The sequence below is a fragment of the Pseudomonas sp. NFACC10-1 genome (assembly GCF_900119195.1).
In the GTDB taxonomy this organism is placed as follows: Bacteria; Pseudomonadota; Gammaproteobacteria; order Pseudomonadales; family Pseudomonadaceae; genus Aquipseudomonas; species Aquipseudomonas cerasi.
The window spans coordinates 627,827-743,169 of record NZ_FPJB01000002.1; the positions used below are offsets into that span (position 1 = coordinate 627,827).

Annotated in this window: 102 protein-coding genes, 1 tRNA gene and 3 pseudogenes (2 of these 106 running past the window's edge); 68 read left to right on the forward strand and 38 right to left on the reverse strand. The window is 59.6% G+C overall.

Annotated features, from left to right (window positions below; genetic code table 11):
* The 3 genes from BT119_RS27450 to BT119_RS07540 all read right to left on the reverse strand — a co-directional run.
* Positions 1-117: the start of a hypothetical protein gene (locus tag BT119_RS27450; RefSeq protein ID WP_230082025.1), read on the reverse strand. It extends 678 nt beyond the left edge of the window; only the first 117 of its 795 coding nucleotides appear in the window; it begins with the start codon at positions 115-117; its stop codon lies beyond the left edge, outside the window.
* 536 nt (positions 118-653) lie between these two features.
* A complete protein-coding gene (locus BT119_RS07535; RefSeq protein WP_054082320.1) occupies positions 654-1,976 on the reverse strand; it encodes a DUF6602 domain-containing protein in 1,323 nt (440 codons plus the stop codon).
* 195 nt (positions 1,977-2,171) lie between these two features.
* A complete protein-coding gene (locus BT119_RS07540) occupies positions 2,172-3,098 on the reverse strand; it encodes a hypothetical protein (RefSeq protein WP_054082319.1) in 927 nt (308 codons plus the stop codon).
* Positions 3,099-3,544: 446 nt separating this feature from the next.
* Between BT119_RS07540 and BT119_RS07545 the strand changes: the two genes are divergently transcribed.
* Positions 3,545-4,396 (forward strand): hypothetical protein, encoded by an 852-nt coding sequence (locus BT119_RS07545; protein WP_054082318.1) that lies wholly within the window; start codon positions 3,545-3,547, stop codon positions 4,394-4,396.
* Between the two features lie 208 nt (positions 4,397-4,604).
* On the opposite strand, the gene BT119_RS07550 is transcribed toward BT119_RS07545, so the two are convergent.
* A tRNA-Arg gene (locus BT119_RS07550) sits at positions 4,605-4,681 on the reverse strand.
* 156 nt (positions 4,682-4,837) lie between these two features.
* Between BT119_RS07550 and BT119_RS07555 the strand changes: the two genes are divergently transcribed.
* The 6 genes and pseudogenes from BT119_RS07555 to BT119_RS27455 form a co-directional block, all read left to right on the forward strand.
* Positions 4,838-6,106: an FAD-dependent monooxygenase gene (locus BT119_RS07555; RefSeq protein ID WP_175550561.1), complete on the forward strand. Its 1,269-nt coding sequence runs from the start codon at positions 4,838-4,840 to the stop codon at positions 6,104-6,106.
* 45 nt (positions 6,107-6,151) lie between these two features.
* A pseudogene (locus BT119_RS26665) lies at positions 6,152-6,232 on the forward strand (LysE family translocator); the annotation flags it as partial.
* A gap of 328 nt (positions 6,233-6,560) precedes the next feature.
* Positions 6,561-8,003, forward strand: coding sequence for an NADP-dependent succinate-semialdehyde dehydrogenase (gabD, locus tag BT119_RS07560; RefSeq protein WP_072365252.1), 1,443 nt, complete (start codon positions 6,561-6,563; stop codon positions 8,001-8,003).
* Positions 8,004-8,182: 179 nt separating this feature from the next.
* Positions 8,183-9,463 (forward strand): 4-aminobutyrate--2-oxoglutarate transaminase, encoded by a 1,281-nt coding sequence (gabT, locus tag BT119_RS07565; protein ID WP_054082315.1) that lies wholly within the window; start codon positions 8,183-8,185, stop codon positions 9,461-9,463.
* Between the two features lie 156 nt (positions 9,464-9,619).
* Positions 9,620-11,002 carry an HDOD domain-containing protein gene (locus BT119_RS07570; protein ID WP_072365254.1) on the forward strand — a complete coding sequence of 461 codons (1,383 nt, stop codon included), beginning with the start codon at positions 9,620-9,622 and terminating at the stop codon, positions 11,000-11,002.
* A 94-nt stretch (positions 11,003-11,096) separates the two neighbouring features.
* Positions 11,097-11,580: pseudogene (locus BT119_RS27455) on the forward strand (urea ABC transporter substrate-binding protein); the annotation flags it as partial.
* A gap of 204 nt (positions 11,581-11,784) precedes the next feature.
* On the opposite strand, the gene BT119_RS07585 reads toward BT119_RS27455, so the two are convergent.
* Entirely contained in the window at positions 11,785-12,783 is a 999-nt protein-coding gene (locus BT119_RS07585) for a GGDEF domain-containing protein (RefSeq protein ID WP_032609721.1), read from the reverse strand.
* A gap of 129 nt (positions 12,784-12,912) precedes the next feature.
* The gene (gene desA / locus BT119_RS07590; RefSeq protein ID WP_003367671.1) at positions 12,913-14,097 is read right to left on the reverse strand and encodes a delta-9 fatty acid desaturase DesA; all 1,185 of its coding nucleotides are present in this window, start codon (positions 14,095-14,097) and stop codon (positions 12,913-12,915) included.
* Between the two features lie 153 nt (positions 14,098-14,250).
* Here desA and dibA point away from each other — a divergent pair, with 153 nt between their 5' ends.
* The 6 genes from dibA (at position 14,251) to BT119_RS07620 (ending at position 20,497) form a co-directional block, all read left to right on the forward strand.
* The gene (gene dibA, locus BT119_RS07595) at positions 14,251-16,170 is read left to right on the forward strand and encodes a phosphodiesterase DibA (protein WP_003435135.1); all 1,920 of its coding nucleotides are present in this window, start codon (positions 14,251-14,253) and stop codon (positions 16,168-16,170) included.
* A 201-nt stretch (positions 16,171-16,371) separates the two neighbouring features.
* Complete coding sequence (oscA, locus tag BT119_RS07600; protein ID WP_003367675.1) at positions 16,372-16,551, forward strand: sulfur starvation response protein OscA; 180 nt, start codon at positions 16,372-16,374, stop codon at positions 16,549-16,551.
* 149 nt (positions 16,552-16,700) lie between these two features.
* A complete protein-coding gene (locus BT119_RS07605) occupies positions 16,701-17,711 on the forward strand; it encodes a sulfate ABC transporter substrate-binding protein (RefSeq protein WP_003435137.1) in 1,011 nt (336 codons plus the stop codon).
* 95 nt (positions 17,712-17,806) lie between these two features.
* On the forward strand, positions 17,807-18,628 hold the full coding sequence (gene cysT, locus BT119_RS07610; RefSeq protein WP_003367677.1) for a sulfate ABC transporter permease subunit CysT: 822 nt from the start codon (positions 17,807-17,809) through the stop codon (positions 18,626-18,628).
* Positions 18,629-18,641: 13 nt separating this feature from the next.
* Positions 18,642-19,514: a sulfate ABC transporter permease subunit CysW gene (cysW, locus tag BT119_RS07615; RefSeq protein ID WP_046718752.1), complete on the forward strand. Its 873-nt coding sequence runs from the start codon at positions 18,642-18,644 to the stop codon at positions 19,512-19,514.
* 2 nt (positions 19,515-19,516) lie between these two features.
* Complete coding sequence (locus BT119_RS07620; RefSeq protein WP_002551393.1) at positions 19,517-20,497, forward strand: sulfate/molybdate ABC transporter ATP-binding protein; 981 nt, start codon at positions 19,517-19,519, stop codon at positions 20,495-20,497.
* A 267-nt stretch (positions 20,498-20,764) separates the two neighbouring features.
* Here BT119_RS07620 and BT119_RS07625 read toward each other — a convergent pair whose 3' ends face one another.
* Genes BT119_RS07625 through BT119_RS07635 form a run of 3 tightly spaced genes read right to left on the reverse strand, consistent with a single transcriptional unit; the run spans position 20,765 to position 23,735 of the window.
* Entirely contained in the window at positions 20,765-21,577 is an 813-nt protein-coding gene (locus tag BT119_RS07625) for a sulfite exporter TauE/SafE family protein (protein ID WP_072365260.1), read from the reverse strand.
* On the reverse strand, positions 21,570-22,823 hold the full coding sequence (locus BT119_RS07630; RefSeq protein WP_072365262.1) for an NAD(P)/FAD-dependent oxidoreductase: 1,254 nt from the start codon (positions 22,821-22,823) through the stop codon (positions 21,570-21,572). The genes BT119_RS07625 and BT119_RS07630 overlap by 8 nt, the downstream gene beginning before the upstream one ends.
* Before the next feature lie 27 nt (positions 22,824-22,850).
* Positions 22,851-23,735, reverse strand: coding sequence for an MBL fold metallo-hydrolase (locus BT119_RS07635; protein WP_072365264.1), 885 nt, complete (start codon positions 23,733-23,735; stop codon positions 22,851-22,853).
* Positions 23,736-23,999: 264 nt separating this feature from the next.
* Here BT119_RS07635 and BT119_RS07640 point away from each other — a divergent pair, with 264 nt between their 5' ends.
* Positions 24,000-25,319, forward strand: coding sequence for a sigma-54 interaction domain-containing protein (locus tag BT119_RS07640; protein ID WP_003435145.1), 1,320 nt, complete (start codon positions 24,000-24,002; stop codon positions 25,317-25,319).
* Between the two features lie 426 nt (positions 25,320-25,745).
* On the opposite strand, the gene BT119_RS07650 is transcribed toward BT119_RS07640, so the two are convergent.
* Entirely contained in the window at positions 25,746-26,315 is a 570-nt protein-coding gene (locus tag BT119_RS07650; RefSeq protein WP_044309668.1) for a xanthine phosphoribosyltransferase, read from the reverse strand.
* Positions 26,316-26,366: 51 nt separating this feature from the next.
* A complete protein-coding gene (gene rep / locus BT119_RS07655) occupies positions 26,367-28,376 on the reverse strand; it encodes a DNA helicase Rep (RefSeq protein WP_003401585.1) in 2,010 nt (669 codons plus the stop codon).
* A 204-nt stretch (positions 28,377-28,580) separates the two neighbouring features.
* Between rep and BT119_RS07660 the strand changes: the two genes are divergently transcribed.
* The gene (locus BT119_RS07660) at positions 28,581-30,245 is read left to right on the forward strand and encodes a putative bifunctional diguanylate cyclase/phosphodiesterase (RefSeq protein ID WP_054082312.1); all 1,665 of its coding nucleotides are present in this window, start codon (positions 28,581-28,583) and stop codon (positions 30,243-30,245) included.
* A gap of 12 nt (positions 30,246-30,257) precedes the next feature.
* Here the strand turns inward: BT119_RS07660 and BT119_RS07665 are convergent, their stop codons facing one another.
* Positions 30,258-31,640: a NorM family multidrug efflux MATE transporter gene (locus BT119_RS07665; protein WP_003367688.1), complete on the reverse strand. Its 1,383-nt coding sequence runs from the start codon at positions 31,638-31,640 to the stop codon at positions 30,258-30,260.
* 166 nt (positions 31,641-31,806) lie between these two features.
* On the opposite strand from BT119_RS07665, the gene BT119_RS07670 reads away from it, so the two are divergent.
* The 7 genes and pseudogenes from BT119_RS07670 (at position 31,807) to BT119_RS07695 (ending at position 40,503) form a co-directional block, all read left to right on the forward strand.
* Complete coding sequence (locus BT119_RS07670; protein ID WP_003367689.1) at positions 31,807-32,727, forward strand: LysR substrate-binding domain-containing protein; 921 nt, start codon at positions 31,807-31,809, stop codon at positions 32,725-32,727.
* Positions 32,728-32,912: 185 nt separating this feature from the next.
* Positions 32,913-34,034 (forward strand): annotated as a pseudogene (locus BT119_RS27735) (Cache 3/Cache 2 fusion domain-containing protein); the annotation flags it as partial.
* 132 nt (positions 34,035-34,166) lie between these two features.
* Entirely contained in the window at positions 34,167-34,889 is a 723-nt protein-coding gene (locus BT119_RS27740) for a methyl-accepting chemotaxis protein (protein WP_371676484.1), read from the forward strand.
* A 253-nt stretch (positions 34,890-35,142) separates the two neighbouring features.
* Positions 35,143-35,862 (forward strand): class I SAM-dependent methyltransferase, encoded by a 720-nt coding sequence (locus BT119_RS07680; protein WP_003367692.1) that lies wholly within the window; start codon positions 35,143-35,145, stop codon positions 35,860-35,862.
* Positions 35,863-36,127: 265 nt separating this feature from the next.
* Positions 36,128-37,780, forward strand: a complete 1,653-nt coding sequence (locus tag BT119_RS07685; RefSeq protein WP_003367694.1) for a Na/Pi cotransporter family protein — start codon at positions 36,128-36,130, stop codon at positions 37,778-37,780.
* Positions 37,781-37,837: 57 nt separating this feature from the next.
* On the forward strand, positions 37,838-39,214 hold the full coding sequence (locus tag BT119_RS07690; RefSeq protein ID WP_046718748.1) for a M16 family metallopeptidase: 1,377 nt from the start codon (positions 37,838-37,840) through the stop codon (positions 39,212-39,214).
* A 95-nt stretch (positions 39,215-39,309) separates the two neighbouring features.
* Positions 39,310-40,503: a DUF5924 family protein gene (locus tag BT119_RS07695; protein WP_003367700.1), complete on the forward strand. Its 1,194-nt coding sequence runs from the start codon at positions 39,310-39,312 to the stop codon at positions 40,501-40,503.
* A 4-nt stretch (positions 40,504-40,507) separates the two neighbouring features.
* Here BT119_RS07695 and BT119_RS07700 read toward each other — a convergent pair whose 3' ends face one another.
* Positions 40,508-41,749 carry a nucleoside recognition domain-containing protein gene (locus BT119_RS07700; RefSeq protein ID WP_003367703.1) on the reverse strand — a complete coding sequence of 414 codons (1,242 nt, stop codon included), beginning with the start codon at positions 41,747-41,749 and terminating at the stop codon, positions 40,508-40,510.
* 399 nt (positions 41,750-42,148) lie between these two features.
* Positions 42,149-43,543: an argininosuccinate lyase gene (gene argH, locus BT119_RS07710; RefSeq protein WP_024641407.1), complete on the reverse strand. Its 1,395-nt coding sequence runs from the start codon at positions 43,541-43,543 to the stop codon at positions 42,149-42,151.
* Between the two features lie 133 nt (positions 43,544-43,676).
* Here argH and BT119_RS07715 point away from each other — a divergent pair, with 133 nt between their 5' ends.
* The 8 genes from BT119_RS07715 to BT119_RS07755 all read left to right on the forward strand — a co-directional run bounded on the left by BT119_RS07715 (position 43,677) and on the right by BT119_RS07755 (position 51,254).
* Positions 43,677-44,759, forward strand: coding sequence for a sensor histidine kinase (locus BT119_RS07715; protein ID WP_003318424.1), 1,083 nt, complete (start codon positions 43,677-43,679; stop codon positions 44,757-44,759).
* A complete protein-coding gene (locus BT119_RS07720; RefSeq protein ID WP_003367710.1) occupies positions 44,756-45,502 on the forward strand; it encodes a LytR/AlgR family response regulator transcription factor in 747 nt (248 codons plus the stop codon). Before BT119_RS07715 ends, BT119_RS07720 begins: the two co-directional genes overlap by 4 nt.
* A gap of 232 nt (positions 45,503-45,734) precedes the next feature.
* Positions 45,735-46,676: a hydroxymethylbilane synthase gene (gene hemC, locus BT119_RS07725; RefSeq protein ID WP_003318426.1), complete on the forward strand. Its 942-nt coding sequence runs from the start codon at positions 45,735-45,737 to the stop codon at positions 46,674-46,676.
* Positions 46,673-47,446: a uroporphyrinogen-III synthase gene (locus BT119_RS07730; RefSeq protein WP_072365267.1), complete on the forward strand. Its 774-nt coding sequence runs from the start codon at positions 46,673-46,675 to the stop codon at positions 47,444-47,446. Before hemC ends, BT119_RS07730 begins: the two co-directional genes overlap by 4 nt.
* Positions 47,447-47,499: 53 nt before the next feature.
* On the forward strand, positions 47,500-48,621 hold the full coding sequence (locus BT119_RS07735; RefSeq protein WP_003432677.1) for a uroporphyrinogen-III C-methyltransferase: 1,122 nt from the start codon (positions 47,500-47,502) through the stop codon (positions 48,619-48,621).
* Positions 48,618-49,862: a heme biosynthesis protein HemY gene (locus tag BT119_RS07740; RefSeq protein ID WP_003367721.1), complete on the forward strand. Its 1,245-nt coding sequence runs from the start codon at positions 48,618-48,620 to the stop codon at positions 49,860-49,862. The genes BT119_RS07735 and BT119_RS07740 overlap by 4 nt, the downstream gene beginning before the upstream one ends.
* 216 nt (positions 49,863-50,078) lie before the next feature.
* On the forward strand, positions 50,079-50,606 hold the full coding sequence (locus BT119_RS07745) for a disulfide bond formation protein B (protein ID WP_054082309.1): 528 nt from the start codon (positions 50,079-50,081) through the stop codon (positions 50,604-50,606).
* 174 nt (positions 50,607-50,780) lie between these two features.
* Positions 50,781-51,254, forward strand: coding sequence for an Rsd/AlgQ family anti-sigma factor (locus BT119_RS07755; protein WP_003432684.1), 474 nt, complete (start codon positions 50,781-50,783; stop codon positions 51,252-51,254).
* Positions 51,255-51,332: 78 nt separating this feature from the next.
* On the opposite strand, the gene BT119_RS07760 is transcribed toward BT119_RS07755, so the two are convergent.
* Entirely contained in the window at positions 51,333-52,010 is a 678-nt protein-coding gene (locus BT119_RS07760) for an FKBP-type peptidyl-prolyl cis-trans isomerase (protein WP_072365271.1), read from the reverse strand.
* A gap of 216 nt (positions 52,011-52,226) precedes the next feature.
* On the opposite strand from BT119_RS07760, the gene BT119_RS07765 reads away from it, so the two are divergent.
* Positions 52,227-53,252: an AlgP family protein gene (locus BT119_RS07765; protein ID WP_072365273.1), complete on the forward strand. Its 1,026-nt coding sequence runs from the start codon at positions 52,227-52,229 to the stop codon at positions 53,250-53,252.
* Here the strand turns inward: BT119_RS07765 and BT119_RS07770 are convergent.
* Positions 53,249-53,725, reverse strand: coding sequence for a TIGR02444 family protein (locus tag BT119_RS07770; RefSeq protein ID WP_072365275.1), 477 nt, complete (start codon positions 53,723-53,725; stop codon positions 53,249-53,251). The two genes, BT119_RS07765 and BT119_RS07770, sit on opposite strands and share 4 nt — an antisense overlap.
* Positions 53,726-53,771: 46 nt before the next feature.
* Here BT119_RS07770 and BT119_RS07775 point away from each other — a divergent pair, with 46 nt between their 5' ends.
* The 5 genes from BT119_RS07775 to BT119_RS07795 all read left to right on the forward strand — a co-directional run bounded on the left by BT119_RS07775 (position 53,772) and on the right by BT119_RS07795 (position 59,485).
* Positions 53,772-55,682 (forward strand): ATP-binding cassette domain-containing protein, encoded by a 1,911-nt coding sequence (locus BT119_RS07775; protein WP_072365367.1) that lies wholly within the window; start codon positions 53,772-53,774, stop codon positions 55,680-55,682.
* Positions 55,683-55,698: 16 nt separating this feature from the next.
* Positions 55,699-56,292, forward strand: a complete 594-nt coding sequence (locus BT119_RS07780) for a mechanosensitive ion channel family protein (RefSeq protein ID WP_002551363.1) — start codon at positions 55,699-55,701, stop codon at positions 56,290-56,292.
* A gap of 67 nt (positions 56,293-56,359) precedes the next feature.
* A complete protein-coding gene (locus BT119_RS07785; RefSeq protein ID WP_011266152.1) occupies positions 56,360-56,992 on the forward strand; it encodes a LysE family transporter in 633 nt (210 codons plus the stop codon).
* A 157-nt stretch (positions 56,993-57,149) separates the two neighbouring features.
* Complete coding sequence (locus tag BT119_RS07790; RefSeq protein WP_060708468.1) at positions 57,150-59,048, forward strand: cytochrome c/FTR1 family iron permease; 1,899 nt, start codon at positions 57,150-57,152, stop codon at positions 59,046-59,048.
* A gap of 209 nt (positions 59,049-59,257) precedes the next feature.
* Complete coding sequence (locus BT119_RS07795) at positions 59,258-59,485, forward strand: hypothetical protein (RefSeq protein ID WP_003367743.1); 228 nt, start codon at positions 59,258-59,260, stop codon at positions 59,483-59,485.
* A gap of 89 nt (positions 59,486-59,574) precedes the next feature.
* Here BT119_RS07795 and BT119_RS07800 read toward each other — a convergent pair whose 3' ends face one another.
* Both BT119_RS07800 and prlC read right to left on the reverse strand, forming a co-directional pair.
* Positions 59,575-59,862 (reverse strand): YheV family putative zinc ribbon protein, encoded by a 288-nt coding sequence (locus tag BT119_RS07800; protein WP_003367746.1) that lies wholly within the window; start codon positions 59,860-59,862, stop codon positions 59,575-59,577.
* The gene (prlC, locus tag BT119_RS07805; RefSeq protein ID WP_072365277.1) at positions 59,859-61,910 is read right to left on the reverse strand and encodes an oligopeptidase A; all 2,052 of its coding nucleotides are present in this window, start codon (positions 61,908-61,910) and stop codon (positions 59,859-59,861) included. Before prlC ends, BT119_RS07800 begins: the two co-directional genes overlap by 4 nt.
* Before the next feature lie 112 nt (positions 61,911-62,022).
* On the opposite strand from prlC, the gene BT119_RS07810 reads away from it, so the two are divergent.
* A complete protein-coding gene (locus tag BT119_RS07810; RefSeq protein ID WP_072365279.1) occupies positions 62,023-62,568 on the forward strand; it encodes a gamma carbonic anhydrase family protein in 546 nt (181 codons plus the stop codon).
* 155 nt (positions 62,569-62,723) lie between these two features.
* On the opposite strand, the gene BT119_RS07820 is transcribed toward BT119_RS07810, so the two are convergent.
* Positions 62,724-63,779 carry an aminopeptidase gene (locus BT119_RS07820; protein WP_003367755.1) on the reverse strand — a complete coding sequence of 352 codons (1,056 nt, stop codon included), beginning with the start codon at positions 63,777-63,779 and terminating at the stop codon, positions 62,724-62,726.
* A 287-nt stretch (positions 63,780-64,066) separates the two neighbouring features.
* Here BT119_RS07820 and BT119_RS07825 point away from each other — a divergent pair, with 287 nt between their 5' ends.
* Entirely contained in the window at positions 64,067-64,735 is a 669-nt protein-coding gene (locus BT119_RS07825) for a hypothetical protein (protein ID WP_003432705.1), read from the forward strand.
* Between the two features lie 85 nt (positions 64,736-64,820).
* Positions 64,821-65,186 (forward strand): PA0061/PA0062 family lipoprotein, encoded by a 366-nt coding sequence (locus BT119_RS07830; protein ID WP_161429428.1) that lies wholly within the window; start codon positions 64,821-64,823, stop codon positions 65,184-65,186.
* Here the strand turns inward: BT119_RS07830 and BT119_RS07835 are convergent, their stop codons facing one another.
* Both BT119_RS07835 and BT119_RS07840 read right to left on the reverse strand, forming a co-directional pair.
* Positions 65,187-65,420: a DUF1161 domain-containing protein gene (locus tag BT119_RS07835; RefSeq protein WP_003367761.1), complete on the reverse strand. Its 234-nt coding sequence runs from the start codon at positions 65,418-65,420 to the stop codon at positions 65,187-65,189.
* Between the two features lie 118 nt (positions 65,421-65,538).
* On the reverse strand, positions 65,539-65,970 hold the full coding sequence (locus BT119_RS07840) for an OsmC family protein (protein ID WP_003367763.1): 432 nt from the start codon (positions 65,968-65,970) through the stop codon (positions 65,539-65,541).
* A 211-nt stretch (positions 65,971-66,181) separates the two neighbouring features.
* Between BT119_RS07840 and BT119_RS07845 the strand changes: the two genes are divergently transcribed.
* Positions 66,182-67,183: an LLM class flavin-dependent oxidoreductase gene (locus BT119_RS07845; RefSeq protein ID WP_003432707.1), complete on the forward strand. Its 1,002-nt coding sequence runs from the start codon at positions 66,182-66,184 to the stop codon at positions 67,181-67,183.
* 137 nt (positions 67,184-67,320) lie between these two features.
* On the opposite strand, the gene BT119_RS07850 is transcribed toward BT119_RS07845, so the two are convergent.
* Together BT119_RS07850 and BT119_RS07855 are read right to left on the reverse strand one after the other, a co-directional pair.
* Complete coding sequence (locus BT119_RS07850; RefSeq protein ID WP_003318454.1) at positions 67,321-67,545, reverse strand: DUF1161 domain-containing protein; 225 nt, start codon at positions 67,543-67,545, stop codon at positions 67,321-67,323.
* 146 nt (positions 67,546-67,691) lie between these two features.
* The gene (locus BT119_RS07855; protein ID WP_003318455.1) at positions 67,692-67,907 is read right to left on the reverse strand and encodes a dodecin; all 216 of its coding nucleotides are present in this window, start codon (positions 67,905-67,907) and stop codon (positions 67,692-67,694) included.
* 165 nt (positions 67,908-68,072) lie between these two features.
* Between BT119_RS07855 and BT119_RS07860 the strand changes: the two genes are divergently transcribed.
* On the forward strand, positions 68,073-68,399 hold the full coding sequence (locus BT119_RS07860) for an ElaB/YgaM/YqjD family protein (RefSeq protein WP_003318456.1): 327 nt from the start codon (positions 68,073-68,075) through the stop codon (positions 68,397-68,399).
* Here BT119_RS07860 and BT119_RS07865 read toward each other — a convergent pair whose 3' ends face one another.
* Positions 68,400-69,356, reverse strand: a complete 957-nt coding sequence (locus tag BT119_RS07865) for a LysR family transcriptional regulator (RefSeq protein WP_054082301.1) — start codon at positions 69,354-69,356, stop codon at positions 68,400-68,402.
* Positions 69,357-69,435: 79 nt separating this feature from the next.
* Here BT119_RS07865 and trpB point away from each other — a divergent pair, with 79 nt between their 5' ends.
* The 3 genes from trpB to BT119_RS07880 all read left to right on the forward strand — a co-directional run bounded on the left by trpB (position 69,436) and on the right by BT119_RS07880 (position 72,127).
* A complete protein-coding gene (gene trpB / locus BT119_RS07870; protein ID WP_003367769.1) occupies positions 69,436-70,665 on the forward strand; it encodes a tryptophan synthase subunit beta in 1,230 nt (409 codons plus the stop codon).
* The gene (gene trpA, locus BT119_RS07875; RefSeq protein WP_003432715.1) at positions 70,662-71,471 is read left to right on the forward strand and encodes a tryptophan synthase subunit alpha; all 810 of its coding nucleotides are present in this window, start codon (positions 70,662-70,664) and stop codon (positions 71,469-71,471) included. Before trpB ends, trpA begins: the two co-directional genes overlap by 4 nt.
* A 125-nt stretch (positions 71,472-71,596) precedes the next feature.
* Positions 71,597-72,127 (forward strand): anti-virulence regulator CigR family protein, encoded by a 531-nt coding sequence (locus tag BT119_RS07880; protein WP_003432716.1) that lies wholly within the window; start codon positions 71,597-71,599, stop codon positions 72,125-72,127.
* Positions 72,128-72,281: 154 nt separating this feature from the next.
* On the opposite strand, the gene BT119_RS07885 is transcribed toward BT119_RS07880, so the two are convergent.
* Positions 72,282-73,106, reverse strand: coding sequence for an alpha/beta fold hydrolase (locus BT119_RS07885; RefSeq protein ID WP_003432717.1), 825 nt, complete (start codon positions 73,104-73,106; stop codon positions 72,282-72,284).
* 145 nt (positions 73,107-73,251) lie between these two features.
* The gene (locus BT119_RS07890) at positions 73,252-74,202 is read right to left on the reverse strand and encodes a choline sulfate utilization transcriptional regulator (protein WP_072365285.1); all 951 of its coding nucleotides are present in this window, start codon (positions 74,200-74,202) and stop codon (positions 73,252-73,254) included.
* A gap of 114 nt (positions 74,203-74,316) precedes the next feature.
* Between BT119_RS07890 and betC the strand changes: the two genes are divergently transcribed.
* From betC to BT119_RS07905, 3 genes are all read left to right on the forward strand, one after another.
* Positions 74,317-75,822: a choline-sulfatase gene (gene betC / locus BT119_RS07895; protein WP_044309649.1), complete on the forward strand. Its 1,506-nt coding sequence runs from the start codon at positions 74,317-74,319 to the stop codon at positions 75,820-75,822.
* Positions 75,823-75,858: 36 nt separating this feature from the next.
* The gene (locus tag BT119_RS07900; protein ID WP_072365287.1) at positions 75,859-76,785 is read left to right on the forward strand and encodes a choline ABC transporter substrate-binding protein; all 927 of its coding nucleotides are present in this window, start codon (positions 75,859-75,861) and stop codon (positions 76,783-76,785) included.
* A 170-nt stretch (positions 76,786-76,955) separates the two neighbouring features.
* Positions 76,956-78,524: a SulP family inorganic anion transporter gene (locus BT119_RS07905; RefSeq protein WP_072365289.1), complete on the forward strand. Its 1,569-nt coding sequence runs from the start codon at positions 76,956-76,958 to the stop codon at positions 78,522-78,524.
* 242 nt (positions 78,525-78,766) lie between these two features.
* Here the strand turns inward: BT119_RS07905 and aroE are convergent, their stop codons facing one another.
* Both aroE and hemF read right to left on the reverse strand, forming a co-directional pair.
* Positions 78,767-79,591 (reverse strand): shikimate dehydrogenase, encoded by an 825-nt coding sequence (gene aroE, locus BT119_RS07910; RefSeq protein WP_072365291.1) that lies wholly within the window; start codon positions 79,589-79,591, stop codon positions 78,767-78,769.
* A gap of 51 nt (positions 79,592-79,642) precedes the next feature.
* Positions 79,643-80,557 carry an oxygen-dependent coproporphyrinogen oxidase gene (gene hemF, locus BT119_RS07915; protein WP_072365293.1) on the reverse strand — a complete coding sequence of 305 codons (915 nt, stop codon included), beginning with the start codon at positions 80,555-80,557 and terminating at the stop codon, positions 79,643-79,645.
* A gap of 170 nt (positions 80,558-80,727) precedes the next feature.
* Between hemF and BT119_RS07920 the strand changes: the two genes are divergently transcribed.
* Complete coding sequence (locus tag BT119_RS07920) at positions 80,728-81,705, forward strand: NADPH:quinone reductase (RefSeq protein ID WP_058398194.1); 978 nt, start codon at positions 80,728-80,730, stop codon at positions 81,703-81,705.
* A 34-nt stretch (positions 81,706-81,739) separates the two neighbouring features.
* Here the strand turns inward: BT119_RS07920 and BT119_RS07925 are convergent, their stop codons facing one another.
* The 3 genes from BT119_RS07925 to BT119_RS07935 form a co-directional block, all read right to left on the reverse strand.
* Positions 81,740-82,297, reverse strand: a complete 558-nt coding sequence (locus tag BT119_RS07925; protein ID WP_003340101.1) for an L-threonylcarbamoyladenylate synthase type 1 TsaC — start codon at positions 82,295-82,297, stop codon at positions 81,740-81,742.
* A 38-nt stretch (positions 82,298-82,335) separates the two neighbouring features.
* A complete protein-coding gene (gene dprA, locus BT119_RS07930) occupies positions 82,336-83,454 on the reverse strand; it encodes a DNA-processing protein DprA (RefSeq protein WP_058416777.1) in 1,119 nt (372 codons plus the stop codon).
* A gap of 123 nt (positions 83,455-83,577) precedes the next feature.
* Entirely contained in the window at positions 83,578-84,603 is a 1,026-nt protein-coding gene (locus BT119_RS07935) for a LysM peptidoglycan-binding domain-containing protein (protein WP_003367793.1), read from the reverse strand.
* 125 nt (positions 84,604-84,728) lie between these two features.
* Between BT119_RS07935 and def the strand changes: the two genes are divergently transcribed.
* From def to BT119_RS07960, 5 genes are all read left to right on the forward strand, one after another.
* Entirely contained in the window at positions 84,729-85,235 is a 507-nt protein-coding gene (gene def / locus BT119_RS07940; protein ID WP_002551333.1) for a peptide deformylase, read from the forward strand.
* A 53-nt stretch (positions 85,236-85,288) separates the two neighbouring features.
* Positions 85,289-86,233: a methionyl-tRNA formyltransferase gene (fmt, locus tag BT119_RS07945; protein WP_044309644.1), complete on the forward strand. Its 945-nt coding sequence runs from the start codon at positions 85,289-85,291 to the stop codon at positions 86,231-86,233.
* A complete protein-coding gene (gene rsmB / locus BT119_RS07950) occupies positions 86,230-87,555 on the forward strand; it encodes a 16S rRNA (cytosine(967)-C(5))-methyltransferase RsmB (protein WP_003432726.1) in 1,326 nt (441 codons plus the stop codon). Before fmt ends, rsmB begins: the two co-directional genes overlap by 4 nt.
* Before the next feature lie 4 nt (positions 87,556-87,559).
* Complete coding sequence (trkA, locus tag BT119_RS07955) at positions 87,560-88,933, forward strand: Trk system potassium transporter TrkA (protein WP_003367803.1); 1,374 nt, start codon at positions 87,560-87,562, stop codon at positions 88,931-88,933.
* Positions 88,934-89,087: 154 nt separating this feature from the next.
* Entirely contained in the window at positions 89,088-91,451 is a 2,364-nt protein-coding gene (locus tag BT119_RS07960) for an FdhF/YdeP family oxidoreductase (protein WP_054082291.1), read from the forward strand.
* 182 nt (positions 91,452-91,633) lie between these two features.
* On the opposite strand, the gene BT119_RS07970 is transcribed toward BT119_RS07960, so the two are convergent.
* On the reverse strand, positions 91,634-92,521 hold the full coding sequence (locus BT119_RS07970; RefSeq protein ID WP_003367808.1) for a lysophospholipid acyltransferase: 888 nt from the start codon (positions 92,519-92,521) through the stop codon (positions 91,634-91,636).
* A gap of 38 nt (positions 92,522-92,559) precedes the next feature.
* Complete coding sequence (locus BT119_RS07975) at positions 92,560-93,111, reverse strand: DNA-3-methyladenine glycosylase I (RefSeq protein ID WP_003432729.1); 552 nt, start codon at positions 93,109-93,111, stop codon at positions 92,560-92,562.
* An 80-nt stretch (positions 93,112-93,191) separates the two neighbouring features.
* Between BT119_RS07975 and glyQ the strand changes: the two genes are divergently transcribed.
* The 4 genes from glyQ to BT119_RS07995 all read left to right on the forward strand — a co-directional run bounded on the left by glyQ (position 93,192) and on the right by BT119_RS07995 (position 97,581).
* Positions 93,192-94,139, forward strand: coding sequence for a glycine--tRNA ligase subunit alpha (gene glyQ, locus BT119_RS07980; RefSeq protein WP_002551326.1), 948 nt, complete (start codon positions 93,192-93,194; stop codon positions 94,137-94,139).
* Positions 94,136-96,190 (forward strand): glycine--tRNA ligase subunit beta, encoded by a 2,055-nt coding sequence (gene glyS, locus BT119_RS07985; RefSeq protein WP_003367812.1) that lies wholly within the window; start codon positions 94,136-94,138, stop codon positions 96,188-96,190. Before glyQ ends, glyS begins: the two co-directional genes overlap by 4 nt.
* 12 nt (positions 96,191-96,202) lie before the next feature.
* Positions 96,203-96,745, forward strand: coding sequence for a D-glycero-beta-D-manno-heptose 1,7-bisphosphate 7-phosphatase (gene gmhB / locus BT119_RS07990; RefSeq protein WP_072365295.1), 543 nt, complete (start codon positions 96,203-96,205; stop codon positions 96,743-96,745).
* Between the two features lie 65 nt (positions 96,746-96,810).
* Positions 96,811-97,581, forward strand: coding sequence for a lysophospholipid acyltransferase family protein (locus BT119_RS07995; protein WP_044309641.1), 771 nt, complete (start codon positions 96,811-96,813; stop codon positions 97,579-97,581).
* A gap of 157 nt (positions 97,582-97,738) precedes the next feature.
* Here the strand turns inward: BT119_RS07995 and BT119_RS08000 are convergent, their stop codons facing one another.
* The gene (locus BT119_RS08000; RefSeq protein WP_003367817.1) at positions 97,739-98,698 is read right to left on the reverse strand and encodes an AraC-like ligand-binding domain-containing protein; all 960 of its coding nucleotides are present in this window, start codon (positions 98,696-98,698) and stop codon (positions 97,739-97,741) included.
* A gap of 167 nt (positions 98,699-98,865) precedes the next feature.
* Here BT119_RS08000 and BT119_RS08005 point away from each other — a divergent pair, with 167 nt between their 5' ends.
* From BT119_RS08005 to BT119_RS27460, 3 genes are read left to right on the forward strand one after another with little or no spacing between them, the layout of a single operon-like run.
* Positions 98,866-99,876, forward strand: a complete 1,011-nt coding sequence (locus tag BT119_RS08005) for a nitrilase (RefSeq protein WP_042930491.1) — start codon at positions 98,866-98,868, stop codon at positions 99,874-99,876.
* 1 nt (position 99,877) lies between these two features.
* On the forward strand, positions 99,878-100,912 hold the full coding sequence (locus BT119_RS08010) for a phenylacetaldoxime dehydratase family protein (protein ID WP_072365297.1): 1,035 nt from the start codon (positions 99,878-99,880) through the stop codon (positions 100,910-100,912).
* A gap of 27 nt (positions 100,913-100,939) precedes the next feature.
* Positions 100,940-101,095 carry a hypothetical protein gene (locus tag BT119_RS27460; RefSeq protein WP_223272502.1) on the forward strand — a complete coding sequence of 52 codons (156 nt, stop codon included), beginning with the start codon at positions 100,940-100,942 and terminating at the stop codon, positions 101,093-101,095.
* Positions 101,096-101,149: 54 nt separating this feature from the next.
* On the opposite strand, the gene gyrB is transcribed toward BT119_RS27460, so the two are convergent.
* The 4 genes from gyrB to dnaA are packed head-to-tail and all read right to left on the reverse strand — an operon-like array spanning position 101,150 to position 107,375.
* Positions 101,150-103,567: a DNA topoisomerase (ATP-hydrolyzing) subunit B gene (gene gyrB / locus BT119_RS08015; RefSeq protein WP_003432737.1), complete on the reverse strand. Its 2,418-nt coding sequence runs from the start codon at positions 103,565-103,567 to the stop codon at positions 101,150-101,152.
* 4 nt (positions 103,568-103,571) lie between these two features.
* A complete protein-coding gene (gene recF / locus BT119_RS08020; protein ID WP_072365299.1) occupies positions 103,572-104,675 on the reverse strand; it encodes a DNA replication/repair protein RecF in 1,104 nt (367 codons plus the stop codon).
* Between the two features lie 22 nt (positions 104,676-104,697).
* On the reverse strand, positions 104,698-105,801 hold the full coding sequence (dnaN, locus tag BT119_RS08025; RefSeq protein ID WP_003367826.1) for a DNA polymerase III subunit beta: 1,104 nt from the start codon (positions 105,799-105,801) through the stop codon (positions 104,698-104,700).
* Positions 105,802-105,839: 38 nt separating this feature from the next.
* The gene (gene dnaA / locus BT119_RS08030) at positions 105,840-107,375 is read right to left on the reverse strand and encodes a chromosomal replication initiator protein DnaA (protein WP_054082286.1); all 1,536 of its coding nucleotides are present in this window, start codon (positions 107,373-107,375) and stop codon (positions 105,840-105,842) included.
* Positions 107,376-107,959: 584 nt separating this feature from the next.
* On the opposite strand from dnaA, the gene rpmH reads away from it, so the two are divergent.
* The 8 genes from rpmH to BT119_RS08070 form a co-directional block, all read left to right on the forward strand.
* A complete protein-coding gene (gene rpmH, locus BT119_RS08035) occupies positions 107,960-108,094 on the forward strand; it encodes a 50S ribosomal protein L34 (protein WP_002551315.1) in 135 nt (44 codons plus the stop codon).
* Between the two features lie 16 nt (positions 108,095-108,110).
* The gene (gene rnpA / locus BT119_RS08040; protein WP_002551314.1) at positions 108,111-108,512 is read left to right on the forward strand and encodes a ribonuclease P protein component; all 402 of its coding nucleotides are present in this window, start codon (positions 108,111-108,113) and stop codon (positions 108,510-108,512) included.
* Positions 108,505-108,750 carry a membrane protein insertion efficiency factor YidD gene (gene yidD / locus BT119_RS08045; protein WP_003367836.1) on the forward strand — a complete coding sequence of 82 codons (246 nt, stop codon included), beginning with the start codon at positions 108,505-108,507 and terminating at the stop codon, positions 108,748-108,750. The genes rnpA and yidD overlap by 8 nt, the downstream gene beginning before the upstream one ends.
* Before the next feature lie 2 nt (positions 108,751-108,752).
* The gene (yidC, locus tag BT119_RS08050) at positions 108,753-110,444 is read left to right on the forward strand and encodes a membrane protein insertase YidC (protein ID WP_003367838.1); all 1,692 of its coding nucleotides are present in this window, start codon (positions 108,753-108,755) and stop codon (positions 110,442-110,444) included.
* A gap of 78 nt (positions 110,445-110,522) precedes the next feature.
* On the forward strand, positions 110,523-111,893 hold the full coding sequence (gene mnmE, locus BT119_RS08055) for a tRNA uridine-5-carboxymethylaminomethyl(34) synthesis GTPase MnmE (RefSeq protein ID WP_003367840.1): 1,371 nt from the start codon (positions 110,523-110,525) through the stop codon (positions 111,891-111,893).
* Positions 111,894-112,474: 581 nt separating this feature from the next.
* Positions 112,475-114,367, forward strand: coding sequence for a tRNA uridine-5-carboxymethylaminomethyl(34) synthesis enzyme MnmG (gene mnmG / locus BT119_RS08060; RefSeq protein WP_003367842.1), 1,893 nt, complete (start codon positions 112,475-112,477; stop codon positions 114,365-114,367).
* Entirely contained in the window at positions 114,364-115,008 is a 645-nt protein-coding gene (gene rsmG / locus BT119_RS08065; RefSeq protein WP_003367844.1) for a 16S rRNA (guanine(527)-N(7))-methyltransferase RsmG, read from the forward strand. The genes mnmG and rsmG overlap by 4 nt, the downstream gene beginning before the upstream one ends.
* Positions 115,009-115,026: 18 nt before the next feature.
* Positions 115,027-115,343 carry the 5' end (the start) of a ParA family protein gene (locus BT119_RS08070; RefSeq protein ID WP_002555991.1) on the forward strand. 475 nt of this gene lie beyond the right edge of the window, so 317 of the gene's 792 nt are visible here — the first part of the coding sequence; its start codon is at positions 115,027-115,029; its stop codon lies beyond the right edge, outside the window.

The following is a 115,343-nucleotide window of genomic DNA, read 5'->3' on the forward strand; positions in this document are numbered from 1 at the left end:
CGCCTGCCCAGCAGTGGTGTCACGTTGGTCAGGCTTCGGCGTGATCGGCGGCGAGTGTGAGATGCTAATCGGCGTAGTGATCTCAACTTGAACAGCTCTGTTTCGTCTGCAAAACATGTGTCATCCTTGATGGGCAAATAGCCTGCGACGATAGCGGAGATAGGGAGGCTAGGCTATCCCTGGTGTTGGGTTACAGTACGGGGAAACACCTCCGGGATTTGGTAGCCGCTGATCGATTGACAGTTGGCAGCACCATATCAGTCGCTGAAGGAATGAATATTTTTGTTCACCACCCGTTTGGGTGAGTTCACCGAGTTCACCAGTTCACTAAGCTGTGAAAACGTCGGCTACTCGAGATGCGCGGGTTCCCTGCCCCGTATGATGTAAAAGACCTCAGGGACCCCGCCCCTGAGACGATGCTCTCGCTGGTGGATCCACCTTAGGGGGGACGGGGGCGATAGCTGTCAAATGCCGTGTAACTAGTGTTGCACATGTAACAAATCTTAGTAACTCATTGAGTTTCAAGTATAAATATATCGTAACACCGACCTGAAAGCTTCCGAGTTAGGGATGTAACAACGAGCAAATGTGTAACGTCGCCTTCGTCTATGCTGGCTGCTCTTGACCGCCGTGGGCCCAAGGAAGCCGTTCGCCTAGTCGTTCATCAAATAAATTGACATATAGCTGGGCTCGACTTCATTTTCTGCGCACCACAAATCAAAACGTTCAATCTCAGATGCAACGAACCCGGTCTCATCTTTGTTAGTGATCACATACGTTTGTGGATGTATAGGCCTGATGTATCCACCATCACGCATAAACTCTCGAGTTGAAATCAATGCATCGGCGACTTGCTCGATAGTCACACCGTGATTCCGAATTAAATACTCCCTCATATCATTATCTAGGAGTAAATATCCACCTTGCACTGCCATTATATTTATTGAGGCTATTTCAGCTTTGCCTATCCTCGAGGGCGACCACAAATTGTCATCGTCTCGCACCATGTGTTTCTCCTTAAACTCTTGTGTTCTATAAGCCCAACCCGCGCCGCCTTCGATCTCTTTGGCTTCCGCAATCAACAGTGGCTGAACACTATCCATATGCAGCCCATCACCCCAAGGCATTTTGACGTTGAAATACTCGCCAATTTTTGACCAAATCAACTCTAAAATTAGCTTTGCTGAGTTGTGCCTCGTAGAAAATACGGAAATCCACTCATTTTTATTCTGTACAAGTAAAAATGGAATACCGCTACCTTTGACCAAACAAAAGTTATTAGACGTAACAAGAGTTGGAATGCTTGGTACTCCCCAGCCATGTCCGCTTTTCCAAGCCTCTTCAAGAATATCTGAAAATGCAGTCCTAAGACCATTCTCAGTCTTATATCCTTCGTAGCCATGAATTATTGTTATTGGCGACAATGACTCTTGCACAAGAGTGTAAAATAGTATGCCATCAGATTTAGATAAGTTATGTATATCAAGGTATTCCTCAGGCGCCACTTTACCAGTCAACTGAGAGAAACGTCGGCGCGCATTAGAAATATCTGGTCTGTACCCTTCGTTGATCAATCTCTCCTCAAAATTGTCAGCAAATTTTCTTCTGATTTTTGCTAAATGATGCATAGCATCAGCGTATTCGACCTTTCTTAGATTTTTCTTAACTTCAAATATACAAAGTATACTATTGATATCATACTTGTACTGCTGCGTAAGCCCATATCTCTCTCCATCGCCATGCACCAACATACAATCTATTTGCTCATCCAGCATTTCGCCTCCGACAGAGATGAAACCCGAAACGACTCGTAGATCTAAGTGTTTAGGAATGGCGAAATCTTGGTATATACCTTGCTTTGTAATCTCCTCATAGGCACTTCCAAGGGTCGGCATATGAGACATATTAAATCCATCGAGCTTTCTTTTTTCGGCTTCGATAAATTCTCCAAGAAGCTCCGATGCCTTGCGAATCATATAACCTCCATTGGCAATTCTTGATTAATACACACTGAAGCAGTTTATCATCTAAGTGCATATAACGGCGATAAGAAACCTCAATTTTAAGGCTATTCGAGTACTAATACCCACTGTTTTCGGATCGTAAATTAAAAATAACTGTGGGGCCAAGTATGACTAAATCGGATCGAAAAATTATTCTATGGGAGGGACTCATACGACTGGGAAGGCTTTAAGAAGTTCGGCATCTAGAGTATCTGCAAAGCTCTTTACCAAATCAGCAACCCGCTTCACGTCGGACGATGAAACATTGACAGGATAACCCTCTTTATTACGCCCACCTCGGTGTACTATATCATGACGAATTACTATTTCAGGCATGAAAGGAGCAATGTCAGGAAACTTTATCCCTAGGGTTTTCTCCAGTAGTGGCTTAGTTTTATCTAAGCGATGCCAAATGAATGTTTGTAAATACTCAATAACTTTTTTCTCTAACCCTTCCATTGCGGTGAAGATATCCGAAAGCTTCAGCTTCTCCCCTGCAAAGTCTTCATTACCCTTAACAAAAGAGCGCAATACTTCATCATTCTGAGTGACCCAGAAGGCTGTTGTGTCCCATAGATAAGCCTCTAAGGCCGTGATTGTCGCGCTATGCAATAGCTGTATTACAAAATCTTGAGCAGTCGCAGGCCCTGTCAGCGTCTCTTCAATTTTATTCAAGCGCTCAATTAGCATTTTCAGTGGGTCAGTGCGATTGTCAGGAAGCAACGAATAAATGTCATCGTACCCCCAATCTCCGTGATTGACTCCTGCCCATTCATCTCCACACTCCTGAACTAGCTCATTGATCAACTCTTCCATCACCTCGTATGTTACGACGTCTGAAAAACGCTCTTGGATCTCATCGCTTGGATCATAGGGGCCACCGCAAATAAAATGATAACCTCCCTGCCGACCATCGTAAGGTGTTGAATTTGCGGGATTTTCAAACCGTTCATAAAACCAATGCCGCATTGCTTCAATCTGGAGGGCTTTAGGGGCTTTTTGAAGCCACTGATCATCAGGGTCGAATTCTCGAGCATCCTGGTTACCTGCTTCGGGTGGTAGCTCTGGACGATCATCGAAGTCCCATTGGTCCATAACGTAATCTCCGTGTTAGCTCGTATAAACTGGGCGAATCGTGATGAAGGCCCTAAAAGCAATCTAGCGGATGTTTAGCTCAATTGCCTCCCCGACCTTTGTAAATCCGTCAAAATACGCGTACCTAGCCGACGCCGCTCGCCATGAAAAATCTAAATGGGTAGTTAGCGCTCACTTGCGAGATCGCATCCGATCTTTACGTTGCTGCACGCGGACAAAAAGCAAGAGCCAATGCGACCCCACCTCCAGCCCTCCGAAGCTAACTCGTGATTCTCTATCAGCTTTAACGAACGCAAAAGGTTAGCCGCCACGGTAGGTTTCCCGTAGTTTTTACGCATGTATGCACTAGGATCTGGCTTCGCACAAAAAAGCTTTTGACCAATGGCTCTCTTACTCCCCAACGACTACGCTGGAACTGTGCCCACAGCAAGTCCAGGATAGCTTCTATGAGAGATCTTCGATTCAGTCGTACCTTTACTCTGCTGCAGCAAGAGGGACACCTAGCTAGAACATCGTTACTCGCCGGGATTGATCTGCTCTTGAGGGCAAATCTCGATGATAGAAAAATAGGTAATTTCTATTCCGCATTCTTTCAGCTCACAATTGGGATAGAAAGGATCCTAAAACTTGTAGTTATTACTCACCACATGCTCGAAAACGACTATAAGCCTCCGACGGACGAGGAGCTACGAAAGAAGTATGGGCATAACATTAAAGCAACTTATTTGCATGCACTGTCCATACATAATAAATGGGGGGATGAAAAGGTAGCTGCGCCAATCTCTGGCAGTGCTGAAGATGAAATTCTTGATTTTCTAGAGAAATTTGCCAATAAGGCTCGTTACTACAATCTGCGTGAACTTAATAACAACACATCAGATCGTGGGCCGCTCGGAGACTGGTACGCTATCTGCGAGAAGGTTGCAGGCACTGACATAGGGTATGTGAAACTCAACAAAGACGCAGAGCGAGTCATGTATCAGCTGGATCAAGTAGGGTTGGTTGGTTACTCTACTAGATTTGCTTTCGACGGCCATCCCATGACGCTGTTCGACGATTATTGGAGCATGCATGTCATCCAGAAGACCGCTCCACATTTGGTATGGAAGATCCTCCAGTTTATCAAGCCACTGTATAATACCCTCAACTATATCGCTCACGAGGCGGCAGATTTTGAGAGTACAAAAAATTTCAAATTACCCGTTATTCCGCACCTATACGAATTCTTCGTCTTTGCGCTTGCAACGAAGGCTGACGCAATGCGTAGAAAATCATGGGCTCGAATTTTCCTTTATTAGCTTGGCTGATCTGAGAGCACACGAATGATGCGCGGATCGCACATGCTGATCTCACCAACCATTAGGGGGCTGTCGGAATGCTCACGGATGGTGGATGCCGACATATCTTGAGAATTGCTAAACCCAAAAACAAAAAAGCCCGCACAAGGCGGGCTTCGGGCATTTCATAGACTGTCCAAAACTCAAGACACATCCAGACTGCAAAATATGGCGCACCAGGCGGGATTCGAACCCACGACCCCTGCCTTCGGAGGGCAGTACTCTATCCAGCTGAGCTACTGGTGCGACGCGGGCGCCATGATACTCACATGGGTACGGGGCGTCCAGTTGCGGGCGGTGTGCGACACAAATCACCCAGCGCGCCCCGCGACAGCCTTTCATCAGCCCACACCCATTACCGCCCGCAAAGGATCAGACCTGCGCTTTCGGCACGGCTGCGTGGTGGTGCATGATGCTCCCCATACCACTCCGTCAGTTCGTTCTCACCGAGGGCCTCTTATCAATCAGTTCAAAAGCATCGAGCGCAGCCCGTGCCGCGTTCTTATTACCGGGGCCAGTATCGCGGGGTGTGCCGCGGCCTGGTGGCTGACGCAGCGCGATTGCGATGTCACGGTTGTCGAGCAGGCGCCTGCCTTTCGTGATGGCGGGCAGAATGTGGATGTGCGGGGCGCGGCTCGGGAGGTCTTGCGCCTGATGGGGCTTGAGCAGGCGGTGAAGGGTCTCAACACCGGCGAGACAGGGCTTGCGTGGGTCGATGAGGACAACCGCACGGCGGCGCGCATCGATCTGGCCGGTCTGGAGGGCGATGGTCCGACGGCTGAGCTTGAGGTGTTGCGCGGTGACCTTTCGCGTCTGCTGTATGAGGCGTCGTCTGCTGATGCGTTCTATCGCTTTGGTGACCGCATCGTCTCGGTCGAGCACGATGCGGAGGGCGTGTTGGTCGCGTTCGAGGGCGGTGGCGAGGAGCGTTTTGATCTGTTGATCATTGCTGAAGGTGTCGGCTCGCGCACGCGGGAGCTGGTGTTCCCCGGCGAGAACCAGCCGCGCCGGATGGACTTGGCCAGCGCGTTCTTTACCGTGCCTCGGGCACCGACCGATAGCCAGACCGCGCGCTGGTATAACGCGGTGGGCGGTCGCAGTGCGGGTGTTCGTCCGGACAATCGCGGTACGACGCGTGCGTTCTTTAATGTGCAGGGCCGAAGCCACCTGACGGTCGGTAACAGTGTTGCCGAGCAGAAGGCGTTTCTTCGCGCGTCGTTTGCAGGCGCGGGCTGGGAGGTGCCTCGTCTGCTGGAGGGGATGGAGGCTGCGGAGGATTTCTGGTTCGATGACTTGCGTCAGGTGAAGATCGATCGCTGGTCGAATGGCCCGGTGGTACTGCTGGGCGATGCGGCGTGGTGTGTCACGCCACTGGGTGGGGTCGGTGCTTCGCTGGCGCTGATTGGCGCGTATGTGCTGGCGGGCGAACTCACCAGAACCGACACCATTGCAGGGGCCCTTGCTGCGTACGAATATGTCCTGCGGCCTGTGGTGAAAAAGTCACAGAATGTGCCGAAGCTTGTGCCGCGTCTGGTTCATCCTCGCAGTCGCACGGGGGTGAAGGTCCTTCGCGCCGTGCAGCGTTTGGTCGCAACACCCTTCATCAGCAAGCGTGCTGCCAAGGCGCTGACCCCGGCGATTCAGTCCTTCACGCTTCCGGATTATCGATAGCGCTACAGGCGTGCTTTAAAAGCTGCGCCGGGCCCTGCGGTGGTCATGGCGCTGTCGAACTCGATCAGCCACGGGCCGGCCAGGACGATGATCGGGTCGTTCGGCAATGCCTTGAGGTTGATCGTGACCTTCGCCGGTTGCTCAGTAGTCGCTCACGGCTTTTATGCGCTGCCTGATCACACTGCGGCTGCCTTGCGTTCAGGTTCGGCGCTGATCAGAAAACTACACACCTCCGTACTCCCGTTCTTTTTTTCGAACGGGCTATTGTCCTTTCCCCCCGCAATGCCTAGGATTCGTTTGAGATTTCAAACGCTCTTGTTCGGTCTTCCTGCCTTCATGCGTTGCGCAGCGCTGGAACCCGATGGAATGTTTTCCTGACGATGGCTTCCAAATGGGGTGCATCGATATCAATTGTTCGCGTCGCCTCTCGGGCGATGCTGTTTAGGAGGCCGACATGCAGCTCAAAGATTCCACACTGTTCCGCCAGCAAGCCTACATCAATGGCCAGTGGCTGGACGCGGACGGTGGTCAGTCGATCAAGGTCAACAACCCTGCCAACAACGAGATCCTCGGCACTGTGCCCAAAATGGGCGCAGCCGAGACGCGTCGGGCGATTGAGGCGGCTGACAAGGCGCTGCCGGCCTGGCGTGCGCTGACTGCCAAGGAGCGTGGCAGCAAGCTGCGCCGCTGGTTCGAGCTGATGATCGAGAACCAGGACGATCTGGGTCTGCTGATGACTCTGGAGCAGGGCAAGCCACTGGCTGAAGCCAAGGGCGAGATCACCTACGCCGCGTCGTTCATCGAGTGGTTCGCCGAAGAAGCCAAGCGCGTCTATGGCGATGTGATCCCCGGTCACCAGCCGGACAAGCGTCTGATCGTGCTCAAGCAGCCGATTGGCGTGACGGCGGCGATCACCCCGTGGAACTTCCCGGCAGCGATGATCACCCGTAAGGCCGGTCCGGCACTGGCGGCGGGCTGCACCATGGTGCTCAAGCCTGCGTCGCAAACGCCGTTCTCGGCACTGGCCCTGGCTGAACTGGCCGAGCGTGCGGGTATCCCGTCGGGCGTATTCAGCGTGGTGACCGGCAGCGCAGGCGATATCGGTGCCGAGCTGACCGGCAACCCGATCGTGCGCAAATTGTCCTTCACCGGCTCGACCGACATTGGTCGCCAGCTGATGGCCGAGTGCGCCAAGGACATCAAGAAGGTTTCCCTGGAACTGGGCGGTAACGCGCCTTTCATCGTGTTCGACGATGCCGACCTCGATAAGGCGGTCGAAGGCGCGATGATCTCCAAGTACCGCAACAACGGCCAGACCTGCGTGTGCGCCAACCGCATCTACGTGCAGGACGCGGTGTATGACGCATTCGCCGAGAAGCTCAAGGCGGCGGTCGGCAAGCTGAAGATCGGTAACGGCCTGGAAGAAGGCGTCACCACCGGCCCGTTGATCGACGACAAGGCGGTGGCCAAGGTCAAGGAACATATCGCCGACGCCGTCAGCAAGGGCGCAACCGTGCTGACCGGTGGCAACAGCCTGGAAGGCTCGTTCTTCGAACCGACCATTCTGGTCAACGTGTCGAAAGATGCCGCCGTGGCCCGGGAAGAAACCTTTGGTCCGCTGGCCCCGCTGTTCCGCTTCAAGGACGAGGCTGAAGTGATCGCGATGGCCAACGACACCGAGTTCGGTCTGGCGTCGTACTTCTACGCGCAGAACATGAGCCGCGTGTTCCGTGTTGCCGAGGCGCTGGAATATGGCATGGTGGGTATCAATACCGGCCTGATCTCCAACGAATTGGCGCCGTTCGGCGGTATCAAGTCGTCCGGCCTGGGCCGTGAAGGCTCCAAGTACGGCATCGAAGATTATCTGGAGATCAAATACCTCTGCCTGTCGGTCTGACCGACGCTCGGGTATTGCAGCCGATGGCGCGCGAGAGCGACGTGTCATCGGCTTTTGTTGCACCGCAGTTTCCTGGTGGCCTGAAGGCTGCAGCAGTCGATCATCGTATGCTGCCGCAGTTGATCCGGTCCGCTTGATCCTTGACCCACGCCGACCGATGAGCGGCGAATGAGGAATACATGAGCAAGACTAACGAATCCCTGATGCAACGCCGCCATGCAGCCGTCCCGCGTGGCGTTGGTCAGATCCACCCGATCTTCGCTGCTTCGGCGAAGAACGCGACCGTTACCGACGTGGAAGGTCGTGAGTTCATCGACTTCGCGGGCGGTATTGCTGTTCTGAATACCGGCCACCTGCACCCGAAGATCATCGCCGCCGTGCAAGAGCAGCTGACCAAGCTGAGCCATACCTGCTTCCAGGTGCTGGCCTACGAGCCTTACGTCGAGCTGTGCGAGAAGATCAACGCCAAAGTGCCGGGTGATTTCGACAAGAAAACCCTGCTGGTGACCACCGGTTCCGAAGCGGTGGAAAACGCCGTGAAGATCGCCCGTGCTGCGACCGGGCGTGCGGGCGTTATCGCCTTCACCGGCGCTTACCACGGCCGCACCATGATGACCCTGGGTCTGACCGGCAAAGTCGTGCCTTACTCGGCCGGCATGGGCCTGATGCCGGGCGGTATCTTCCGCGCGCTGTACCCTTGCGAGCTGCATGGTGTGAGCGTTGACGATTCCATCGCCAGTATCGAGCGCATCTTCAAGAACGACGCCGAGCCCAAGGACATCGCTGCAATCATCATTGAGCCGGTTCAGGGCGAAGGTGGTTTCTACGTGGCGCCGAAGGCCTTCATGCTGCGTCTGCGCGAGCTGTGCGACAAGCACGGCATTCTGCTGATCGCTGACGAAGTGCAGACCGGCGCGGGTCGTACCGGCACGTTCTTCGCGATGGAGCAGATGGGCGTTGCGGCTGACCTGACTACTTTCGCCAAGTCCATCGCAGGCGGCTTCCCGCTGGCGGGCGTGTGCGGCAAGGCTGAGTACATGGACGCCATCGCACCCGGCGGTCTGGGCGGCACCTATGCCGGTAGCCCGGTGGCCTGTGCCGCGGCGCTGGCGGTGCTGGACATCTTCGAAGAAGAGCACCTGCTGGAGCGCTGCAAGGCGGTTGGCGAGCAGTTGGTGACCTCGCTCAAGGCGATGCAGGCCAAGTACCCGGTTATCGGTGAAGTGCGTGCGCTGGGTGCGATGATCGCTGTCGAGCTGTTCGAAGACGGCGATTCGCACAAGCCTAACGCCGCTGCCGTGGCTCAGGTGGTTGCCAAGGCGCGTGACAAGGGTCTGATTCTGCTGTCCTGCGGTACTTACGGCAACGTGTTGCGCGTGCTGGTGCCGTTGACCGCCGAAGACGAATTGCTGAACCGCGGCCTGGCCATTCTCGACGAATGCTTTGCTGAAATCGCGTAAAAAGTGTGAAGTCATGAATTGATTAATTTATGACCAAACAGACAAAAAAAACCCGTTTCGACGGGTTTTTTTTGCGTTTGAGCAGGGTATTTCGCTGTTTTGGGTATATCCGGACGTTTGCATTGGCTAAGGTGATCGCATTGACATCGGAGAGTCATGATGACCGCTGTAGTTTTGCCCGCCGTTCCTCGCGTACTGATAGCCGAGTCTGATCCATGGGTTCGCGAGACGCTTAGCGACCTGGTGTTGGACGTGCGTGCGGATATCGAGCTGGAGATGTGCACCGATGGCAAACAGGCCGTCGAGTGGATGAAAAAACACCTGCCGGACCTGATCATCGCCGCCCGCGAGCTGCCCGGGATCGATGGCCTGAGCCTGCTGCGGGGCGTGCGCAATCTGCGTCGTCAGCCCGCCATCCCGTTCATTCTGATCAGCAATCGCAATGACAGCGCCAGCGTGCGTGAGGTCGTGCCGCTGGCGCCGACTGCCTACCTGACCAAACCACTGAACACCGAAGGGCTGCGCCAGCGTCTTGAAGGCCTGTTGCTGGAACGCAGCGCCCCGGCTGCGGGTGCGGTGCCCGCGCTGACGCCGGGCCTGACCCTGACCAAGTTTCTCGACAAACGCCGTGATATAGCCGATGGCGCGCCGCTGTTCGTCGATGTCGCCACGGCGGTGACGCTCAGCCAGACCGCCAGCGGCATCGACGCCGCCTTGCTGGAGCAGGAGCTGCGCAACGATCCGCACATCACGGCAGTACTGATCGCAGCGGCCAATACGGCGGCGCAGCATCTGGGCAAGCCGATCCAGACCATGGGCGGGGCGCTGGCCATTCTCGGGCCGGTGCAGGGTGCCAATATCGCGTCAGGCCTGGCCAAAAAGCGTATGGCGGTGCTGACCAATGATGCGTTGCTGGCCAAGGCCCATGAGCTTTGGACCCTGTCGCAGCGCACGGCAGATTACGCACGCATTCTGGGCGGCATGCTGGAGCTGGATGCGGAGCGCTGCTTCAGCGCCGGGCTGTTGCAGTCGCTGGGTGACCTGGCGGTATTGGGTTGTCTGCAGGAGTGGCTGCTGGCTGGCGGCCAACTGGATGAGCAGGTGATCGGGCAGTCTCTGGAGCAGTATTCCGCGGCCTTCGGCTCTGCTCTGCGCACGCGCTGGCGTTTGCCGCTGGAACTGCGTGAGCTGATCGCTGCGGTGTATCAGTACAACACCGGCATCTACACACGCGAAGTGCTGGCAATGAACCTGGCGGGGCAGATGGCGCGCCTGGGCGAGGAAGAAAGTGTCACCACGCTGATCAAGACCAAGTCGGCCAAACTGTTGAAGCTCAGCGTCGGTGACTTGCAGCGCCTGCGCAAGAAGCTGACGGGGGTGACGGATCCGAGTTTGCTGAGGCCGCTGACGACCGAAACTGAGGTGGCTGCCGAGGCGGTCGAAGATGGGTTGCTCGACGTGGCACCTGAGGCACCTGCTGAAGAGCCTGCTGCAATCGAGGATCCGGCAGCCGCTGTTCAGGGTTCGCCCGAGAAGTAAAACCCGACCGACGCCTTCGCGAGCAAGGCGAATCGCCGCCCAGCCGCTCCCACAGGGCGTCATGCCGTGCGCGCTCCCACAAGATACCGCGTACTCCCGTAGGAGCGAACTTGTTCGCGAAGGCGGTATTCCTGACGCAGAAAATCCATCGACTGCACCGGACTCTTCGCGAGCAAGCTCGCTCCCACAAGGTACCGCGTACTCCTGTAGGAGCGAACTTGTTCGCGAAGGCTATATTCCAAACGCAGCCAACGCAGTGAATGTACCGCCCTCTTCGCGGACAAGTCCGCTCCTACAGGGCACCGCAGACTCCCACAGGGCTTGATGCTGTGCGCGCTCCCGTGGGAGCGAGCTTGCTCGCGAAAGCTATATTCCAAACGCAGCCAAATGCATTGAATGTACCGCCCTCTTCGCGGACAAGTCCGCTCCTACAGGGCACCGCAGACTCCCACAGGGCTTGATGCTGTGTGCGCTCCCGTGGGAGCGAGCTTGCTCGCGAAGGCTATATTCCAAACGCAGCCAATGCATTGAATGTACCGCCCTCTTCGCGGACAAGTCCGCTCCTACAGGGCACCGCAGACTCCCACAGGGCTTGATGCTGTGTGCGCGCTTGCTCGCGAAGGGGCCGGTACAACCGCTGAAGATTTGCTGATCAGGCAGACCGTCTTCGCGAGCAAGCTCGCTCCCACAAGATACCTCGTGCTCCCGCGGGGGCGACCGGGGCCGCGATCCGCCTTGCTCGCGAAGGGGCCAGTCGTGCTTTCTACATTCGAGAAGGCATTTCAGACCAGTACGATCTGGTTCTTGCCCTGGCGCTTGGCCTGATACATCGCGGCGTCGGCGCGGCCGTAGAGGGTTTCGAGGCTTGGGTCGTCCGCGCCCAGGTTGGTCAGGCCCTGGCTGGCGGTGATGCTGAAGGTGGTGCCGCCGGACTGGAAATTCTGACGCTGGATCTCGCGTTGCAGGCGCTCGGCGATCTGCATGGCCATGTCCGGCGCGCAACCGGGGAATACTGCGGCGAACTCTTCACCGCCGATACGCCCGAACAGGTCACCACGCCTCAATGCCGAACGACCGCTTTCGGCGATGCGTTGCAGTACGGTATCGCCTTCCTGATGGCCGTAGGTGTCGTTCACCAGCTTGAAGTCATCGATGTCCAGCAGCAAAAACGCCAGCGGCGTACCGTTGAGGCGAGCCAGTTCGAACTCGCGCTGGGCGCATTCGAAAAAGTGCCGGCGGTTGCTGCTCTGGGTCAGCACATCGGTGGTCGCCAGGCGTTGCAGCTCATCCTCGAGGTGCTTCTTCTCGGTGATGTCTTCGGCGATACCCACCACGATCAGACGCTGGCTGGCGTCGGCGCGATGACTGACGAAGCATTTATCGCTGAGCCAGCGTACTTCGCCATCCGCACGAATGATCCGGTACTCGCGGTCCTCGATCGAGCCTTTCTCGATGACCTCGTTCAGGCTGCGCTCGGCGTAGTTCAGGTCATCGGGGTAGATGCTGTCGCGCCACTCACTGTAGTCAGCCAGCAGCAGGCCCGCCGAACGACCGAAGATGCGCTCGTAGGCCGGGCTGACATAGATCATGTGCTGGGTTTCCCAGTCGAACGCCCACAAGACAGCGTTCACGCTCACCAGCAACGAGCTGAACAATTGTTCGCGCTCGCTCAGACGTGCGACTTCTGCCTGAGCGTGCATCAGGGCTAACAGGGTTTCTGCGGCTGCGGGCATATCAGTGATCGGTGAGCCGGGTAGGGAAGTGAAAGGCTGCTTTTCCATAAGAACCATCTCAAACGTTTACGGCCAGTAAGGCGCCCTATCCCGATTGGCGGGAAAGTTGATGAGATAGACGGGGAGGGGATAAGTTCCGGGACCGGCGCGCCAGGGGATGGCGCGCCGATCAACGGTTCAGGCGTGTGCGGGGCGTAGCGAGTAGGTTTTCAGCTGGTCGGCGAACTCGCGCAGGGACTGAATACCGCTGGCTTCGGCCTCGTGAATCCACTCTTTCATGGCCGACAGCATGTCGTGACCGTTGCTGCTGGTCTTGACCCAGATCTGTTGCAACGCGAGGCGTTTTTCGTAGATCACTTTCAGCGCATGGCTGTGTTCCAGCATGGTCTGGATGCGCAGGTGATGCCTGTCATCGAGCAGGCTGGTCTCACGCGACAGCAGGCGCTTGGCACGACGGAACTGATGACGCACCGACTCGTCGGCCTTGCCGAGTTCCTGAGTAACCAGCGGCGCGATGACCAGCTTGCGGTACTGCGCCATGATCTGGAAACGGTTGTTGAGGATCGCCATCGCGGTGTCCATGTCCATATGGCCCTTGCCTTCGACCCGATGAGCGATAGGCGCGACTCGCTGAACCTTGGCCAGACCCAGGAAGCTGAACACTTTGATCCACGCCCAGCCCATGTCGAACTCCCAGGGCTTGACCGACAGCTTGGCCGAGTTGGGGTAGGTGTGGTGATTGTTGTGCAGTTCTTCGCCGCCGATCACGATGCCCCACGGCACCAGATTGGTGGCTGCATCGCGGCACTCGAAGTTGCGATAGCCGACCGCATGACCCAGCCCGTTGACCACACCGGCAGCCCAGAAGGGAATCCACATCATCTGCACGGCCCAGACCGTGATACCGAGCGCGCCGAACAGCGCCACGTCGATGACCGCCATCAAAGCGATGCCCAGCAGCTTGTAGCGCGAGTACAGATTGCGCTCGATCCAGTCTTCCGGGCAGTTCTTGCCGTAGATCCGCAGGGTGTCCTGGTTCTGCGCTTCCTCGCGGTACAGCTCGGCGCCCTTGCGCAGTACCGTAGACAGCCCCTTGACGACCGGGCTGTGCGGATCGTCGACGGTTTCGCATTTTGCGTGGTGTTTGCGGTGGATGGCTGTCCACTCGCGGGTGTTCTGGGCAGTGGTCAGCCACAGCCAGAAGCGGAAGAAGTGTTTCAGACCCGCATTGAGCTCCAGGGAGCGGTGGGCTGAATAGCGGTGCAGATAGACCGTAACGCCAATGATCGTTATATGGGTCATGACCAGCGTGACCGCTATTAACTGCCAGACGGAAAGGTCGAGCAAACCGTTGTACCACATAGGCTGTTTGGCCCTCGTAGAAATACCTGTGAAGAAAAAAGTCGCAACGGCATTATCACTGACATGGCTCAGAAAACCAGTCACCCTTGCAGATAAGCGTCGCAGGATGTTTCTTGCTTTATAATCCAGACCTTTCGTAAGGCTCGGTTTTTTATGTCCGATTATTCCCGTAACGCGCTGCGAACCGCCGTTCTGTATGGGCTGCTGTCGATTCTGTGGTTCGCGACAGGCAGCGCCCTGCTGTCTTTTTTCGTCAAGGATCCGGCTCGACTGTCCGTCGGACAACAGATGATCGGTTACGGCTGGGCGTTGCTCAGCACCGTCATGATCTTCATTGCACGTGACAAATTGAAGGCCATCGTCGGCGGCGAAGCGCTGTTCGAGCGCCAACAACAGGACTATGACCGGCTGCTGCTGGCGGCGGTGGTGTTCGACAGTACGCGTGAGGGCGTGCTGGTCAGTGATGCCGAAGGGCGTATTGTCCATGTAAATCGTGCGTTTGTGGACATCACTGGCTATCAGGCCGACGAGGTGCTGGGTTTCAACCCCAGCAAGTTCAAGTCCGGTCGTCATGGCCCCGAGTTTTATCGGCAGATGTATCACTCACTGCAGAGTGCCGGGCAGTGGAGCGGAGAGATCTGGAACCGGCGCAAAAGCGGCGAGATCTATCCGCAATGGCAAACCATCCGCTGCATCAAGGGTGAAGACGGGCAGGCCAGGCATTTTGTGGCGGTGTTTTCCGACATCACGGCCATCAAGCGCTCCGAGCAGGAGCTGGCGCAACTGGCCCATTACGATGCGCTGACCGAGTTGCCCAATCGTCTGCTGCTGACCGACCGTATCAGCCAGGCGCTGACCTCGGCGCGCTCCAGCAAGCGCGGCTGTGCGCTGCTGGTGGTCGACCTGGACAACTTCAGAAACATCAACGACAGCCTTGGCCATAACATCGGCGACGAAGTGCTCAAGGCGGCAGCCGAACGTCTCAATGCGCTGGCCGATAGCGGTATGACGGTCTCGCGGCTGGGCGGTGACGAATTCGCGCTGCTGGTCAAAAACTGTACGCACATGGTGCATGCCGCAGCGCTCGCGCAGCAGGTGATCAATGCCTTCAAAGCGCCGTACCCGATTGGCGGGCATCAGTTGTTCGTCACTGCCAGTATCGGTATCAGCCTGTTTCCCGGTGACGCGCTGACGGCCGAGCAATTGTTGCGCAATGCCGACTCGGCGCTGTTCAAGGCCAAAACCGATGGCCGCGAAGGGTTTGCGCTGTACACCGAAGAGCTGACCGCCCACGCCCAGCAGCGGGTGCAACTGGCCAGCGAGCTGCGCCAGGCCATCGAGCAGGACCAATTGCGGGTGTTCTACCAACCGGTTTACGACCTGGTAACCGGACGTATTTGCGCGGTCGAAGCGCTGGTGCGCTGGCAGCACCCGACTCGTGGCATGGTTTCGCCCGGCGATTTCATCCCTATCGCCGAGCAGAACGGGCTCATCGCCGATATCGATGCCTGGGTATTGAATACTGCCTGTCGACAAATGCAGGCATGGCTGGCAGAAGGCGTCTCGATTGCGTCCGTCGCGGTCAACGTGTCCAGCCGCCTGTTCAGTCGTGGTGATGTCGATCGGCGAGTGGCTGAGGTCTTGAACGAGACCGGCCTCGATCCGGCATTTCTTGAGCTGGAAGTCACTGAAAGTGCCGTCATGGAGGACCCTGAACAGGCCATCAAGCAATTGCATCGCCTGCGTGAACTGGGCCTGAGTCTGGCCATCGATGACTTCGGCACAGGCTACTCATCGCTGCTGCGGCTCAAGAGCATGCCGGTGCAGAAGCTCAAGATCGACCAGGGTTTCGTGGCCGGGCTGCCGGGCGACGTGGATGACATCGCGATTGTACGGACGGTCATCGCGCTGGCTTCGAGCCTGGGCATGCGTGTACTGGCGGAGGGGATCGAACACGCCAGTCAGGCTTCATTCCTGTTAAGCAACGGTTGCGAGTTGGGCCAGGGCTACTGGTTTGCCCGGCCCATGGCGGCACAGTCGATTGACTGGACGCACGCGCCCGCGTTCAACTAGTTCAGGCCCTCACTGATAACGCGGGTCAGGGTGTGCAATGCACCCTGAGTGGCTCCCACCCTTATAAAGTCTTTTTGGTTATATCTGCATTCTTAAATAGTCTTTTTAAGAATATCCGCACCTCACTATTATTGCCTCACCGCCATACGCCATCGCCCCCAGTCGCGACGGCAGGCCCCTCACTTCTCAAGGATTAAGACAATGAGCGCATCTCTACGTAGTGTTGACGGTCAGGACGAAGCAGCCATTCTGCGTGAAATTCAGAGTGCGTTGCGTGACCTGCGTTTTGGTGCCGTCGAAATCACCGTGCACAACGCACAGGTGGTGCAGATCGAGCGCAAGGAAAAGTTTCGTTTGCAGAACCCTGCCAAGCAGAACTGAAGCGGCAATCACCCGACTGGTCAACCGGAGGGTTTCATCCTGACTCCTGATACCCCCCTGAAAAACAGCAACGCGCCCGTGCGAATGCCGTTCTGACGCGCCAAGAAATCAAAAAAGCCAACACACAGCATTTCCAGGAGCTTCAATCTATGTCCATTCGCCGTTTTGCGCTGGCGGCTCTCGCCAGTGCTGTTTTCGCAGGCTCGGCTGTCGCCAAGGATTACGAACTGCTCAACGTGTCCTACGATCCGACCCGCGAGCTGTACCAGGATTACAACGCAGAATTCGTTAATTTCTGGAAAAAATCCCATCCGGACGACAAGGTCGAGATCAAGCAATCCCACGGCGGCTCGGGCAAGCAGGCGCGTGGCGTGATTGATGGCCTGCGCGCTGACGTAGTGACCCTGGCACTGGCCGGTGATATCGACGAAATCGCCAGGCTCGGCAAGACGCTGCCCGAAAACTGGCAGACCCGTCTGCCGGACGCGAGCACGCCGTACACCTCGACCATCGTGTTTCTGGTGCGCAAGGGCAACCCGAAAGGCATCAAGGACTGGGGCGATCTGACCAAGGAAGGCGTCTCGGTGATCACACCGAACCCGAAAACCTCCGGCGGTGCGCGCTGGAACTTCCTGGCCGCCTGGGCCTACGGCCTGAAGGCGGGCGGCGGTGACGAAGCCAAGGCCAAGGAATACGTGCAGACACTGTTCAAGCACGTGCCAATCCTGGATACCGGCGCACGCGGTTCGACCATCACCTTCGTCAACAACGGTCAGGGTGACGTGCTGCTGGCGTGGGAAAACGAAGCGTTCCTGGCGTTGAAAGAAGACGGCGGCAAGGACAAGTTCGACATCGTCGTACCTTCGCTGTCGATCCTTGCCGAACCTCCTGTCGCCGTGGTCGACAAGAACGCCGAGAAGAAGGGCAACACCGAAATCGCGACTGAATACCTCAAGCACCTGTACAGCAAGGAAGGTCAGGAAATTGCTGCGAAAAACTTCTATCGTCCACGTGATGCCGAAGTGGCCGCCAGGTACGAGAAGCAATTCCCGAAACTCGATCTGGTGACTATCGACAAAGACTTTGGTGGCTGGAAAACTGCGCAGCCGAAGTTTTTCAATGACGGCGGCGTTTTCGACCAGATTTATCAGGCGCAATAAGCCGAAATTAGGATGCCGCCCGAGCGGCATCGCAGGCTTGGCCAAACAGCCCGGATTAACCTCCGGGCTTCGTGCAAGTGAAACCAGGGACTTTTATGTCGCGTCGTATCTCCCCCGTCATACCCGGCTTCGGGCTGACGCTGGGCTACACCTTGGTGTACCTCAGTCTGATTGTGCTAATACCGCTCGCCGCCATGTTCGTACATGCCGCGCAGCTCACCTGGGATCAGTTCTGGACCATCATCACGGCACCACGCGTGATTGCGGCACTCAAGCTGAGCTTCGGCACCGCCTTTTACGCAGCCCTCATCAACGGTGTGATCGGCACACTGCTGGCCTGGGTGCTGGTGCGCTACACCTTCCCCGGGCGCAAGGTCATCGATGCGATGATCGATCTGCCATTCGCCCTGCCCACCGCAGTGGCCGGTATCGCCCTGACAGCGCTGTACGCGCCCAACGGCTGGGTCGGCCAGTTCGCGGCTGATCTGGGTTTCAAGATCGCCTACACCCCGCTGGGTATCACCCTGGCGCTGACCTTCGTCACCCTGCCGTTCGTGGTGCGCACCGTGCAGCCTGTGCTGGCCGATATTCCCAAGGAAGTCGAAGAGGCCGCTGCCTGCTTGGGCGCGCGTCCGTTACAGGTGTTTCGCCACATCCTCGTGCCGGCGTTGCTGCCTGCCTGGCTGACCGGCTTCGCCCTGGCGTTTGCCCGTGGCGTGGGCGAGTACGGTTCGGTGATTTTCATCGCCGGCAACATGCCGATGAAAACCGAGATCCTGCCGCTGCTGATCATGGTCAAGCTCGACCAGTACGACTACACCGGCGCAACCGCTATCGGCGTGATGATGCTGGTGGTGTCCTTCATTCTGCTGCTGCTGATCAACCTGCTGCAGCGGCGCATTGAAACCCCATCCTGAGGAGGCGCAGAACATGTCTTATCCATCTGTTTCAGCCGCCGCCTCTGCCAACGCCGCCCGTCGTGGCAGCGCGGTGTCGCGACGCATTCTGATCGGCCTGTGCTGGCTGGTGTTCGTCCTGTTTCTGGGGCTGCCACTGTTCATCGTGGTGTCCCAGGGCCTGAAAAACGGTCTGGGCGCGTTCTTTACCGCGATCCTCGAGCCGGACGCGCTGTCGGCGTTGAAGCTGACGGTTATTGCGGTACTGATCTCGGTGCCGCTCAATCTGGTGTTCGGCGTCAGCGCCGCATGGTGCGTGAGCAAATACTCGTTCCGTGGCAAGAGCATTCTGGTCACGCTGATCGACCTGCCGTTCTCGGTGTCGCCGGTCATCGCCGGTCTGGTTTACGTGCTGATGTTCGGTGCGCAGGGGCTGTTCGGGCCGTGGTTGCAGGATCACGACATCCAGATCGTCTTCGCCCTGCCGGGCATCGTGCTGGCGACCATCTTTGTCACCGTGCCGTTCGTTGCGCGTGAGCTGATCCCGCTGATGCAGGAGCAGGGCACTCAGGAAGAAGAGGCCGCACGGCTGCTGGGCGCCAATGGCTGGCAGATGTTCTGGCACGTCACGGTGCCGAACATCAAATGGGGCCTGATCTACGGCGTGGTGCTGTGTACGGCACGGGCGATGGGTGAGTTTGGCGCGGTGTCGGTGGTTTCCGGGCACATTCGCGGCGTCACCAACACCCTGCCGCTGCACGTCGAAATCCTCTACAACGAGTACAACCACGTTGCCGCCTTTGCCGTGGCGAGCCTGTTGCTGATCCTGGCGCTGTTCATCCTGCTGCTCAAGCAGTGGAGCGAATCCCGCATTAACCGTCTGCGCCATAACGCGGCGGAGGAATAATCATGTCGATCGAAGTCCGTAACGTCAGCAAGAACTTCAACGCCTTCAAGGCCCTGAACAACATCAGTCTGGACATCCAGAGTGGCGAGCTGGTGGCGTTGCTCGGCCCGTCAGGCTGCGGCAAGACCACCCTGCTGCGCATCATTGCCGGTCTGGAAACCCCGGATGACGGCAGCATCGTGTTCCATGGCGAGGATGTGTCCGGTCACGACGTGCGTGATCGCAACGTCGGGTTCGTGTTCCAGCATTACGCGCTGTTCCGCCACATGACGGTGTTCGATAACGTCGCGTTCGGCCTGCGCATGAAGCCCAAACGCGAGCGCCCGAACGAGACACGGATCGCCGAGAAGGTCCATGAGCTGCTGAACATGGTGCAGCTGGACTGGCTGGCCGACCGTTATCCGGAGCAACTGTCGGGTGGACAGCGCCAGCGCATCGCCCTGGCCCGCGCCCTGGCGGTCGAGCCAAAAGTGCTGCTGCTGGACGAGCCGTTCGGGGCGCTGGACGCCAAGGTCCGCAAGGAGCTGCGTCGCTGGCTGGCGCGCCTGCACGAGGACATCAACCTGACCTCGGTGTTCGTGACTCACGATCAGGAAGAGGCCATGGAAGTGGCCGATCGCATCGTGGTGATGAACAAGGGCGTGATCGAGCAGATCGGCTCGCCGGGCGAGGTCTACGAGAACCCGTCCAACGACTTCGTCTACCACTTCCTCGGCGACTCCAATCGCCTGAGCCTGGGCGAGGAGGGTCACCTGCTGTTCCGTCCGCATGAGGTGTCGCTGTCCCGCCAGGAAATCGAAGACCACCACGCCGCCGAAGTCCGCGACATCCGCCCACTGGGCGCGACGACGCGGGTCACCCTGAAAGTGGAAGGGCAGAGCGAACTGATCGAGGCCGAAGTGGTGAAAGACCACGACAGCCTGGTGGGCCTGGCCAAGGGCGAGACGCTGTTCTTCAAACCGAAGGTCTGGCAGAAGCTTTAAGCCCGCCCTCCAGCTATCGTTCCCATGCTCCGCGTGGGAATGCCCTTCTGGACGCTCTGCGTCCGATCTTGAGTGCGCGGTGTCAGCACGGGCATGTGACGCAGAGCGTCACGAACTGCATGCCAACGCGGAGCATTGGCACGATAGTCACCTCACGACTTCCATCATTCCCGCGCTCCGCGTTGGCACGATAGTCGCTTCACGATTTTTATCGTTCCCATGCTCCGCGTGGGAATGCCCTTCTGGACGCTCTGCGTCCTCGGGCTGTTATCGCACGGACAACGCCAGCATGAACGCCGCGACGATGCCGCATACGGCGAACAGTTGTTGCAGGCGTGGGCCGGCGAGGTAGCGGGCGACTTGTCTGCCGATGACCAGGCCGATGACTGCACCCAGCGCGAACGGCGCACCGACCGCCCAGTGCATCACCCCGCTCAGTGACGCGGTAATGACGCTGCCCATCGAAACCAGGGCGATCACGGCCAGTGACGTCGCCACGACACTCTTCATGTCCAGGTCGCTGTAGCGGGTCAACGCCGGAATGATCACGAACCCGCCGCCCACCCCCAACAAACCAGACAGCAACCCGGAGCCCACGCCGGTCAGCGTCAGTGCGCGCAGGCAGGGCATGGTCCAGCGCAGGCGGCCCTGCAACGGGTTGAGCACGCAGGGCAGGATCTCTGCGCGCGGCGCCGGCTTTCCGTGGCGCAATTCGCGGCTGGCCCTGATGAACATGCGTCCACAGGCGTACAGCAGCACAACCGAAAAGACCAAGGCCAGCGGCGTATTGGGCAGTCGATGAGCGAGCCACAGGCCCAGAGGCGCCATCAGTACACCAATGGACGCGATGTACCCGGCCGCGCGATAGCGCACGATGCCCTGGCGCAGCCCCAACACCGCACCGATCCCCGCCGCCAGCCCTACGGCCAGCAGACCGACAGGTGCTGCTTCGACAATCGACAGACCGAGACCGAAGACCAGCAGCGGCACGGCGAGAATGCCGCCCCCCGCTCCGGTCAGCGCCAGTACCATGCCGATGATGGTTCCCAGACCAACGCCCAGTAACTGATGCTCATCCATGCCGGGTGTCAGCCTTTTTCGGTTTGGCCAGCCATTCACGGCCCTTGAGCATGCCATGCCAGTACAGCGCGGGCAGCACTCGCGCTTTCAACCACCAGGCCAGTCGGGTCGGCTGGCGACCCTCCAGCAGCCAGCGCGGAAAGCTCGGCGCGACCTTGCCGCCATAGGTGAATTCGGCCAGCACAATGCGGCCTTTCTCGACCGTCAACGGGCACGAGCCATAACCGTCATACACAGCGGATTCACCCCGACGACCCAGCGCGACCAGCACGTTGTTGGCCACCACCGGCGCCTGCTTGCGTGCCGCTGCGGCGGTCTTGGCGTTGCTGGTATTGGTGACGTCGCCCAGGCCATACACATTGGCGAACTGCCGGTGCTTCAGCGTAGCAGGGTCCACGTCCACCCAGCCTGCGGCATCGGCCAGCGGGCTGCTGCGGATGAAGTCGGGGGCAATCTGCGGCGGCACTACGTGCAACATTTCGAAGCTTTGCTCGACGGTCTCGCTGCTGCCATCGGCCTGTGTGCGAATAAACGTAGCACGCTTGCCAGGTCCGTCGACGGCGACCAGCCGATGGCTGAACCTGAGGTCGATGGCGTAGCGCTCGACGTACTTCATCAGCGCTGGCACATAGTCGGCGACACCGAACAGCACGCCACCGGCGTTGTAGAACTGCGTATCGATCTGCGCGAGACGGCCGCTTTTCAACCAGTGATCGCAGGACAGGTACATCGCCTTCTGTGGCGCACCGGCGCACTTGATCGGCATGGGCGGCTGAGTGAACAGCGCGCGGCCCTGTTTCAGGTTCTGCACCAGCTTCCAGGTGTAGGGCGCCAGGTCATAGCGATAGTTGGAGGTCACGCCATTGGCCCCGAGCGTTTCCACCAGCCCGTCGATGGCCGACCAGTCCAGCTTCAGGCCGGGGCAGACCACCAGTTGCTGATAACCGAGCACGCGGCCGTCGCCCAGCGTCAGCGCATTGTGCTGCGGCTCGAAGGTCGCTACTGCAGCCTTGATCCACTGCACGCCTTTTGGAATCAGCGAAGCCATGCTGCGCGCCGTCGACTGCGGGGTGAAGATCCCCGCACCGACCATGGTCCAGCCGGGCTGGTAATAATGGGTATCGGCGGGGTCGACCAAAGTGATTTGCAGGGTAGCGTCGCGGGCGAGCAGGCTTGCGGCAGTGGCGATACCGGCAGCACCGCCACCGACGATCAGGATCTGACAGGTTGTTGTCGAAGCATTCATCACAGGGTTTCCCAAGGCAGGCAGCGGTCAAAGGGCATTGAGCGGGATCTTCAGGTAGACGACGCCGTTGTCTTCCGGCTCGGGAAAGTGTCCGCAGCGCATGTTGACCTGCACCGCAGGCAGCATCAGCACCGGCATGGCCAGCGTCGCGTCGCGGGCTTCGCGCATGCCGACGAACGCGTCTTCATCCACACCGTCGTGCACATGGATATTGCTGGCGCGCTGTTCGGCAACCGTGGTCATGTATTTCAGCTCACGGCCATTGGGCAGGTAGTCGTGGCACATGAACAGCAGGGTCTCCAGCGGCAGCGCCAGCAGTTTCTTGATCGAGCGATACAGCGTGCGCGCATCGGCACCCGGGAAGTCACACCGGGCGGTGCCGTAATCAGGCATGAACAGCGTATCGCCGACAAACGCGACCGTGGCGTCACCGACTTGCACCAGGTAACTCATGCACGCCGGCGTGTGCCCGGGCGTGTGCATGGCCTTGACCTCAAGCGTGCCGAGGGCGAACGACGCGTTGTCTTCCAGCAGCACATCGAACTGGCTGCCATTGCGCGCAAAGTCAGGCGGCGCGTTGAACAGCGTGCCGAAGGTTTCCTGCACGGCGGTGATGTGGCTGCCAATGACAATTTGCCCACCCAGCCTCTGTTTCAGATACGGCGCTGCCGAGAGGTGATCAGCGTGCACGTGGGTTTCGAAAATCCACTGCACCGAGGCGCCCAGCGCCTGCGCCCGTTCGATCATCCGGTCGGCAGACTCGGTCCTGGTGCGGCCGGACTTGGGGTCGTAATCGAGCACGCTGTCGATCAGCGCACATTGCTTGCTGTGCAGGTCCATCACCAGATAGCTGATGGTCCAGGTATGCGTGTCGAAGAGCGCTTCGACATGGAGTTTTTCACCGATGATCATGTGCAATTCCCATGGCTGTAAATCGCCTCAAGGCCCGTTTGGCCAGGCCGGACGGTTGGCAGTCGTTGCCATAATGTCTCAATAACCATGCCAATCACTGCAAAGCCTGTTCAGCCCAGTAAATAAAGGCATTAGGAATTCTTTAAGAGCACCTGGATCAACTGACAAACCTGCGGACTGCCACATTCTGGCAGTCATTTGGCAGTCCATGGCACACGCTGGCAGACGGATGGGTTAAGCTGCGCCCAGCCCACAGGAGCCCCCATGAACCTCATCGCCACCGATTTTCCCGGCAGTCGCATGCAGTCGCTGGTGTCATACCTCGAACATGATCTGCGACCGACCATCGTGCTCGACACCGACTACAACATCATTGCCGCCAACACCGCCTACCAGCGCCAGTTCGGCGTCGAAGGCACGCCGCATGTGGGCGAGAAGTGTTATCGGGTGTCGCATCAGTTTGCGGTGCCATGCGATCAGGCCGGCGAGCATTGCCCGATGCGCAAGGCCCATGAAACACGGCTTCCGGAGCGTCTGCTGCACATTCATCACACACCGCGCGGCCCGGAGCATGTGGATGTCGAGCTGCGGCCGATTCTCGATGATCAGGGTGAGGTGATCGCTTATGTCGAGCGACTGAGCTCGGTGGCGGTGGCATCCGTCCAGCCGCAGCAACACGGGCTGGTGGGGCGCTCGGCGGCGTTCAAGGAGGTGCTGAGCGCTCTGCAACGTGCGGCGCCCGCGCAGATTCCGGTGTTACTGCAGGGCGAGTCGGGCACCGGCAAGGAATTGTTCGCGCGCGCACTGCACGCCAGCAGCGCCAGGTCCGCCGGGCCGCTGGTGGTGGTCGACTGCACGGGGCTTACCGAAACCCTGCTGGAGAGCGAGCTGTTCGGCTATGAGAAGGGCGCATTCACGGGCGCATTGCAGCGCAAGACCGGTCTGGCTGAAGCCGCTCATGGCGGGACGCTGTTTCTTGATGAGATTGGTGAGGTGCCGCTGGCCATGCAGGTCAAGCTGTTGAGGCTGATCGAATCGGGCAGTTTTCGTCCGGTGGGCAGCCTGCGCACGGTGCACTCGGATTTTCGGCTGGTGGTGGCCACGCACAAACCGCTCCGGGAGATGGTCGCCGACGGCAGCTTTCGTCAGGATTTGTTTTACCGCATCAGCGCCTTTCCGATTCGCCTGCCGGCCCTGCGTGAACGCAGTGATGACCTGCCGCTGCTGATCGACAGCCTGCTGCAACGCATCGCGCCCGGCGCTGCTCCGCGTGTCGACGCCGAGGCCATGAAGCTGCTGAGTTTGTACAGTTACCCCGGCAACATTCGCGAGCTGCGCAACATACTCGAACGCGCCCGTTTATTTACCGACGACGGCATCATTCGCGCGCAGGACCTGCCCGTCGAGGTGCGCGGCCAGGGCGAAGCGGGTGGTGTGAAGTACCGCCAGCAGGACGACGGCCTGGAGAAACTCGCCCATGCACTGCGAGTGTTCAATGGCTCGCGCAGTGAGCTCGCCAGAGAGCTGGGACTGAGCGAACGCACCCTGTACCGACGTTTGCGTGCCCTAGGGATTCCGCGCTGAAGCGTGAGGAACGATCATCACAACTATCGTGCGGCGCTCCGCGTCGCATGCCGTTCCGGACGCTCCGCGTCCTCTTGACGACGCAGAGCGTCGAGACCTGCATTCCTACGCTGGAGCGTGAGAACGATCATCGCAACTATCGTGCGGCGCTCCGCGTCGCATGCCGTTCCGGACGCTCTGCGTCCTCTTGGCGACGCAGAGCGTCGAGACCTGCATTCCCACGCTGAAGCGTGAGGAACGATCACCTCGACTATCGTGCGATGCTCCGCGTCACATGCCGTTCCGGACGCTCCGCGTCCTCTTGGCGACGCAGAGCGTCGAAAACTGCATTCCCACGCTGGAGCGTGCGGAACGATCATCACAACTATCGTGCGGCGCTCCGCGTCGCATGCCTTTCCGGACGCTCTGCGTCCGCCCTCGAGGGGCTTACTTGAAGGTTACAACCCCGCCGGCCAGGGATTCGACCCGCGCCAGGGATTCAACGCGATAGCCCTGGGCGTCCAGCTCGGCGCGGCCGCCCTGGAAGGACTTCTCGATCACGATACCCAACCCAGCTACCGTGGCGCCGGCCTGTTTGATGATCGAGATCAGCGCCTGCGAGGCTTTGCCGTTGGCCAGGAAGTCATCGATGATCAGGACCTTGTCGTCGCTGCTCAGATGGCGCGGCGAGATGGCCACGGTGCTTTCCACCTGCTTGGTGAACGAGTACACGGTCGCCGACAGCAGGTTTTCGGTCAGGGTCAGAGACTGATGCTTGCGGGCGAAGATCACCGGCACGCCCATTTTCAAGCCTGCCATGACTGCCGGCGCGATACCGGAAGCTTCGATGGTCACGATCTTGGTCACGCCAGCGTCGGCGAACAGTCGGGCGAATTCGTCGCCGATTTCCTTCATCAGGGCCGGGTCGATCTGATGGTTGAGAAACGCATCGACCTTCAGCACCTGATCGGACAATACGATGCCTTCTTCGCGAATTTTCTTGTGCAGTGCTTCCACTTCAATTCCTTGGCTGCGCCATTGCGCAATAAATGATCAATATTGTGTCGGCTAGCGTTTCAGCATGGCGCGAATGTCGGCAAGCGCAGTGTTGCCGCGAACCGCTTTGACTTCCGTCGGTGTGTCGTCATTGCCTTCCCAGGCCAGGTCGTCCGGGGGCAGCTCATCCAGAAAGCGGCTCGGCGCGCAGTCGATGATTTCACCATACTGCTTGCGCTTGGCGGCGAAGGTGAAGGCCAGGGTCTGCCGTGCGCGGGTGATGCCCACGTAGGCCAGGCGGCGCTCTTCTTCGATGGTGTCGGCCTCGATGCTGGAGCGGTGCGGCAGGATTTCTTCTTCCATGCCCATGATGAACACGTAAGGGAATTCCAGCCCCTTGGAGGCGTGCAAGGTCATCATCTGCACACCTTCGGCACCGTCCTCCTCTTCCTGCTGACGTTCGAGCATGTCGCGCAGGACCAGCTTGCCGATGGCTTCCTCGATGGTCATGCCACCTTCTTCGTCCTTTTCCAGCGTGTTTTTCAACGCCTCGATCAGGAACCAGACGTTACTCATCCGGTAATCGGCAGCCTTTTCGCTGGAGCTGTTCTGCCGCAGCCAGTTCTCGTAGTCGATGTCCATGACCATGCTGCGCAGCGCGGCGATGGGATCGTTCTGCGCGCACTGCTGGCGCACCCCGTCCATCCAGCGCTTGAAGCGCTGTAAACGGTCGGTGAATCGGCTGTCCAGATGCTCGCCCAGGCCGATCTCGTCGGTGGCGGCGTACATCGACACTTTGCGCTCGGTGGCGTAGTTACCGAGCTTTTCCAGCGTGGTCGAGCCGATCTCACGACGCGGAACGTTGATCACCCGCAGGAAGGCGTTATCGTCGTCCGGGTTCACCAGCAGCCGGAAATAGGCCATCAGGTCCTTCACTTCCTGGCGGCCGAAGAAACTGTTGCCGCCCGACAGTCGATACGGCACCTGGTGGTGCTGCAATTTCAGCTCGATCAGCTTGGCCTGGTAGTTGCCGCGATAGAGGATGGCGAAATCGCTGTACGGGCGGTCGGTGCGCAGGTGCAGGGTGAGGATTTCCATGGCCACCCGCTCGGCCTCGGCGTCTTCGTTACGGCAGCGGATCACGCGGATCTCGTCGCCGTGGCCCATCTCGGACCACAGTTGTTTTTCGAAGGCGTGCGGGTTGTTGGAGATCAGCACGTTGGCGCAACGCAGAATACGGCTGGTGGAACGGTAGTTCTGCTCCAGCATGACCACTTTCAACGACGGGTAGTCGTCCTTGAGCAGCATGAGGTTTTCCGGCCGCGCACCACGCCAGGCGTAGATCGACTGGTCGTCGTCGCCTACTACGGTGAACTGATGGCGCGTGCCGATCAGCAGCTTCACCAGCAGGTACTGGCTGGCGTTGGTGTCCTGATATTCGTCCACCAGCAGGTAACGCACCTTGTTCTGCCACTTTTCCAGGATGTCAGCGTGTTCCTGGAACAGCTTGACCGGCAACAGAATCAGATCGTCGAAGTCCACCGCGTTGTACGCCTTGAGCGTGCGCTGATAGTGGGTGTAGACGATGGCGGCAGTCTGTTCCTTGGGGTTGCGGGCGTTTTCCAGCGCCTCGGCGGGCAGGATCAGGTCGTTTTTCCATGAGCCGATCATGTTCTTGATTTCGTCGACGCCGTCGTCGCCGGAATACTCTTTCTGCATGATGTCGGTCATCAGCGCCTTGACGTCGGTCTCGTCAAAGATCGAGAAGCCCGGTTTGTAGCCCAGCCGCGTGTGCTCCTTGCGGATGATGTTCAGACCCAGGTTGTGGAAGGTCGAAACCGTCAGGCCACGTCCTTCGCCGCCTCTGAGCAGCGTGCCGACCCGCTCTTTCATCTCGCGCGCGGCCTTGTTGGTGAAGGTCATGGCGACAATGTACTGGGCACGAATACCGCAGTTCTGGATCAGATGAGCGATCTTGCGGGTGATCACGCTGGTCTTGCCGGAACCGGCACCGGCGAGCACCAAAAGAGGGCCGCCGACGTAGTTCACGGCTTCCTGCTGCCGGGGATTGAGTCGGGACATGGCGATATGAAGAGTCGTCTGCAAAAAAGGTCGGGCATTTTAACAGGCCCACGGCTTTGTGCAGTGCTCATCGTCGTCGGACAGTGACAGCTATCTAATTCTTCTGTTTTTGTTACATTTGCGCCGCGACGCGCGATACGTGTATTTGTCGCGCTCCTGCGAGAGTGCGGCCACCGGTTTTTCCTTTGCACTTAGGAAGTTAGATTGCCTACACCTGTCGAACCCTTGCGATTGCTGTTATTGGCGCACGAGCCCTTCTGGCAGGCGCTGCTTAGCGGCTGCCTCACTGCGCCGGGAAGCAACGTGATACTTCTGCATGGCGCGAACTGGGACGTTTTCAGCGCCCGATACGCTAACGAGCGCAATACCGTGCTGCTGACCACCCCTGATCTGCAGCCCAGGACCGGGGCCTGCCTGTTGCCTACCGTGGTGCTGCTCGAGACCGAACCATTGGTCGGACCGACCGGCGTCAGTGACTGGCTGGTGCGCGATGCCTTGACCGGTGACACGCTTCGGCGCTGCCTGCGCTATGTCCACGAGCGCAGTCGCCTGGAAGACAGCCTGCGACGCCTGGTCGGCCAGGACCCGTTGACCGGCATCGCCAACCGCCAGGGATTTCAGGCGCTGCTCTCGGCGCGCTTGAGCGAAGGCGGCAGTGTGGCGCTGGGGCATCTGGACCTGGACAATTTTCGCCGCGCCAACGATGCACTGGGGCATCAGGCCGGGGACCGGCTGATCCTGCAAGTCGTGGCGCGCTTGAAAAACCAGCTCGATGCCGGTGATCAGATCGCCCGCCTGGGGGGCGACGAATTCGCCCTGTTGATTGACACCCGAGCAACCCCCGAACGTGCCCTGCAAATGGCCGAACGTATCACTGACGTGCTGGCCGAACCCTATTGGGTCGATGGCGAAAGCCTGCTGCTGGGTTGCAGCCTGGGCATTGCGCATTCGCAAGCCCAGCCCGAAGCCGACCCGCTGATGTGGCATGCGCATATCGCCATGCGTCAGGCCAAGAGCATGCAGGGCTGTACCTATCACCTGTTCGACGAGCGCATCAACCGCAACGCCCGCAGCCTCGCCGATCTGGAAGGTGAACTGCGACGCGCCTTGCGCCGCGATGAGCTGGAACTTCATTACCAGCCGCGCCTGTGCCTGGACAGCGGGCGTATTGTCGGCCTGGAAGCGCTGGTGCGCTGGCGCCATCAGGAACGCGGGCTGCTGCCGCCCAGCGAATTCGTGCCACTGGCCGAGCAAAGCGGCCTGATCGTGCCGCTCGGCTACTGGGTCATCTTCCGCGCACTGCGTGACATGCAGGCCCTGCGCGAACAAGGCTTTGCCCCACTGCACATGGCGATCAATCTGTCGTTCCGGCAGTTTCAGGACAGCCAGCTGCTGCCGACCTTGAATCGCCTCATCGCGGAACACGATGTCGACGCGCGCTGGCTGGAATTCGAACTGACCGAAACCGCCGTCATGCGGCGCAGCGACCAGGTCCGGCAGACCATGGACGCATTGCGGCAACTGGGCGTGCGCTTTTCGCTGGATGATTTCGGCACCGGCTATTCGTCGTTCATGCACCTCAACAGCCTGCCCATCGCGCTGCTCAAGATCGACATGGGCTTTGTCGCGCAGATGGAGTTACGCGAAGAGAACCGCAAGCTGGTCAACGCCATGATCAATCTGGCGCACAACCTGAACCTGGAAGTAGTCGCCGAAGGTGTGGAAACCGCCGGGCAACTGGAGTTGCTGCGCAGTTTCGGCTGCAATCAGGTGCAAGGCTATCTGATCAGCAGGCCGCTGCCGGTGGAAGAACTGGTGACCTATCTGCGCTCGCAAGCCGTGCACGCAGATACATCCAGATCCGGGTGACGGTGCGCCGGATCAGCCCGGCACCGCCACCCCGGCCGCGTCCCGACGCAACAGCCGAGCCGTCTTCCATTCGAACGCGTAGGTCAGCGCCACGGCCGAGCAGAACAGGCCCAGCGCCAGCCCCCACCACACGCCCGAAGCGCCGGCATCGGTAGAGAAACCGAGCAACCACGCGGCAGGCGCGGCGATCAGCCAGTAGCAACCCAGGCCGATCAGGAAGGTGGTGCGTGCATCCTTGAGCCCACGAATGGCGCCCATGGCAATGGTCTGGGTGCCGTCGAAGAACTCGAACAGGGCGGCAATGGCCAGCAGTTTTGCCGCTAGTACGACGATCTCGGCAAACGCCGGGTCGTTGATATCCAGAAACAGACCGATGACCAGATGCGGTGCCAGCCAGAACAGCAGCCCGAACATCAGCATCACACAGCCGCCAAAACCGATGCCCAGACGACCGGCCATGCGCACCATCACCAGGTTGCCCGCGCCATAATGCTGGCCGATACGCATGGTGACCGCATAGGACATCCCCACCGGAACCATGAACGCCATGGACACGGTCTGCAGGGCGATCTGGTGCGCCGCCATCTGCGTGCTGCCCATCGCGCCCATGCAGAACGCGGCAAAGGTGAACAGGCCGACTTCCACTGCATAGGTGCCGCCAATCGGCAGACCGAGCCGCCACAGCTCGCCCAGGTGACTGCGTGAAAGCTTCGAAAGCCCCTTTCTGATCGGGTACGCCGCGTAAGCCGGATGCCACCTGATATGCAGCGCCAGGGCCAGGGCCATGCAGTTGGTGACGATCGCGGTGACCAGCCCGATCCCCATCAGCCCGAGGTTGGGCAGCCCCAGCCATTGATGGATCAATGCGTAATTGAGCACGAAGTTCGCTGCCGCACCGGCCAGGCTGATGGTCATCACCGGCCCCGCGCGACCCAGTGCGCTGGTGAAGCCGCGCAATGCCATGAAGCTGAGCAGGCCGGGCAGGGCGAAGGGCAGGGTGATCAGAAATTGAGCCGCCATATGCACGTTGGCTTCGGCCTGACCGAACTGCAACAGGATGGGTTCGAGGTTCCACAGCAACAGCGCGGCAACCAGCGCCATGCCCCAGGCCAGCCACAGACCGGCCTGGGTCAGACGGGTCGCGCCTTCAGCGTCACCAGCACCGTGACGGATCGAGACCAGCGTACCGACCGCGGCCATCACGCCGACGCAAAAGAACGACACAAAGCTGTACGTGGCAGCGCCCAGACCACCTCCCGCCAAAGCCTCCGGTCCGATCTTGCCCATCATCACGGTGTCGGTGAAGACCATCAGCATGTGCGCCATCTGTGACGCAATCAGCGGCCCCGCCAGGCGCAGGATGATCCAGAGTTCTTTGAGGGCGGACGGCTGCATGGTGACGGTGCTCTACGGCAAAGGGACGATTGAGCGACGTATTCTGGGCAGTTGCTCGACTAAACACAAAACGATAAATCCGATGCTCAGCATGACTAAAACTCATCTGAAGCAATTTTCAGCATTTGCAGTAAAGTAGCCGTTCATCGTCCGCAGGAAGCGCCCCATGCCTCGCAGTCTCCCCCCTCTTTATGCACTAAGGGCTTTTGAAGCGGCTGCGCGGCATACCTCGTTTACCCGCGCAGCCGAGGAACTTTCGATCACCCAAAGTGCGGTAAGCCGTCATATTCGTACGCTGGAAGAGCACTTTGCCTGCCGCTTGTTTCAGCGTAATGGGCGTAACTTGCAGCTCACCGAATCGGCACGCGCGCTGTTGCCCGGTGTGCGCGATGGGTTCCTGGCACTGGAACGCGCCTGCAGCACCCTGCAGACCGAGGAGGGCATTCTGCGCATGAAAGCCCCGTCGACCCTGACCATGCGCTGGCTGCTCGCGCGGCTCAGCCGTTTCCGTCACCTTCAGGTGGGCAACGAAGTGCAACTGACCAGCGCGTGGATGGAAATCGATGCGGTGGACTTTACCCAGGAGCCTTTTGACTGCGCGATTCTGCTCAGCCAAGGTCATTTCCCGTCGGACTGGGACGCCACATTATTGTTTCCCGAGTTGCTGATTCCGGTCGGCGCCCCCACGTTGTTGCAGGACCCGCCATGGGACGTGGAGCGGCTGGCAAAGGCTGAGTTGCTGCACCCCACTCCTGACCGTCGTGACTGGCGCACCTGGTTGAACCGCATGGGTCTGGCCGATCAGGTGTCGCTCAAAGGCGGGCAAGTATTCGACACCCTCGAGCTGGGAATGATTGCCGCCGCACGCGGCTACGGTGTGTCGATGGGTGATCTGCTGATGGTCGCCGAGGACGTGGCGCAGGCCCGTCTGAGTCTGCCGTGGCGCACGGCGGTGTTCAGTGGCGAAAACTATTATCTGGTCTGGCCGCGTACAAGGCCCGGCGCAGAGCGGTTGCGCCGCCTCAGCGATTTTCTCAAGGCGGAGGTGGGCGCCATGAAGTTGCCGTTAGTTGAAGTACTCTATTAAAATTTAGTTTAGTATTGAACTGCCATCATTTGTTAATGTCTCGCTCCGCTCTCAAGTAACGACCTTGATGGCCGAAGCATTGCTTAACGATTGCTCGTTCAAACGGCGTAAAACACCAACTAAATCTATCAGCTGAATGATAAGCCACGGACCCGGCAACTCCAATCATTCGGCACGGAGTCTCTATGTCCAAGCCTCGTACCCGAATTGCTTCGCAACTTGGTATTGCTCTGGCCGTGATCCTGGCGGTGGTTATCAGTGGTAGTACCCTGTTCGCGTTGAGGTCTCTGGACGCGTCCAACCTGGTCATTCGTGAAGAGCACATGTCGAGTGAAGCCAGGCTCCTCGCTGACCAGCTCAACACCTTCCACAGCACGCTGCGCGACAGCACTCAGCGCCTGAGTGGACTGTTCGAAAAACGCTTCGCCGATGGCCTGAGCCTGCAACCCGACAAGCCGGTCACGGTGGCGGGCACGTCCACGCCAGGCCTGTTCCTGCGTGATGCCGTGCTGAACAACGACTTTACCGAAGTCGACGAATTCCGCTCGATGACCGCAGGTGTGGCAACCATTTTCGTGCGCAGCGGCGACGACTTCATCCGTATCAGCACCTCCCTGAGCAAGCAGGATGGCACGCGCGCCATCGGCACGGTACTGGATCGCAAGGGCGCAGCCTACGAGCGTCTGATGGCCGGGCAGAGCTATGTCGGCAAGGCGGTGTTGTTCGATCGCTACTACATGACCCAGTACAGCCCGGTTCGCGACAGCAGCGGCAAGATCATTGCGGCGCTGTTTGTAGGGTTCGATTACACCGATGCACAGAAGACCCAGTTCGATAACCTCAAGAGCTTCCGTATCGGCTCTACCGGCTCGCTGGCGCTGCTCGACGACAAGGGCACCTGGCTGGTGCCACCGGCAGGCGTCAAATCCCTCGACGGTGCCGCGAAGTCAGTGGCCGACCTTGCCAGCAAGCCGGGCAAGGCGCAGTTCTGGGATGACGGTGATGACAACTATTACAGCGTCGGCCAGCCGTTCGCTGGCGGCCCTTGGACCGTCATCGCCAGCATGCCGCGCAAGGAAATCAGTGAAGTGACCTGGCACGTCGGCACGCAACTGGCGATCGGCAGTCTGCTGGCCATGCTGATCGCGGTGATCAGTGCCATCTGGCTGTTGCGCAGCAAGCTGCGTCCACTGTCCGAACTGGTACGCCAGGCCGACGCACTGGGTGCAGGCGACCTCAGCGTACGCCTGAATGTGACCAGCAATGACGAGATCGGGCAGTTGTCGGGCAGCTTCAACAAGATGAGCGAAGCGTTGTCATCGATGGTCGCGCATATCCGTACTGCGGCGCAGGAAGTCAGCACCCGCGCCAACGCATTGTCCGGCCTGTCGGGCGGTGCGTTCGAGGGCATGGAGCAGCAATCCGGCGAGATCACCAGCATGGCCGGTGCGGTCGAAGAGTTCAGCGCCACGTCGATGAACATCGCCGACAACATGGGCAATACCGAACGACTGGCACAGGAAAATGCCCAGCAGACACGCATTGGTCGTACTTCGATGGAAGAGGCTTCGTCGTCGCTGCAACAGATCGCCACTTCGCTGAGCAGCACCGCGAAAGTCATCGACACGCTGGGTCAGCGCTCGCAGGAAATCGGCAGCATCGTCGGGGTGATTACCTCGATTGCCGACCAGACCAACCTGCTCGCGCTCAACGCTGCCATCGAGGCCGCACGCGCCGGTGAGCAGGGTCGCGGCTTTGCCGTGGTGGCTGACGAAGTCCGCAGCCTGGCCTCGCGCACCCGTGAAGCCACCGATGAGATTTCCGGCATGATCGCCAGCATCCAGCAAGAAACCGGCAACGCCATCAGCACCATGCAGCAGGGCAACACACTGATGCAGGAAGGCCTGTCGCTCAACGCCAAAGTGGCCTCCGCACTGGCCCAGATCGACGAGCAAAGCCGCTCGGCCGGTCACCAGTTCGCCGCCATCACCACCGCCACCCAGGAACAAAGCAGCACCGCGACCATGCTCAGCAGCAACCTGCAAAGCATCGCCATGGCCAACAGCGAACAGCGCCAGGTCATGTCCAACCTCGCCATCACTGCTCAGGAGCTGAATGGCCTGGCTACAGAACTGCGTCACGAGGTTGACCGGTTCCGATAAGACTGACCGAACAGTGTGCCAATGCTCGGCGTTGGCACGCTGTACCAGACGCTTGCGTCAGGTTCTGAATATCCGCCAAAGCCTGCTATGCCGCTACAGGCGCCACTCGTGTCACCAAGCGTTTCTGGTCAGTTTGCAGGATTAAAGGCCAGGCACTCGACCCCCCCTATACTCCTCCTACACCCCAATGCGGATGCTTCAACAGGATCTACGGTAAACCCCGCCTCCCTAACCATCGTCAAGGATCCAGACAATGAAGCAATATGTTGAAAACTATCAGCCTACAGAAGGCTTCGCGCCTGCAACCGGCCATGTGGAAGGCGACTCGGTCTCTCCCAAGGCGATGATTTTCCATATCCTGAAAGACCTCAGCAGCGATGTTGAAGTGCTGGATATCGGGTTCGGCTCTGGAACACTGGGCGCGTTGATCAAGGCAAACCCGGACACGGCGCACTGGTCGGTGGACGGCATCGATGGCTGGGAAGCCAACTGCCAGAATTCGCAGCTGCATGAGAACGCTACCTACCGCAACATCTGGCACGGCCTTGCTCAAGAGCTGTCATCCGAGCGGCTGGCCCAGTACCGGATAATCTGTCTGCTGGATGTCGTCGAGCATCTGACAGCCGATACGGCGAGATGGCTGGTGCGCACATTGCTTTCCAGCCTGGGGCCGGATGCCTATCTGTTCATCAGCACGCCACTGTGGTTTTACCCGCAAGAAACTCAACAGACCGGCGATCTTGAGGAACACCTGATCGGCGTGCCTGCTTCGTCGATGATGGCGCTGTGTCCGCATCTGTATGCAGTCAATCAGCCGCTCATCGGCGGGTTCGTGTTCAGTCGCCGCAGCCTGGATTTCGTGGAGTTCTTCCAGCCCACAGCAGATAAATCGTTTTCGTATGAAAAAGGCATGCACGTCGCAAAGGCCGTCGGTATGAAACTCGACCCTAACGTTGCGTACACTATGGATTGACCCTGTAACGTTTCCGCCGCCTGCGGGCGGCAGGGCGGGTGAACAGCCATGAGGCACATGCGACGGGTTCATGGCGAATGCCCGAGCAATATCAAAATACTGATTTATGACACTTTTATTTCAATGAAATCCGCGCTGTGCGATGCTGGCGCCAAGGCCCATGGCCGACTAAAAGCTTAGTAGAGCGTTTCATCCATCCCCGCTCGCTACACGCTGCATCTTTCAATTCATCGCCTGTATAGGCAAACCTCAGGGGGCTTTTCGCATGCTGACCCTGCTCGATTTGCTATCCGCCGTCGCCCTGCTGATCTGGGGCACGCATATCGTGCGCACTGGCATCCTTCGTGTTTACGGTACACAACTTCGTCGTGTCCTCAGCCAGAACATGTCCAAACGACCGCTCGCGTTCATAGCCGGCATTCTGGTGACGGCACTGGTGCAGAGCAGCAACGCCACCGCCATGCTGGTGACGTCGTTTGTCGGCCAGGGGCTGATGACGTTGACGCCTGCCCTGGTGATCATGCTTGGCGCCGATGTCGGCACCGCCTTGATGTCTCGCGTGCTGACCTTCGATCTGTCATGGCTGTCGCCGCTGCTGATCTTCCTTGGCGTAGTGTTTTTCCTGTCGCGCAAGCAGACCCGTGCCGGTCAACTGGGACGGGTCGGTATCGGCTTGGGCCTGATCGTGCTGGCCTTGCAGCTGATCGTCGCGGCTGCCGCACCGATCACCCAGGCGGCGGGGGTCAAGGTGCTGTTCGCCTCGCTGACCGGCGACCTGTTGCTGGATGCGCTGGTGGGCGCCATGTTCGCGCTGATCTCCTATTCCAGCCTGGCGGCAGTGCTGCTGACGGCCACATTGGCAGGCACCGAAGTCATTGGCTTGCCGGTGGCGATCGGCCTGGTGATCGGGGCCAACATCGGCAGCGGCCTGCTGGCCTTTCTCAGTACCAGCATGCAGAACGTTGCCGGCCGGCAGGTGGCGCTGGGCAGTCTGCTGTACAAACTGTTCGGCCTGCTGCTGATCTTTCCGGTGCTCGATCCGCTGGTTGCCTGGATCGACACGCTGGGCTTTAGTCCGCAGGAACTGGTGATCGGCTTTCACCTGCTTTACAACACGGTGCGCTGCCTGATCATGCTGCCAACCGTGGCCCCGATGGCGCGGTTGTGCTCGTATCTGCTGCCCCAGCAGAACGAAGTCGGCGGCCTGGCCAAACCGCGTCATCTGGACCTGACCGCGCTGTCGACGCCCAGCCTTGCGCTGGCCAACGCGGTGCGCGAAACCCTGCGTATGGGCGACCTGATCGAAAGCATGCTCGCCTCGATGCTGGCGGTACTGCGCGGCACGCAAACGGCGGTGACCCAGGAAGTGCGCCGCCTCAACGATGACGTCGAAGCGCTGTACAGCGCGATCAAGCTGTACCTGGCGCAGATGCCGCGTGAAGACCTCGGCGAGCACGACAACCGGCGCTGGGCCGAGATCATCGAACTGACCATCAACCTGGAGCTGGCCAGCGGCCTGATCGAACGCATGTTGCGCAAGATCCAGCAGCAGAAGACGGCACATCGCCGGTCGTTCTCTGAAGTCGGTCTTGAAGAGCTTGCGGATCTGCAGATTCAATTACAGTCGAACCTGCGCCTGGGCCTTTCGGTGTTCCTCAGCGGCGATCACGAAAGCGCGCGTCAGTTGTTGCGCGAGAAGCGCCAGTTCAGGGCCGAGGAGCGACGCCTGGCGCACGCCCACGTCAGCCGGCTGCGCAACAAGGTGGTCCAGAGTATCGAAACCAGTTCGCTGCACCTGGAACTGATTGCCGACATGAAGCGTCTGAACTCGCTGTTTTGCAGCAGCGCCTACGTGGTGCTGGAAACCGCTGACACAGGAGCCTTGTCGAGCGAGGTCGAGGCCGACAGATCGCTATGAACGTAAGGGCCGAGGTGAAGTCTGTTAAACATACCGGCCCGCCAGGAAAGCTGTTTTATGCGTTGCCTGCTGTTCGCTTGTCTGCTCCTCGGTTCACTCCCCTCATTCGCCCTTGACCGTCTCCAGGTCGAGGGCTACCTGCTGCCCAATGGTTTGCAAGTCATTCTCAAACCCGGTTACGACAAGGGTCACGTCGCCATCCGCCTGGTGGTAGGTATCGGCTTCGATGACTTCCCGTGCCAGGACAAGGAACTGCCGCATCTGCTGGAACACCTGCTGTTCAGCGGCGTGGATGACAGCGGCGAAGGCGGGCTGGAGGAGCGTATGCAGGCACTGGGCGGCGAGTGGAACGCCTTCACCAGCAACGCCGACACCACCTTCGTGATCGAAGCGCCTGCGCGCAACCAGCGCAAGGTGCTCGACCTGCTGCTGGAGATCATGACCAAAACCGAGCTGAGCCAGGCGCGGCTGGACGGCGTCAAACGCGTGGTCGAACGCGAAGATGGCGGGCATTTTTCGCACTTGCAGCGCCTGCTTGACCGGCGTGATTCCGGGCGCAGCGCCAGCAGCCAGCTGGCCGTGGAGCTGGGCCTCAAATGCGCTGAACGTCCCGAGGTGGACGGCATCCAGCTGGAGCATATCGAAGACATCTTCGCCAACTGGTACGCCCCCAACAACATGACGCTGATTGTGGTGGGTGATCTGGACAAGCTGCTGCCAGCCTATCTGGAGCGCACCTACGGCAAGCTCGCCCCCACCGATCCGATCGACCACCCGCCACTGGCGCAGGGCAGCGGCTCGGCCGAACCGCGCCGCGAGCTTGAGCGCGGCGGGCTGGGCGAGAGCGCCAAGCTGCACCTGATCTACCCAGAGCCGCAGCTCGACGACCAGCACGACGAAACCTGGGAACTGGTCAAAGCCTATCTGGACTGGACGCTCTACACTGAGCTGCGCCTGAAACACAGTTTGTCCTACGGCCCCTCGGCAGAGCGCGAAGTGTTCGGCGATGTCGGGTTTTTGAGCCTGAACGCCGATGTCGAACGTGACGATGCCGATGAAGCCGAGCGCGACATTCGCGGTCTGGTCGAGCGCCTGCAAAAAGACGGCATGCAGCCCGCTACGTTTGCGCGGCTGCAACAGCTCGCCATTGACCGGCAGTCATGGGCCACACAAGGCAATAGCGCGCTGGCCGACTACTATTGGAGCGCGCTCAACGATTATGAAAACGGGCGCTTCGAGGATCCGGCCAAACGGATCAAGGCGGTGAAGCTGGAAACGGCCAATCAGGCGATGCGCCAATTGCTTGCCCAGCCGGGTTACATGCGCATTGAAAAGCCATTGTTCAGTTATGACGGTCTGTATTGGCTGATTGGCGGAGTACTGGGTTTCATAGCACTGCTGGCCCTGTGGCGCTGGCGTGTACGCAGCAAATAGAATCCTGACACCAAACTGCACCCCGGGTGCAGGCTCCGCGCTGCGTTTGTTACACAGCGCGTTTTTTGTATGAACAGAACCGAGTGACCCCTCCGATGCTTGACGTGAATCGCTATGTGACACCCGTGCTCAACTTGATGCAGCGCTACCCGGGGCTCATTGCAGCGTTTGGTTTCGTTTCCGGTATCGCCAGTTTCATTCTGGTCGATCGCCAGGCAGGGCTGGCCACCTGGATTGCCGTGGTGATGCTGATCAGCTGGCTGTGGCTGATGGTCGAAAACACTATGGTCGGGTTGCTCAACAAGGCGCTGGGCCGCGAGATTCCGCAGGGCTTGCTGCGCTACGGCACGCAGATGATCCATCAGGAAAGCCTGTTCTTCGTGCTGCCGTTCTTTTTCATCACCACCACCTGGAACAGTGGTCAGGCGGTATTCACTGCGGTGCTCGGCGCCGCCGGGCTGATCTCAATCATCGACCCCCTCTACTACAAGTGGCTGGCGCCCAGACGCTGGCTGTTCATGACGTTGCACACTCTGACGCTGTTCGCGGCACTGCTGACCGCGCTGCCGATCATCCTGCACCTGACCACCGCCGAGAGTTACAAACTGGCGCTGGGCGTGGCGATGCTGCTGTCGGCGCCCAGCCTGATGTCCAACTTCCCGCTCAACACCTGGCGCAGCGCACTGGCCGTGATCAGCATCATCCTGGCCATCGGCGCGGCGGGCTGGTTGCTACGCTCCTGGGTGCCGCCTGCGACGCTGTGGTTGACTGAAGTGGCGGTGAGCCCGGACTTCGATAACAAGAACCGTACGCCGGGCGACAGTATTTCGCTGATCAGCGCCAAGCAACTGCGCAACGGCGGCCTGTATGCGTACACCGCCATCAATGCGCCGCGCGGGCTGGACGAGCGTATCTACCATGTGTGGTGGCATGAAGGCGAAGAGATGGACCGCATCGCGCTGGATATCCACGGCGGCCGTAAGGAAGGCTATCGCGCCTGGACGCGCAAGCAAAACTTCCCGGAGGACGTGACAGGACGCTGGCAGGTGAGGGTGCTGACCGAGGACGGCCAGATGATCGGCGTGCTGCGTTTTGTCGTCACTGACAATGACCAGCCAGCAGTCAAGCGACCTACCGGGCGGATAATCAAGCTCAAGCCGGGCGGCGACTCGGCCGAAGAGACTACGCCTGAGTCCGCACCGGCTGATGAGCCGAAGCAGGAGAAGCAGGAGGCTGCGCCTGCCGAAGCAGCCCCCGCGGAGTCTGCGCCTCAGGCTCCGGCGCAGTAATGTTTCAGGTCGCGGTCGCGCCGAAGAACCAGTAGCAGACGAAGATCGCGGCCACGACACCGGAAAACTCGGCCAGCAGCGCGCAGCCCACCGCATGGCGAGCGCGCTGAATGCCCACGGCGCCGAAGTACACGGCAAGGACGTAGAACGTGGTCTCGGTGCTGCCCTGAATCGTGGCAGCGGCCAATGCAGCGAAGCTGTCCACGCCCTGGGTCTGCATGGTTTCGATCAACAGGGCACGGGCGGCGCTGCCCGAGAAGGGTTTGACCATCGCGGTCGGCAACGCATCGACGAAGCGCGTGTCCAGCCCCAGCCACTGCACCAGATGCCGAATGCCTTCCAGGCCGAAGTCCAGCGCGCCGGATGCGCGCAGCACGCCCACCGCACAGAGCATGGCGACCAGATAAGGCAGCAGGCTCTTGGCGACGTCGAAACCTTCCTTCGCACCTTCGACGAAGGCCTCGTAGACCAGCACCTTGCGTAGCGTGCCGATGATCAGAAACATCATGATCAGGCCGAACAGCGTGAGGTTGCCCAGAATCGACGACAGACCCGCCAGCGCAGCCGCCGACAGCGTGCCGAGAAAAGCCATGAAGGTGCCCAGCAACAGGGCGCCGGGGATGAGGTAGGCGAGCACCACCGGGTCCCACAAGCGCAGACGCTGCATGAACGCGACCGACAGCAGGCCGACGATGGTCGAGACACTGGTGGCCAGCAGGATCGGCAGGAATACCAGGGTCGGGTCAGGCGCACCTTGCTGGGCGCGGTACATGAAGATCGTCACCGGCAGCAGGGTCAGGGATGAGGCGTTGAGCACCAGAAACAGGATCTGCGCGTTACTGGCGGCGGTCTTGCTCGGGTTGAGTTCCTGTAGCGAGCGCATGGCCTTCAGGCCAATCGGCGTGGCGGCGTTGTCGAGACCCAGCGCGTTGGCGGCGAAGTTGAGGGTGATCAGCCCCAGCGCAGGGTGGCCGGGCGGCACCTCCGGCATCAGGCGCAGAAACAGCGGCCCGAGGACCTTGGCCAGCCAGTCGACGATGCCGGCCTTCTCGGCGATGCGCAAAAAGCCCAACCACAGGGTCAGTGTGCCGAACAGCAGCACCATGACCTCGACCGACAGCTTGGCCATGGCAAAGATACTTTCGACCATCGCCGCAAAAATGCCGGCGTTGCCGCCCACCAGCCACTGCACCAGCGCGGAAATCGTCGCCACGACAAAAAAACCAAGCCACAGGCCATTGAGCATCGGATAAGTCCCCCACAAGAAGCGGGGATGATAGCGGCGGGGTGCGCCGGAGGGAAATCGGCAGCTGCTGAAAGAGTCGTAGGAGCGATAGGTGCACGAGAACACGGTCGTTTTGTGACGCTCTGCGGCGCACATTCAGGATAGGACGCAGAGCGTCCAGAACAGCATTCCCACGCGGAGCATGGGAACGATGAAGCCTTGAGATCACTATCGTGCCAATGCTCTGCGTTGGCATGCAGGTCGTGACGCTCTGCGTCACATATCCGTTGCGCTACGCACGCTCAGGATAGGACGCGGAGCGTCCAGAACGGCATTCCCACGCGGAGCATGGGAACGATGAAAGCCTTGAGATTTCTATCGTGCCAATGCTCCGCGTCATCAGGGCTATGCGGGGTATCTTCAGCGCCCGGCCAGCAGCTCCTGGCCGCGAACGACGGCAGCGCGGACCTGTTCGGGGGCGGTGCCGCCAATGTGATTACGGGCATTCACCGAACCTTCCAGGGTCAGCACGGCGAAGACGTCCTGTTCGATCTGGTTGCTGAACTGACGCAGCTCTTCCAGGCTCATCTCTGCCAGGTCCTTGCCGGTTTCCACACCGTATTTCACCGCGTGACCGACGATCTCATGGCAGTCACGGAACGGCAGACCACGGCGGACCAGATAGTCGGCCAGATCGGTGGCGGTCGAGAAGCCGCGCAGCGCTGCTTCACGCATCATCGCGTGCTTGGGCTTGATCGCAGGGATCATGTCGGCGAATGCACGCAACGAATCACGCAGCGTATCGGCGGCGTCGAACAGGGGTTCCTTGTCTTCCTGGTTGTCCTTGTTGTAAGCCAGGGGCTGGCCTTTCATCAGGGTCAGCAGGCCCATCAGGGCACCGAACACGCGGCCGCTCTTGCCGCGAACCAGCTCAGGAACATCGGGGTTCTTCTTTTGCGGCATGATCGAGCTGCCGGTGCAGAAGCGGTCCGGCAGGTCGATGAACTGGAACTGCGCACTGGTCCAGAGCACCAGCTCTTCCGAAAAGCGCGACAGGTGCATCATTGCGATGGATGCAGCCGAGCAGAATTCGATGGCGAAGTCGCGATCCGATACGCCGTCCAGCGAGTTGCCGCCCACCACCTCGAAGCCCAGCAGTGTGCAGGTCAGCTCGCGGTCGATCGGGTAGGTCGTGCCCGCCAGCGCCGCGCTGCCCAGCGGCATGCGGTTGAGACGCTTGCGGCAATCCACCAGACGCTCGTAGTCGCGGCTGAGCATTTCGAACCAGGCCAGCATATGGTGACCGAATGTTACCGGCTGGGCCGTTTGCAAGTGGGTGAAACCGGGCATGATGGTTTCAGCTTCACGCTCGGCCTGGCCCAGCAGACCTTGCTGCAGACGTGTGATTTCGCTGAGGATAAGGTCGATTTCGTCGCGCAGCCACAGACGGATATCGGTGGCGACCTGATCGTTGCGGCTGCGACCAGTGTGCAGCTTCTTGCCGGTAATACCGATGCGGTCGGTCAGGCGTGCTTCAATGTTCATGTGCACGTCTTCCAGATCGACGCGCCAGTCGAACTGGCCAGCCTCGATCTCGGCCTGGATGGTGTTCAGGCCGTCAACGATGGTATCGCGCTCGGCGTCGGTCAGTACGCCCACCTTGGCCAGCATCGTAGCGTGGGCGATGGAGCCCATGATGTCGTGGCGATACAGGCGTTGATCGAAGGTGACGGAGGCAGTGAAACGCGCGACGAACGCGTCGACGGGTTCACTGAAGCGGCCGCCCCAGGACTGGTTGGTCTTGTCGGTGCTCATGGATTCGCTCGTTGCTGACTGAAAGTGACGTGCCCGATACCTGGCACAAGAACGAACGCGATGATAACAGGGTTGATGCATTTTTATCCCCGGACAGCTTGCCGCTGACGAGGCCAGGGCAGAGACTGGAGCCATGCGAATCGAACCTGTGAAACATGATGCCCGGCCCGCGCCCGGCAAAGACTTTTTCCTCCCTGAACTGTGCCTGCCGCAGGCATTGCTGGTGCTCGTCGTGCTGGCCGAGCTGCTGGTGCTGGTTCTGGTGCTGGTGGAACCGATGCGCAGCGGCTTCGACTGGGTACGCCTGGCGTTGATGTCGCTGTTCGTGCAATGGATCGTGCTGCTGTCGGCAGCGCTGCTGTGCGGGTTGCGCCCTTGGCTGGCGCGATTGACGCCGGGGCTGGCGGGCATGCTCAGTTGCCTGCTGGTGGTCGGTCTGACGCTGCTGTGCACAGCCGTCACCGACGTCTGTCAGCTTACCGGGCGAATTTCGGTCAGCGGCATGGTCGAGCGTTATCTGCGCTACTCGACGATTGCCCTGATCATGTCCGCCCTGATGCTGCGTTACTTCTATCTGCAGAGTCAGTGGCGCAAGCAGCAACAGGGCGAGCTGCGCGCCAGGATCGAATCGCTGCAGGCGCGCATCCGCCCGCACTTCCTCTTCAATACACTCAACAGTATCGCCAGTCTGGTGGCCAGCAACCCGGTCAAGGCCGAGCAGGCGGTGCTCGATCTTTCGGACCTTTTTCGTGCCAGTCTGGCCAAGCCGGGCAGCCTCGTGACATGGGGTGAGGAGCTGGCATTGGCAAAACGATATTTATCGATTGAGCAATATCGTCTTGGCGAGCGTCTACAGTTGGACTGGAGGGTGAGTGCAATTCCCGATGACTTGCCAATCCCCCAGCTAACCTTGCAGCCATTACTTGAAAACGCTTTGATTTATGGCATTGCTCCGCGGGTCGAAGGGGGCGTTGTAACGGTCGAAGCGAACTATGAAGGGGGAGAGTTCATATTGAGCGTCAGCAATCCCTATGAAGAAGTTGCCAATCGGCAGACTTCCAACGGTACTCAGCAGGCTCTGACGAATATAGGCGCACGAATTGCGGCACTTTTTGGCCCGCATGCCAGTCTGAGCGTGGAGCGCCGTGACGGTCGTCACTACACCTGTCTACGCTATCCTTGTGCGAGACTCACGCAGGAAGCCAGAGCTATATGAATGTCCTGATCGTTGATGACGAACCCCTGGCCCGCGAGCGATTGAGCCGCATGGTCAATGAAATCGAGGGTTATCGAGTACTGGAACCCAGCGCGTCCAATGGCGAAGAAGCCTTGGCGCTGATCGAAACCCACAAACCGGACGTAGTGCTGCTCGATATCCGCATGCCGGGTCTCGATGGCCTCCAGGTCGCAGCCCGACTGTGCGAGCGGGAAGCACCGCCTGCCGTTGTGTTTTGCACCGCCCACGATGAGTTCGCCCTGGAAGCTTTTCAGGTCAGTGCGGTGGGCTATCTGGTCAAGCCTGTGCGTCCCGAGCACCTTGTCGAAGCGTTGCGAAAAGCCGAGCGGCCGAACCGCGTGCAACTGGCGGCGTTGACCCGCCCGGCAGCCGAAAGCGGATCAGGGCCACGCAGCCACATCAGCGCGCGTACCCGCAAAGGCATCGAGCTGATTCCCCTGGATCAGGTGATCTACTTTATCGCCGATCACAAATACGTGACCTTGCGTCACGAGGGCGGCGAAGTGCTGCTGGACGAACCGCTCAAGGCACTGGAAGACGAATTCGGTGACCGTTTCGTGCGCATCCATCGCAATGCGCTGGTGGCCCGCGAGCGCATAGAACGGTTGCAGCGCACCCCGCTGGGGCATTTCCAGCTGTTCCTCAGAGGGCTCAATGGCGATGCGTTGATCGTCAGCCGCCGCCACGTAGCCGGTGTCCGCAAAATGATGCAGCAGCTCTAGCGCCTCGCCGCTCTGGAGCCTCTGCGCCCAGACCGAGTCATGGAACGGAAGAGAATTCCGGCTCCATGTGCTTTTCGGCTGGCCTACGCGCAGCCTTTCCCATGCGCCCCTCAGGCACTGCCGATTGATTGATCGGCTCAGTGTCTGACGCAAGTTGCAATCAGCGCCGAAGCCGCCCTGACCGGGATTGAGCTGTTATTATCCGTCGCATTTACTCAGTACGGATTGTTCAATGTCCTCTCGCGAAATCCGCATCGCCACTCGCAAAAGCGCGCTGGCACTCTGGCAGGCAGAATACGTCAAGGCCCGCCTGGAACAGGCCCACCCCGGCCTGCTCGTGACGCTGGTACCCATGGTCAGCCGTGGCGACAAATTGCTCGACTCCCCGCTGTCGAAAATCGGTGGCAAAGGCCTGTTCGTCAAGGAGCTGGAAACCGCGCTCCTGGAAAACAACGCCGACATCGCCGTGCACTCGATGAAAGACGTGCCAATGGACTTCCCACAAGGCCTGGGCCTGTTCTGCATCTGCGAGCGCGAAGACCCGCGCGATGCATTCGTTTCCAACACCTTTGCCAGCCTGGACCAGTTGCCGGCCGGCAGCATTGTCGGCACCTCCAGCCTGCGCCGTCAGGCCCAATTGCTGGCGCGTCGACCCGATCTGCAGATCCGCTTCCTGCGCGGCAACGTCAATACCCGTCTGGCCAAGCTGGATGCCGGTGAATACGACGCCATCATCCTCGCCGCCGCTGGCCTGATCCGCCTGGGTTTCGAAGACCGCATCACTTCCGCAATCAGTGTCGACGACAGCCTGCCAGCCGGTGGCCAGGGCGCGGTGGGTATCGAATGCCGCAGCGTCGACGCCGAAATTCATGCACTGCTTGCCCCTTTGCATCATGAAGACACTGCTGTGCGCGTGATTGCCGAGCGTTCGCTGAACAAGCACCTCAACGGTGGCTGTCAGGTGCCGATCGCCTGCTACGCCGTGCTGGAAGGCGATGACGTTTGGTTGCGCGGCCTGGTGGGCGATCCGTCCGGCAGCGTGTTGCTGCACGCGGATGCCCGGGCACCTCAGACATCTGCTCAGGCACTGGGTGTGCAGGTGGCCGAAGCGCTGCTGGAGCAGGGCGCCGCCGACATCCTGAAAGCGGTCTACGGCGAGGCCAATAACGAATGAGTGGCTGGCGTCTGCTGCTGACCCGCCCGGCCGAAGAGTCGGCAGCGCTGGCCAGGGTGCTGGCCGAGGACGGTATCTTCAGCAGCAGTCTGCCCCTGCTTGAAACCGAGCCTTTGCCCTTGACGCCTGCACAGCGTTCGATCATTTTCGAGCTGCTCAATTATTGTGCAGTGATCGTGGTCAGCAAACCTGCCGCGCGACTGGCCATCGAGCTGATCGATGAAGTATGGCCGCAACCGCCCCTGCAACCCTGGTTCAGTGTGGGTTCAGCAACCGGGCAGATACTGCTCGACTACGGGCTGGATGCGAGCTGGCCGGAGCAGGGCGACGACAGCGAAGCCTTGCTTGAACTGCCGCGCCTCAAACAGGCAATTGCCGTACCGGGAAGCTGTGTGTTGATCATGCGCGGTGACGAGGGACGCGAACTGTTGGCCGAGCAACTGCGAGGGCTGGGGGTGGGGGTTGATTACCTGCCGCTGTATCGTCGCTACCTGCCGCAACATGCGCCCGGCGCCCTGGCGCAACGCGTCGCTGTGGAACGCTTGAACGGGCTGGTGGTCAGCAGTGGGCAGGGTTTTGAACATTTGCTTCAGTTGGCGGGGGATTCATGGCCGGTCCTGGCCGATCTGCCGCTGTTTGTACCGAGCCCCAGGGTTGCCAGCATCGCGCGGGCAGCCGGAGCAAGGACCGTTATTGATTGTCGTGGCGCCAGCGCCGCGGCATTGCTGGCAGCGTTGCGGGAACAACCTCAGCCTGCCGTCAAGGCGTAATGATCGACACCTGTCGTTTACGCTATTACGCCAAAATGCAAAGGATGGGATACGTGAGCGAAACAGCCTTGCCTAAAGACGAAGAATCGGTGTTGAAAACGCCTGCATCCAAGCCTGAGCCAGTCCGCACCGAGCGCACCGGCAGCCGCAACAGTGGCCTGGTGTTTCTGGCCTTGCTGCTGGCAATTGCCGGTATCGCCGTCGCCGGCTGGGGAGTCTGGCAACTGCGCATGTTGCAGGCCGGGCACCAGCAGCAGCGCGGACAGGTCGAGGATATCGCCGAACAGACCCTGGTACTGGCGCAGAATGACCAGCAGCTGAGCGCACGCATCGCGCAATTCCCGCCAGCCAATCAGCTGGAAGACAGTCGACGTCTGGTCGCGCAACTGCAAGGCGATCAGCAGCGCCTCAGCCAGAGACTCGAAACCGTACTGGGGGCGAGCCGCAAGGACTGGCGTCTGGCCGAGGCCGAGCATCTGCTGCGTCTGGCCAGCCTGCGTCTTTCAGCGCTGCAGGACATCAACAGTGCACAGGCGCTGGTTCAGGGTGCCGACGAAATTCTGCGTGAGCAGGACGATCCGGGCTCCTTCGCTGCCCGCGAGCAATTGGCCAAGAGCCTTGCCGCCCTGCGCAGCATCGAGCAGCCGGACCGCACCGGGCTGTTTCTGCAACTCGCAGCTCTGCGTGAGCAAGCTGTACAGCTCAACAAGCTGGCCCCCGAATACGAAGACAAGGGCGAGTCACTGTTGGGCCTGACCGCCGACAAGACCGAATCCAGCCGGTGGACGCAGTGGTGGGACGAGATCTCCCATTACTTCCGCATCGATTTCAACGCCGACAAGGACATCCGCCCGGTACTCGCCGGCCAAAGCCTTTCGCAGGTGCGTCTGGCGCTGAGCCTGGCGCTGGAGCAGGCGCAGTGGGCAGCGCTTAACGGCGAGCCCGAGGTTTATTCCAAGGCCATCACTGAAGCGCAAAACGTTCTGAAAGCCAACTTCGATCAGGACGATCCACAGGGTAAAGCGCTCGGCCAGGGGCTTGATGCTGTCGCCAGCCAGCCGGTATCGGTGAAGACACCGGATCTGGCACCGACCCTGAGCGCCGTGCAGGCCTACCTTGAACGCCGTCATGCCGCCGGCCAGCCAGCCGAGGCGCAACAGGGGACCAGCCGATGAAGCGCTTCTATGTGCTGTTATTCATCGCGATCGCCGCTGCGGCGTTGATCGGTGTCGCCATCGCCGAGCACTCCGGTTACGTCCTGATCGCCTATCAGAACTTCCGCTACGAATCGAGCCTGTGGGCGACCCTGGCGCTGCTGGTCGCCGCGTTGCTGGTGATCGCACTGCTGAGACTGTTGATCAGCCTGCTGACGACTTCGGGCCGCGTGGTTAACCCATGGTCGCGCCGCAACCGCCGTCGTCGCGTGCAAATGGCTATCGAGCAAGGCCAGATGGACCTTGCCGAGGGCCGCTGGTCCAGCGCTCAGCGTCATCTGCAACGCGCGGCCGAAGCCGATACTCACCCGCTGCTCTACTACATCGGCGCTGCACGCGCGGCCAACGAGCAGGGTCGTTACGAAGACTGCGATGCCTTGCTGGAACGTGCGCTCGAGCGTCAGCCACAAGCCGAGCTGGCAATTGCCCTGAATCACGCCCAGCTGCAGCAGGATCGCGGCGACACCGAAGGTGCGCTGACCACGCTGCTGGCCATGAAAGAGCGTCATCCGCACAACCCTCAGGTGCTTCGTCAGTTGCAACGCCTGTATCAGCAGCGTGGTGACTGGTCCGACGTGGTCCGCCTGATGCCGGAACTGCGCAAGGACAAGGTTCTGCCAGCCAAGGAGCTGGCCGAGCTGGAACGCCGCGCCTGGGGCGAGAACCTGAGCCTGGCGGCGTACCGCGAGGGCATCGAAGGCGCACCGACCGGTCTGCCTTCTCTGGAGAGCGCCTGGCAGGGGCTGGCCTCTGCGCAACGCCAGGAGCCGCAACTGGTGCTGGCGTACGCCGATCAATTGCGCCGTCTGGGTGCCGAAGCTCAGGCTGAAGAGGTGCTTCGTAGCGCCCTCAAGCGCGAGTACAACAGCCATCTAGCGCGTCTGTACGGGCTGGTTCGCGGCAGTGACCCGCTCAAGCAGCTGCAAACGGCGGAAGGCTGGCTCAAGCACCATCCGGCTGATCCAAGCCTGTTGCTGAGCCTGGGACGTATCTGTCTGCAAGGCCGACTGTGGGGCAAGGCGCGGGATTATCTGGAGAGCAGTCTGCGCCTGGAACGCAATCCCGAAACCTGCGCCGAGTTGGCTCGTCTGCTGGGCCAACTGGGTGAGACGGATCGCAGCAATCAGCTGTTTCAGGAAGGCCTGGGCCTGCTGGACGAGCGCCTTCTGTCGCGGCCCCTGCCGGTACTGACCAAGGCTTGAAACCACCGGAGAGTCCTAGGTCAGGGCTCTCCGTGCTGCCTCACCAGCCCGTCAAGATCAATGCGTAAGAATCGTCCTACATACATGGGTAAAAGAACCACGCAGCGGTGTGTTCTTTTTCCTCGGTAAACAGCGACGCATCCGTATGCCGCCACCTTGAATGCGCCGCACCCTTTCCTCTACCGTAATCGTCTCGTCCTTTGTTACGGATTTGCCATGTATCTGGCTCGCACACGCTTCCTGTTTTTCCTGGCATCGCTGGCCTGTGCATCAATCATTGGCGTCGCCTTCTACCTGCAGCAAGCTTTCGGTCTCGACCCTTGCGCGCTGTGCATGGTGCAACGGGCTGCATTCATCGTCTGTGGCGTGCTGGCGCTCTGTGCTGCCTGCCACGCATCTGGCCCGACAGGCACGCGGCGCTACAGTCTGGGGCTTTTGCTGGTCGCCCTGGCCGGGCTTGCTGCAGCAGGCACACAGGTGTGGTTGCAGACCGCCTCGGCCGATCAATTGATACCTGTTATTACCAGACTGGAGCAGGTATTGAGCCTGCTCTCCCTGGACATGTGCATCGACCGACTGCGAAGCGACGCGCTGTTTTGCGCCGAGATCACCTGGACACTGTTCGGCATCAGCCTGCCGGAGTGGAGTCTTCTGGCATTCACGGGTCTGGCGCTGTTACCGCTGTATCCTCTTTTCAGCGAATTCAGCCACTGGCTGGCGACCAGAGATCGGGGCGGCTATTAAACGCTTGTATGAACTTTATCTCCTGCGTACCTTGATGGCCTTGTCGAGCGGGCATAATCTGGGCCGCACGCGTCACTGGAAATATGCTGTCCTGACGCATTTATCAGGCCAGGTCCCGGCCAATCACCCGGACCGGCCCAGGACTGCATGCCCCTGAAGGGAAGAGAGAAGACCATGCTGGAAAGTTGTCAGAATGCTCAGGAACGCTGGGGCGGAGTGAACAAGCTGATCGATCGCTGGCTTCAAAGCCGTCTCGAACTGGTCGAAGCCTATGACGCGCTGGGCGACACGCCCGAAGCGTTGGCAGCCGACCTTGAAGGTCTGCAGAACTTCTGCGGGATTCTTGTGGATTACGTCTCCGCCGGGCACTTCGAAGTCTACGAACAGCTGGGTGATGAAGCCCGGGCGTTCAATGACGAGCGTGGGCTCGAGCTGGCAGACACGATCTATCCACGTCTGGACGTCATCACCAAGTTTGCCCTCACGTTCAATGATCGCTGCGACAAGGGCGACTGCTCGGATGCGGCGGTAGTAGCACGGGAATTCAATCAGCTGGGGCAATTGCTGCACGAGCGTTTCGAGCTGGAAGACTGCCTGATCGAAGTGCTGCACAACTCGCACAAGGAAGAGATCGCCGCTCAGGCGTGATCTTGTCGGTGCCAGCGCTACACGCCAAGGGTGCTTATTGCACCCTTTCGCATTTCTGAACGCCGGCTTTACGCCCGCTTACTGCGAAACCGCAACCAGCTCGATTTCAAATACCAGCGGTGTAAACGGATCGATCAGATCGCCAGCGCCCTCGGCGCCATAGGCCTGATCCGAAGGAATGACCAGACGCCACTTCGCGCCGGTCGGCATGTTCTGCAAGGCGCTGGTCCAGCCGCTGATCACACTGTCGAGCCGGAACCACTGGGGCTGGGTGCTCTGATCGAAGATCGTGCCGTCCGGCAAACGACCGACGTAACGCACCTCAACCCGGCCGTCGGCACTGGGCTTGGGGCCGGTGCCAGGAGTCAGCTCGGTCATGAGAATCCCGTCAGCCAGCACCTTCACACCCGGCTTGGCGTTCTCGCTGTCCATGAACGTGCGCTCGGCCTTGAGGGCCGCCTCGGTCGGCGCATCCGTACCGGCAGTCTCGGCCTGAGCGATAGCGGCATCATGCTCGCGCAGAATCTGGTCGATGCGCTCCTGCTTGAGCGCCAGCGGCTTGCCCTGATAAGCCTGCTGCAAGCCTTCCACCAACGCCTTGAGGTCCAGGTCAGGGACTTCCTGATGCAACCGCTCGCCAAGGCTTGCGCCCAGGCTATAGGCGAGGTCGTGGCCGTCACTGGACGCAGGTGGCGACTCGGCGGCCTGAGCCAGGGGTAGCAAGAGGAACAACGACGTTAACAGGTAGCGCGACATTAATGCTCTCCGGCCTGGGAAGGCAGCGATTATGCCTGCGCCAGCGCGAGTAGTGACGAGTCTTGTGACGTGAATTTCACAATGCCTTTGCATCGTGCCGAGCAATCATTTCTCTCAGTATGCAACAGGGACCCATGGATGCTGTCAAGATGCCCTAGCGGCGATGCGCGCAGAAGCCTAGTATGAGCCGCAATTTCGTCACCCAGGAGGTAAGTCATGTCGGCCAAAAAGAAGCCAGTAAATACTCCGTTGCATTTGCTCCAACAATTATCGGGCAGCTTGCTTGAACATCTGGAAGACGCCTGCTCCCAAGCCTTGGCTGATGCCGAGAAACTGCTCGCCAAGCTTGAGAAACAACGCGGCAAGGCACAGGAAAAACTGCACAATTCCCGCATCAAACTGCAGGATGCTGCCACCGCCGGAAAATCCAAGGCGCAGGCCAAGGCCAAAGGCGCCGTGTCCGAGCTGGAAGAGTTGCTGGACGCTCTCAAGGATCGTCAGACCGAAACCCGCACGTACATCCTGCACCTCAAGCGTGATGCCCAGGAAAGCCTGAAACTGGCCCAGGGTATTGGTCGCGTAAAAGAGGCGGTCGGCAAGATCCTGACCACTCGCGATGCCAAGCCTGTCGCGCCTAAAGCCGTCGCCAAGGCACCTGTTGCCAAGACACCTGCTGCCAAAGCCCCCGCAAAAACTGCAGCGAAAGCGCCGGTTAAAGCGGCCGCCGCCAAGCCAGTCACCAAAGCCGCAGCCAAGCCTTCCGCAGTTGCCAAGCCAGCGGTCAAAACCGCTGCTGCCAAGGCCCCGGTAAAAGCCGCCGCCAAACCTGCCGCCCGCACGACTGCAGCAGCCAAGCCTGTCGCAGCCAAGACCACTGCCACCAAGCCGGCTGCCGCCAAGCCGGTTACCGCCAAGCCTGCTGCAGCCAAGACCACTGCCACCAAGCCGGTTGCAGCCAAGCCTGCCGCCACCAAGGCGCCGGCTGCCAAGGCGCCGGCTGCCAAGCCTGCGGCGAAAGCGCCTGTGAAAGCGCCCGTCAAGGCACCGGCCAAAGCACCTGCCAAGGCACCTGTGAAAGCAGCAGCCAAGCCTGTCGCCAAACCTGCGGCGAAGCCAGCCGCCGCCAAACCGGCCACGCCAGCGCCTGCTGCTGCAGCCAAGCCGACGACGCCTGCACCTGCTGCGCCAGCCGCCGCACCGGCAACCCCTGCCAACGGCGCAACGCCAACCAGCGCTTCCTAAGTCTGGTCGACGGCATGTCCAACCGCGATGCGCAGCACATCCAGCGCATCGCGGTTTTTTTCTGCATCCCCTTCGGCAAGTTCGAGCAGCCACTCCTCTGCATTCCTCGCCTCACCTGCCGGCCAATCCCCGGTCAGTGCCTCAAGCTTTATCACCAGGCTCTGTTCGGCCTCCAGTTCCAGCGCCTTGACCTTCATCCGTAATGTAGTCAGCAACGCATCTTCAAGCGCAGCAATGCGCCATTGGTTGCGCAAATCCCGTAGCGGACGCACCACATCGTCATGCCAGGGTGTCGCCAACTGCTTTATTTGCGCGACTCGCTGAGCGTTGCACGCCACGTCGCGCGTACCCAGCCACACCCCGCAAAGCACCATGCACACGTTGGCCCCGTTGGCTTGCAGCGTCAGACAAGCCTGTTCCACACCCGGTCGGGCGTAGAAATCGAGGGTGAAACTCCAGAGCGCTGAAGGCATAGTGATCCACCTGTTCAGGACGAAGCTGGTAGACTCCGCCGCCATTATGATTCGACTTCAAAGCCTTACCTTACAGCGTGGTCCGCAACGTCTGCTAGAAGACGCCGAGCTGACTCTGCACGCCGGCCATAAAGCCGGCCTGATCGGTGCCAATGGCGCCGGTAAATCCAGCCTGTTTGCCCTGCTGCGTGGAGAGCTGACGCCGGATGCCGGCGACTGCCTGCTGCCCGCCGACTGGCGTATCGCGCACATGCGCCAGGAGGTCGACACGCTCGAACGCCTGGCCGTGGATTACGTGCTCGATGGCGACGAGCGCCTGCGGGAAGTACAGAGCTCGCTGGCCGAGGCCGAAGCCGCGCAGGACGGCGCCGCTCAGGCACGTCTGCATTCGGAGCTCGACAGCGCCGACGGTTACACCGCCGACGCACGCGCTCGCAAGCTGCTGGCCGGGTTGGGCTTCACCAACGAACAGATGGAACGTCCGGTCGGCAGTTTCTCCGGTGGCTGGCGTATGCGCCTGAACCTGGCGCAGGCATTGATGTGCCCCTCGGACCTGCTGCTGCTCGACGAACCGACCAACCACTTGGACCTTGACGCCATTCTGTGGCTTGAAGACTGGCTCAAGAGTTACCCCGGCACCTTGCTGCTGATTTCCCACGACCGGGATTTTCTGGATGCCGTGGTCGATCACATCGCCCATGTCGAGCAACGCAAGATCACCCTCTATCGCGGCGGCTACAGCGCGTTCGAGCGGGCCCGTGCCGAACGTCTGGCGCAACAGCAACAGGCCTACGAAAAGCAGCAGGCGCAACGTGCGCACATGGAAAAGTACATCGCACGCTTCAAGGCCCAGGCTACCAAGGCCCGTCAGGCACAAAGCCGGATCAAGGCGCTGGAGCGCATGGAAGAGCTGTCGGCCGCGCACGTCGACTCACCGTTCAACTTCGTTTTCCGTGAGTCCGACAAGATCTCCAGCCCATTGCTGGACCTGTCCGACGCGCGCCTGGGTTATGGCGACAAGACCATCCTCGAGAAGGTCAAGCTGCAACTCACGCCCGGTGCACGCATCGGCCTGCTGGGTCCGAACGGCGCAGGCAAGTCGACGCTGATCAAAAACCTCGCCGGCGAGCTCGAGCCGCAAAGCGGTCGGCTGGTGCGTGGCGAAAACCTCACCGTGGGCTACTTTGCCCAGCATCAGCTCGACTCACTGGACGCCAAGGCGACCCCGTTGCTGCACTTGCAGCGCCTGGCACCGACCGAGCGTGAACAGACGCTGCGTGATTTCCTTGGCGGTTTCGACTTCCGTGGCGCGCGCCTCGATGAGCCGGTGCTGAATTTCTCCGGTGGCGAGAAAGCCCGCCTGGCGCTGGCACTGATCGCCTGGGAAAAGCCCAACCTGTTGCTGCTCGATGAACCGACCAACCACCTCGACCTGGAGATGCGCCTGGCGCTGACCATGGCCTTGCAGGAGTTCGGTGGTGCGGTACTGGTGGTGTCTCACGACAGGCACTTGCTCAAGAGCACGACCGATGACTTCCTGCTGGTGGCCGACGGCCGCGTACAGGAATTCGACGGCGATCTGGATGACTACACGCGCTGGCTGGCCGATTACCGGCTGCGCAACGCGCCGGTCAGCAACACGCCCGTCAACGCCGACAAGACCGACAAGAAAGCCCAGCGCCAACAGGCAGCGGCCTTGCGTCAGCAACTGGCACCGCACAAGCGCGAAGCCTACAAGCTGGAGCGTGATCTCGGGCTGGTGAATGAAAAACTCGCCAAGGTCGAAGAAGCGCTGGCCGACAGCACCAACTACGAGGCTGCCAACAAGGACAAGCTACGCGATCTGCTGGCCGAACAGGCCAAGCTGAAAGTGCGTGAATCCGAGCTGGAAGACGCCTGGATGCAAGCGCTGGAACTGTTGGAATCAATGCAGGCCGAACTGGAAGCATTGTCGTGAGCGAGGCAGGGAAGTGATGGACATGTTGGGCTTGCCGGTATCCGCGTACTGGCTTGAACCGCTGCTGGTGGGTGCGCAGATTCTGCTGATCCTGTTGGCCGGTTACGTACTGCAACGCATCGTCGGTGGTTTTCTGACCGGTCTGGGCGAGCGTTATCCGTTGCCGCCAGAATTGCTGGTCCCGGTTCGCGGCGGCCTGCGCTGGTTGATCATGGGCAGCGCCTTTGTTCTCGTCCTCGGCCGACTCGGGGTATCGGCTACGGTGCTGTGGACCGCACTGTCCGGCTTCGTCGCCGTAGCGGCGGTGGCGTTCTTTGCAATGTGGAGCGTGCTGTCGAACCTGCTCTGCGCCATTCTGATCTTCACCATCGGCCCGTTCCGCATCGGTGACATGGTCGAGCTGGTCGATACGCTGGACAAGCCGGGCGTGAAGGGGCGGGTGGTCGCCATCAATCTGATGTTCACCACCCTGATCGAGACCCCGGAAGCCGGTGGCGCGCTGGTCCAGGTGCCCAACAGCCAGTTTTTCCAGAAGTCAGTGCGCCGCTGGCGTGGCAGCGATCTGTTTCCGCAGATGGTGGTCGCAAAGCAGCCGGATGAGCAGGATTAGAAATCGTTAGCCTTGCAAAGCATTAAGCACTAATTTATTGCGCATTCGACTTTGTATGAGGTGCACGATGGCGCTTGAAACGTGGCTGGGCTTTTTTGCGGCCTGCTGGATCATCAGTCTTTCCCCCGGCGCGGGCGCCATCGCTTCGATGTCCTGCGGCCTGCAATACGGTTTCTGGCGGGGCTACTGGAATGCCCTGGGCTTGCAGATTGCGTTGGTGGCACAGATCGCCATTGTCGCGGCAGGTCTGGGTGCAGTGCTGGCGGCCTCGGATATGGCGTTCACGCTGATCAAGTGGTTCGGCGTCGCGTATCTGGTCTATCTCGGCATCAAGCAATGGCGCGCTTTGCCAGCCGACCTGGCCGATGAATCTGCCGTGCGCCCGGTGGGCAAACCGATGACGCTGGTCTTGCGCGGCTTTCTGGTGAATATCAGCAACCCCAAGGCACTGATCTTCATTCTGGCGATCCTGCCACAGTTCATCGACCCGGCCGCTCCGCTGCTCATCCAGTACGCGATCATCGCAGCGACCATGGTGGTGGTCGATCTGATCGTGATGGCGGGCTACACCGGGCTGGCATCCAAGGTGCTGCGCCTGCTCAAGACGCCTCGCCAGCAACGTCGCATGAACCGCACCTTCGCCAGCCTGTTCGTAGGCGCGGCAGGTTTCCTCGCGACGTTGCATCGCGGTACGGCCTGAAAACGTGTCGGTCTCGAGCCCTGAACAGACATACGTTCTGTTCAGGGCGATTGAAGGCCAAACGTAAGATTCTGTAACAAAAATAGACCTCGACTATTGAGTAGTGCCGTTGCGGCGTTAACAATGCAACGCTTCGCATTCCCGTCGAGATTCTGCAATGCCCGTCCGTTCTCGTTTTCTTGCCTGGTTACTGTTGCCGCTTCTGGCGCTGGGCAGCTGCATTGCGCTGGCCGACCCGGTCGAGGGTGCCGCCCAGGCGCTGCATCTGCTGGACTACCTGGGGGCCGATTACCCGGCGACCGTGGCGGACGGCAAGGTTGTGGACACCGTCAAGTATCAGCAGCAGGTCGATAACCTGACTGCGTTGCAGGGCCTCGTCGTTGCCTTGCCGCAACGCGCCGAGCGTGATGCTCTGGAGCAGGCGGTAAACCAGCTGAAAAGCGCTGTGGCAAGTCGACAGGACGCTGCGCAGGTCACTCGTCAGGCGCGGCAGTTGAGTGCGAAGCTCGCGCTTGCCTACGAGGTCAGTCAGGCCCCGGCCATTACGCCGGACCCCGCCCGTGGCGCGCCTTTGTACGCCCAGCATTGCTCGGTGTGCCATGGCGACAGCGGTGCAGGGGATGGACCGGCAGGTATCGGCCTGGAACCGCCACCCTCGAACCTGCGGGATACTGCGCGGCTGGATCGCCTGAGTCTCTACGACCTCTACAACGCAACCGGGCTAGGCATTGCCGGCACCGATATGCCCGCGTTCGCCGACCAGCTGGACGATCGCCAGCGCTGGGACATCGCGACGTATATCGCCAGCTTCAGCGCACAACCGGTCGCCCAGCCTGCCAAGACCTTCAACCTCGCCGATCTGGCTCGCCAGACACCGGCCGAAATCCAGGCTGGCGAAGGTCCGGACGCTACCGCCACCTTCCGGGCCCAGCGCGCGCAGCCACCTCAGGTACAGCGCGGCCCGGCGCAACTGCTGGATTACACCAGTGTAACGCTGGACAAGAGCCTGGCAGCCTACAAGGCCGGTGATCGCGAGCAGGCCTATGATTTGTCGGTCGCGGCGTATCTGGAGGGTTTCGAGCTGGTCGAAAGCTCGCTGGATAACGTCGACGCCAATGTGCGCAAGGACACTGAAAAGAGCCTGATGGCTTACCGGCAGTCCTTGCAGGACAGCATGCCGCTACCTCAGGTCGCGCAGAAACTGGAAGCAGCCAAAGGCAAGCTCAAGGAGTCGGCGGACCTGTTGGGCAGCGACGGCCTGAGCCTGTCGCTGAGCTATATTTCGGGCCTGCTGATCCTGCTGCGTGAAGGGCTGGAAGCGATTCTGGTACTGGCGGCGATTCTGGCGTTTCTGCGCAACACCGGCCAGCAGTCTGCCGTACGCAGCGTCAACATCGGCTGGGGTCTGGCGCTGCTGGCCGGGCTGGCCACCTGGGCACTCGCGGCGTATGTCATTGACGTCAGCGGCGCGCAGCGTGAATTGCTGGAAGGCGCCACCGCGCTGTTCGCCAGTGTGATGGTGCTCTGGCTCGGGGTGTGGATGCATGATCGTCGTCACGCCGCTGCGTGGCAGGACTACGTCAAAAGCAGTCTGGTCGGCGGCGGCGGTCGTTTCGGCTTCGCGGTGCTGGCGTTCTTCTCGGTGTATCGCGAGTTGTTCGAAGTCATCCTGTTCTACGAAACCCTGTGGCTGCAGGCCGGACCGGCCGGGCACGATGCCGTGCTGGCGGGGGGTGCCACGGCGCTGGTGCTGCTCGTAGGCCTGGCGTGGGTCATCCTGCGCGGCTCGGCGAAGCTGCCGCTGTCGCTGTTCTTCGGCATCAATGCTGCGCTGCTCTGCGCACTGTCAGTGGTGTTTGCCGGTCACGGCGTCAAGGCGCTGCAGGAGGCGGGGATATTCGGCACAAGGCCGGTGCCGTTCTTCGAGTTCGACTGGCTGGGCATTCACGCCGACCTGTACTCACTCAGCGCACAGGCCATCGCCTTGATCGCCATTGCAGTGCTGTACGGCAGAAGTCGTCTGGCCGAGAAGCGCAGGCTGCAAACGGCAGGCTGACGTTTTGCCTGCCAGGGACAAGTGGTGCTCACCGCTTGTCCCTGCTTCCCCCCCAGCGCTGTTGCGATTCGCCGTCTCACTTTCCCGCCCTGTACAAAAAACCACCTGTTACTTCTACCAGTAGACGCCCTTTTTCTTCAGGCCTAGTGTAGCGAAACGCCAACTCGGCTATCGGGTACTGGCGCATTTACCTGACAACGGGGTGGGTGATGGCCAAGTATGAGATTCGGTTGTGGGCTGAAGACATTGAGGAACATGACCATCCTGAAATAGCCATTGAATTTTATGAAAACGATGACCTGCAAGAACACGCCTGGGTCAGGCTGCACCCGCAGGGAAAACACAAGATTCGCGGCGAACTGGGCAGGGATGAGGAAGTGCTGACGGCTCTGGCGCTGGCCTTCAGGAAGAAAGTGGCTGAGTTGGCCGATTGGTAACTTTACTGTTGATAACCTGAGGCACGGCGGGCAATAAAAAAGGTTCGTTCAAACGAACGAACCTTTCAATTTGACACCGACCGATCACGTTACTCAGGATCAACCGGCTTCTTCAACTTCGGGTTCGGGAAGAACTGCACGCCCTGAACCTTGGGATCAGCCGGTTTGACCACCGCCTTGTTGACCCGCGTACCCAACTCCTTCGGTATCGAAATACCCTGCTCGTTGAGCGTGTCGCTGTAACCGCAACTCACGCACTCGCGATGCGGCACGTCGTTTTCGTTCCACATCATCAGTTTGTCAGGCTCGCTGCACGCCGGGCAAACCGCCCCGGCGATGAAACGTTTCCTGGTAATGACTACCGGGGTATCGGTCATGCTGCCGCATCCTCGCTCAAGCCACTGTGACGCAACAATGCGTCAATCGACGGCTCGCGTCCTCGGAAGTCGACGAACAGCACCATCGGTGCCTGCGAACCACCACGCGCCAGAATGGCTTCGCGGAAGGCGCGTCCGGTTTCAGCGTTGAGCACACCGTCTTCCTCGAATTTCGAGAACGCATCGGCGGACAGCACCTCGGCCCACTTGTAGCTGTAGTAACCGGCTGCGTAACCGCCTGCGAAGATGTGTGCGAAGCTATTCGGGAAGCGGTTGTAGGCGGGTGGACGCATCACTGACACTTCGTCGCGAATGCCTTCCAGCACGTCCAGCACGCTGCGGCCGTCGCCATGCGTGGCATGCAGCTCGAAATCGAACAGCGAGAACTCCAGCTGACGCACCATCATCAGGCCGGACTGGAAGTTCTTGGCGGCGAGCATCTTCTCCAGCAGATCCTGCGGCAGAGGCTCGCCGGTTTCGTAATGACCGGAGATCAGCGCCAGGCCCTCGGGCTCCCAGCACCAGTTTTCCATGAACTGGCTCGGCAACTCAACGGCGTCCCAGGCCACGCCATTGATACCGGATACCCCGGCATGCTCGACGCGGGTCAGCAAGTGATGCAGGCCGTGACCGAATTCGTGGAACAGCGTGGTGACTTCGTCGTGGGTCAGCAGCGCAGGCTTGCCGGCAACAGCGGGTGTGAAGTTGCACACCAGATTGGCCACCGGGCTCTGCAACGTGCCTTGCGCCGTACGGCGACGGTCGCGCGCGCCGTCCATCCAGGCACCACCACGCTTGTTGGCGCGGGCATACAGATCGAAGAAGAAGCGCCCGACGTGCTGACCGTTTTCCTTGATCTCGAACAGACGAACATCCGGGTGCCAGGTGTCGAAGCCTTTCTGCTCGGTAATCTCGATGCCGTACAGGCGCTGAACGATGGTGAACAGGCCGCCAAGCACCTTATCGACAGGGAAGTAGGCACGCAGGATTTCCTGGGAAACGCTGTAGCGCTGCTCGCGCAGCTTCTCGCCGTAGAAACCGCTGTCCCAGCTTTGCAGATCCGGGCAGCCCTGTTCGGCGGCGTAGGCCTTGAGCTGCTCTAGGTCCTGGGCCGCGAAAGGCTTGCTGCGTTTGGCCAGGTCACGCAGGAAGCTCAGCACCTGATCGCTGGACTCAGCCATCTTGGTTGCCAGGCTCAGCTCGGCGAAGTTCGCGTAGCCAAGCAGTTGCGCCAGTTCCTGACGCAGGTCGAGGATCTGCTCCATGACCGGCGTGTTGTCGTTCTTGCCCGCGTTCGGGCCTTGATCCGACGCGCGGGTGGCGTACGCCGCATAGACTTCTTCGCGCAGTGCGCGGTCTTCGGCGTAGGTCATCACCGCGTAGTAGCTCGGGAATTCCAGCGTGATCAGGTAGCCTTCCAGATTCTTTGCCTTGGCAGCGGCGGCCATCTGCTGTTTGGCAGAATCGGTCAGGCCGGCGAGGGCGGACTCATCGGCGACCAGCTTGGTCCAGGCCTGAGTGGCATCGAGCAACTGGTTGGAAAACTGGCTGCCCAACTCCGACAGTTTGCTCTGCACTTCGGCGTAACGCTTCTGCTGCTCGGGCGGCAGATCGATACCGGACAGGCGGAAGTCACGCAGCGACTGCTCCAGAATGGTCTTCTGGCCAACGTCGAAACTGGCGGCCTCGGGGCCATTGGCCAGGGCTTCATAGGCCTGGAACAGCGCGCGGTTCTGGCCCATCTCGGTGGAGTAGGCGCTCAAGGCCGGCAGGCAGGATTCATACGCTTCGCGCAGCTCGGCGCTGTTGCACACGGCATTGAGGTGGCTGACGGGGCTCCAGGCAGCGCCCAGGCGGTCGTTCAGCTCGTCCATGGTCAGCACCAGTCCGGCCCAGGTCGGTGTCGAACCCTGTTTGGCGAGGATGTCGGCAATCGCGGCACGGTTATCCGCCAGGATCTGTTCGATAGCAGGTTTGACATGCTCGGCACGAATCGCCGAAAAGGGTGGCAGGTCGTACGATTGCAGAAGAGGGTTGTTCGCGCTCACGGTTTTGCACCTTGCCTTGAAGAAACACTCAGCCATCTTAATTACAATCGACGCCGACCGCAGCAACCAAACCCGCTCTGCACGCCTATCACTGCCAAAGAAGGAGCCTATCGTGGCCATTCGCAAGTTTCAGGAGCACACCCCAGCCCTCGGCGAACGGGCCTTTGTCGATCATTCAGCGGTGGTTATCGGTGACGTCGAAATCGGCGCCGACAGCTCCGTCTGGCCGCTGACCGTGGTACGCGGCGACATGCACCGCATCCGCATTGGTGCCCGCACCAGCGTGCAGGACGGCAGCGTGCTGCACATCACCCACGCCGGCCCATTCAACCCGGACGGTTTTCCGTTGATCATCGGCGATGACGTGACCATTGGCCACAAGGCCATGCTGCATGGCTGCACAATCGGCAACCGCATCCTGGTCGGCATGGGCACGACCATCATGGATGGCGCGGTAGTTGAAGACGAGGTGATCATCGGCGCAGGCAGCCTGGTGCCGCCGGGCAAAGTGCTGGAAAGCGGCTTCCTGTACGTCGGTCGCCCGGTCAAACAGGTGCGTGCATTAACCGACAAGGAAATCGCCTTTTTTCCGTACAGCGCCACTAATTACGTGAAACTCAAGGATCAGCATCTGGCGGAGGGGTTTGATCAGGCGTAAATCGCTATTAAAGATGACCATCGTTCCTATGCTCCAGCGTAGGAATGCCTTTCGTGACGCTCCGCGTCACAATTCTGCGCCGCACCACGTGCTCAAGATCGGACGCAGAGCGTCCAGAAAGGCGTTACCACGCGGAGCGTAGTAACGATGATTGCTCATGGCATCAACGCCCGCAGCGCCGCCTTGCGCGCCTCGGCAGGCATCGCGCCCAGCTTCTCCACAGCCCGATAAAAGGCCTGCCAGTCGCCATTCACCTGCCTGAACAACGCCTCGAAAGCTGGCACCCATTGATCGTAAAGACCAAAAGGCAGCAGCTTGGCGTTGTTCATCGGGCTGTTGATCCAGGCATCGAAGCGCTTGTCGCCTGCCCATTGATCATCCCGCAACGCGCGGTAATCACGGCGCATCCGCTCGAATTCTTCAGCCTTGCGGGCGCGCATCACCTCGGCCGACAGCGGCTGGCGATACAACGCCTTGAGCCGCTCCCGGGTATCAAGCACCAACCGGGTAAACTGATCACGCCGCGCCGACTGCGAAACACTCTCCGGCGGTAATCCCCGCGCCGCACGCCATTGCCGCGTACCTTCCTGCTCGACGAAACTGGCGTAGGACTCGTTGAACTCCGTGTCGTCCTTCACGTAAAAACGCTGATGCGCCAACTCATGAAAAATCAGCGTGGCCAGACGCTCGTCACCCCAGCCCATCATCGAACTGAGAATCGGATCATTGAACCAACCCAGCGTCGAATAGGCTTCCACGCCACTCAAATACACATCCTTGCCCGCCTGCCGCTGCAACGCCGCCTCGCCACGCGCCCCGCCAGGGCTGTAATAACCGCGATACGCCACACACCCAGCGATTGGAAAACAGTGCGTGACCGGCTCCAGCGAGAACTCATCCGTCGCGAACACATTCCACACCACATAAGGGCGGCCCAGGTCCGCATACAGGCGGTAACTCTTGTTATCCGGCAGATGCAAATGCTCACTGGCAAACGTCCGCGCCAACTGCGACCGGGCCAGATGCTGGCGCAAACCTGCATCCCGAGTCGGGTCAGCCACGATCTTCTCCACCGGCTCACGTGCCTGCAGCAACTGCCACTGCCCCTGAGCCAACTGCCCGTAGTAGGAAACGCTGGAGCAGCCGGCAAGCAGCGTGACGGCCGTCAGCGCTGGCAGGTGTCGAAGGCGTGGCAGGGAGAATGTGGCCATGAAGGAAGTGCTTTGGTGGCTTGGGTACGGTGATGTTATGCAGGAGGGGAGTGGGGATGTGCAACTGTTATGAGGATTGAAGGTTACAGAGACTCAAACCACGGACGAGCTGGAACGCACCAAGCTGTGCGCCCGTGTAAAAAGCTATTTTCATTAGACACAAACAGAAAACCCACCGTGCAGGTGGGCTTTAGGTATTGCTATATCATCTGTCCGTGGGGGGAGGCATAAGCCAGCTAGGCCCTCGGCAAGTGGGCAGACTATAGGGAGATTTGCAGTTGTCGTCAATGTCAGCTTTAGAGGTCGCAAAGGCAATCAGATTGTCCATTTCCTCTGCCCGGATTTCGACGTATGAGAATGCAGCGCGCGCTGTGGGCCGGGGTCTTGATGAGGCCATCACTTTGTATGCCTGGAACGCCCTCGTCTCTGCAGCGTTCCTTACACCGCTACACCTGTGCGAGGTGATTGTTCGTAACGGTGTTGCAGACGCAATCGCTTCGGTTTACGGCCCCGAGTGGCCTTGGAGTCCCGGCTTCGAGCAAAGCTTGCCCAATGTTACAGGTCCGGTTTTCAAGCCAAAACAAGAGCTTGCAAGAGCCAGACAGAAATGTGGAACAACCGGGGCCGTTATTGCGGAGTTGAAATTCGTCTTTTGGGAAAAAATGTTCACAAAACGGTTTGAAGGCCGTATCTGGACTCCTTATCTATACCGCTTTTTTCCAAACCTCGAAAAGTGCTTCACTGTATCTGCCCACCGAGCAAAGATCGCGGCTGATCTCGAACAAATCCGATTGCTTCGAAATCGAATTGCTCATCATGAACCAATCTTTTCACGAAACCTGAGAAGCGATTTTGCCGTTATCCAACGCTTGACCGAAACACGCTGCGCAGTTTCTGCAGACTGGATGACTGGCCAACAGCAGGTCATGTCAACGGTTGCCACTAAACCTTTTTAAACAGAGGTACACCTCGGTGCCAAACCGTCTTCTGATACTGATAACCGCACTCACTCTAGCCACCCTCGCCGGATGCGCCGGTCCCTTGCCCACCGTCAATCCGGACATGGCGTGGGTCGACATGCGCACCATCACCGGCCAGTTGATCATGGGCGACAAGCTCGATGGCAAGAACACTTACGACGGCCGCTACTTTCAGGTGACGCCGGGCAGCCATGAGTTGCAGGTGCGTTATGACTACGAGTACCGCTCGGGCGGCATGGGGATGATCGGCGACGAGTACACCGAGATCACGTGTTACGTCAGTGTTCGTTACGACCACTTCGCTGCCGGGCAGCGTTATGTGCTGGAGGTACGCTCACTGGCGAACAGTGTCGATGCCTGGCTTTACGATGCAGAGCGCAAGGTGGTGGCCGAGGAGGAAGAAGAGGGCGGGGTGCACTGCATCTGATCAGCGACCGTTGAGCTGATAGATGATTTTTTTCGTACCGTTGTCGCAGCTGCCGACGATCATGCTGGGATCGGTGGCCTCTTCGTTGCCAACAATTTCCAGCGTGTAGGACGTGACGTTGTTGGCCTGGATCTTGGCTTCGATTTCAGCCTTTAGTTCTTCGCAGGATTTCGGTGCCGCCAGGGCGCTGGTTGCCAGCAGGGTGCAGGTCGCTGCCATAATAAAACGTTTCATGCTCGACTCCTGATCATAATCAAACCATGCGTCAACCAACGCATGACCGATGAAGCAAGCCAGCTTTATACAGCAGATACAGGAGCGCACAAGGCGCCCCCGCAAGGCTGGCTGTGAATCAGCTCAGCAATGTAGCGTCCAGGGTGATCTTCGCGTTCAGTACCTTGGAAACCGGGCAGCCTTCTTTGGCCTGCTTGGTCAACTCGTCGAACTTCTCCTGGGTCGCGCCTGGCACTTTGGCCTTGAGGGTCAAATGCACAGCGCTGATCGCGAAACCGCCTTTTACCTCATCCAGCGACACCTCAGCCTGAGTATCGATGCTTTCAGCAGTCAGGCCTGCACCGCCCAGGATCATGGACAACGCCATCGAGAAACAGCCTGCATGGGCTGCGCCGATCAGCTCTTCCGGGTTGGTGCCTTTGCCGCCTTCAAAACGTGCCTTGAAGCCGTAAGGCGCTTCGCGCAGCACTCCGGTTTCCGTGGAGATGCTGCCGATACCGCTTTTCAGATCACCTTCCCAGTGGGCGGATGCTTTCTTGACGATACTCATGGTGGCTCCTTTTGGAATGAATTTGGATCGTTGCTGTTACAGCATTCTGAGGATAGACGGCTCTGGAAAGTTCAACCGTCGGAAAGACCAACCATTTCAGTAGGTTTTTCTACACTGCCCATTGAAAAGCCGGACTTGCGCCCGCACTGCTGTTTCATCGTGGGCAGCTCCAGCAGCCGGCCCATCACAATTCGAGGAGCTACCCCGGCCTATGAAACGTTTGGCAGATGTAAAAATTTCCACCCTTGATCTGGTGCCGGTGCGCCACGACAAAGGGCCCGCCGATTCCCTGCGCAACTCGCTCAACCTTGCCCAGCATGTTGAAAAGCTGGGTTACAACCGCTTCTGGGTGGCCGAGCACCACAACATGGACGGCATCGCCAGTTCAGCGACCTCGGTGCTGCTCGCCTACCTGGCAGGCGGCACGTCGACCATTCGTGTCGGGGCTGGCGGGATCATGCTGCCCAACCACGCGCCGCTGGTGATTGCCGAGCAGTTCGGTACCCTGGCCAGCCTGTATCCCGGCCGCATCGACCTGGGACTGGGCCGCGCTCCGGGCTCCGACCAGATGACTGCGCGTGCCTTGCGCCGCGAGCGCTCCGGCAGTGCCGATGACTTTCCGGATGATGTCACCGAGCTGATGGAATACCTGGGGCCGCGCACGCCTGATCAAAAAGTGATCGCCGTACCCGGTTCAAACACCAACGTGCCGATCTGGCTGCTGGGCTCGAGCCTGTTCAGCGCCCAGCTGGCAGGCATGCGCGGCTTGCCGTATGCCTTCGCATCGCACTTTGCACCGCGTTACATGCACGAGGCGATTCGCGTGTATCGCAATCACTTCCAGCCATCGGAAGTGCTCGACAAGCCTTATGTGATGCTCGGTGTGCCCTTGTCGGCGGCCGACACGGACGAGCACGCCGAATACCTGGCGACGTCGGTCTATCAGCGCATTCTGGCGTTGATGCGTGGGCACAGCCTGATGCAGCGCCCGCCTGTCGAGTCGATGGACGGTCTGTGGCTGCCACACGAGCGTGAAGCCGTATCAAGCTTCCTGGGTCTGGCGATGGTGGGTGGCCCGGAAAAGATTCGCGCCAAACTGGACGTGCTGCTCGAGCAGACCGACGCGGACGAGTTGCTCTTCACCTGCGACATGTACGAGCACGAAGACAGGCTGCGCTCTTACGAGATCCTGGCCCAGGTCGCGCACGGCTAAGCGACTTTCCGAATCGGAAAAAACCAGCCAGAAACAGCATCGCCCCGGACTAAATGACAGTCCGGGGCGATGCTGTTCGTGAAACCTGCAAACGGGATTGACCGGGCCAACCGGCCTGAGCCGGGCCTGGCTGGCAATCAACCGCGCTGGTAAACGATTTCCTTGGTGCCGCCTTCGCAGGTGCCGACGACTTGCTTGTCGGCCGCGCTGCCTTTCTCGACCACTTCCAGCGTGTAGGACGTTACGCCCTTCGCCTGGAGTCTTGCGTCGAGTTCACTTTTCAACTCTTCACATGGCTTGCCTGCCGCGAGGGCAGTGCCTGCAATGCTCAGCAAGCCTACAGCCAACAAAAACTTCTTCATGGGTAATCCCTCTCGTCCGGCCAAATGAAGACGCCATCGGAACAGGCGCCCATTGAAAATCCCCACGCTCACACAGCGAACGCGTGGCCACATTTGCGTGTAGCGCAGCTTATGGCAATCGGCCAGCCGAAAGGTTCAGATCACCCTCAGCTGTTGGTGATGCGGAAGCCCACTTTCAACGTCACCTGGAAGTGCGCGACTTTGCCGTTTTCGATATGGCCGCGGGTTTCGGTCACTTCAAACCATTCCATCAGGTCGAGGCTTTTGCTGGCTTCAGCCAGGGCATTGTTGATGGCGTCTTCGATGGTGGTCGTGGAAGAGCCTACGATTTCAACTTTCTTGTACGTGTGATGATCCGACATGGCAGTTCTCCTGAGGTCTGAAAAAGACGCGATATAGAGCGCGCTCCCTGCTTCTGTCAGGAGAAGGCGCGCAAAAGTTCAGACCTTTGCAAAAATCCCATCGCACTTTCCAAAAAGCCCGGAGTCCGAAACAACACGCCCACTCATCATTGCAGGAGAAACACCATGGCTACTACGTCACTTCGCAAAGCCTCGTTGCAGAGTATGGAAGCTGAAATCGAGAGCCTCCTGAAGTCCCTCGAGGGCCTGAAAGCCGACGCTACCGACGAGTCGCGCAAGACACTGAAGAATCTGAAAGCCAACGCTGAAAGCGCGCTGAGCCACTCGCGCAGCCTGCTCAGCGATGTCTACGAAGACGTTAAAGAGAAAACCCGCGAAAACGCACTGGCAACCCGCGACTACGCTCAGGAACACCCTTGGACCACCGCCGGCGTTGCGGTAGGTGCCATCGGCCTGATCGCTGCCTACATGCTGTTCAAGCGCGGTAACTGATCAGTTTTTGATCGGTTCCCCGGACCGCCTCAGCTCATTTTTTAACCACTGAGCAAGCTGCTGCGCCCGTCCATCGGCCGCACGTCTGGGTACCCAAAGCGCCAGCTGCGCCGGGGTTTCACTGAACCCCCAAGGCGCAGCCAGGCGACCGGCCTTCAGGTCATCGATGACCAGAGGCTCGGGCGCAATTGCAATGCCAAGGCCCGCCACGGCCGCCTCCAGCAAATAATACAAATGCTCGAAACCCTGCCCGTAACGCAATGACTGCGGATCGATGCCGTTCTGCTGCGCCCAGCTCGGCCACGCCTGCGGACGCGATGTGGTTTGCAGCAACGATTCTTCCAGCAACGTCTCGGCAGGTGCATCGCACAAGCGCTCGAATCGCGCGAAGCGTGGGCTCAACACCGGTCCGATCCGCTCGCTTGCCAGTTCGAATACCTGCATGTCTGCCGGCCACGGCGGCTCGGCAAATATCAGCAGGGCATCAAGACCTGGCCGACGCGGGTCAAGATCACCTTCACCTGCCGACAGGTGCAGACGCAGGTCCGGAAGCTCGGCATTCAGGCGACTCAAGCGCGGGATGAACCAGCGCGCCAGCAGGCTGCCGGAGCAACCCAACACGAACGGCGCATCTGCGCTGCCCTTGCTCAGTTCTGCACACACGCCGCGCAGCCGGTCGAACGCGTCGCCGCTGACATCGCGTAGGCGAATACCTGCATCTGTGAGTTTCAGGCCTCGTCCGTCTTTGCTGAACAGGCTTACACCCAGGTGTTCTTCAAGCACTTTCAATTGGCGACTGACAGCACCATGCGTCACGTTCAGCTGTTCGGCCGCCTGGCTGACACTGCCAAGCCGGGCAGTGCTTTCAAAGGCGCGCAATGCATTGAGGGGAGGGAGGTCGCGGCTCATGATCTGTGAGTTTTCCTGACAGGTTGCAGCGATCTTATCGGTTTTCATCCAGCCTTGCGCTGGTTAAAGTGGACTCATTGCCAATACGGCTCAACCCATTCGCCCAATACTGCAACTGGAGCACTTCATGACCCAGACCAATTTCCGCAGCGGCCCCGACGCCAATGGCCTGTTCGGCTCATTCGGCGGCCGCTACGTGGCTGAAACCCTGATGCCGCTGGTGCTAGACCTCAACCGCGAGTACGAAGCCGCCAAAGCCGACCCGGAATTCATCAAGGAGATGGCCTACTTCCAGCGCGATTACGTGGGCCGTCCAAACCCGCTGTACTTCGCCGAGCGCCTGACCGAGTTCTGTGGCGGCGCGAAAATCTACTTCAAGCGTGAAGAGCTCAATCACACCGGCGCGCACAAGATCAACAACTGCATCGGTCAGGTGCTGCTGGCCAAACGCATGGGCAAAAAACGCCTGATCGCGGAAACCGGCGCCGGCATGCACGGCGTTGCCACTGCTACCGTTGCTGCACGTTTCGGTCTGCCTTGCGTGATCTACATGGGTGCTACCGACATCGAGCGTCAGCAGGCCAACGTGTTCCGCATGAAGCTGCTGGGCGCTGAAATCGTTCCGGTCACTTCCGGCACCGGCACCCTGAAAGATGCGATGAACGAAGCGCTGCGTGACTGGGTGACCAACGTCGACGACACCTTCTACCTGATCGGCACCGTGGCAGGCCCGCACCCTTACCCAGCGATGGTCCGTGACTTCCAGGCCATCATCGGCAAGGAAACCAAAGAGCAGATGCTGGAGAAGGAAGGTCGTCTGCCGGACAGCCTGGTCGCCTGTGTCGGCGGCGGTTCCAACGCCATGGGCCTGTTCCATCCGTTCCTGGATGACGCCAGCGTGGAAATCATCGGCGTTGAAGCGGGCGGTCACGGCGTCAGCACCGACAAGCACGCGGCCAGCCTGAACGGCGGCGTACCGGGCGTGCTGCACGGCAACCGTACCTACCTGCTGCAGGACGGCGACGGACAAATCACCGATGCGCACTCGATCTCTGCCGGTCTGGACTACCCAGGCATCGGCCCGGAACACGCATTCCTGCACGAAGTGAAGCGCGTCGAATACGTCAGCATCACCGATGACGAAGCGCTGGATGCTTTCCATCAGTGCTGCCTGCTCGAAGGCATCATCCCGGCGCTGGAAACCGCTCACGCCCTGGCCGAAGCCATGAAGCGCGCGACCAACCTGCGCGATGATCATCTGATGGTCGTGTGCCTGTCCGGGCGCGGCGACAAAGACATGCAAACCGTCATGAACCATATGGCAGCCGCCGAACACACTCAGGAGCAGCTGGTATGAGCCGTCTAGAACATCGTTTCGCCCAGCTTAAAACCGAAGGTCGTGCGGCGCTGGTCACCTTCATCACCGCCGGTGACCCTGGCTACGACACCTCGCTGAAAGTCCTGAAAGGCCTGCCTGCGGCGGGTGCTGACGTGATCGAGCTGGGTATGCCGTTCACCGATCCGATGGCCGACGGTGTGGCGATTCAGCTGGCGACCCTGCGTGCTCTGGACGCTGGCCAGACCCTGCAGAAAACCCTGCAGATGGTCAGCGAATTCCGTGTCGACGATCAGACCACGCCGATTGTGCTGATGGGTTACTACAACCCGATTCACCGCTTTGGCGTCGAAGCCTTCGTGGCGCAGGCAAAGGAAGCGGGCGTTGACGGTCTGATCATCGTTGACCTGCCACCCGAGCACGACGCCGAGCTGGCGACCCCTGCACAGGCGTCCGGCATCGACTTCATCCGTCTGACCACACCGACCACCGATGATGCGCGCCTGCCGCGCGTGCTGGAACGCAGTTCCGGGTTCGTTTACTACGTGTCGGTCGCCGGTGTGACCGGGGCTGGCTCGGCCACCACCGAGCACGTCACTGAAGCCATCGCTCGCTTGCGCCGCCACACCGATCTGCCGATCAGCGTCGGTTTCGGTATCCGCACACCCGAGCAGGCCGCGGCGATTGCGCGTCTGGCTGACGGCGTGGTCGTGGGCTCGGCGTTCGTCGACAAGATCGCCAGCGCCGAGTCGCCGGAGCATGCCGTCGACGGCGTGCTGACGCTGTGCGCGGCACTGGCCGAGGGCGTACGTAGCGCTCGTCGCTGAGGGTAAAGTTTCTGATACAGAGGAATCAAAGCCTGAGCGGCAGCTCTATGTAGCAAGACATAAGGGGTTCATGACCAGCGTCATGAACCCCTTTTTGCTGCATTGCGTGAAGCCGAGGAAACACCATGAAACTGCCAAACCGTTTTATCACCGGACTGGGTATCTTGATGATCAGCGCCAGTCCGCTGCTGCAAGCTGCACCACCGGATCAACGCGGTGATGGCCCGGACGACAATCGTGGCGTTCAACAGCCGGGGCCGCAGAACAATGGCGGGCATAACGAGCGTGGCAATGACCGTGGACCGGGCAATGACAATGGCCGGGGTCCGGACAAAGGCCCGGCCAGCCAGCCAGGCAGACAGGCCCACCAGGACAACCGCGGCGGCAACCGCCCACCGCAGGATTTCGGCCCGGTACGCGAGACCTTCCAGCAACACCGCGACGTCATCGGCCGGGGCCAGCCACTGCCGCCTGGCGTACACATCGCCAAGGGCCGTCCGTTGCCCCCTGGTTACGGCAAACGCCTGGACAGCCGCTCGCTGCAATACCTGCCACATTATGACGGCTACGAATGGCGCCGCCTGGGCACCGACGTCGTACTGATCGCCGTGGGTTCTGGGATTGTTTACGCGATTCTGGATGGTGTGTTGAATTGATGGGTGCTGCTATGCGGAGCGTCAGACAAGGCACTCCCACGCTGGAGCGTGAGGAACGATAATCTCGACTATCGTGCGACGCTCCGCGTCGCATGCCGTTCTGGACGCTCCGCGTCCGATCTTGAGGGCAGCCCAGCGCAGAAACCAGCCCAGCTCAACCCTGCTTCTGGTTAACCCGCGCCAAAAACGTCATCAGCGCTCCCGACACAAAATCCGGGTTCTCCAGATTGGCGATATGCCCTGCCTCAGGCACCAGCACGTAAGGGCAGCCGATCAGGCTGGCCATCTCGCGGGTTTCTTCAGGCGGGCGCGGGATGTCCGCATCGCCACACATTATCAGCGTGGTGTCGGCATTCAGTTGTTCGATCAACCCGAGCCGGTCATCACGACCGAAAATCATCCTTCCCAGTGGTACGACGGACTGACGCAACTGCTCGGCATTCATGCTGGCAAGCGCTGCACGAAACGACGTGTACACAGGCGACTGCGGATCAATGCCGGGACGGAAGAAAATCGGTACGACGATATCCAGCAGCGGCTCAGGAAAGGTCCCGACCTCTTCCAGCTTGTCGAGCAACGAGAAGTAATAGGCTTTCTTGGCTTCGGTCTCTTTGCCCAGATAGGTGTCCATCAGCACCAGCCCCGTGATGCGCTCTGGCGCGAGCAGTGCAGCGATTGCGCCCCACATACCGCCGACCGACAGCCCGACGATGCTGCAACGCTCGATATTCAAATGATCCAGCAGCGCCAGCGCATGCCGCGCCAGGTCATCGAGGTTGCGAGTACCTTCGGGAAACCCGCTGGAATCTCCGTGCCCCCACAGATCCGGCACGATCACCCGATACTGGCTGGCCAGGGTATCAATCTGAGCACTCCACATCGCCTTGTCCCAGAGATAGCTGTGACCGAGCACTACCACCGGGCCCGTGCCCTGGTCGGAATAGTGAAGTGTCTTACCGTCGATGAGTAGATCCGGCATTTCTGATGATCCTCTGTTCTGGTCTTTCAGCATTCGGTTCAGGCAGCCTGGGGCAGGGCACCGATGATATTCAAGCGTATGCATGACCATTTTATTGATGTGCGCGCGGCGATGGACCGAGCGGTCACTTTTCAGCGGGGCAATGTTACACCGCAATCGACGGCAATGGCCTGCCCGCCAGCGAAACCCCGCTCAACGCCTGCTCGCTGGCCAGCCAGTCCACGAATTGCTGAACGATCTGCACGCGGCGTTTGCGCTGGGGCAGGACGACGTAATAGCCCTGGCCGGAAATCGCCGCGCCGGCGATAGGGCGGCAGAGCAGGCCCTGATCGAGCAGGTCGTCGACCAGGTGCTTCCAGCCGATGGCGATACCCTGTCCGCCGATGGCCGCCTGGATCAGCAGGGTGTAGTTGTCGAAGCGCAGTTGACCGGGCGCGGGGGCCTGAGGGATGTCCAGCGCGCGGAATACGCCCGTCCAGTCGAACCAGTGGTTGATGCTTTCGCCACGCAGGTGCAGGAGTGGAAAGTCGCGCAGCGCATCGTTGGGCAGCGGCGTCTGGCGCCCGGCGATCAGTTGCGGGCTGCACACCGGGAAGACCTCTTCGCTGAACAGCCAGTGGCTTTCGCCCTGTTTGAAGCGCCCGTCACCGAACAGCACCGCAACATCGATATCAGCACGTAACATGCTGTGGGTACGCTCGCTGGTGACCAGGCTGACGTCCACGTCCGGGTTAACCTTGTGGAAACGGTGCAGACGCGGCATCAGCCAGTAGGCGGCGAAGGCGAAGTCGGTCGCCACTTGAAGCACTTCGTGCTGGTGGTGTTCGGTAATGGCTGTCAATCCGCTGTCGATGGATTGCAGCCCGGCCTGCACATGGCTGAATAGCACTTCACCGGCGTCGGTCAATTCGATGCCACGGTAGATGCGGTCGAACAGACGGGTAGCGAGTTGCTCTTCGAGGCGCTTGATCTGCTGGCTGACAGCGGGCTGTGTCGTGCCCAGTTCGAGGGCTGCCGCTGTGAAGCTGCGCAAACGCGCCGCGACTTCAAATGCACGCAGCAGATCGAGTGACACATCGCCGAAAGATTCAAACATTAGCTGGGCTTATCCTAGGTATTGCTGTGTATGGGCTTTACCCTGAAACGTATGGACTCCATCCTCATACCCGGCACTTTCGCATAACTTTTCACAATGGGATGCAGCGATTACATGAAGCGCAAAAATATTCTGTTCATCATGGCCGATCAAATGGCCGCGCCAATGTTGCCGTTTTACGCCCGGTCCCCGATTCTGATGCCGAACCTGAGCCGCATGGCCGCCAATGGCGTAGTGTTCGACTCGGCGTATTGCAACAGCCCCCTTTGCGCGCCGTCGCGCTTCACCCTGGTCAGCGGCCAGCTGCCGAGCAGGATCGGCGCGTACGACAACGCAGCTGACTTCCCGGCCGACATCCCTACTTATGCCCACTACCTGCGTGCGCTGGGCTACAAGACCGCCCTGGCAGGCAAGATGCATTTCTGCGGGCCGGACCAGTTGCATGGCTACGAAGAACGCCTGACCAGTGACATCTACCCGGCCGACTATGGCTGGTCAGTCAATTGGGACGAGCCGGATGTGCGGCCAAGCTGGTATCACAACATGTCATCGGTATTGCAGGCTGGTCCGTGCATTCGCACCAACCAGCTGGATTTCGATGAAGAGGTGCTGTTCAAGTCCCAGCAATATCTGTACGACCACGTGCGCCAGGACGGTGATGCGCCTTTCTGCCTGACCGTTTCCATGACTCATCCTCATGATCCGTACACCATTCCCAAGCCGTTCTGGGACCTGTACGCCGACGAAGAGATCCCGATGCCGCCGCCGCACGCCAATCAGGCCGCGCTGGACCCGCATTCGCAACGGCTGCTCAAGGTCTATGACCTGTGGGACAAGCCCATGCCGACCGACAAGATTCGTGATGCTCGCCGCGCCTACTTTGGCGCGTGCAGCTACATCGACCTCAACGTCGGCAAGCTGATGCAGACGCTCGATGAAGTAGGGCTGGCGGAAGACACCATCGTGGTGTTCTCCGGCGATCACGGCGACATGCTGGGCGAGAAGGGCCTTTGGTACAAAATGCACTGGTTCGAAATGGCCGCGCGCGTGCCGCTGGTGGTGTACGCGCCGGGCCAGTTCAAACCGGGACGGGTCAGTGCGTCGGTGTCGACTGCCGACCTGCTGCCGACCTTCGTCGAAATGGCCAGCGGCAAACTGGACGCCGGTTTGCCACTGGACGGACGTTCGCTGATGCCGCATCTGAAACGCAAGGGCGGGCACGACGAGGTGTTCGGTGAATACATGGCCGAAGGCACCACCAGCCCGCTGATGATGATCCGTCGTGGCGCGTACAAATTTATCTATTCGGAACAGGACCCGTGCCTGCTGTTCGATGTGAAGAAGGACCCGGAAGAGCAGAAGGACCTGAGCCAATCACCCGCCCATGAAAAGCTGTTCAATGACTTCCTGGCCGAAGCTCGGGCCAAGTGGGACATCCCGGCGATACACCAACAGGTGCTCGCCAGTCAGCGTAGAAGGCGCTTCGTCGCCAAATCGCTGGCAACCGGCAAGCTGAAGAGTTGGGATCACCAGCCACTGGTCGACGCCAGTCAGCAGTACATGCGCAACCACATTGATCTGGACGATCTGGAGCGCAAGGCACGTTTTCCGCAACCTTGACCCTGCCCACACCAAAAAAACCAAAGGGGTACATCAATGAAGAAGTTATCCACAGCCGTTGCGGTCGCGGTCATGACCTTCGGTAGCCTGGCAGCGCAGGCGGAGGACGCCAGTTGCAGCACCGTGAAGATGGCCGATCCCGGCTGGAGTGACATTGCGGCCACCAACGCCATTACCAGCGTGGTCCTCGAGGGCCTGGGCTACACGCCCAAGGTCGATACCCTGGCCGTGCCGATTGCCTATGGCGGTTTGAAAGACGGCAAGCTGGATGTGTTTCTGGGTAACTGGATGCCGGCGCAGCAGGGCTTTTACGACAAGTTCGTGGCCACCGGAGATGTGACGCAACTGGCGAAAAACCTGGAGGGCACCGAATTCACCCTGGCCGTACCGGATTACGTCTGGGAAGCCGGTGTGCATAACTTTGCCGACCTGAACAAATTCGCTGACAAGTTCGACAAGAAAATCTACGGCATCGGTTCCGGCGCGCCTGCCAACCTGTCGTTGCAGGAGATCATCAAGAAGAACGAATTCGACCTGGGCAAATGGAAGCTGGTGGAATCCAGCGAGACTGCGATGCTCGCCGAGGTCAATCGCAACGTGAAGAAAAAAGCCTTTGTGGTGTTCCTCGGCTGGACGCCGCACCCGATGAACGTGCAGATCAAGGGCATGCACTACCTCAAGGGCGGCGAGAAATATTTCGGCGACACCGGCTCGGTCTTTACACTGACCCGCAAGGGTTATGCTCAAGCCTGCCCGAACGTCGGCAAGCTGCTGACCAATCTGAGCTTCACCCTGGACATGGAAAACAGCATCATGGCCGAAGTGGTCAACAGAAAGGTCAGCAACAGCGAGGCGGCGAAAGCCTGGATCAAGGCCAACCCGGCGGTGCTGGACAAGTGGCTGGAGGGCGTACAGACCGCTGATGGCAAGGACGGTCTGGCGGCGGTGAAGGCTAGGTTGTAAGCGTAAAGCCTTGAGTGCGCTGCGTGACGAAGGTCTGTGACGCGGAGCGTCACCCAAGGCATTCCCACGCTGGAGCGTGAGGAACGACAGGCGTCCGACTATCGTGCCCATGCTCCACGTGCCGTTCTGGGCGCTCTGCGTCCTCTACGTTCAATTCAACCGAGGGACCGATGCGCTGGCTCAATCGCCATAAATTCCTACCCTTTCTCGCCTGGCTGCCGCAGCAGAATCGCGCCAGCGTCGGGCGTGATGCGCTAGTGGGCCTGAGTGGCGCCATTCTGGCACTGCCGCAATCCATCGCTTACGCACTGATCGCCGGGCTGCCGCCTGAGTACGGCCTCTACGCTGCGATTGTTCCAGTCCTCGTGGCCTGTCTGTGGGGATCGTCCTGGCACCTGATCTGCGGGCCGACTGCGGCTATTTCCATCGTGCTATACGCCAGTGTCAGTCCGCTCGCCGTCCCGGCCAGTCAGGACTACATCGTGTTGATCCTGCTGCTGACCTTCATCGCTGGCGTATTTCAGTTGTTGCTGGGGATGATGCGCTTCGGTGCACTGGTAAATTTCGTTTCGCACTCGGTGGTGCTGGGTTTCACGCTGGGCGCTGCGGTGGTGATTGCGCTGGGGCAGATGCCCAATCTGCTGGGCATTGATCTGCCGAGTCAGACCACCGCGCTCAAAAGCGTGAGCGCCGTGCTCGAGCATCTGCGTGAGGTCGATCTGTCTTCGCTGATGCTCGGTCTGTTGACCCTGGCGCTGGGTATCGGACTCAAGCTTCTTGTGCCTCGCTGGCCGACGCTGTTGATCGCACTGGTGTCGAGCAGCCTGCTGGTGTGGCTGTGGCCGGCGATGTTCGGCCATGTCCGTGTGGTCAGCGCCTTCGTCGGCCATCTGCCGCCCTTCAGCCCGTTGCCGCTGGATCTCGAACTGATCCTCAAGCTGCTGCCGACCGCCGTGGCGGTGGGCATGCTCGGGCTGGTCAACAGCCTGTCGATTGCCCGCTCGCTGTCAGCTCGTTCGCAGCAGATGCTCAATGCCAATCAGGAAGTGCGTGCCCAGGGGCTGTCGAACATGGTCGGCTCGCTGTTCTCCGGCTACCTGTCAGCCGGGTCTTTTACCCGTGCGGCATTGAGTTACGAGGCAGGTGCGCGCTCGCCGTTGGCGGGGGTGTTTTCCGCGCTATGGGTAGCGTTGTTCGCGGTCGCCGGTGCCTCGTTGATATCGCACATTCCGATCCCGGCCATGGCCGCCTCAATTCTGCTGATCTGTTGGGGGCTGGTGGATCGCCGAGGCATTCGTGCGCTGTTCCGCGTCAGCCGCGCCGAGTTTTTCGTGATGGCGCTGACCTGTCTGGCCACCCTGCTGCTGGAGCTGCAAACCGCGATCTACGCCGGTGTACTGGCCTCGCTGTTTTTCTATCTCAAGCGCACCTCGCAACCGCGTGTCCAGCAATGGCGCGAGGGCGACGAGGAGGTCCTGCGGGTCGGCGGATCGATCTTCTTCGGCGCCAGCCACTACCTGCAAACCCGCCTGCAACGTACCGAAGGTGTGCGAGTGGTGATCGATGCGCAGCAGATCAACTTCATCGATTACTCAGGCGTGGAGATGCTTCATCAGGAAGCCAGACGTCTGGGCCGGCAGGGCAGAGTGCTGGTCCTGCGCAATGCCAGGCCGCAAGTGATCGAGGAACTGCACAAGCTGGAAGGGGCGGAGAAGTGCCCGATTCTGTTTGAGGATTGAGCCATGAATCATCGTCGCGATGCTCTGCGTTCTACAAAGGTCCCGATGAGCCCGTAGATTTGGCTTCTGCCCGGAGGGCGTGGGAGCGAACTTGTTCGCGAAAGGGCAGGTATAATCGCCGAAAATACATCATCTGAAATACCGCCTTCGCGAACAAGTTCGCTCCCACGGCCTTCGGCCAGAATCAAAAGCGGACTTGTGCATAACTCGGAGCATTGGCACGATAGTCCGCAGATAGCCGATCAACCCGCAGCCAGCAATCTGCGTAACTCAGCCAGCACCGGAGCCGATTCCGGACGCACACCGCGCCACAGCAGGAAGGCTTCTGCGGCCTGCTCGGCCAGCATGCCCAGACCATCCACCGCCTGCGCCGCGCCGTGTTCGGTGGCCCAACGGCAAAAAGCAGTGGGTTCGTTGCTGTACATCATGTCGTAGCAGAAGGTCACTCCCGGCTGGATGAGGCTGGGCGTAATCGGCGGCAACTCTCCGGCCAGGCTGGCCGAGGTGGCGTTGATGATCACGTCCACCGACTCTTCAAGCCAGTCGTAGCTGCTGGCGAATACCGGCCCGAGGTCGGCAAACTCCTGCGCCAGTCGTTCGGCTTTCTCGACCGTACGATTGGCGATCACCAAGGCAGCGGGCTGTTGCGCAAGCAACGGCTCCAGCGCACCACGCACCGCACCGCCTGCGCCCAGCAACAGAATGCGCTGACCACGCAGGCTGCGACCGCAATTGACCGTCAGATCACGTACCAGCCCGGCACCGTCAGTGTTATCACCCAGCAGGGTTCCGTCGTCGAGCTTGCTCAGGGTGTTGACCGCCCCGGCGCGCTGCGCACGCTGGGTCAGGCTGTCGGCAAGGCGCCAGGCTTCTTCCTTGAACGGCACAGTAACGTTGGCACCGCGCCCGACCTGGAAAAACGCCTGGGCGAACGCGGTGAAATCGTTCAGCGGTGCCAGCGAGGTCTGGTAATCAAGCGTTTGCCCGGTTTGTTCGGCAAACAGGCGATGAATCAACGGCGACTTGCTGTGGCCGATGGGATTACCGAAGACGACGTACTGGTCCATGTGTGTTCCTGATCTGTTTGCGTGTGCAGCACCTTGCGGCGGTGAATCGGCTCAGTTTTCGGCCAGCCAGTCCCGATCAGTGAGGAAGTATTCGGTCAGACGCGCCTCTTCGCTGCCCGGCGTGGCCTTCCAGTCATAACCCCAACGCACTTGCGGCGGCAGCGACATGAGGATCGATTCGGTACGCCCACCCGATTGCAGACCGAACAACGTGCCGCGGTCATACACCAGGTTGAACTCAACGTAGCGACCACGACGGAATTCCTGAAACTCACGCTGCTGCACGGTATAGGCCGCCGCCTTGCGACGCCGCACGATCGGCAGATACGCATTGATGAACGCATCACCGATAGCACGAATGAACGCGAAACTGGTGTCGAAATCCCACTGGTTCACGTCATCGAAAAACAGACCGCCGATGCCGCGCGGTTCATCGCGATGCTTGAGGTGGAAGTAACTGTCGCACCAGGCCTTGTAGCGCGGGTAGACATCCTCACCGAAGGGCGCACAGGCGCGCTCGGCGACCCGGTGCCAGTGCACGCAGTCTTCCTCGACGCCGTAATAGGGCGTCAGGTCGAAACCGCCACCGAACCACCAGACGGCCTCTTCACCTTCTTTCTCGGCAATGAAGAAGCGCACGTTGGCGTGGGACGTCGGCACATGCGGGTTATGCGGATGGATCACCAGCGAAACGCCCAGCGCCTCGAAACCACGTCCGGCCAGTTCAGGCCGATGAGCGCTGGCAGACGGCGGCAGATTGCTGCCGAAAACATGGGAAAAATTGACACCGCCTTTCTCGATGACCGTGCCATTCTCAATCACCCGCGTGCGACCACCGCCGCCCGCCGGACGCGTCCAGGCATCTTCCATGAAGTGTGCGCTGCCATCTTCCTGTTCAAGCGCAGTGCAGATACGGTCTTGCAGGTCGAGCAGGTAGGCTTTTACGGCCTCGGTACGGGTACTCATGAGGATCCCTTACGGCTGACGTCAAACGGCTGAGCCCTCGCAGCAAAGAGGCGCAGGCAAATTGGCGCGTAGCATACCATCGGCGGCGCGGGCTGGCAGTTGACGAAGGTCCGGGGATGGAGTCCGATGGGGGCTTTCGCAGCTTGTTTTAACCATCAAGGAGAGAGCACATGGCAAAGCGTATCCAGTTCAGCGCTGTCGGAGGACCCGAGGTTCTTGAATATGTCGATTTCGAGCCGCAGGCTCCGGGGCCGCAGGCGGTGGTTGTGCGTAACAAGGCCATTGGCCTGAATTTCATCGATACCTATTACCGCAGCGGGCTGTATCCGGCGCCGTCGCTGCCTTCCGGCCTCGGTGCCGAAGGGGCGGGGGTGGTCGAGGCGGTGGGGGCCGAGGTGACTCGCTTCAAGGTCGGTGATCGTGTCGCTTACGGCACCGGGCCGCTGGGGGCGTACAGCGAAGTGCACGTGCTGCCTGAAGCGAATCTGGTGAAGCTGGCGGACTCGATCAGTTTCGAGCAGGCCGCAGCCCTGATGCTCAAGGGCCTGACGGTGCAGTATCTGCTGCGTCAGACGTATCAGGTGAAGCCGGGCGAGACCATTCTGTTTCATGCTGCTGCGGGTGGTGTGGGTTCGCTGGCCTGCCAATGGGTCAAGGCGCTGGGCGCCAAACTGATCGGCACGGTCAGTTCGCCGGAGAAGGCCGCGCACGCCAAGGCGCTGGGTGCCTGGGAAACCATCGATTACAGTCACGAAGACGTCGCCAGGCGCGTGCTGGAGCTGACCGACGGCAAGAAATGCCCGGTGGTCTACGACGGGGTGGGTCAGGACACCTGGCTGACGTCACTCGACTGCGTGGCACCACGTGGGCTGGTGGTGAGCTTCGGCAATGCGTCCGGGCCGGTCTCGGGCGTGAATCTCGGGATTCTGGCGCAAAAGGGTTCGGTGTATGTCACGCGCCCGACGCTGGGCTCTTACGCCAACAATGCGCAGAACCTGCAGACCATGGCGGACGAGCTGTTCGACATGCTCGCCAGCGGCAAACTCAAGGTCGACGGCATTCAGCAGTATGCTCTGAAGGATGCCGCCAAGGCGCAGACCGAGCTGTCGGCCCGGCGTACCACCGGCTCGACCATTCTGATTCCTTGATCGTCTGCCCTTGAATGCGCACTGTGTGCCAGCGTCAGCCGGCACGCACAATCTGCGCGGTGGCGATATCCCTTATCACGCTGGGGTTTCGACGCCCGCCCAGGCTGCCGCCGAGAACCCCGTCGATCTGCCCGCGGAAGTACTGCTCGACGCGCAATCTCGAACGCGCAGCCGGGCGACCCGCCGGGTTGGCCGAGGTGGAGATCAACGGACCGACCAGTGCGCACAGTTCACGTACGGTCGGGTGATCGGTAACACGCAGCGCCACGGTTTCGTGAATGCCGGTGATCCACTCGGGCAGCAGGTTCTGATGCGGTACCAGCCAGGTGTTGGGCCCAGGCCAGGTGCTGGCCATGCGGTCGAGCCACAGTTCAGGGAAGTCTTCGAACAGGAAGTCGAACTGGCGAATGTTGTCGGCAATCAGGATCAGGCCTTTTTCCACCGGCCGTGACTTGATCGCCAACAGACGATAGACCGCTTCTTCATCCCAAGGATCGCACCCAAGCCCCCAGACTGCCTCGGTCGGGTAGGCAATCACCGCACCGGCTCGAATATCCTGAGCGGCTTGTTGCACTCGCCAACTGCTGACCATTGTTTGTCTCTCCACTGAATCCTGGCGGCAGTTTAACCTCAGGGCGCTCTGGCGAACCATCGTCCTGCTTCACAGCTTATGCGTCCGTCCAGTTCCAGCTCGGTCAGGCCAGCCAATACCTTGGGTAATGGCCATCCGCATGACAACGACAGCCCCTCGCTGGTGTGCGGTGCGGCGTGCAGCAGCGCCAACAGTGGATGATCGCAAGGGGCAGGCTTCGCCGGCGTGACGGGATCGATGCCGGGCGCAACACGTTTCCAGTGCTGCAAGCCTTCAAGAATGTGTTCGACGGTCTCAATCAGTGTCGCGCCGTCTCGTATCAACTGATGACAGCCCTTGGCGCCAGGGTGATGAATCGAGCCGGGTATCGCGTAAACCTCTCGTCCATGCTCGGCGGCCAGCCGCGCGGTAATCAATGAGCCGCTGGCAACACTGGCCTCGACCACCAGTATGCCCAGCGACAGGCCACTGATGATTCGGTTACGTCGCGGGAAGTTGCTGGCCTGTGCTGCGGCGTCCAGCGGGAACTCGGAAATCACGGCGCCGCCCTGGGCCGCCATCTGTGCTGCAAGCGCGCGGTGCTGCTGTGGATAAAGTTTTTCGAGCCCGGTGCCAAGCACGCCGATTGTAAGCCCCCCGACATCCAATGCGCCCTGATGCGCGGCACCGTCAATACCTCGCGCCAAGCCGCTGGTGATCACAAAACCGGCAGCCGCCAGGCTGCGCGCAAAAGCGCTGGCGGTGTCGAGTCCGGGTCGGGAGGCGCGACGACTGCCGACCATTCCCAGTTGCGGACGCTCAAGGATCGAAGGGTCGCCGGCAATGAAGATCAGCGGCGGTGGATCTGCGATCTGCGCCAGCAGCGCGGGGTAGCCGGGGTCGTCCCACATCAGCAAATGCTGGGCCGGACGCTCCAGCCAGGCCAATGCGGCACTGGCGCCATCACGTACGGAGGGGTCACGACGCGCCTCGGCACAGACACCTGGAATGCCCAGCGCACGCCATGCGCTGGCCGGCGCACTGAGCGCTGACGAGGCCGAACCGAAAGCTTCAATCAGTCTGGAAAAGCGTTTCGGCCCTATCTCGGGCAAGCGGTGCACGCGCAAGCGCGCTTCCAGCTCTGCAGGCGAAGAGAGGGCATTTTCGAACAATGGCATGAGATCGTCCCTGATCCATCGTGCATCTCAAGTGATGCACAAACCTGTGGATAACTCTGTTGACAACAATTTGATAAGTGTCTGGTTCGTCACACAAATCCGTGTCAGATCTGAAACATGCGTCTACGGATTGCGAACCTTGTCCATGATGGCCAAAGATCGGTTGGCTTGCAGGACCAAGGCGTAACTAAGCTTGTCGTAGGTACGGAAAACCATCAGCAGCCCGGCCCGTTCGTCGGGGATTTTTACCAGCTCACCGGTGATTCGGTCGCGCACGGTTTCGCTGGTCTTGTAGATCGCCAGCACGTTGCCCTCGGTCAGACCGTCGCGTTTGCCCTTGTCGAGCGTGACCACATCCAGCACGCTGACCTGAGTGACGCCGCGTGGCACATCCAGAATCAAACCTTCTATCGGCGCCTGCGGAGCGCTGGGCAGGAACGTCGAGTTGATGGCCCGCTCTTCGCTGCTGAACAAGCGATCGCCCAGACGCACTTCCTGCGTGGAGCGCTGCAGAATCAGGGTCGAGACGTCACCTTCGGTGGCAACCACCTCGGCGCTGCCGACGTCATCGGCGTTGATGCCCAGTACTTCCTTGGTCTCCGGATCGATGTAGGTCTTGCCCTGACGGAAGATGCCATAGACGCTGTGCGCCGGGTCCAGCGCGCCCCGTGCATAGGCACGATCACCGTTGCCACTGAGCACGCGCTCGGCATTGCCCGCAACGATGTAGGGGGCTTTCTCGAACTGCTCGGCGTTGTCGACAATCCGGTTGCTGATCAGGAATGCGTTGATCGCCCCCAGCGGAATGCTCGGAATGGCCTCGACCATCGGCGTACTGCGCACACGCGGTGACAATTTGATGGTCCCGCGCGACTCGCCCCGATTGAGCGTCACGCGCGGCTGACCATCGACCCAGGTCAACGCGAGGGTGTCACCGGGGTAGATCAGGTCGGGATCATGGACTTGCGGATTGGCCCGCCAGATCTCGCGCCATTTCCACGGTTCACGCAAGAACTTGCCGGAAATGTCCCAGAGTGTGTCCCCGGCGACAACGGTGTAGCTTTGCGGATAGCCTTCCCTGAGTTGCACTTGCGCCTGCGCAAGACCGCTGGCGGTCAGCAGCAGCAGGGCGAGTAGTGATTTCCTCATGCGGTGAATCCCTTTATCATGTTGCCTCACGCGAACCCTAGAGTCCTGTCCTGGGCTGCCTGCCTTGAACTCCCGGGCCCGGCACCCAACATTGACTTTACCTTAACAGTGCAGCTCTTACGTATATGGCCATTCTAAACATCCTCGAATTTCCCGATTCGCGCCTGCGCACTATCGCCAAACCTGTGGCGATGGTAGACGAAGGCATTCGCCAGTTGGTCGACGACATGTTTGAAACCATGTACGAAGCGCCAGGTATTGGCCTGGCCGCGACTCAGGTCAACGTCCACAAGCGCGTGGTCGTCATGGACCTGAGCGAAGACCGCAGCGAACCGCGGGTCTTCATCAATCCTGAAATCGAAAAGCTGACCGACGAAATGGATCAGTATCAGGAAGGCTGCCTGTCGGTTCCCGGTTTCTACGAAAACGTCGACCGCCCGCAAAAGGTTCGCGTCAAGGCGCTGGACCGTGACGGCAAGCCTTACGAACTGGTTGCCGAGGGCCTGCTCGCCATCTGTATCCAGCATGAATGCGATCACCTGAACGGCAAGCTGTTCGTCGATTACCTTTCCAACCTCAAGCGTGACCGGATCAAGAAGAAGCTCGAAAAGCAGCACAAGCTCAACGCCTGATCCGTCGTTACCCCAAAAGGCCTGAACAGGCCTTTTTTTATAATGAGAACTCCATGACTGAGCCACTGCGCATCGTCTTCGCCGGCACCCCGGAATTCGCCGCCGAACACCTCAAGGCCCTGCTCGACAGCCCTCACCAGATCGTCGCCGTGTACACCCAGCCCGATCGCCCGGCCGGTCGTGGACAAAAGCTGATGCCCAGCCCGGTCAAGCAACTGGCGCTGCAACATGACGTACCGGTCATGCAGCCGCCAACGCTGCGCGATCCTGACGCGCAGGCCGAACTGGCAGCGCTGCAACCCGATTTGATGGTGGTCGTCGCCTACGGCCTGATCCTGCCGCAAGTGGTGCTGGATATTCCGCGCCTGGGCTGTATCAACAGCCACGCGTCGCTGCTGCCGCGCTGGCGTGGTGCGGCGCCGATTCAGCGCGCGGTACAGGCCGGTGATGCCGAGAGCGGCGTAACGGTGATGCGCATGGAAGCGGGCCTGGACACCGGGCCGATGCTGCTCAAGGCCGTTACCCCGATCACCGCGCAGGACACGGGCGGCACGCTGCATGATCGCCTGGCCGAACTCGGTCCGCCGGCTGTGTTGCAGGCCATTGCCGGTCTGGCGGACGGTTCGCTGGTCGGCGAGGTTCAGGATGACAGCCTGGCCAACTACGCCCACAAGCTGAACAAGGACGAAGCGCGCCTGGACTGGACACGTCCGGCCGATGAGCTTGAGCGCCTGGTCCGCGCCTTCAACCCCTGGCCGATCTGCCACAGCACGCTGAACGAAGAAACCCTGAAAGTCCTGACAGCCGATCTGGCCGAAGGGCAGGGCGCGCCGGGGACGATTCTTGGCGCCAGCAAGGATGGCCTGATCGTCGCGTGCGGTCAGAACGCGCTACGCCTGACCCGTCTGCAATTGCCGGGCGGCAAGCCGCTGAACTTCACGGATCTGTTCAACAGCCGCCGCGAGAAATTTGCCATCGGCACGGTGCTGGGCCAATGAACCCGCGTCTGGCCGCCGCCAAGGCATTGGCTGCCGTGCTCAGCGGCAAGGCCTCGCTGAACAGCTCGTTGCCCACTCAACTGGACAAGGTCGAGGTGCGTGATCGTGGTCTGACTCAGGACCTGGCATTCGGCACCGCGCGCTGGCAGCCGCGCCTGTCGGCTCTGGCGGCCAAACTGCTGCAAAAGCCCTTCAAGGCCGCCGACGCCGACGTTGAAGCCTTGTTGCTGGTCGGTCTTTATCAGCTGTTCTACAGCCGCATTCCGGCCCACGCCGCCATCGGTGAAACCGTGGGCTGCGCCGACAAATTGAAAAAGCCCTGGGCCAAAGGCTTGCTCAACGCCGTGCTGCGCAATGCGCAACGTGACGGCGAGGCGCTGCTGATCGAGCTGGAACACGACCCGGTGGTGCGTACAGCCCACCCGCGCTGGCTGCAGAAAGCCCTGAAAGCCGCCTGGCCGGAACAGTGGGAAGCCATCTGCGCGGCCAACAATGCGCACCCGCCGATGATTTTGCGCGTCAACCGACGCCATCACCGTCGCGATCAATACCTCGAACTGCTCAACACTGCCGGCCTGCAAGCCAGTGCGTGCACATTCAGTCAGGACGGCATCGTGCTCGCCGAGCCGTGCGATGTGCGCTCACTGCCCGGTTTTGCCGAAGGCTGGATCAGCGTGCAGGACGAAGCCGCGCAACTGGCCGCCGACCTGCTGGAGCTGGCCCCCGGGCAACGGGTACTCGATGCCTGCTGCGCGCCGGGCGGCAAGACCTGCCACTTGCTGGAAGTGCAGCCGCAACTAAGCGGCGTGGTAGCGGTGGATCTGGAAGCCAAGCGTCTGGTGCGCGTGCGTGAAAACCTTGATCGCCTGGGCCTGGATGCCGAGCTGATCGCCGCCGATGCACGCGAGACAGCGCAGTGGTGGGACGGCAAACCGTTCCAGCGCATCCTGCTCGACGCACCGTGCTCGGCGACCGGCGTGATTCGTCGTCATCCGGACATCAAACTGACTCGTCAGGCAGACGACATCGTCGCGCTGGCGGCCTTGCAGGGCGAGCTGCTCGATGCGTTGTGGCCTACGCTGCAGGTAGGCGGCATGCTGGTGTACGCGACCTGCTCGACACTGCCGACCGAAAACACCGACGTCATCGAGGCGTTTCTGGCGCGTACCTCCGGGGCCAGAGAGCTGGACATCGCCGGGCAGGCAGGACAGCCGCCCGCGGGTATCAAGCAAGCCCATGGTCGCCAGCTGCTGGCCCAGCAAGGCGGCCACGATGGTTTCTACTACGCCAAACTGATCAAGATCGCGGCGGCGCGGGAGTAAGCGCGTGAAAATCATCATTCTGGGTGCAGGACAGGTAGGCGGTACGCTGGCCGAGCATCTGGCGGGCGAAGCCAATGACATCACCGTGGTCGACACTGACGGCGACCGGTTGCGCGATCTGGGCGACCGCCTGGACATCCGCACCGTGCAGGGCAAAGGCTCCTACCCGGCGGTGTTGCGTCAGGCCGGCGCGGACGACGCCGACATGCTGGTCGCGGTGACCAGCAGCGACGAAGCCAACATGATCGCCTGTCAGGTGGCCCACACGCTGTTCCACACGCCGACCAAGATCGCGCGCATTCGTGAAGCGGCGTACCTGACACGCGCTGGCCTGTTCGATAAAAACGCGATCCCGGTCGACGTGCTGATCAGTCCGGAGCAGGTCGTCACCAACTACATCAAACGTCTGATCGAATACCCCGGTGCGCTGCAGGTGATCGACTTCGCCGAAGGCAAAGCGCAACTGGTCGCGGTCAAAGCCTATTACGGCGGCGCACTGGTCGGTCAGCCGTTGCGCCAGCTACGAGCGCACATGCCGAATGTCGAAACGCGCATCGCGGCGATCTATCGCCGCGACCGGGCGATACTGCCGCATGGCGACACGGTCATCGAAGCCGATGACGAGGTGTTTTTCATCGCCGCCAAGGCTGATATTCGTGCCGTGATGGGAGAGCTGCGGCGCCTGGACGAGAACTACAAACGTATCGTCATCGCCGGTGGCGGCAACATCGGCGAGCGTCTGGCTGAAGCCATCGAAAGCCGCTATCAGGTGAAGATCATCGAAGTGAGCCCGGCGCGCTGCCGCTATCTGTCGGAGCATCTGGACAGCACGGTGGTGCTGCAGGGCAGCTCATCGGACCGCGACCTGCTGCTGGAAGAAAACATCGGCAACACCGACCTGTTCCTGGCGCTGACCAACGACGATGAAGCCAACATCATGTCGTCGCTGCTGGCCAAGCGTCTGGGCGCGCGCAAGGTGATGACGCTGATCAATAACCCGGCCTACGTCGATCTGGTGCAGGGTGGCGAAATCGACGTTGCGGTCAGCCCGCAGCTGGCAACCATCGGCACGCTGCTGGCCCACGTGCGCCGTGGTGATATCGTCAGCGTGCATTCGCTGCGACGCGGTGCAGCCGAAGCCATCGAGATCGTCGCTCACGGCGACTCGAAATCCAGCAAGGTGGTGGGCCGCGCCATCAAGGACATCAACCTGCCGACCGGTACGGCAATCGGCGCAGTCATCCGCGACGAACAGGTGCTTATCGCCCATGACATCACCGTGATCGAATCCGGTGACCATGTGATCATGTTCCTTGTGGACAAGAAGTGCATCCGCGAGGTTGAGCGGCTGTTTCAGGTCGGCCTGAGCTTTTTCTGAACCGCTCCTGAACAGGGTGTGACCCTGACTGAACCTCTTGCCGACGCGCCCTGTCGGCAACGCTCGTCGACTCGGGCGAATTCTCTCTGAGCCCGTGCATCTCAGACACACGAGCTTCATGCCTGCACGGGCTTTATGAGAGAGAACGCACCCCATGTCCGAATCGGAAAATTCCCCGGCCCCGCTTCAAGGCTCACAGACTGACGGCACACCGGCGGGTGGCTGGCCTGCGCTCAGTGCGGTCAACAAGCACCTGTTGCACCAGCATGTGCTGATCAAGGGCAACCGCACGCTGATGTCCATGAACAAGCCTGGCGGCTTCGACTGCCCCAGTTGCTCCTGGCCGGACCCGAAGAAACCGCACACCTTTGAATACTGCGAGAACGGTGCCAAGGCACTGGCCTGGGAATCGACCAGGAAACGCGTGACGCCCGAGTTCTTCGCCCGGCATACGGTCAGCGAACTGGCGACCTGGAGCGATCACGCGCTGGAAGCAGAAGGCCGTATTACCGAGCCGATGCGCTACGACGCCGCCACTGACAAATACCTGCCTGTCACCTGGGACGAAGCGTTCGCCGAGATCGGCGCAGAGCTGCGCGGCCTGAGCGATCCATGGAAGCTGGAGTTGTACACCTCCGGACGCACGTCGAATGAAGCCGCCTTTCTGTATCAGCTGTTCGGTCGGCTGTACGGCATGGCCAACTTCCCTGACTGCTCGAATATGTGCCATGAAACCACCACTGCGGCGCTGCCCGAGTCGATCGGGGTCGGCAAAGGCACCACGACGCTGGAAGATTTCGAAAACGCCGACGCGATTTTTATCATCGGCCAGAACCCCGGGACCAACAGCCCGCGCATGATGTCCGAGCTGCACGCCGCCGCACGCCGGGGCGCAAGCATCATCTCGTTCAACCCGCTGCGGGAAAGGGCGCTGGTACGCTTTGCGGCGCCGCAGGACCCGCGCGACATGCTCAGTCTGCATGGGGTGGAAATCAGCTCGCAGTACCATCAGGTCAGGATCGGCGGCGACATGATCGCCCTGCAAGGCGTTTGCAAGGCCGTGATCGAAGCCGATGACGTGGCGCAGCGTGAAAACCTGCCGCGCGTCCTCGATGTGGCGTTCATTGAAGAACACACCCATGGCTTCGAGCAGTACGCCGATTATTGCCGACAGTTGCCCTGGGACATCATCGAGCGCCATTCGGGTCTGACGCGTCAGGCCATCGAAGAGGTGGCTGCGGTTTATAAGCGCTCGAAGGGGGTCATCTGCTGCTGGGGGATGGGCATCACTCAGCACAAGCGTGGCGGTGATGCCATGCAGCAGATCATCAACCTGCTGCTGTTGCGCGGCAACATCGGCAAGCTCGGTGCAGGGGCTTGCCCGGTGCGCGGGCATTCCAACGTACAGGGCGACAGGACGATGGGCATCTATGAAAAGGCCGGCGAACCGTTTCTGGCCAGCATGAGCAAGGTGTTCGGTTTTGAGGCGTCCAGAAAAAAAGGCCACGCCGTGGCCGAGACCTGCGAAGCCCTGTTGCGCGGCGAGGTGGAGGCACTCATTTCCATGGGCGGCAATTTCTTCCGCGCCATTCCGGACACCGATGTGATCTGCCCGACCGTCAGCCGCCTGAAAATGACGGTGCTGGTCAACACCAAGCTCAACCGCAGTGCGACGGTACATGGCCAGAAGGCCTTTCTGCTGCCATGCGTGGCGCGTTCGGAACGCGACCTGCAGAACGGTGTGGCGCAAACCATTACGGTGGAGGACTCGATGTCGATGGTGCACGGCTCGACCGGCATGCTCGAGCCTGCGTCGAAACATCTGATTTCCGAAATCGCCATCATTGCCGGTATCGCCAAAGCGACGCTTGCGCCCAACCCCAAGGTGGACTGGGACAGCTATGTGGGTGACTACGCCAGGATTCGCGACAAGATCGAAGAAGTATTGCCCGAGCAGTTTTACGATTTCAATCAGCGCATCCTAGAACCCGGAGGTTTTCGATTGCCCAATGCAGCCAGTGAGCGCAAGTGGGACACCGAGTCGGGCAAGGCCAACTTCCTCTTTCCCGAAGGCATCTACGACGAAGACGACACGCCGCCGGGCGCCGAGCATCTGCAGTTGATGACGATCCGCAGCCATGACCAGTTCAACACCACGGTGTATTCCAACGACGACCGTTATCGGGACATCTTTGGCGACCGCATGGTGGTGATGCTCAACCCGCAGGACATCGAACGCCTGGGGCTGAAAGCCGGGGACTACATCGAGTTTCAGACGGCGCTCGACCCGACCACGGCGCGGCGTGCAGCGGGTTTCAAGGTCATACCCTACGACGTGCCGCAGGGTTGCTGCGCAGCGTATTACCCGGAAACCAACGGCCTGCTGCCACTGGCCAACCGGGATAAACATGGCAACACTCCTGCGGCCAAATCCATCCCGGTGAACCTGGTGCGGATGAGTCCGGAGGGCACTCAGGTGGCGCTGGAGCGGCGCGGGTTGATTGCGGCGGCCAGTTGAGGGAAATACTATCGTGCCCATGCTCCAGCGTGGGCACGCCGTTCCGGACGCTCTGCGTCCTCTTTGTGACGCGGAGCGTCACGCACGGCATTCCCACGCTGGAGCGTGCGGAACGATAATCTCGACTATCGTGCGGCGCTCCGCGTCGCATGCAGTTCTGGACGCTCTGCGTCCTATCTTTCCTAGTACCAGCGCGCTTCGCCTGGCGGGCGTTTCTTGAAGCGTTTCATGGTCCACATGTACTGGCTAGGGTAAGCCCGCACGTATTTCTCGACCACTTTGCTCATCGCCGCTGCCGAGGTTTCGGTGTCGGTGCTGTACATGGCTTCCGGAGCCGCTTCGAGTACCACTTTGTAACCCGAGCCGTCCGGCAGGCGCATGGCGTGCAGGAATACACCGACTGCCTTGCCGCCTGCCAGCATGTTCGGTACGAACTTGCTGGTCAGCGCCTGGGTGCCGCAGAAGGGCACGAAGATGCCCGCTGATTCGGCCGGCTCCGGATCGGCCGGAATACCCACCGAGCCGCCTTTGCGCACTTCCTTGATGACACTGAGAATGCCTTCCTTGGTCGACGCCGCAACCCGGTTGCCCAACTGCACACGCTGCTTGCGCAACAGGTCGTCCACGGCTTTCAGCTTGGGTGGACGATAGAAAATGATCGGCTTGCACTGGCTGCAGTAGAAGTGATTGAGCACTTCCCAGTTGCCCAGGTGACTGGTGATGCCGACTACGCCCTTGCCGGACGCCAGCGCATCCTTGAGCACATCGAGCCCTTCGACTTCACGCACCAGGTCGATCGATTTCTGTGCTGGCCAGATCCACGCACAGGCGCTTTCGGTCAGGGTTTTGCCGATGTCCATCAGGCTGCGGCCAACGAGCTTTTCCAGCTCCGGCTCGCTCAACTCGGGGAAACACTTGGACAGGTTGATCCGTGCCACTTCCCGCGAACGGTTGGGCAGCTTCCACATCAGCCAGCCAATCGCGGTGCCTGCCCACTGCACCGCGCGCCACGGCAACAGCGCAAACAATCGCAACGCCCCGACCATTACGGCGCCTTTGAACTTATCCACAGATGACTCCCAGATTCTCGAGGCGGGTAGTGTAACCGTCAGCGGCTCAGGATCGCATACCGATCGCAATCGACGGTGTGGTCCATGACCATGCCGCTGGCCTGCATGTAGGCATAACAGATGGTCGGGCCGACAAAGGTGAAACCGGCCTTTTTAAGTGCCTTGCTCATTGCTTCGGCCTCGGCAGTAATCGCCGGGACTTCGCTGCGATCCTTGAAGTGATTGATCTTCGGTGTACCGCCGACAAACGACCAGAGCAGCGCGACCGGGTCTTCCAGCGCCAGCCAGGCCCGCGCATTGGTGCGCACGGCCTTGAGCTTGAGGCGGTTGCGGATGATGCTCGGATCGAGCATCAGCGTCTCTATTTCGGCATCGCTCAACTGCGCCAGGCGCTCGACGTCAAAGCCGTGCAGCACTTCGCGATAACGCGCCCGCCGCTTGAGAATCGTGATCCACGACAGCCCGGCCTGGAACCCTTCGAGCAAAAGCAACTCGAAGAGCTTCTGCGCATCGCGCAGCGGCACTCCCCACTCCTGATCGTGATAAGCGATGTACAGGGGGTCTTCGTTGCACCAAAAGCAGCGTGTCATAGGGCTCCCAACGAGTGGACGTGCGGCCGAATCGGGTATACTCCCGCTCTTTGAATCGCAGCCCAGCACAGGTGAAATTTGTGAGCCAGCCTACGCCAGCCGTGCGTACCTTCCAAGACTTGATCCTCGCCCTCCAGCAATACTGGGCAGAACAAGGTTGCGTGGTACTTCAGCCCTACGATATGGAAGTAGGCGCCGGCACGTTCCACACTGCCACGTTTCTGCGCGCCGTAGGCCCGGAAACCTGGAACGCCGCTTACGTACAGCCAAGCCGTCGCCCGACTGACGGCCGCTACGGCGAAAACCCGAACCGCCTGCAGCACTATTACCAGTTTCAGGTGATTCTCAAGCCGAACCCGGACAACTTCCAGGAACTGTACCTGGGCTCGCTCAAGCACATCGGCCTCGATCCGCTGGTGCACGACGTGCGCTTCGTCGAAGACAACTGGGAATCGCCGACGCTGGGCGCCTGGGGTCTGGGCTGGGAGATCTGGCTCAACGGCATGGAAGTCTCGCAGTTCACCTACTTCCAGCAGGTCGGTGGCCTGGAGTGCTACCCGGTCACCGGCGAAATCACGTATGGCCTCGAGCGTCTGGCGATGTACCAGCAGGGCGTGGACTCGGTCTACGATCTGGTCTGGGCTGACGGTCCGTTCGGCAAAGTGACCTACGGCGACGTGTTCCACCAGAACGAGGTGGAGCAGTCGACCTACAACTTCGAACACGCCAACGTCGACAAACTGTTCGAGCTGTTCGACTTCTACGAAAGCGAAGCCGCACGCCTGATCGAGCTGGAGCTGCCATTGCCCGGCTACGAAATGGTCCTCAAGGCCTCGCACACCTTCAACCTGCTGGATGCCCGTCGCGCGATTTCCGTGACGGCGCGTCAGCAGTACATCCTGCGCGTACGCACATTGGCCCGTTCGGTGGCTCAGGCCTACCTGCAGGCCCGCGCCCGTCTCGGCTTCCCGATGGCGCCGCCCGATCTACGCGATGAAGTGTTGGCCAAGCTGGAGGCAGCGCAATGAGTGCTCAAGATTTTCTGGTCGAACTGGGCACCGAAGAACTGCCACCCAAGACCCTCGTCTCGCTGGCCGATGCGTTTCTCGCCGGTATTGAAAAAGGCATCACAGGCGCAGGTCTGACCTACAGCGCCAAGCAGGTCTACGCAGCACCGCGTCGTCTGGCCGTGCTGATTACCGCACTGGCCACGCAACAACCGGATCGCAGCGTCAACCTCGATGGCCCGCCGCGTCAGGCAGCGTTCGATGCCGACGGTAACCCGACTCAGGCCGCCCTGGGCTTCGCCAAGAAGTGCGGCGTCGACCTGAGCGAAATCGATCAGAGCGGTCCGAAACTGCGTTACAGCCAGACCATCCTCGGCAAGCCGACGACGTCCCTGTTGCCGACCATCGTCGAAGACTCGCTGAACGACCTGCCGATTGCCAAGCGCATGCGCTGGGGTGCTCGCAAGGAAGAGTTCGTGCGGCCGACCCAGTGGCTGGTGATGCTGTTCGGTGATCAAGTGGTGGACTGCACGATCCTTGCCCAGAGCGCGGGTCGTCATTCGCGCGGTCATCGCTTCCATCATCCGCAAGACGTGCGCATTTCTTCGCCTGCCGGTTACCTCAGCGACCTGCGCGCCGCTCATGTGCTGGCCGACTTCAACGAACGTCGGCAGATCATCAGCCAGCGCGTCGACGAGCTGGCCACCCAACAGGAAGGCACCGCCATCGTGCCGCCAAGTCTGCTGGACGAAGTGGCCGGTCTGGTCGAATGGCCGGTTCCGCTGGTGTGTTCATTCGAAGAGCGCTTCCTGGAAGTCCCTCAGGAAGCCTTGATTACCACCATGCAGGACAACCAGAAATACTTCTGCCTGCTGGATGTCGACGGCAAGCTGCTGCCGCGCTTCATCACCGTGGCCAACATCGAGAGCAAGGACCCGGCACAGATCATCGCCGGTAACGAGAAGGTGGTTCGTCCACGCCTGACCGACGCCGAGTTCTTCTTCAAGCAGGACAAGAAGCAGAAGCTGGAAACCTTCAACGATCGCCTGAAGAACGTCGTGTTCCAGGCGCAGTTGGGCAGCGTGTTCGACAAGGCCGAGCGTGTGTCGAAACTGGCCGCTTACATCGCCCCCCGCATCGGCGGCGACGCCCAGCGTGCTGCGCGGGCCGGTCTGCTGTCCAAGTGCGACCTGTCGAGCGAGATGGTCGGCGAGTTTCCGGAAATGCAGGGCATTGCCGGTTATTACTACGCCAAGGCCGACGGCGAGCCTGAAGATGTCGCACTGGCGCTCAATGAGCAGTACATGCCGCGTGGCGCAGGTGCCGAACTGCCAACCACACTGACCGGTGCTGCGGTGGCAATTGCCGACAAGCTCGACACGCTGGTTGGCATCTTCGGGATCGGCATGCTGCCTACCGGCAGCAAGGACCCCTATGCACTGCGTCGTGCGGCACTGGGCATCCTGCGTATCCTGATCGAGAAGAAGCTCGATCTGAACCTGATCGAAACGGTGAAGTTCGCCGTCACGCAGTTCGGCGCGAAGATCAAGCCAGCCGGTCTGGCGGAACAGGTGCTCGACTTCATCTTCGATCGTCTGCGTGCGCGCTATGAAGACGAAGGCGTCGACGTGGCGGTGTACCTTTCGGTGCGTGCCCTGCAACCGGCTTCGGCGCTGGATTTCGATCAACGCGTCCAGGCAGTCCAGGCCTTCCGCAAACTGCCACAGGCCGCAGCACTGGCCGCAGTGAACAAACGTGTATCGAACCTCTTGAGCAAGGCCGAGGGCAGCATTGCCCAGACCGTCGAGCCCAAGTATTTCGACAACGCCAACGAGTTCTCGCTGTACTCGGCCATCCAGCAGGCCGATCACGCGATCCAGCCGATGGCTGCCGAGCGTCAGTACAGCGAATCGCTGGCGCGTCTGGCGATGTTGCGTGAGCCGGTCGATGCGTTCTTCGAAGCCGTGATGGTCAACGCGGAAGACGCCAACGTGCGTGCCAACCGTTATGCCCTGTTGTCGCGTTTGCGCGGTCTGTTCCTCGGCGTCGCCGACATCTCGTTGCTGGGCTGACAAGGAGTCGCTGTGAAACTGCTGATACTTGACCGGGATGGCGTGATCAATCATGACTCCGACGCTTACATAAAGTCGGTGGCGGAGTGGCTGCCCATTCCTGGCTCGATCGAAGCTATCGCAGCGCTGAGCAAGGCCGGCTGGACGGTGGCCGTTGCCACCAACCAGTCCGGCATTGCCCGAGGTTATTATGATCTGGCCACTCTGGATGCCATGCACGTGCGCTTGCGCAAGCTGGTGGCAGAGCAGAGTGGCGAGGTCGGTTTGATCGTCTATTGCCCGCATGGGCCAGACGATGGCTGTACCTGCCGCAAGCCCAGACCCGGGATGCTGCAGGCTATCGCCCGTCATTACACCGTGGACCTCAAAGGTCTCTGGTTCGTGGGCGACAGCAAAGGTGACCTGCAGGCCGCACAAGCCGTCGATTCTCAGCCTGTGCTGGTGATGACCGGCAAAGGCCGCAAGACGATGGAAGGCGGAGTGCCGGCAGGCACGTTGATTTTTGACGATCTGGCGGCAGTTGCCGCAGAACTTATCCACAACAGCGCTCACTGAACAGTCAGCTCTTCAGGTTCAGGACGCTCAAGGAGCGGGCACCTGCCCGTACGGTAAACGTAACTATGTCGATCATGCAGGCAATCAGGACCTTCTTCTTCTACCTGTTGCTGGGCACCAGCTCGCTGTTGTGGTGCACGTTGAGTTTTTTCATTGCGCCTTTTCTGCCGTTCAAAGCCCGCTATCGCTTCATTAACGTCTATTGGTGCCGCTGCGCCATCTGGCTGACCAAGGTGTTCCTGAACATCAAGGTAGAAGTGACTGGCGCCGAAAACGTACCGAAAACCCCCTGCGTGATCATCTCCAACCACCAGAGCACCTGGGAGACGTTCTTTCTGTCGGCGTATTTCGAGCCGATGAGCCAGGTCCTCAAGCGTGAACTGCTGTATGTGCCGTTCTTTGGCTGGGCGATGGCAATGCTGCGCCCGATCGCCATTGACCGCGAAAACCCGAAAGCCGCACTCAGGGAGATTGCCAAGAAGGGCGACGAGTTGCTCAAGGATGGCGTCTGGGTATTGATCTTCCCGGAGGGCACACGCGTGCCTTACGGCCAGGTCGGCAAATTCTCTCGCGGCGGAACTGCACTGGCAGTGAACGCTGATCTGCCTGTGCTGCCGGTCGCGCACAACGCAGGCAAGTACTGGCCCCGCGACGGCTGGGCGAAAAAGCCAGGCACCATTCAAGTGGTGATCGGCGAGCCGATGTACGCAGAGGGCTCAGGCCCACGTGCCATCGCTGCGTTGAATGAGCGCGTTCAGACCTGGAATGAGGATACGCAACGGGCGATGGGCTCGCCTGCTGTACCTGTTGCAACTCCCGAAAAAGTCCCGGCGTGATTTTGTGGATAACCTGTGTACGGTTTTTTTGAAACCGCGCAAAAAGACGATCTAACCTGCTAATTCATATACATATTTTTTCAGGCTATAAAAACCGGAAAAACGTGCATAAGTTTTGATGATGTATCAGAAACCGACCTTTAAAAGGTCGGTTTTTTTATGCGCAACGCGTCGGTGAAGCCTCAAGCCGATATTGCCGTGCAGGCACTCCGAAGCGCTGGCGGAAGACTCTGCTGAAGTAAGCGACATCACTGAATCCCCAACGCCAGGCGATCTCACTGATCTGTCGATTGGCGAGTAATGGCTCGCGCAGGTCACTGGCGCAGCGTTGCAACCGAGAGGCCAGCAGGTAACGTCCGAACGAGGTCTGTTCATCCTGAAACAAGCTGCTGATATAGCGCGTACTGACTCCGAACCGGACGCTGACACTGGCCAGAGACAGTTTTGTATCTGCCAGGTTGGCCTGGATATGATCCTTGATGCGCAGCAGCAAGCCACTGCGTCTTGAACCTTGTGCCTGCCCTTCGACCCGTTCGGACAACGCCATTGCCAGCAAGTCCAGCCCTTGTTCGGTTATCCGCGCCTGTTGTGATTCGCCTACCCGGTTCTCGAGTGCAGCCAGGCCGGTAAAAAAGTCGAAGACCAGTCCATTGAGCGGGTCATCGCGAGACAGTGATAACGCAGTCAGATACTCCAGATTACACAGACGCTGCTGCAGGCTGTTGCGCGGGATTTGCACCACAGTCTGTCTGAATGCACTGTCGAAGTGCAGCCGGTAGGGGCGACGAGTGTCGTAGATGGCAAAGTCGCCGACCTCCAATAGCGCTTCGCGCCCCTCTTGAGAAACCTGCGCCCGGCCTTCAAGCGCCAGACTCACCAATACGAACTCGTCGTCACTACGCGAAATACTCGAGGTATCTCGGACGACTGTCTGACTGCAGGCCTGCACCTCTACCAAGGCCAGTCCTGCAATGCTGTGCGAGCGCAAACGACCGTGGAAATTTTGTCGATCCGAGAAGGCACATTCCAGCGGCACGAAGGTACTGCACACCACTTCCTGCCAGAACTCTGCTCGTTCCTGCACAGCAATACTGTTGGTGTCGAAATAAATGCTCATCGCGTTCAACCTGCATTTCGATGCGTCAAGCCAACCGCCATGCAAGTCTGAAACCATTCCTGTCGGCCTGTCCGTTCCAGTCAAAAAGCCGTTCCTTTTCGTCCTAATACCGTCGCCAGAAAAGCCCATAGCCTATGGCCATCCAACAGCCACATGAGTTTTTGACGATGAAAGAGCCCTTGAAAGTCGCCTGTGTACAGGCCGCGCCGGTATTTCTGGATCTGGACGCCACCGTAGACAAGACCATCGCCCTGATGGAGCAGGCGGCAGCCGCCGGAGCCCGCCTGATGGCATTCCCCGAAACGTGGATTCCGGGCTATCCGTGGTTTTTGTGGCTGGACGCACCGGCTTGGAACATGCCACTGGTGCAGCGCTATCACCAGCAGTCTCTGGTACTGGACAGCCCCCAGGCCCGGCGTATCAGCGATGCGGCTCGCCATCTCGGTCTCTATGTGGTGCTGGGTTACAGCGAGCGACACAAAGCGTCGCTGTATATCGGTCAGTGGATCATCGACGATCGCGGTGAAACGGTTGGCGTGCGTCGCAAGCTCAAGGCTACCCATGTAGAACGTACGATGTTCGGCGAAGGCGACGGCGCCTCATTGCGTACGTTTGAAACGCCTGTCGGCGTTCTGGGGGCGCTTTGCTGCTGGGAGCACCTGCAACCGCTTTCCAAGTACGCCATGTATGCGCAGAACGAACAGATCCACGTCGCCGCCTGGCCGAGCTTCAGCCTGTACCGCAGTGCCACAAGCGCCTTGGGACCAGAGGTCAATACTGCGGCTTCGCGGGTTTATGCCGCAGAGGGGCAGTGCTTCGTCCTCGCACCCTGTGCAATCGTTTCCTCTGAAATGATCGAGATGCTCTGCGACAGTGACGCCAAGCGCAGCCTGTTGCAGGCCGGTGGCGGGCACGCACGCATTTTCGGTCCGGACGGAAGTGATCTGGCAACTCCGCTGGGCGAACATGAGGAAGGCCTGCTCTACGCAACACTTGATCCAGCCGCATTGACCTTCGCCAAGGTAGCAGCCGACCCGACTGGACATTACTCACGTCCCGACGTCACCCGTCTGATGTTCAATCCGAATCCCAACCCATGTGTAGTCGATCTACCAGGCCTGCCGATCAGCAGCGAGTGCATTGAGCTGCTTCAGCCTGACATCGCGCTGGAGGTGTGACATGCACTCAGCCATTCCTGAACATCTGCGCAAGCCGCGTAAGCTGAACAGCAATCTGCCCGAGGGCTATCAACCACCTTTTCCTGCATGGTCCGCGCGTTTCGATCCGCTGGCAGGGCAGGTGGTGATGGCTTATTTCGGCGTCCAGTCCTTGCAGCCGTTAGGTCTGCCAGAACTGGCAGCGATAACCACTCGGTTCGATAGCGATTCAGGACCGCGGTATTGGGACAGCGCACGTTGCGTGGACGCCGATGGTTTCCATACCTGCATAGCCATCGCTTACTGGCACGACGTGGACGCTTTCAATCAGTGGCGCAACAGCTCGGGTTTCGCGCACTGGTGGCAAGACCCGGCTCGTGAAACCGGGCCACTGGGATGGTTCCTCGAGGTCGTCTGCCCGAGTGCCGAGCGTTTCGAAACATTGTTTTCCGCGCCGGATGTACCTGAAGGCGTTACGCATCTGGCCAGTCACATGAGTGAACCTATTCAGGAACACGCGTACTGGGGCAGTTCCCGCGATCGTATCCCTCTGGCCCAGACCGATGCACTGACAGGCAGCAGCAATCCTTCCAGTGCGAACGCGCTGTGCGTCGGCAGGGTGCGTATGTCGGGGCGCGATAACCTGTGCCTGATTCGATCCGGACAGGATTGGAGCAGCACCACCGGACAGGAACGCGATAGGTATCTGAACGACATACAACCCGTGCTACAGCGCGGCATGACGTTTCTGAGCGACGAAGGCGCCACTGTCGGCTGCCTGAGCTGTCGCTTCATGCAAGCGCTGGACAGCGACACCGGCGAACCCTTGGAGAAGAGTTTTGGCCTCGCCTGGTTCGATGACCTGAGTAACCTGGAGCGCTGGGCAAAGACTCATCCCACTCATGTGGCGATCTTCGGCGGCTTCATGCAGTACGTACAGACCCTTAACTTTCAGGTCCAGTTGCGCCTCTACCACGAGATCGCAGTGATCCCCAGTGAGGACCAGTATTTCGAATACCTCAACTGCCATCCCGGCAGTGGCTTGCTCAGCCGCTGATACGCATCATCCTTGAGGAAGCAGATCATGCAACGACTCACCCTGATTACGCGTTCAGCGCTAGCCATCTCTACCTTGCTGTGTTCAATTCAGGTCCAGGCCGTACTCGGCAAGGATCTGGAAGTGGAGGAGGGGTTCCGGGAGAAGGCACGTTTGAATCTGCGACTGGCGAAACTGTTTTAGAGCACAAACAAAAACCCCGGCTTTCGCCGGGGTTGATGTTTGCTCATACGCTCATCAGAAGTCCAGGTTGGACACTGCCAGTGCATTACTCTCGATGAAGTCACGACGTGGCTCGACCGCATCACCCATGAGGGTGTTGAAGATCTGGTCAGCGCCGATGGCGTCTTCGATAGTGACCTTCAGCATGCGACGCACACTCGGGTCCATGGTGGTTTCCCACAGTTGGTCCGGGTTCATCTCACCCAGACCTTTGTAGCGCTGGATGGTGTGGCGCTTGGTGCTTTCGGCCATCAGCCAGGCAAGGGCTTCCTTGAACTCGGTGACGGGCTTCTTGCGCTCGCCACGTTGCACGTAGGCACCTTCTTCCAGAAGCGTGCTGATCTGCGCGCCCAGAGCGGTAACGGTCTTGTAGTCGTTGCTGCCGAAGAAGTCGCGGTTGAAGGTGACGTAGTTCGACAGGCCGTGGGAGATCAGTTCGACCTCTGGCAGCCAGACGTTACGTTCACGGTCTTCACGCAGGCTGGCCTTGTAGACCAGACCTGACTTCTCACCGGTACGCAGACGCGCGTCGAACAGTGCCAGCCAGGCCTGCATGCCCTCGTGATCAGACAGCTGCTCGAGCGTGATCGGCGGCAGGTAGACGAAGTGCTCGGTCAGTTCCTGTGGGTACAGACGCGACAGGCGCTTGAGCGTCTTCATGACCATGCGGAAGTCATTGACCAGCTTCTCCAGCGCAGTACCGGAGATACCTGGAGCCGATTCGCTAAGGTGAAGGCTGGCGTCTTCAAGGGCCGATTGGGTCATGTATTCTTCCATGGCCTCGTCGTCCTTGATGTACTGCTCCTGCTTGCCTTTCTTGACCTTGTACAGTGGCGGCTGAGCGATGTAGATGTAGCCACGCTCGATCAGCTCGGGCAACTGACGGAAGAAGAAGGTCAGCAGCAGGGTACGGATGTGCGAGCCGTCGACGTCAGCATCGGTCATGATGATGATGTTGTGATAACGCAACTTGTCGATGTTGTACTCTTCACGGCCAATACCGCAGCCCAGCGCAGTGATCAAGGTGCCCACTTCCTGCGAAGAGATCATCTTGTCGAAACGCGCTTTTTCAACGTTCAGGATCTTGCCCTTGAGCGGCAGGATGGCCTGGGTTCTACGATTACGCCCCTGCTTGGCTGATCCGCCAGCAGAGTCCCCTTCCACCAGGTACAGTTCGGAGAGGGCTGGGTCTTTTTCCTGGCAGTCCGCCAGTTTGCCGGGCAGGCCAGCGATATCCAGCGCGCCTTTACGACGAGTCATCTCACGCGCCTTGCGCGCAGCTTCCCGGGCACGGGCTGCGTCGATCATCTTGCCGACAACTGCTTTGGCTTCGTTCGGGTTTTCCAACAGGAAGTCGGAGAAGTACTTGCCCATTTCCTGTTCGACAGCCGTTTTGACTTCAGACGAAACCAGCTTGTCCTTGGTCTGCGAGCTGAACTTCGGATCAGGCACCTTGACCGAAATGATCGCAGTCAGACCTTCACGCGCATCGTCGCCGGTGGTCGCGACCTTGTGCTTCTTGGCCAGACCTTCCTGCTCGATGTAGTTGTTCAGGTTACGCGTCAGCGCAGAACGGAAACCCACCAAGTGAGTACCGCCATCACGCTGCGGAATGTTGTTGGTGAAACACAGCAGGTTCTCGTTGAAGCTGTCGTTCCACTGCAGCGCAATCTCGACACCAATGCCGTCGTCGCGTTGAATATTGAAGTGGAACACCTGATTGACCGGCGTCTTGTTGGTGTTCAGGTATTCAACGAATGCACGCAGACCACCTTCATATTTGAACAGCTCTTCCTTACCGCTACGTTCGTCCTTGAGGACAATGCCGACACCGGAGTTAAGGAAGGACAGTTCGCGAATCCGCTTGGCCAGGATGTCCCAGCTGAAGTGGATATTCTTGAACGTTTCAGCGGAAGGCTTGAAGTGGATCTGGGTGCCCGTGGTGTCACTTTCACCGACGATTTTCATCGGCTCCTGTGGAACACCATGCACGTAAGTCTGCTCCCAGATCTTGCCGCTGCGACGAACCGTCAGCAACAGAATTTCTGAAAGGGCGTTAACAACAGATACACCTACACCGTGCAAACCGCCGGATACCTTGTAGGAGTTGTCATCGAACTTACCGCCAGCGTGGAGCACGGTCATGATGACCTCGGCTGCCGACACGCCTTCTTCTTTATGCACGTCTACCGGAATACCGCGGCCGTTGTCGCGCACGGTGATAGATTCGTCTGGATGGATGATGATGCTGATGTCGTCGCAATGGCCTGCCAATGCTTCGTCGATCGAGTTATCAACCACCTCGAACACCATGTGGTGCAGACCGCTGCCATCGTCTGTATCACCGATGTACATTCCGGGACGCTTGCGTACGGCATCAAGTCCTTTCAGCACCTTAATGCTGGACGAGTCGTACGTTTGGTTTTCGCTCATGCAATCACTCCCGATGGTCGTGGGTCTGGGTGATACGGCCTTGTTCCACGTGGAACAAAGCGACTGGCGTTTCCGTCTGCCAGCCTTCCCTCAAAAATTCTTGATCTACACAGGTGATAAACACCTGGCAGCGTAATTCTTCCAGCAAGCGGCAAAGTGCGCGTCGATGGTTGTCATCCAGTTCGGAGGGCAAATCATCTACCAGGTAAATACACTGGCCTCGACGGACCTGGCTGACCAGATGTCCCTGAGCAATACGCAGTGCACAGACCACCAGCTTTTGCTGACCGCGAGACAGAATATCTGCCGCATTATGCGCGCCTAATCTAAGGCGCAGGTCAGCTCGCTGTGGTCCGGCCTGGGTGTGGCCCATTTGCTGATCGCGGTGGAGGGAAGAGGCGAGCACTGTACTTAGCTCTTTTTCCTTGTCCCATCCCCGGTAGTAGCTCAGGGTCAAACCTTCAAGCTCGACAAGTTCGCTCAAAGTCTGTTCAAAGACTGGCTTCAATGCCTTGATATACGCCCGGCGGAACTCGTCGATCTCGTCACTCGCCGAGCACAGCTCACGGTCCCATGCCGCCTGTGAAGCGGCGTCAAGTGTACCATGCCGAAGCCACGAGTTTCGCTGCTTGAGGGCCTTCTGCAGGCGCTGCCACGTGGCCATAAAGCGAGGTTCCACGTGGAACACTCCCCAATCCAAAAATTGCCTGCGTATCTTCGGCGCGCCTTCTAGCAGTCTAAAGCTGTCAGGATTGATGAGCTGCAGCGGCAGAATTTCCGCAAGCTGGGCAGCGCTTCTGGCGTTCTGCCCGTCGATACGAATCTGGAACTCACCTTGGCGATCGCGTGAAACACCCAGATTGCTGTATCCACCTTGTGCAAGATCGACCTGACCGAAGACCGTACATGAAGGCTGTTCGTACTGGATGACGGGCAGCAAGCGACTGCTGCGAAACGAGCGGGCAATACCCAGCAGATGGATAGCTTCCAGCACGCTGGTTTTGCCACTGCCGTTAGCGCCGTAGAGGATATTGATACGCGGGGAGGGGGAGAGGGTCACCGGGTGCAGATTGCGCACCCCGGTGACCGAGACGCGACTAAGAGACATCTAGGTTGCGCTGGACATGAAGTTACAGACGCATCGGCATGACGACGTAGGCGGAATCGTCGTTATCGGACTCTTGCACCAAGGCGCTGCTGTTGGAGTCGGACAGAATCAAACGCACCTGTTCGGTCGTCATGACGCCCAGCACGTCAAGCAGGTAGCTCACGTTGAAACCGATCTCCAGCGAGTCACCGTTGTACTCGACGCTGATTTCTTCTTCCGCTTCTTCCTGCTCGGGGTTGTTGGCCTGAATCTTCAATTGACCGCTGGCCAGTTGCAGACGGATGCCACGGTACTTCTCGTTGGACAGAATCGCCGTCCGGCTGAACGCCTCACGCAGTGCCTGACGATCACCGAGCACCAGCTTGTCACCACCTTTAGGCAGCACGCGCTCGTAGTCAGGGAACTTGCCATCCACCAGTTTGGAGGTGAAGGTGAATTCGCCAGTGGTCGCACGGATGTGATGCTGACCCAGAACGATGCTGACCATACCGTCCTGCTCGGTCAGCAGGCGCGCCATTTCGAGAATACCTTTACGTGGAACGATCACCTGATGACGATCAGCATGTTCGATATCGGCAGACATCGAGCACATCGCCAGACGATGGCCGTCGGTAGCCACGGCGCGCAAGATGCCCGCACTCACTTCCAGCAACATACCATTGAGGTAGTAACGAACGTCCTGTTGGGCCATTGCAAAGCTGGTGCGCTCGATCAGGCGGCGCAGTTTGCTCTGCACCAGGTTGAACGTCAGCGACCCCGGGCCTTCTTCGACGGTCGGGAAGTCATTGGCGGGCAAGGTAGACAGGGTGAACCGGCTACGCCCCGCCTTGACGATCAGCTTCGAGTCGTCGAGCTTGATATCGATCAGCGCGTCGTTGGACAGGCTTTTGCAAATGTCCATGAGCTTGCGCGCAGGAACCGTGATCTCTCCAGGTTCGGCGGGCTCTTCCAGCTGGACGCGGCCAACCAGTTCGACTTCCAGATCCGTACCGGTCAGCGACAGTTGCTGACCTTCTACGACCAGGAGCACATTGGAAAGAACCGGCAAGGTCTGGCGGCGTTCGACGACGCCGGCGACCAATTGCAGGGGTTTCAACAGGGCTTCGCGTTGAATGGTGAAATGCATGGTCTAGTCCCTTGCCTTGATGAGCTGCACTGGCGTTATCACGTAGTCAGAGTGCGCAGCAGGTTCTTGTAGTCCTCGCGGATATCCGCATCGGATTCCTTGAGCTCGTTGATCTTTCGGCACGCGTGCAAGACGGTCGTGTGGTCACGGCCACCAAACACGTCACCGATTTCCGGAAGACTGTGGTTGGTGAGTTCCTTGGAGAGCGCCATCGCGACCTGGCGAGGCCGGGCGACAGAGCGGGAACGACGCTTGGACAGCAGATCGGAGATCTTGATCTTGTAGTACTCGGCGACGGTGCGCTGAATGTTATCCACACTGACCAGCTTGTCCTGCAACGCCAGCAAGTCCTTCAGCGACTCACGAATCAGCTCGATGGTGATGTCGCGGCCCATGAAGTGCGAGTGAGCGATGACGCGCTTGAGCGCACCTTCCAGCTCTCTGACGTTGGAGCGAATGCGCTGGGCAATGAAGAACGCTGCGTCATGAGGCAGATCGACCTTGGCCTGATCTGCTTTTTTCATGAGGATCGCGACGCGGGTTTCCAGCTCCGGAGGCTCGACGGCAACCGTCAGGCCCCAGCCGAAACGCGACTTGAGTCGTTCTTCAAGGCCTTCGATTTCCTTGGGATAGCGGTCGCTGGTCAGGATGACCTGCTGTCCGCCTTCCAGCAGCGCGTTGAACGTGTGGAAAAACTCTTCCTGCGAGCGTTCCTTGCGGGCGAAAAACTGGATGTCATCGATCAGCAGTGCATCGACTGAACGGTAGAAACGCTTGAACTCGTTGATTGCATTGAGCTGCAAGGCCTTGACCATATCTGCGACGAAGCGCTCCGAATGCAGGTACACGACCTTGGCGTTCGGATTCTTCTTCAGTAGGTGGTTACCTACTGCGTGCATCAAGTGAGTTTTACCGAGACCGACACCGCCATAAAGGAACAGCGGGTTGTAGCCATGCTTGGGGTTGTCGGCAACCTGCCAGGCCGCAGCGCGTGCCAGCTGGTTGGACTTACCCTCGACGAAATTCTCGAACGTGAACGTACGGTTCAGGTAACTGGTGTGCTTGAGCGCGCCTTCTACCTGAACGGTACGCTGTTCTGCGCGAGCGGGCGCCTGTTGCGAGCTGGCACCTGCCATCGGATCAAAGCTGTCACGCGACGGCTCGTCGTGTGCTGCAACGTTCTGAACAGGTGCCGGCGTCGCCACGGCAGCAACCGGAGCAGCTGTGGCAGGAGCCGGTGCCGAGACGCTGCTGACCGAATTGGCAGACAGTGCCTGGGACGCTGCGGCGGCCAATGGCGCATTCGGAGCGGCACGGGGTGCGGAGCTGCGCTTGCTTCCTATTAATAAGGAAAGAGCAGGGGCCATCCCTTGACCGTGTTCGCCGAGAAGCTCAAGCAAACGACCGAGGTATTTTTCGTTGACCCAATCGAGAACAAAACGATTTGGTGCGTACACACGCAACTCGTCGCCTTCGGCTTCGACCTGTAGCGGACGGATCCAAGTGTTGAATTGCTGGGCAGGCAGCTCATCGCGCAAAAGCTCCACGCACTGCTGCCAAAGTTCCACTGACACGGATATCCCCTGAGTTGAAAGCCGGTGAGGCAAAAACAGCCGCCATTGTAACGACCCAGAGGCGACTTATCCACATGTAGGTTGCTCACAGAGAGCTATAAATCAACGATTTATGCATGAAGCAGACGACAAACGGTCAACACATAAGCTCTGTGGATAACCCATCTTCAGCCCATTGCATAAGTCAGGCGTAAACTCTGTGCATAACTCGCCTGTGGATAAAAAGGCGTTCCATGCACAGCTTTTCCGAAGGTCCGGCACAGGCAGGGCACCGCTTCTCGACAACCTTTCTGACCTCTGTACACATTGAATAACAAGGGCTGTAAGATGTTATCCACAGAAAGGCGCTGCGTAAGAGTTATAAGCTTTATAAAGAAGCTTTAAATACTCTCTTCTTTTTATTTCTATAACCGGAGCGGGTTAGCGTAGCGTTGAACGAAAGGAAGAAGGCGCCCAGCTATAAAAAGATGCCTATGAAGAAAAGCTGGTTGGAAATTGACCTGCGAGCCTGCTTTCTCTAGAATCCCCGGTCTCTTAAAACGGGGGCCATTCCGGCCCGTAGTGGACGAACCAGGTAACACGCCATGAAACGTACTTTCCAACCCAGCACTATCAAGCGCGCCCGCACCCACGGTTTCCGTGCACGCATGGCCACCAAAAACGGCCGCGCAGTTCTTTCGCGTCGTCGTGCCAAAGGCCGTAAGCGTCTGGCAGTTTGATAAATCGGCACAGGAGGTGAGTCGAGACTTCAGTCGGGAAAAGCGTTTGCTCACTCCCCGGCATTTCAAGGCAGTCTTTGACTCCCCTACCGGCAAGGTTCCGGGGAAAAATCTCCTGCTCCTTGCGCGCAACAACGACCTCGATCATCCCCGCCTGGGGCTTGTGATAGGTAAAAAGAGCGTGAAGCTCTCCGTCGAGCGCAATCGTTTGAAACGCCTGATGCGCGAATCATTTCGCCAACACCAAGACAGTTTGGTCGGTTGGGATATCGTTATCGTCGCGCGCAAAGGCTTGGGTGACGTAGAAAACCCTGAACTGATTCAGCATTTCGGCAAGCTCTGGAAACGTCTGGCGCGTAGCCGACCCATTCCGGAAGAAAAATCCGAACCTGCAGGGGTAGACAGTCCAGATGCGTAAACTGGCACTCGTTCCGATCCAGTTCTATCGCTATGCCATTAGCCCGCTGATGGCCAGTCACTGTCGTTTCTACCCCAGTTGCTCCTGCTACGCGTATGAAGCCATCGAAAATCATGGCCTTTTGCGCGGTGGCTGGCTGTCAATTCGTCGTCTTGGTCGCTGTCACCCATGGAATCCCGGTGGTTATGACCCGGTTCCAGCTATCCCCACCTCCCGTTCTTCTTCGATGGCCGAGTAATCATGGATATTAAACGCACGATCCTGATCGTCGCCCTGGCAATCGTGACCTACGTCGGGGTTCTGAAATGGAACCAAGACTATGGCCAGGCTGCCATGCCGACCCAGAATGTTGCAGCCAGCAGCACCGCACCGGGTATTCCGGACACGGCCGCTGGTACTAATGGTTCTGCAAGTGCCGATGTTCCAAGCGCAAGCGCTACTGCCAATACGGCTGCAGCACCTCTTGAAACTCCGGCCGTAGCCAGCAAAGACCTTATCCACGTCAAGACCGATGTGCTCGATCTGGCGATCGATCCGGTGGGTGGCGACGTCGTTCAGCTCCGTTTGCCTCTGTACCCGCGTCGTCAGGATCGTCCTGACGTTCCGTTCCAGTTGTTCGACAACGGCGGCGAGCGTACTTTTCTGGCACAAAGCGGCCTGACCGGGACCAATGGTCCGGATGCACGCGCTGCCGGTCGTCCGGTTTACACCTCCACACAAAAGACTTATCAACTGGCTGATGGCCAGGACACGATGGTCGTGGATCTGAAATTCTCGGAAAACGGCGTCAATTACATCAAGCGCTTCACCTTCAAGCGCGGTCTGTACGATCTGGTCATGACTTACGTTGTGGATAACCAGAGCGCACAACCCTGGTCCGGTAATCTGTTCGCGCAATTGAAGCGCGATGCGAGCTCCGATCCTTCTTCGACGACTGCTACTGGCACCGCTACCTACCTGGGCGCTGCCCTGTGGACTGCGGCCGAGCCGTACAAGAAAGTGTCGATGAAAGATATCGACAAGGGCCAGGTCAAGGAAACTGTCCAGGGCGGTTGGGTTGCATGGCTGCAGCACTACTTCGTGACTGCGTGGATTCCCGATCACAACGCCACCAACGCTGTTCAGACCCGCAAAGATAGCCAAGGCAACTACATCATCGGCTTCACCAGCCCGACTCTCTCGGTTGCACCCGGTGCACAAGGTGAAACCAGCGCTACCCTGTATGCAGGCCCGAAAAGCCAGGCGGTACTCAAAGAGTTATCCCCAGGTCTGGAGCTGACCGTCGATTATGGTTTCCTGTGGTTCATTGCCCAGCCTATCTTTTGGCTGCTGCAACATATCCACGCCATCCTCGGCAACTGGGGCTGGTCGATCATTGTCCTGACCATGCTGATCAAAGGCCTTTTCTTCCCGCTTTCCGCAGCCAGCTACAAGTCGATGGCACGCATGCGCGCCGTGGCTCCGAAGCTTGCATTGCTGAAAGAGCAGCATGGCGATGATCGTCAGAAGATGTCCCAGGCAATGATGGAGCTGTACAAGAAAGAGAAGATCAACCCGCTGGGTGGATGCTTGCCGATTCTTGTACAAATGCCGGTTTTCCTTTCGCTGTACTGGGTACTCCTGGAAAGCGTGGAAATGCGTCAGGCACCGTGGATCCTGTGGATAACCGACCTGTCGATCAAGGACCCGTTCTTCATCCTGCCGATCATCATGGGCGCGACCATGTTCATCCAGCAGCGTTTGAACCCGACTCCGCCGGACCCGATGCAGGCCAAGGTCATGAAAATGATGCCGATCATTTTCACGTTCTTCTTCCTGTGGTTCCCTGCCGGTCTGGTTCTGTACTGGGTTGTGAACAACACCCTGTCGATCGCTCAGCAGGCTTACATCACTCGCAAGATCGAAGCGGCTACCAAGAAAGCAGCTGTCTGATCTAACCTGTGAATAAGTTCTACAAGACGCCCCCTCGTGGGGCGTTTTGCTATCCGTCATTTGTCCGGGAGCCGGAGCATGAACGTTCCTCGTGAAACCATTGCCGCCATCGCCACAGCCCAGGGGCGGGGCGGTGTTGGTATTGTCAGGGTGTCAGGTCCTCTGGCGGGCAGGGCCGCCGAAGCCATTATCGGTCGGACCCTCAAGCCACGATTTGCCCATTACGGACCTTTTGTCGATGATGCCGGACAGGTACTCGATGAAGGGATCGCGCTGTATTTTCCGGGACCCAACTCGTTCACCGGCGAGGACGTGCTGGAACTTCAGGGCCACGGCGGCCCCATCGTTCTGGACATGCTGCTGCAGCGCTGCCTGCAACTGGGCAGCAGACTGGCTCGTCCGGGAGAGTTCAGTGAGCGCGCCTTTCTCAATGACAAGCTGGATCTTGCCCAGGCAGAAGCCATTGCCGACCTGATCGAGGCGAGTTCTGCACAGGCAGCGCGCAATGCACTGCGCTCTTTGCAGGGTGCTTTTTCGCGGCGTGTGGATAACTTGACCGAGAAATTGATCAGCCTGCGCATCTATGTGGAAGCTGCAATCGACTTCCCCGAAGAGGAAATCGACTTCCTTGCCGATGGCCACGTTCTGAACATGCTGGATGACGTACGTGCCGAGTTATCCACAGTGTTGCGTGAAGCCGGGCAGGGTGCCCTGTTACGCGACGGCATGACCGTAGTGATTGCCGGACGCCCCAATGCGGGCAAATCCAGTCTGCTGAATGCTTTGGCGGGCAGGGAGGCGGCAATTGTCACCGAGATCGCCGGCACAACCCGCGATGTACTGCGTGAACATATCCACATAGACGGAATGCCGTTGCACGTCGTCGACACTGCAGGGCTGCGGGATACTCAAGACCAGGTGGAAATGATCGGCGTGCAGCGCGCACTCAAGGCCATCGGCGAAGCTGACCGGATTCTGCTGGTGGTGGATGCGACCGCTCCGGAGGCAGCAGACCCGTTCGCACTGTGGCCGGAATTCCTCGAGCAGCGCCCGGACCCGTCGAAAGTCACGCTGATCCGCAACAAGGCAGATCTGAGTGGAGACCCCGTCGATCTGCAAACCAGCGTAGATGGCCACGTCACCATCAGCCTGAGCGCCAGGTCTGGTGGCGAAGGGCTTGAACTGCTGCGCGAGCATCTCAAGGCCTGCATGGGCTATGAACAAACCTCGGAAAGCAGCTTCAGCGCGCGTCGACGCCACCTTGAAGCGCTGCGCCATGCCAGTGACTCTCTGGAACACGGCAGAGCTCAACTCACCCTGGCGGGGGCCGGAGAGCTGCTGGCCGAAGACCTGCGTCAGGCACAGCAAGCGCTTGGCGAGATCACCGGCGCATTCAGTTCCGACGACCTCCTTGGCAGAATCTTCTCCAGCTTCTGCATAGGCAAGTAAACCTTCTGGCATGGCATGGCCCGGCCTGGGTCATGCCTTCAAGTACCACGAGACGCCTCTTTCAGCTGGAGTGTTATCCACATATTCGGCTTTTTCCTCCTTTAACTTTGCTTCGACACCTGAATCTGACCAACAGAAATGCCTGAGGGAAGGATTTTCTGTGCCTGATTTTTGATGAAGAGCCGGTTTTTTGTGGATTAAGCCCTGTGAATAACTGCCCTTTAGCTCAGTGGGTAAGCAGGGTGCAAACCTGAAGATAGATGCCCCTGTGGACAAGTGGCTATCTTATCAACAGGCTCAGGACGGTTATCCAAACCCCTCATCCCCACATGAACACAGACTTTTGAATCTCTGTACACATTGAAAATAAAGGCTCGTAGAGATCTATCCACAGAAAGGTAGCTCAGTAAGAATAAACATAAAAACAAGGCTTTATAAACTTTCTTTCCTTTTTATTTTCTTTATCCGCGACTTTTCCACAGCTGGTTAAATTTTGTCCAACGGGTTTCATTCAGGTGGGGTAAGTCCCTATACTTGTCAGCTATCCCAATTTCTCATCGACAACAGGCACGAGGTGCGTGGTGGATTTCCCTTCCCGTTTTGAAGTGATCGTCATCGGTGGCGGTCATGCCGGTACCGAGGCCGCACTGGCGTCGGCACGCATGGGTGTCAAAACCCTGTTGCTGACCCACAACGTGGAAACACTCGGCCAGATGAGTTGCAACCCGGCCATCGGTGGTATTGGTAAAAGCCATCTGGTCAAGGAAATCGACGCCTTGGGCGGCGCCATGGCCATGGCTACTGACAAGGGCGGTATCCAGTTCCGCGTGCTGAACAGCCGCAAGGGGCCGGCCGTACGTGCCACCCGTGCGCAGGCAGATCGCGTGCTGTACAAGGCAGCCATTCGTGAAACTCTGGAAAATCAGCCGAATCTGTGGATATTTCAGCAAGCCTGCGATGACCTGATCGTTGAACAGGATCAAGTGCGCGGCGTCGTGACCCAGATGGGTATGCGCATATTTGCCGATTCAGTGGTGTTGACCACAGGTACGTTCCTTGGCGGACTTATCCACATCGGTATGCAAAATTATTCGGGCGGTCGGGCAGGTGATCCTCCTTCGATCGCATTGGCGCAAAGACTGCGTGAACTGCCGCTGCGCGTCGGCCGCCTGAAAACCGGGACCCCGCCACGGATTGACGGACGTTCTGTGGATTTTTCGGTGATGACCGAGCAACCAGGTGACACACCGATTCCGGTCATGTCGTTCCTGGGCAACAAGGAACAGCATCCGCCGCAGGTCAGTTGCTGGATTACGCACACCAACGCGCGGACTCACGAAATCATTGCGTCCAACCTCGATCGCTCGCCGATGTATTCGGGCGTGATCGAAGGTATTGGTCCGCGTTACTGCCCGTCGATCGAAGACAAGATCCACCGGTTTGCCGACAAGGAAAGCCATCAGGTCTTCATCGAGCCGGAAGGATTGACCACGCACGAGCTGTACCCGAACGGTATCTCCACGTCGTTGCCATTCGATGTGCAACTGCAGATCGTCCGGTCGATTCGCGGCATGGAGAATGCACACATCGTTCGTCCTGGTTACGCCATCGAATATGACTATTTCGACCCGCGTGATCTGAAATACAGCTTGGAAACCAAGGTCATCGGCGGCCTGTTCTTCGCAGGCCAGATCAACGGCACGACCGGTTATGAAGAGGCCGGTGCCCAGGGTTTGCTGGCCGGGACCAATGCCGCGCTGCGCGCACAGGGTCGAGACAGCTGGTGCCCGCGTCGCGATGAAGCGTACATCGGCGTTCTGGTCGACGACCTGATCACGCTCGGTACGCAAGAGCCTTACCGGATGTTCACCTCCAGGGCCGAATACCGTTTGATCCTGCGCGAAGACAACGCTGATTTGCGACTCACCGAAAAAGGCCGCGAACTGGGCCTGGTCGACGACGCCCGCTGGGCTGCGTTCTGCACCAAGCGTGAAAGCATCGAGCTGGAAGAGCAGCGTTTGAAAAGTACCTGGGTACGTCCCGGTACCGAGCAGGGCGATGCGATTGCTGCACACTTCGGCACGCCACTGACCCACGAATACAATTTGCTCAACCTGCTGACCCGTCCGGAAATCGATTACGCCAGCCTGATTTCAATCACTGGCCAGGGCTGCATCGATCCCCAGGTCGCCGAGCAGGTAGAGATCAAGACAAAATACGCCGGTTACATTGATCGCCAGCAGGACGAAATTGCCCGTCTGCGCGCCAGTGAAGACACCCGTCTGCCGGAAGACATCGATTACGCCGCGATATCCGGCCTGTCGAAAGAAATCCAAAGCAAGCTGGGGATAACTCGTCCGGAAACACTCGGACAGGCATCGCGTATCCCCGGCGTCACGCCTGCAGCGATATCGCTGTTGATGATCCATTTGAAAAAACGCGGCGCGGGCCGTCAGTTGGAGCAAAGCGCTTGAGTTCTATGGTCACCCCGCAACACGCCCAAGAGTTATCCACCGGTGCCCGGGAATTGGGGATTGACCTCAGCCCGGCCCAGCACGAGCAATTGCTGGCGTATCTGGCGTTGTTGATCAAGTGGAACAAGGCCTACAACCTGACTGCGGTACGCAACCCGGACGAAATGGTATCGAGGCATCTGCTCGACAGTCTCAGTGTGGTGCCCTTCATCGAAGGTACGCGCTGGATCGACGTTGGCAGCGGCGGTGGGATGCCCGGCATTCCCATGGCCATCCTGTTTCCGGAGCGCAAAGTGGCGCTGCTGGACAGCAATGGCAAGAAAACCCGGTTTCAGACACAAGTCAAACTTGAGCTGAAACTGGATAATCTTGAAGTTATCCACAGCCGTGCAGAAAGTTATCAGCCCGAAGTGCCTTTCGACGGGATCATCTCCCGTGCATTCAGCAGCCTGGAAGACTTCACCGGCTGGACGCGTCACATGGGCGACGTCAATACACGCTGGCTGGCAATGAAAGGGCTGCATCCTGACGATGAGCTGGTAGCATTGCCCTCGGATTTTCACCTCGATAGCGCACACGCCTTGACCGTTCCGGGTTGCCAAGGCCAACGCCATCTGCTGATACTGCGCCGCACGGCATGACTGGGAACACAAGCAAGAATGGCTAAGGTATTCGCGATAGCGAACCAGAAAGGTGGGGTCGGCAAGACCACCACATGCATCAACCTCGCCGCATCGCTGGTCGCGACCAAGCGCCGTGTGCTGCTGATCGATCTCGATCCCCAGGGCAACGCGACCATGGGCAGCGGTGTGGATAAACACAACCTGGAAAACTCCGTCTACGACCTGTTGATCGGCGAATGCGATCTGGGCGAGGCCATGCAGTTTTCCGAGCACGGTGGTTATCAACTGCTTCCGGCCAACCGTGATCTGACGGCGGGCGAAGTGGTTCTGCTGGAAATGCAGATGAAAGAGAG

What these genes read in the sequence shown, in the direction of transcription:
- BT119_RS07535 (WP_054082320.1), bottom strand. Translation starts at nt 1,976, where the DNA reads ATGATTCGCAAGGCATCGGAGCTTCTTGGAGAATTTATCGAAGCCGAA.
- BT119_RS07540 (WP_054082319.1), bottom strand. Translation starts at nt 3,098, where the DNA reads ATGGACCAATGGGACTTCGATGATCGTCCAGAGCTACCACCCGAAGCA.
- BT119_RS07545 (WP_054082318.1), top strand. Translation starts at nt 3,545, where the DNA reads ATGAGAGATCTTCGATTCAGTCGTACCTTTACTCTGCTGCAGCAAGAG.
- gabD (WP_072365252.1), top strand. Translation starts at nt 6,561, where the DNA reads ATGCAGCTCAAAGATTCCACACTGTTCCGCCAGCAAGCCTACATCAAT.
- gabT (WP_054082315.1), top strand. Translation starts at nt 8,183, where the DNA reads ATGAGCAAGACTAACGAATCCCTGATGCAACGCCGCCATGCAGCCGTC.
- BT119_RS07570 (WP_072365254.1), top strand. Translation starts at nt 9,620, where the DNA reads ATGATGACCGCTGTAGTTTTGCCCGCCGTTCCTCGCGTACTGATAGCC.
- BT119_RS07585 (WP_032609721.1), bottom strand. Translation starts at nt 12,783, where the DNA reads ATGGAAAAGCAGCCTTTCACTTCCCTACCCGGCTCACCGATCACTGAT.
- desA (WP_003367671.1), bottom strand. Translation starts at nt 14,097, where the DNA reads ATGTGGTACAACGGTTTGCTCGACCTTTCCGTCTGGCAGTTAATAGCG.
- dibA (WP_003435135.1), top strand. Translation starts at nt 14,251, where the DNA reads ATGTCCGATTATTCCCGTAACGCGCTGCGAACCGCCGTTCTGTATGGG.
- oscA (WP_003367675.1), top strand. Translation starts at nt 16,372, where the DNA reads ATGAGCGCATCTCTACGTAGTGTTGACGGTCAGGACGAAGCAGCCATT.
- BT119_RS07605 (WP_003435137.1), top strand. Translation starts at nt 16,701, where the DNA reads ATGTCCATTCGCCGTTTTGCGCTGGCGGCTCTCGCCAGTGCTGTTTTC.
- cysT (WP_003367677.1), top strand. Translation starts at nt 17,807, where the DNA reads ATGTCGCGTCGTATCTCCCCCGTCATACCCGGCTTCGGGCTGACGCTG.
- cysW (WP_046718752.1), top strand. Translation starts at nt 18,642, where the DNA reads ATGTCTTATCCATCTGTTTCAGCCGCCGCCTCTGCCAACGCCGCCCGT.
- BT119_RS07620 (WP_002551393.1), top strand. Translation starts at nt 19,517, where the DNA reads ATGTCGATCGAAGTCCGTAACGTCAGCAAGAACTTCAACGCCTTCAAG.
- BT119_RS07625 (WP_072365260.1), bottom strand. Translation starts at nt 21,577, where the DNA reads ATGGATGAGCATCAGTTACTGGGCGTTGGTCTGGGAACCATCATCGGC.
- BT119_RS07630 (WP_072365262.1), bottom strand. Translation starts at nt 22,823, where the DNA reads ATGAATGCTTCGACAACAACCTGTCAGATCCTGATCGTCGGTGGCGGT.
- BT119_RS07635 (WP_072365264.1), bottom strand. Translation starts at nt 23,735, where the DNA reads ATGATCATCGGTGAAAAACTCCATGTCGAAGCGCTCTTCGACACGCAT.
- BT119_RS07640 (WP_003435145.1), top strand. Translation starts at nt 24,000, where the DNA reads ATGAACCTCATCGCCACCGATTTTCCCGGCAGTCGCATGCAGTCGCTG.
- rep (WP_003401585.1), bottom strand. Translation starts at nt 28,376, where the DNA reads ATGTCCCGACTCAATCCCCGGCAGCAGGAAGCCGTGAACTACGTCGGC.
- BT119_RS07665 (WP_003367688.1), bottom strand. Translation starts at nt 31,640, where the DNA reads ATGCAGCCGTCCGCCCTCAAAGAACTCTGGATCATCCTGCGCCTGGCG.
- BT119_RS07670 (WP_003367689.1), top strand. Translation starts at nt 31,807, where the DNA reads ATGCCTCGCAGTCTCCCCCCTCTTTATGCACTAAGGGCTTTTGAAGCG.
- BT119_RS27740 (WP_371676484.1), top strand. Translation starts at nt 34,167, where the DNA reads ATGGCCGGTGCGGTCGAAGAGTTCAGCGCCACGTCGATGAACATCGCC.
- BT119_RS07680 (WP_003367692.1), top strand. Translation starts at nt 35,143, where the DNA reads ATGAAGCAATATGTTGAAAACTATCAGCCTACAGAAGGCTTCGCGCCT.
- BT119_RS07685 (WP_003367694.1), top strand. Translation starts at nt 36,128, where the DNA reads ATGCTGACCCTGCTCGATTTGCTATCCGCCGTCGCCCTGCTGATCTGG.
- BT119_RS07690 (WP_046718748.1), top strand. Translation starts at nt 37,838, where the DNA reads ATGCGTTGCCTGCTGTTCGCTTGTCTGCTCCTCGGTTCACTCCCCTCA.
- BT119_RS07695 (WP_003367700.1), top strand. Translation starts at nt 39,310, where the DNA reads ATGCTTGACGTGAATCGCTATGTGACACCCGTGCTCAACTTGATGCAG.
- BT119_RS07700 (WP_003367703.1), bottom strand. Translation starts at nt 41,749, where the DNA reads ATGCTCAATGGCCTGTGGCTTGGTTTTTTTGTCGTGGCGACGATTTCC.
- argH (WP_024641407.1), bottom strand. Translation starts at nt 43,543, where the DNA reads ATGAGCACCGACAAGACCAACCAGTCCTGGGGCGGCCGCTTCAGTGAA.
- BT119_RS07715 (WP_003318424.1), top strand. Translation starts at nt 43,677, where the DNA reads ATGCGAATCGAACCTGTGAAACATGATGCCCGGCCCGCGCCCGGCAAA.
- BT119_RS07720 (WP_003367710.1), top strand. Translation starts at nt 44,756, where the DNA reads ATGAATGTCCTGATCGTTGATGACGAACCCCTGGCCCGCGAGCGATTG.
- hemC (WP_003318426.1), top strand. Translation starts at nt 45,735, where the DNA reads ATGTCCTCTCGCGAAATCCGCATCGCCACTCGCAAAAGCGCGCTGGCA.
- BT119_RS07730 (WP_072365267.1), top strand. Translation starts at nt 46,673, where the DNA reads ATGAGTGGCTGGCGTCTGCTGCTGACCCGCCCGGCCGAAGAGTCGGCA.
- BT119_RS07740 (WP_003367721.1), top strand. Translation starts at nt 48,618, where the DNA reads ATGAAGCGCTTCTATGTGCTGTTATTCATCGCGATCGCCGCTGCGGCG.
- BT119_RS07745 (WP_054082309.1), top strand. Translation starts at nt 50,079, where the DNA reads ATGTATCTGGCTCGCACACGCTTCCTGTTTTTCCTGGCATCGCTGGCC.
- BT119_RS07755 (WP_003432684.1), top strand. Translation starts at nt 50,781, where the DNA reads ATGCTGGAAAGTTGTCAGAATGCTCAGGAACGCTGGGGCGGAGTGAAC.
- BT119_RS07760 (WP_072365271.1), bottom strand. Translation starts at nt 52,010, where the DNA reads ATGTCGCGCTACCTGTTAACGTCGTTGTTCCTCTTGCTACCCCTGGCT.
- BT119_RS07765 (WP_072365273.1), top strand. Translation starts at nt 52,227, where the DNA reads ATGTCGGCCAAAAAGAAGCCAGTAAATACTCCGTTGCATTTGCTCCAA.
- BT119_RS07770 (WP_072365275.1), bottom strand. Translation starts at nt 53,725, where the DNA reads ATGCCTTCAGCGCTCTGGAGTTTCACCCTCGATTTCTACGCCCGACCG.
- BT119_RS07775 (WP_072365367.1), top strand. Translation starts at nt 53,772, where the DNA reads ATGATTCGACTTCAAAGCCTTACCTTACAGCGTGGTCCGCAACGTCTG.
- BT119_RS07780 (WP_002551363.1), top strand. Translation starts at nt 55,699, where the DNA reads ATGGACATGTTGGGCTTGCCGGTATCCGCGTACTGGCTTGAACCGCTG.
- BT119_RS07785 (WP_011266152.1), top strand. Translation starts at nt 56,360, where the DNA reads ATGGCGCTTGAAACGTGGCTGGGCTTTTTTGCGGCCTGCTGGATCATC.
- BT119_RS07790 (WP_060708468.1), top strand. Translation starts at nt 57,150, where the DNA reads ATGCCCGTCCGTTCTCGTTTTCTTGCCTGGTTACTGTTGCCGCTTCTG.
- BT119_RS07795 (WP_003367743.1), top strand. Translation starts at nt 59,258, where the DNA reads ATGGCCAAGTATGAGATTCGGTTGTGGGCTGAAGACATTGAGGAACAT.
- BT119_RS07800 (WP_003367746.1), bottom strand. Translation starts at nt 59,862, where the DNA reads ATGACCGATACCCCGGTAGTCATTACCAGGAAACGTTTCATCGCCGGG.
- BT119_RS07820 (WP_003367755.1), bottom strand. Translation starts at nt 63,779, where the DNA reads ATGGCCACATTCTCCCTGCCACGCCTTCGACACCTGCCAGCGCTGACG.
- BT119_RS07825 (WP_003432705.1), top strand. Translation starts at nt 64,067, where the DNA reads ATGTCAGCTTTAGAGGTCGCAAAGGCAATCAGATTGTCCATTTCCTCT.
- BT119_RS07835 (WP_003367761.1), bottom strand. Translation starts at nt 65,420, where the DNA reads ATGAAACGTTTTATTATGGCAGCGACCTGCACCCTGCTGGCAACCAGC.
- BT119_RS07840 (WP_003367763.1), bottom strand. Translation starts at nt 65,970, where the DNA reads ATGAGTATCGTCAAGAAAGCATCCGCCCACTGGGAAGGTGATCTGAAA.
- BT119_RS07845 (WP_003432707.1), top strand. Translation starts at nt 66,182, where the DNA reads ATGAAACGTTTGGCAGATGTAAAAATTTCCACCCTTGATCTGGTGCCG.
- BT119_RS07850 (WP_003318454.1), bottom strand. Translation starts at nt 67,545, where the DNA reads ATGAAGAAGTTTTTGTTGGCTGTAGGCTTGCTGAGCATTGCAGGCACT.
- BT119_RS07855 (WP_003318455.1), bottom strand. Translation starts at nt 67,907, where the DNA reads ATGTCGGATCATCACACGTACAAGAAAGTTGAAATCGTAGGCTCTTCC.
- BT119_RS07860 (WP_003318456.1), top strand. Translation starts at nt 68,073, where the DNA reads ATGGCTACTACGTCACTTCGCAAAGCCTCGTTGCAGAGTATGGAAGCT.
- BT119_RS07865 (WP_054082301.1), bottom strand. Translation starts at nt 69,356, where the DNA reads ATGAAAACCGATAAGATCGCTGCAACCTGTCAGGAAAACTCACAGATC.
- trpB (WP_003367769.1), top strand. Translation starts at nt 69,436, where the DNA reads ATGACCCAGACCAATTTCCGCAGCGGCCCCGACGCCAATGGCCTGTTC.
- trpA (WP_003432715.1), top strand. Translation starts at nt 70,662, where the DNA reads ATGAGCCGTCTAGAACATCGTTTCGCCCAGCTTAAAACCGAAGGTCGT.
- BT119_RS07880 (WP_003432716.1), top strand. Translation starts at nt 71,597, where the DNA reads ATGAAACTGCCAAACCGTTTTATCACCGGACTGGGTATCTTGATGATC.
- BT119_RS07885 (WP_003432717.1), bottom strand. Translation starts at nt 73,106, where the DNA reads ATGCCGGATCTACTCATCGACGGTAAGACACTTCACTATTCCGACCAG.
- BT119_RS07890 (WP_072365285.1), bottom strand. Translation starts at nt 74,202, where the DNA reads ATGTTTGAATCTTTCGGCGATGTGTCACTCGATCTGCTGCGTGCATTT.
- betC (WP_044309649.1), top strand. Translation starts at nt 74,317, where the DNA reads ATGAAGCGCAAAAATATTCTGTTCATCATGGCCGATCAAATGGCCGCG.
- BT119_RS07900 (WP_072365287.1), top strand. Translation starts at nt 75,859, where the DNA reads ATGAAGAAGTTATCCACAGCCGTTGCGGTCGCGGTCATGACCTTCGGT.
- BT119_RS07905 (WP_072365289.1), top strand. Translation starts at nt 76,956, where the DNA reads ATGCGCTGGCTCAATCGCCATAAATTCCTACCCTTTCTCGCCTGGCTG.
- aroE (WP_072365291.1), bottom strand. Translation starts at nt 79,591, where the DNA reads ATGGACCAGTACGTCGTCTTCGGTAATCCCATCGGCCACAGCAAGTCG.
- hemF (WP_072365293.1), bottom strand. Translation starts at nt 80,557, where the DNA reads ATGAGTACCCGTACCGAGGCCGTAAAAGCCTACCTGCTCGACCTGCAA.
- BT119_RS07920 (WP_058398194.1), top strand. Translation starts at nt 80,728, where the DNA reads ATGGCAAAGCGTATCCAGTTCAGCGCTGTCGGAGGACCCGAGGTTCTT.
- BT119_RS07925 (WP_003340101.1), bottom strand. Translation starts at nt 82,297, where the DNA reads ATGGTCAGCAGTTGGCGAGTGCAACAAGCCGCTCAGGATATTCGAGCC.
- dprA (WP_058416777.1), bottom strand. Translation starts at nt 83,454, where the DNA reads ATGCCATTGTTCGAAAATGCCCTCTCTTCGCCTGCAGAGCTGGAAGCG.
- BT119_RS07935 (WP_003367793.1), bottom strand. Translation starts at nt 84,603, where the DNA reads ATGAGGAAATCACTACTCGCCCTGCTGCTGCTGACCGCCAGCGGTCTT.
- def (WP_002551333.1), top strand. Translation starts at nt 84,729, where the DNA reads ATGGCCATTCTAAACATCCTCGAATTTCCCGATTCGCGCCTGCGCACT.
- fmt (WP_044309644.1), top strand. Translation starts at nt 85,289, where the DNA reads ATGACTGAGCCACTGCGCATCGTCTTCGCCGGCACCCCGGAATTCGCC.
- rsmB (WP_003432726.1), top strand. Translation starts at nt 86,230, where the DNA reads ATGAACCCGCGTCTGGCCGCCGCCAAGGCATTGGCTGCCGTGCTCAGC.
- BT119_RS07960 (WP_054082291.1), top strand. Translation starts at nt 89,088, where the DNA reads ATGTCCGAATCGGAAAATTCCCCGGCCCCGCTTCAAGGCTCACAGACT.
- BT119_RS07975 (WP_003432729.1), bottom strand. Translation starts at nt 93,111, where the DNA reads ATGACACGCTGCTTTTGGTGCAACGAAGACCCCCTGTACATCGCTTAT.
- glyS (WP_003367812.1), top strand. Translation starts at nt 94,136, where the DNA reads ATGAGTGCTCAAGATTTTCTGGTCGAACTGGGCACCGAAGAACTGCCA.
- BT119_RS07995 (WP_044309641.1), top strand. Translation starts at nt 96,811, where the DNA reads ATGTCGATCATGCAGGCAATCAGGACCTTCTTCTTCTACCTGTTGCTG.
- BT119_RS08000 (WP_003367817.1), bottom strand. Translation starts at nt 98,698, where the DNA reads ATGAGCATTTATTTCGACACCAACAGTATTGCTGTGCAGGAACGAGCA.
- BT119_RS08005 (WP_042930491.1), top strand. Translation starts at nt 98,866, where the DNA reads ATGAAAGAGCCCTTGAAAGTCGCCTGTGTACAGGCCGCGCCGGTATTT.
- BT119_RS08010 (WP_072365297.1), top strand. Translation starts at nt 99,878, where the DNA reads ATGCACTCAGCCATTCCTGAACATCTGCGCAAGCCGCGTAAGCTGAAC.
- BT119_RS27460 (WP_223272502.1), top strand. Translation starts at nt 100,940, where the DNA reads ATGCAACGACTCACCCTGATTACGCGTTCAGCGCTAGCCATCTCTACC.
- gyrB (WP_003432737.1), bottom strand. Translation starts at nt 103,567, where the DNA reads ATGAGCGAAAACCAAACGTACGACTCGTCCAGCATTAAGGTGCTGAAA.
- recF (WP_072365299.1), bottom strand. Translation starts at nt 104,675, where the DNA reads ATGTCTCTTAGTCGCGTCTCGGTCACCGGGGTGCGCAATCTGCACCCG.
- dnaN (WP_003367826.1), bottom strand. Translation starts at nt 105,801, where the DNA reads ATGCATTTCACCATTCAACGCGAAGCCCTGTTGAAACCCCTGCAATTG.
- rpmH (WP_002551315.1), top strand. Translation starts at nt 107,960, where the DNA reads ATGAAACGTACTTTCCAACCCAGCACTATCAAGCGCGCCCGCACCCAC.
- yidD (WP_003367836.1), top strand. Translation starts at nt 108,505, where the DNA reads ATGCGTAAACTGGCACTCGTTCCGATCCAGTTCTATCGCTATGCCATT.
- yidC (WP_003367838.1), top strand. Translation starts at nt 108,753, where the DNA reads ATGGATATTAAACGCACGATCCTGATCGTCGCCCTGGCAATCGTGACC.
- mnmE (WP_003367840.1), top strand. Translation starts at nt 110,523, where the DNA reads ATGAACGTTCCTCGTGAAACCATTGCCGCCATCGCCACAGCCCAGGGG.